This is a genomic window from Pseudomonas sp. IT-232MI5, from assembly GCF_949767845.1.
Lineage (GTDB): Bacteria > Pseudomonadota > Gammaproteobacteria > Pseudomonadales > Pseudomonadaceae > Aquipseudomonas.
This window is the reverse complement of the sequence record NZ_CATKQE010000011.1, coordinates 450,575-562,705: the sequence shown is the minus strand read 5'-3', so window position 1 is coordinate 562,705 and position 112,131 is coordinate 450,575. Positions and strand designations below refer to the sequence as shown.

Genomic DNA, 112,131 nt, shown 5'->3' with positions numbered 1-112,131 from the left:
AGGACGGCGACGGCTTTGTTGGCTGGGTCCGCGCCGGCTGGGTCGAGGGCCTGGTATTTGCCGGCGACGTTGGCGAGGACTTGGCCGAGGGCGTAGTCGCTGCCGCCCAGCAGCGTGATGCGGTCTTTGGTCCAGCCTGGGCTGACTTGTAGGAGCAGGATGTCGCCGAGGTCTTTGGGTTGGTTGAAGGTGGCCATGGTTAGCCCTGCCTTTTCGTGCGAGCTTCGGCGTCGGCGAGCAAGGGGTTGGTGGTTGGATTAGGTGTGTTGTTGGCGCGATGTTGGGTGGCGATTTCGGTGAAGCTGATGGCGCCGGTGAGGTCTTTGAAGAGAGTTTTGAGGCCTTCGGTTAAGGGTTGGCGCTGGTCGCCTTCGCCAAATTGCAACGGTGTTGCTCCGGATTGGGCGGCGTTGAGGGCGGCGATGACGACGGGTGCGTGCAGCGGCTTCATGCCGGCGGCGACGAGTTGTTCGGCGTAGGCAACGCTGGTGCTGTTGATGGCTTGTTGGGCGGCGGCGCGGGCGGCGTGGTCGCGTTGGGCGAGTTCGGTTTTGAGGCGCTGGTTTTCGGCCTGGAGGGTGTCGGTGTCGGGCACCTTGGCTGGGGGCGTTTGGGGGCTGGGTTGTGGCGGCGGCGCTGCGGGGGCGCTTTCGCTGAAGTGGATGACGCCGGCTTCGGCTTCGGCCAGTTCGATGGGGCGCAGGCCTTTGACGGCGGGCGGTTGGGCGCCGAGGAAGCCGACGTGGCGCAGGTAGTAGACGCCAGGCACGGGGTTGTTGGGCGCGGTTGGGTGGTAGAAGGAGGCGGAGATTTTTTTGTAGCGGCCGGCGGCGAGTTGTTCGGCGAAGTTGGGGTCGATTTGTTGGGGGGTGGCGATGAGGCCTTCGGCGGTGGCGCTGAGGGTTTGGACCCAGCCGGCTGCGGGGCTGTTGTGTTGGGGGTGGCCGATGACTAGCGGGGCTTCGTGGAGGGTTGGGTTGTAGGCGGCTACGGTGGCGGTTAGGTCGGATTGCGTGAAGTTTAGGGTGGTGCCGCAGGAGGCGGTGTGGAGGCCGGGTTTGAAGATGTGGAGGGGGTTCATGATTTAGCGCTGCGTTGGGGAGATTCGCAGAGCTTGGGCTTGAAGGTCGGTTTGGGCTTTTAATCGGATTTAAAAGGGTGTACTACGGGGATTGCTGATGATGTGGCGGAAACTACGTACGCGTATGGCGGCCTGCTTGTTTATAAAGCATTTACCGCTGATGCCCCGCGCAACCTTGAGCGGTTGCGGGGAGCGCGGTGTCCTGTGCCTGCTAGGCCTGTTGTGTATGGCCTTCGTTCCCATGTTTCAGGCGCCGGTTTAGGGCTTCGAAACATCCAAAACGAAAACATCGATCAGCCCAGCTAGTTCTGGTGGTAGCGTCTGCTGAATACTCTCTTTCAGTTCTTGGGCAGTATTTATAATCGTATTTTTGAGGCCTGCGACCTTTTCACCAGGGCCGAACCAGATCGCAAGATAAATGCCCTGCTGTTCTGCATCTGGGTGGATGGAGTAGCGATCATAGAGTTGCGCGGATGCGGCCGTGTATAGGTCCTTGTGCCACTGCCCTTTTACTTCTGTCACAAGCAGCCTTCTCTTGCCACCTATCAACTTGGTCGCAGTGAAATCGCTGCGGTTCGCACTTTTCAGTTGATGCTCAGGTGTAATCGAAATGCCCTGCGGCTCAAGTCTAATATTGAGACGCTCTGCAATGATTAAAGTCGCGGGCACCTCACCAAGTCGATCACCTTTCTCGTAAAAACGACTTGCGGAGTCGAATTCTCCACCATCTATGGCTTTCTGAAAGTCTTGGAGCTCTTGGAGGACGAGTTGACGAAGTCCTTCAACGTTTACCACCATATTTCGATCAAGCCGATTGACGATTTCCTCGGGGAGCGGAGGTGCGAAATCTCTCAGGGCATTTTGCCTGACTTTACCAGCACGTATACTCTTAAGGTCGTTGTACATATCCGTAAATCGAGAGTCAGCAAGCAACCGGTCAATGATAAGAACCGCATCTCTGGATTCATCAGAATGTATTGACCCAACTAAATCAGTCAAAAAGCGGTAGGCGTGTTCTTCTATGGGGCTATCTGTCCCCCAGTGATCGGGCAGGTCTACTTTAGGCCATTTATCGATGAAGGCATCTAGAACCGCCTCAACTTTACCAGCCGTGAGTTTTGGCCAATAAGAATGCTCGCCGTAGTTGAACCTTCCAGAGCGATTACTAAGCGGGAACACTGAGTTTTTATCAGATCGGAGCCAGTTCCAGTAGACGGCAGGTGTAGGGTCTAGAAAGTAAAAAGCTCGGACGAACCAAAAAATACGTTTGTGCTCGAGGTTTTCGTCTCCTGTAGGATTGGGCCAGGCGGACATGAAATCATCACAACGGCCTAAAATAATCCTTTGCAATTCATCACGATCACCGACCTCAGCAGCAATCTCAAAAAGCGTATCTAACGGTCCGAGTTGCAGTTCAGGAAAATTTCTAAGCCATTCCGTCGAGAGCGATGCACGTAAATCGCTGAAAGCAGCGTCCCCTCGCAGTAACCAGACGTCTGGATCAGCAAAGTTGGATTGTTTTAATTGCGGCTCAATATATTGCCTGAGAAAGCTCTCGCTTTCTGCTTTATTAATAAATAGTAACCGATCAATCTCTTTTTTTAGTGCGTCTCGATCTTTTTGAGAGACCCCGCTGTAGCCCATGTCAACATTCGTCCTAAGCGCCTTCAGTAGCCGAGTATCAATACTCTTCAAGCTGCCATCTGCGCGCATGATCTCTAAGCAGGCCGCGAACAGGACCATTTCTGCATGTAATGTTTCTCCGGCACACTTTAATTCCGAGAGTTTGGCTAGGTCTGGTATTGATGATTTAATGAAATTAATGCAGTTTTTGAGTGCATTTCGAACAAGTGCCTCGTCGCCAGTACTATGCTCGATTTCGTCTGGATCCATAAGTACCAACTCAGAAAAATGGATGAGGCTATTCCAATGACGTCCACTTTCAATTAATTCTCGGTTATCCTGTAAAAACTGGAGATTGGCTAGGCGGATATTGGTTTGTTGTAGCTGGCGACGCTTGATTCCTCGAGTGCGCCTGTATCGAGGCATTTTATTACGCTGTACTAAATTCGCGTATGCCTTATTAGACTTGGCCCACTCACGCATGAAAGGAGCCTTCTCCAATGCCTGCTCACGCATGCTTCGCCTGAATGGGTTTGCCCCCTTCTCGGTCTTACTTTGATAGCGATGATGCACAGCGATAAAGTTAACCCATAACGTTGGGTTGTTTGATTCGAAAGCTAAATCCACTAAAAACTTGCGGTCATGAAATTGTAATTGCAATCCGGAATGGGAGTGGACCTCAAATTTTTCTATTCTCGTTCTGAATATTTCTTCGCTATCAGTGAGCCTTCCAAAGGCATGAGTTAGAATTCTATGACGCAAATCTTCGTCATTCCTGAGCACCTCTACTGCCTTGCCATAGCTCGCTGGCTGGTCATGAAAGTTTAGGTTCTCGAGCCATTTCCATATGCGCTCAGAATCAAAGGGTGCAGTTGATATCTCAAAATAACGATCTAGAATAAGGCCAATTATTTTACTGATGCTCACTCGGCAATCGCACAAGTAATATTCTTTGCCGCACCTGCAGGAAAGATTGCTGGATAAATCATCCAGCAACCACTGAAGCGAGTCTGGTTCTAAATTCTCAATGAAGCGTTTTAGAAAATATCGACTACCTATTGGCCGCTCAAAAGGTTTGTGTTTGGCGGGATATAGTTTTGAACACGTGCGAAAAAAATCTGCCAAGTACGCTGATGCAAATTTTTCCGGGCCCAGATATTTTATAATTTCTACAGCAATTTTCAGTGAAGTATGACTGGCTTCAGAAATAAGAAATGCTAAATCAGCTTGATGGTCATGACTCTCGAGATCAAGCAGACATCTACTTGCTAACAAGCGAGTGGGTTCGGTCTCATCGGTGTTCAAAACGAGTTGACGCAGCTCTGTTGTCAAATGCGCAATGGCTGGTGAACCCGTTAGAAGTTCAAGAACCAGATCACGCAAATGTCCGTCACTTCCGCTTGCAAGCAGCGGTTTGATTTCATCCATGACATCTTGAGTGAAAAAACCCGCAGCACTGAATCTGCGCCAGGAATCTCCTCGCCGGAAGTAGGGGTCTTTCGCCTCTACGTCTTTCAAACGCTCTATAAGCAGCCGTTTTGAGAGGGGTTCAAGTTGAGAAGGATCGCCGTTCGCTAGCACTGCATACGGATCAAGCTCAATTGCCGCTTCCTGAATAGATTTATTGCCGAGTGCCGCCATCCACCCCAGCAGCCCCCGGAGTTCGTCCCGTACAGTGGCGTTTGGAGCGATTATGGGTAGGCATTTATGGATCGTTAGATGGTCTGTCGGGTCAGCTATTCGCTTGACTAGATAGTCTGCAGCACAATATTCGGCAACGATCTTGTGAACCGGTCGATGCTGATCCGCGCTTTCTCCGGGCTTGAAAAGCCGAGTTGCGAGGATTCCTTCAGCTGCTGTAGTTCTTTCAAATAGTGACGCCAATAGAGGATAGATTCGGTCTGCTGTCGCTTCGCTCATTCCTATGCCCTCTGCACCTGAAAGCAAAAGCTTGGCGAACACCTCAGACGATAGGTCGACCTTTTGTGCGATCGGAAGGGTATGGCTCGTCTTTGCCACGGTGGCATTAGCTTCCTTTGCTAGGCGCTCGACCGCTTGGGAAAAAATGCTTCGTTTATCTGTGAAATGTCTGCCGCTTTCGATGTAAGCGTCTGCGAACATCTTTAAGAACTGGGGGTTGGGCAGTAGTGCTCCTAAATCAAATCGAGCGACTTCTGCCTGGAACGTTGCAAAATTTTCACCTTGAACATGGTGATGGAAAATTTCCCGCTGTTCTTCTTCTTCGAACTCGACCAGTTTGATCACGAGCGGTGAGCATCCGAAATACTCTTCGAATGCGCTGGTGGCTGCCGTTCCCCATTCGCTGGATCGACTCGAGATGATCACATGCGTTGGCTTTGCTTTACTCGCGTTAGCCAGGAGGTCATGAATACCGCTTTGATCGATTTTGGCCAACTCGTCAAACGCATCGATCACGAGCGGAGAGTTCTCAATATCTGTGCCCACACGCTTGAATCTATTCGCGGTAACAGTAGAAGCTCCCAGTTGTCGGGCCAAACTACCCATAAGCTCAGTTTTGCCGCCGCCGGGCTCAGCCAAGACAACGATGTAATTTGAGGCGGCTAAGAGCTCCTTTTCTGTGTAGGTGCTGTCTTTGTTCGAAAGTCTGCGCGGAAGGTAAATTGTTGAACTCATAGGGAAAATTCAAATGCCTTGTCATGTCCGCACCAGATTTTTGGTGCTGTATTATTCAAGCTACGCCGTTCCACTAGCTTTTTCAGGTGAAGATCGTACGCCATTTTAAATGTAGCTTCTCGTACTAATTAGTGGCTGATAAGAAAAGGCTTGACTGTAACGGCTGCGTGAATTAGCTTCAGGGCGTCCTTCTCGAGCTTATCGCGAAGCTGACAAGCTGTTTACCCCTAATGGGTCGTTTAGAAGATGCACTAAGTGCCTTCTTGACCTCTGTATACACTCTCTATGGAGATTGATTATGCCTGCCTACTTTAAGCTCGATACCTTTTCTAATATCCTGCGCTATCTAATTCTTGCTGCTCAAGCTAAGCGAGTAGTGCCTTACAACGAATTAGAAAATGCTTTTGGCCTTAGCCATAATATGGCTGGCCGTTACGCAGGCGCTGTGGGTGATTTTTGTCGCGACAACAAGTTACCCCTATTGAACGCGCTCGTCATCAATACGACCGTCTGCAAGCCTTCAGACGGTTTTGACGACTATTTAGATGATTCAGGAATGACTTGGGGAGACTGCCTCGCTCACTGCTGGAGGTATTTTCATCTAACGACGTCTCGAACACATCAAGTGAAAAACTTCTCGGGCTTAACAGAATTAGTACGGGAATGGGGTAAAGCAGAGCTTTAACTGCATAATTTGAGCGACGTGTATGGGGTGATTAAGGTATGCCCCATACTGTTGGTCATTCACCTGGCAGATATCATTTGTTGACGGTTGAGGTGCGGCTATCGTGCCTGGCGATATCCCTTTCCTTGCCAAAGGAGTTTATTGTCTAGGCTGAAAAATAAAACAACCCGCCGAAGCGGGTTTTTAATCAGACTCGTTTTGTCGCGGAGTCGTATACCTCTTCATCTCGACGAGCACCAACGCACAACACCAAAATGATTTCAGTACCGTTCACGCGGTAAACGATTCGTACATCTCCAGTCCTTATCCGGCGGTATCCGGCCAAGGCCCCCCGAAGGGGTTTGCCGATCTTGTCGGGCTCTCCTGTGGCGATGCGCTCCCGAACGACCTTCAGGACACGTTTCGCTTCGGCGCTTCCGAGCTGTTTGAGATCATTTTCTACAGCTGGGTGAAACCGAACATTCCAGTTCATCTGCGTTTGCCTAACTAAAGCGAGCCTCCATGTCTTCAAGGCTCACTGTGACAGTGTTGTCGAGGCTGGGCAGGCGTTCGATGGCCAGTAGTTCCGAGCGCAGATCTTCAAGTTCGTCCTGCAGTGCCTGGTAGGCGTCGACCCCTACCAGAACGGCTGCTGGTTCGTTGTCCTTGAATATCACCAAATGGGTCACTTCCCCACTGGCGACATCTTTCAATCGCGCTCCAAAACTGCGTGCCATAGCAGTGGCGGACACTGCCTGCTCAGCTCGGTTTAGGAGTGCACTCATGCTGTTGTTCCTTCAATCATCAACTCAGTAGTCGTTCGTAGGTTCGTAGATTCGTAGATTCGTAGGTTCGTAGGTTCGTAGGTTCGTAGGTTCGTAGGTTCGTAGATTCGTAGGTTCGTAGATTCGTAGATTCGTAGATTCGTAGGTTCGTAGGTTCGTAGGTTCGTAGTTAGTCGTCGTAAGATCAGGAAGCGCTGAGCGTCGATGCACGCAAAGTATTGCGCATGATCACGCGCAATACAATGTGCATCATCATCCGCGCCGACCAGTGGTCTACACAGCATCGTCACGACAATCACTCTAGGCCACGCTTTCTATCCCTATGAATCCCCCGACTTTCTCAAGTGATCAAGACACATAATCAAAACAGCCTCTTCTGCCTCTGCTTGCAGATCTCCAGCGTTGCTTACTGGCAAGTATGGTCTCGCTGGTATGTCACCCCATAGCTGCGGGAAATCTACCCGTTCCCCGCCGAATTGCATCATGGCCGCATACGGTTTGTTGCTGCCAACCATGGCCGACCTGTCGGTTGCGCGCGTGGTTATCGATGCCGCCAAACCAGCAGCACTCACCTGCAGGATCTGCCCCGGCCAGTGGCCGTGCTCCGCACGTTTCTCAGTGGTGACATCCGAGAGTTCGGGCCACTCAGGGCGGCCTTCGTGTTCGAAGTTTTCTTCGGTTTGGCTGGCGAGTTCTGCTGCGATGGATTGCATCAGGGGTGTGAGGTCGCCGATGGCGTCTTCGATTTGGTCGAGGGTTTGTTGTAGGTGTTGGTGTTTTAGTTCGATGGTGAGCATGGGGGGCTTTGTTTTTGGGTGATGGGGTTGTGGGTGGGGTTGGTTGGTCAGGATCAAAGATCGCAGGCTTCGCCGGCGCCTACAGGGGTGAGAGTTCGGCTTTGGTGTTGCGGTGGCTGGTTGTGCGCTTTCGCGAGCAGGCTCACTCCTACAGGGGGATACGGTGTGTCAGTTGGGTGGGTAGTCGTTGGTGGTTTGTTTTAGGGCTGTGCCGGGGGCGTGGTTGAAGCCGGGGTCGGTTCGAAAGGTGATGTTGTGGCCTTGGGCGTTGGTGAGGCGTAGGCCGGTGACGGTGGCGGTTCGGATTTCGCCGGTGTGTTTGTTGAGGCCGGTTTCTATGGTTTCGGTGAAGGTGCGGCCTTGGCTGGTTTGGACGGTGAGGCCTCGGCGTTTGACGGCGGCTTCGGTCAGGGCGACGACGCGGCAGCGGCAGTTGAAGCCGTTGGGTGGGTAGATGAATTGCCAGATGGGGTCGTCGTGGCGGAAGACTTGGCCGTGGAGTGCGCGGTGGCTGGGGCGGGTTTTGCCGTCGAGGGTAGCGACGAGCATCCAGTACGGGTGGGTGTCGGTGCTGGCTTCCATGCTGGTTTTGCGACCGGCCATGTAGGCGCTTTGCAGGTTGGTTTGGTAGATGATTTTTAGGCGGCGTGGGCTGCCGAGTTGGACGGGGTCGGCGGTGCCCTCTGTGTTGATGATGATTTGTTTGCCCCACCAGCCTTGGGCTTGCAGGGTGGGTGTTAGGTGGGCGGTGAATTGTTTGAGGGTCTGGCCTTGTTGCAGGGCTGTTTCGAGGGCGGCGCGGATGTCGGTGAGCAGGTCCAGGCGCATGGCTTTGGCGACGGTGAAGGCTTGGTGGTGGGCGTGGTCGAGTTGGTCTTGCCAGTGCCAGGTGATGGCGTAGCCCTTGGCTTTTAGGTAGGCGATGGCGTTGGCGGGTTCCAGATCGAAGATGGCTTGGAGGTCGATGGGGTTGAGGGTGTTGGTGTGGGTGGCCATGTCAGTCTTCTCTGTCGGCGATGGCGCTGAGGCGGCCCCAGGTGTTGGCGATGACGTTGAGTTGGGTGAGGTGTTGTTGGAGGGCTTGGCTGTCCATGTGTGGGTAGGCTTCGGCGAGTAAGCCGAGGGCGTGTGTGGGGTCGTGGCTTTGCTGCAGGGCTTGGATCAAGGGGGCGATGGCTTGCCCGGTGTGTTGTTGCAGGGTTTCGGGCGGCAGGCGGTTGATGGCGTGGTCGAGGGCGGTTTGGTCGCTTGCTGGCCTGTGGGTGGGTTCGGCGAAGGCCGGTGTGTCGGCGGTGGCTGGGGTTTGCTGGAGGTCGCCGTCTTGCAGGTTGTAGGTGCGTTGCCAGTAGGCGTTGCTGAATTTGACGCCGGATTCGGTGAGGGCTTTGTCGCGTTGGGCGAGGCTTTTGTCGATTTCTTCTTGTTGCCACAGTTGGTAGTCAGGGGCGGCGATGTGGGGGCCGAAGTTGAGGTCGACGACGTGGCGGATGCAGGCGTTGAGTGCGGCGGCGGCGATGCTGGCGTCGCCGTCGCGGATGTCTTGGGTGACTTCGACGCCGGCCGTGGCGCTGGCGCGGTTGCTGTCTTTTTCGGTGGTCTGGTTTTGGCCGAGCATGGCGACGTTGATTTCGCTGCGGCAGTACTCGAGCAGTTGGCGGTAGACGTCGGCGCTGCCGGCTTTGCCGGCGGCTTCGATGATTTGGACGCTGGCGTCGTCGGGGATGGCGGCGACGGCGTCTTGGACCATGGCTTCGAGGCTGTCGAGCAGCAGGTTGGTTTCGTCGTCGGTGGCGCCGCGTGGGTGTTTGCCGATGACCCAGGGGCTGCCGTATTTCTCGGTGAATTGAACCCAGTATTTTAGGCCGCCGCGCATGAAGGTGGCGGGCCAGAAGCACATGCTGAGGTCGGGGAAGCCGTAGGGGTTGGCGTAGGTGGCGTCTTGGCGGGCGACGATGATGCGTTGCGGGTCGCAGGGTTGGCCGTCGGGGCCGGCGTCTTTGGCTCGAAAGCGCAGTGCGTTGTGCTGATCGTAGAAGAACCATTCGGCGGGTTTGCCGAGCAGGTCTTGGGGCACGAGGTGCCGACCAAGGGGCTGCCACATGAGTTCGAGTGGCTGGTAGCCGTATAAGGGGGCGTCGAGCAGTTCGCGCAGGATGCGATCGAGGTCGAGGTCGGCGAGCCAGTCGCTGATGAAACGTTCGATTTTGGGGCTTGCGCCACCGCGTTTGAGGCCGCGCTCCAGTGAGAGGACGGCGGCTTTGCGGCGGCGGATGTTGCCGCCGACGAGTGCGCTGCTGCGCAGGTCGCGGTAGACCTTGATGTCTTTGCCTTGGGCTTTGAGGATGGGGTCGGGGTTTGGCAGGTGGGCGCCGAAGGTGGCTGTTTCGGCGCGGCTGCGGGTGGCGATGTGACGCTTGAGTGCGGGGTTGCGTTTGGCTTCGGTGAAGCTGACGAATTCGGTGGGACTGATCCATAGGCCTTGGTTGTTCATGCGTACCCTTGGGTGATGCGTGGGCCCTGGCGTGGGCGCCGTGATTTGACGGTGATGGGGCCACAGGCGACTTCGAGTGTGGCGAAGTGGGCCAAGGCGCCGGCGCCGGCGAAGTCGCCGTGGCGGTAGAGGTCGGGGTCTTTGAGGTCTTGTTGGCGGGCTTTGCTGATCATGGGGATGCCGTCGATGGTTTCGATGGCGCGCAGGTCTTGGTGTAAGGAATCGTCACGCGGCAGCGTGAGGTGCGCGTCTTCGAAGAGTTGGACGAATTTGGGCATCCAGGCGCCGTACCAGGTGCGGCTGATTTTCACCTGGTGGATGCGGTTATGGCCGAAGGTGTCGGCGGTTTCTTCGGCGAGGGTTTCGCCGTTGCCGGTGGCGTCGAGGGCGGCGCCGATGAAGCGTGGCAGCCCGCGCAGGAGGTGGAAGAGGATTTGTTTTTGCTGGCGAGTGGGCACTTTGTGCAGCTCGATGACGAAGGGTATGTCGCGGTGCCGGGTTTGGTCGACGGACATGGGGCAGATGATGGAGAAGTCGCGGTGCCGGGCGTAGTCCATGCCGAGGAAGTGGCGCAGGGTCGGCGCGAGTGCTTGGCGCATGACGGGGCTGAGGTGGCGGCCGATCCAGTCGGTTACGTAGGCTTCGCGGCGGTGGATGGGTTGTTGGGTGAAGGCGTCGTCGAGGGCCAGGCGCAGGACGCTGCGGCCGGGGCGCATGGCTTCGTCGATCCAGACGCCGGGGATGCAGACGCCGTTGCCGTCGCGGGGGATGGCGTCGAGTTCTTCGCGCATTTGCGCTTTGCGCGGGCCGTAGGCGTTGCGGATTTTTTTGTACCAGGTGTGTTTGCCTTCGGCTGTTGGCGCCTCCCCTGCCATGTAGCAGACGCGTTCGTAGAGGCCGTTGGCGACGGCGTCGTCGAAGGTGGCGCGGTAGACCTGGGCGCTGTCGCCGTAGCGTTTGTCGCGGATGTCGCTGACCATTTGGTTGAAGGCGTTGGCTTTGCCGTTGTGGGTACTGATGATGACGATGCGCCCGCCCCAGATGAGTAGCGCGGTTGCGGCGTCGAGGACGGCGCTGACGTTTCGGTGGAAGGCGGCTTCGTCGATGATGACTTTGCCTTGCAGGCCACGGACGCTGGCGGGGTTGCTGGAGAGCGCGACGATTTTGAAGCCTGAGGCGTAGCGGATGCGGTAGGCGTTGATGTGGCGGGTGTGGCCGGTTTGGTCTTGGTCCTGGAATAGAAACTCTTCGATCTGGCTGGCGCCGGCGGCTTGGGCTTGGGCCATGACGCGGCTGAATTTGGCGCAATAGCCGATGAATTCCAGGCCTTTTTCTTTGGTGTCGCCGATGTAGTAGCAGTCCATGCCGGCGGCGGCTTTTTGGGAGGCGGCGGTGATGACGCTGTCGAGGGCTTCGGCGAAGGTGATGCCGGTGCGCCGGCCTTTTTCACAGAGTTTGATTTGGGCGTGGATGGCGAGCCATTGGCTTTGGTGGGCCATGAGCAGGTCTTGGGCTTGTGGGTTGTAGCCTTCGGGGATCTGGCGAACGCTGGGCGGCAGTTCGTCCCATTCGATGACGCGCAGTGTGCTGGCGGCTGGGGTCATGGTTTGACGCCGAGGAAGGTTTGGCGCCAGTACTGTGCTTGGTCTTCGGTCATGCCTTTGGCTTTGACGGCGTTGTCGAGGGCGGCGGCTTGTTCTTGCAGGAGGCGTTGGCGGGTGGCGTGTTCGATGGCTTGGCGTTCTTTGACGCTGAGGGTGCGGGCTTCCATGGTGGCTTTGGCGGCGCGGGCCAGGGCGCTGATTTCGGCGATGGTGATGTCGTCTTTTTCGTGGGCGCCGAGGGCGGCTTGGTAGGTCAGGGTCGAGATGGCTTCGATGAGGAGGACGCCGGTTTTGTCGGTGGCGTCTTCGCCGAAGGCGCCGACGAAGGCTTCGGCCATTTGCCGTTGTTGGCGGGCTTTGTCGGTGAGTTGGTCGAAGCCGATTTTGAAGCGGCTGAGGGCGCTGCGGCTGGGCGGCGTTGCGCTGGGGAAGCGGGCCTGGAGGTCGGCGAGCATGGCGTCGAGGGTGTGGCGGTCTTCGCGCAGGAGTTTGTGCAGGTAGGCTTTGACGTCGGCGGGCAGGCGGTTGATGGTGGATTTGCCGGCCATGGTCAGGCTCCGGGCCGTTGGATGCCGGGCACTCGGGCGCGGCCGGCGGCGATGTCTTGGCCGCGTTCGGTGAGGGTGGCGACGAGGATGGGGCCGATGTCGTTGAGGGTGATGGCGTGTTGTTCGGCGAGCCAGTGGAGTTCGGTTTTGGTCTGGTCGCGGCTGGTGCTGTGGCCGTGGTGGTCGAGGGCGGTGTTGAGGACGGAGCTGTTGGCGCGGTAGCCGGGCATGTCGGCGAGCAGGCGCAGGAGGACGAGGCGGATGTCGTGGCGCAGGTAGTCGATGTAGGTGTTCATGGTTTTTCTCGCAGCAGGTAGTCGTTGATGCGGTCGAGGGCGCGGGCCAGTGGGCTGAGGGCGTCTTTGACGCCGGTGAGTTCGGCGCGGATGGCTTTCATGTCGCCGAGCAGGTCGGCGATGGCGCTTTGGTCTGGGAGGTGGCGGACGTGTTCTTCGAGGGCGACGATGCGGGTGTTGAGGTGGAGCAGTTGGTGGGCGCTGGCGGCTTGGCGTTTGGCGAGCCAGGTGTAGAGGCTGAGGATGGCGAGGATGAGCCATTCGGCGATTTGCAGGCCGGCGGTGAGGTCTTGGTGGGTCATGGGGTGCCCCGCGGGGTGTCGGGGGTGTTGCGGGGGGATTGCGGGCGCATGGGGGTTGCCTCCGGTCAGGGCGCCCCGGGGGTTGCGGGGGCCAGAAATACTCACGCCGCTATGGTGGGCGGCGTGGGGTTGGAGGGCTTTTAATTGGGTTTAGGGAGAACGGTGTTAGCCGAGTAATGCGAGTACGCCGGTTGCCGCTGCGCCTAATACTGAGGCGGTGGTTGGGTTCTCGAGAAAGGTGCGGAGCAGTCCCTTGGCCTTGTCTTTTTCTTCTGGTGTTGTCTGGGCGTTGTTGATGCCGTGAACCAACGTTTCGACCGCGCTACGAATGTTCTGGATGTTGTTGTCGCCGATCTGAACGTTGTTAGCGCCATGGAAGTTGTAGGTTGGGTTTATGACTTGTGGCTGCTTGGGTTGGGTACCACCTTTTGCATAAACCACTTGCCAGTTGCCCGGAATGTCGTCGTCTAAGCCTGATTGGTAGCTCGTGCCTGTAATGAGAAAGGACAATTCTTTGCCGTTGGGCAGAGGTTGAATCAGCGAGTCGCCTTCTTGAGCTTCGAAATTAGGATCAAAGATTCGGATGCTGTTTCTTCTTGTGAAGGCCGTTTTGAAAGGCCCCGATTTGTTTCCGTTTGCATCTATGACAAAGCAATTGTCTTTCATGAGGTCGTCGAACATTTGTCGCTGGCTCCTGTTTCCATGGAAGGCGTATCAGATGCTGCAATGAGCAGGTTTTGCTTTTTCTACCACTTCGTTTGTTTGGGCATCGAGGGTGAAAATGGTGAGGCAATCTTTGTTGCTGTTGCCCTCAACACCCTTGTTACTTGTAGCCATTTCGGCGGAAGGATCGAGAGTTATTAAGCACTCTTCTCGACTGGATTGGAACTGATCTAGATGGCTTTGGATCTCGCCAGGAACGGTCTCTTTACCTGTCCGGCGCACGGTGCTGACTTGGGCCAACCACCAGCCATTGGCGTAGATCCCGGCTGAGGCGCAGTGGCCCAGCGGTTCGAATACGGAACGACCGAACTGCGCCTGACCGGTTTCACGCAGGGCTTTGAAGTATTGGCTGTGGGCCGATAGGTGTTTGAGGTTGTTGGCTTTGAGGATCTGCACACCTCGGCTCATAGCGCTGTCGAGGTCTGCCAAGTATTGGGTGGCGCTGGCTAGGGCTTGGGGGCTGGCGCTGGTGTAGACGGTGGGCGCCTGCTGCTCGGCAGTTTGGGCAATAGCGGGTTCTATTGGAGTGGTGGCGCTCGGGCTGAGCCAATACCAAACGCTGGCGGCGACGATGATCCATGACACCGCTAACGCGACTTTTTGCGCGGTGGTTTTTTCTGTTTTTGCGTTGTTTTTATTCTGGTCCATTGGTGCTTCCTTCTTGGGGCGTTTCGTCCGTGGGTGCTGCGTGGGCGACGGTGGTGACACCGTCTGTGGTTGGGGCATTTAGTGGGATGCGACGAGCATGAAGGCCAGGCCTGCAAATACGCCTGTGGCGATGAGGGCGTAGGTTTTGAGGGCTTCGGGCAGGTGGTCTTTGATTGAGTAGCTGAGGGCGGCGATGCCGATGCAGGCTACGCAGGTTTTGAGTATGAACCGGTGGTTGTTGTGTTGCTGTGTCAGGGCGTTTTTATGGGCAGTGATGTCGTCGTGGGGGTTGTGGTCGCAGTGCAGGCACTGTCGTTCGCTGGGTTGGGGTGGCGGGTGTTTTAGGGTGTGGTGGCCGAGGTTGATTTGGCCGCGGTTGCCTTTGATTTTGATGGTGAGTTGATGGTCTTTTCCATCCATGGGGAGGTTTTGTATTTCCTCTGAAAGCCTGGCTGATAGTTTGCTGACCAGGTCTCCGTCCTCGCTTGGCATAGTTCTCCTTTGCTATTTCAGCGATTTATTACCAATTTCAATATGCGCTCAACGCGGGGCTGGTCGAACTGTTGTTCGTGGCCCAGCGCGTTGTAGATCTCTGCGGCCACTTCGGCCAGTTTTTTTGATGGCCAACGCCGGCCGGCTTGTTTGGCGGCGGCTTCGAGCATTTCGATGATTCGTCCGAGTTTTTCGCCGTCGATGGGCGCCCAGGTGGGGGCTGCTGCGTCGGGGGTGGGGACGAGGACTTTTTGGCCGGTGATGATGAAGTAGAGGTCGGCGCCGGCTTGGGCGATGGCGGCCATGTAGTGGGCGTCGGGGACGCGGTCGCCTGCTTCGTAGAGCATTTGGGTTTTTTTGGTTACGCCGGCCAGGGCTGCGAAGTCGGTTTGGTTGAGGCCTAGCCGTGTCCGCTCGCCGCGTAGTCGCTCACAAAAGGAAACCATTCGGTTACCAAAATCCTTTTACATGGGAACCGTTCGGTTCCATCATTCGTTCACACCGTCCGACCACGAACGGCAACTTTATCGGCACCAAGGCGGGTGCTGTTTCCCCGGAGGGATTTTATGACGCTACGTACTGCGGATGAGGCTAAAGCTGAGCTTAGGGCCAAGGGTGTTTCGATTACTCAGTGGGCGATCGCGAATCGTTTTTCGCCCAACCTGGTGTTTGAGGTGTTGGGTGGGCGCAAGAAGTGTGTGCGCGGTCAGACGCATGAGATTGCGATCAAGTTGGGGCTTAAGGCCGGGGAGATTTGTGTGGACCCGGCGTCGGCTCTTGAGTCTTCGCGTTTTGTGGCGTGAGGCTCTGGATGAAAAATCATATCGGTTATGGGGAATCTACCGCTTTTATTTGTTTGCCGAGACTGCGCACGGATGAAAAAGAGAGTTTTCCTACAAAAAACACACTATTTGCCACTTTTTTTGCGGTGACGCGTGGGCTGCTTAATAGGTGGCGGGTGCGGGCCTTCGGTTTTGAGGGGGGCAATTTACCTGATTTTGTTGTGCGTGCTGTGTCGTGTTTGACCGCTTTTGCTTGGGTGTTGCGATGAGTCGGCCGGTGTCGGCGTCTGCTCGGGTGTTGCGTGTGCTGTTGGCGTTGAAGGGGCACACGGTGACGGGCTTGAGTAATGCGGAGTTGGCGGTTTTGACGCAGGACAGTCCGAGCAATATTACGCGGGCGATGCAGACGTTGATTGAGGAAGGTTTGGCGCTGAAGTTGGATAACGGGCGTTTTGCTCATTCGGTGAAGGTGTTGCAGATGGCGCAGGCGCATGCCGAGCACATGGCGCGTTTGACGGGACGGATGCAGGAAATCAATCAGCGGATTGCCGCGGGTTCGAGGGTTTAAGGAGGCGGTATGGCACGGAGCAAGGGTGTTTGCGCTGAGGCGTTGGTGTTGCCGGCGTTGGATGGCGCGAGGTTGACGGCTGATCAGAATGCGATGGCGTCGTTGCAGGCGCTGCATGGCGATGAGCGGGATGTGGTGAATCAGTTGTTGGGTCAGTCGCTGATGGCGGGTGCGTTGGAGGCGTTTTCCCGCACGGTGCGGATTTCGAAGTTGGCGTTTGTGAAGGAGAAGAAGCTTTACCGAGCGATTGCCGGGGGTAAAAGTCCGCACGGTGCGCAGGTGTTGAGTGGGACGTGGGAGGAGTTTTGCGGGCTGTTGGGCCGTTCGGTTGATCAGGTGGATCGCGATATTGCGAATGTGCGGGCCTTCGGTGAGGAGGCGTTGGATTCGATGTCGCGGATGGGGTTTGGCTACCGCGAGTTGCGCCAGTTTCGCCAGTTGCCGCAGGACCAGCAGGCAGCGCTGGTTGAGGTGGCCAGGGTCGGTGATAAGGAGGCGTTTGTTGAGTTGGCTGAGGAGTTGATCGGCCAGCATGCTCGGGAGACGACGGTGTTAGGCCGACGGCTTGAGGAGGCTGCGGCGGATTATTCGGCGCAGAGCGAGTTGCTGGCGAAGCGATCCGGTGAGTTGGATGGCGCTCGCCGGGCGCTGGAGTGTTCGCGTCAGCAGGTGCAGGCGATGCCGGCAGATGAGGTGGCGAAGGCGTTGCGCGCTGAGGTGACGGCGATTGCGTTTGAGGCAGAGTGTTGTGTGTTGGGGCCGCTACGGGAGGGGTTTGCGAAGTTGGCGGCGCTGGCGTGTGACGGTGAGGATCATCGGGTGTTTAAGGCCGGGTTGATTGGGCAGTTGGAGACGACGCTGGGCGTGGTTCGCAGTGAGTTCAATTTGCTGGGTGCGGCGGATGGTGCGGCGGTTTGGTTGTCGGCTGCGGAGGTTGAGGGATGAATCCTGTTCAAGCTCAGCAGTTGATGGAGATTGCTCGCCGTCTGGATGCGGCGGTGTATGGCGAGCGTTCGGCGATTTATGCGGCGGGTGTTTCGGAGCTGGGGGTGTCGCTTTCTACGCTGCAACGGCTTTTGAAGTCGGTATGTGTGGCGAAGCCGCGTAAGCGCCGGCGTGATGCGGGCAGCAGTGTTTTACCGATTGAGGAGGCTCGGTTGATTTCGGCGATGTTGTTGGAGTCGATTCGGGCGAATAACAAGCAGTTGTCGACGATTGTGCGGGCGGTTGAGCGCTTGCGTAGTAATGGATTGATTACGGCGGGCCGTGTGGATGAGTTGACGGGTGTGTTTCGCCCGATGAGCCGCAGTGCGATTTGCCGGGCGTTGTTTGCTTATAAGTTGCATCCGTCGCAGTTGTTGCAGGACGCCCCGGCGGTGTCGTTGGCCAGTTTGCATCCTAATCATGTGTGGCAGGTGGATGCGTCGATTTCGACGCAGTTCTATTTGGCGGATGACGGTGCGCGGGTGATGCATAAGGCTGAGTTTTATGAGGGGAAGCCGGCGAATTTGAAGCGGATTGAGCGCCAGCGGTTGTGGCGGTATGTGGTGACGGATCATACGAGCGGGACGCTGTATGTGGAGTATGTGTTGGGGGCGGAGTCGGCCGAGAATTTGTGCAGCGTGTTGATTAATGCGATGCAGAAACGCGGTGCGGCGGATCCTTTTCACGGGGTGCCTTGGGTGCTGATGACGGACCCGGGGGCGGCGATGACGAGTGGGATTTTCCGCAATTTGTGCCGGGTGTTGTCGATTGATTTGGTGATTAATCGGGTCGGGAATGCGCGGGCGAAGGGCCAGGTTGAGCAGGCGCACAATTTGGTCGAGCGGGAGTTTGAGAGTGCGCTGAAGTTTCAGCCGGCGAAGACGCTTGAGCAGATTAATGCGTGGGCGACGCAGTGGATGCTTTTTTTCAATTCGACGTCGATTCATACGCGCACGCGCCGCAGTCGGTATGGGGTGTGGCAGTTGATTACGCCTGAGCAGTTGCGCTTGGCGCCAAGTGTTGAGGTGTGCCGGGAGTTGGCGGTGTGTACGCCGGAGTGCCGCAAGGTGAGTAATTTGCTGCGGGTGTCGTTTCGCGGGGCGTCGTTTGATGTGAGTTCGGTGCCGGGTGTGATGGTCGGTGAGAAGTTGCTGGTTACGCGTAATTGCTGGCGGGATAAGGATTCGGCGATTGCGGTGTTGGTGGGTGATGACGGACGTGAGCGGTACCACGTGATCGAGCGGATTGGGGTGGATGCGTTTGGCTTTGCTGAGTCGGCGGCGGTGATTGGCGAGCAGTTTAAACAGCATGCGCAGACGCCGGCGCAGGTGTCGCGCAAGGTGTTGGAGCAGTTGGCGACGGGGACGCTGTCGGAGGCGGATGCGTTGGCTGCGCGCAAGGCGAAGGCGGTGCCATTTGGTGGGCGTGTGGATCCGCTTAAGTATGTGAAGGATACGGTCTTGCCGGCTTATCTCCCGCGACGGGGGGCGACGCTGAATGTGGATGCGCCGACGGTTGAGGTGGCGCCGTTGAGTCTGGTTGAGGCGGCGAAGTGGTTGCGGCCGAGGTTGGGTCAGTTGTGGTCGCCGCAGTCTTACGGCTGGTTGTTGGAGCGTTTTCCGCAGGGTGTTCCTCAGGAGGATCTTGAGGCGATTGAGGCTGAGTTGAAGCGGCCTGTTGAGGTCAGGCGTGGGCCGTTCGGTTCGGTTGGGGGTGTGTGATGTTGAAGTTGAAAGGGATTTTGCAGGAGATGGGCCGGCCTCAGGCGGCGTTGGCGCAGTCGTTGTGTGTGAGCAGTGCGGCGGTGGCGCAGTTGGTGAATCACAATCTTTGGCCGCGCAAGTTGGATGGTGAGGTGTTACGGGGTCGTATTCGCTCTTTTCTGGCGGATTGTGGGACGAATGATGCCGCGATTGCGGGTGCTTTTGATGAGGCGGTTGTGCCGTGTTTGATGGCCGATGTTCCGGCTGCTGTGGTTGTGCTGTCCAAGGAGGACGATTCGATGTTGTTGCCTAAGCAAACGCTTCAGCCCGCTACGCGTAAGGCGTTTGGTCTGTTTCGTGATCCGTTTGATGAGTTGCAGTGTGCCCAGGATATGTGGGTGAGTCCGGATATCCGCTATGTGCGGGAGGCGATGTATCAGACGGCTCGGCACGGTGGCTTTCTGGCCGTTGAGGGGGAATCGGGGGCCGGTAAAAGTACGCTTCGCCGGGATCTGGTAAATCGTCTTGCTGAGAATAATGATCCGGTGCTGATTATTGAGCCTTATGTGTTGGCGTCTGAGGATAACGATTCGAAGGGGAAGTCGCTTAAGAGTACGCATATCGCTGAGTCGATGATGGCGGCTGTGGCGCCGTTGGCTAAGCCGAAGAGTAGTCCTGAGGCGCGCTTTGCTCAGTTGCATCGGGCGTTGAAGGAGTCGCATGCGGCGGGGTATCGCCATTGCCTGGTGATTGAGGAGGCACATAGTTTGCCGGTGCCGACGCTGAAGCATTTGAAGCGGATTTTGGAGTTGGAGGTGGGGTTCACGAAGTTGGTGAGCGTCATCATGATCGGCCAGCCGGAGTTGGGGGTGAAGTTGAGTGAGCGTAATGCGGATGTGCGGGAGGTGGTGCAGCGCTGTGAGCGGGTGGTGCTGGGGCCGGTCGATCATTCGCGGTTGGGGGAGTTTTTGACGTTTCGGTTTGATCGGATCGGTAAGGCTTTGGGGGATGTCATCGAGCCTGGCGCTGTTGAGGCGATTGTGGCGCGGTTGTCTCAGCCAACTCGGCATGGTGGGCGGGATGGGACGGTTTCGCTGCTTTATCCGTTGGCGATCGGGAATCTGGTGATTGCGGCGATGAATTTGGCGGTGCAGTTGGGTGTGCCGAAGGTGTCTGCTGATGTCATCAAGGGGGTGTGATTTGGAGACTTTGAATCTGACCAGCCGGTTGAGAAGCGTGCCGCTGAGTATTTTGGCTGAGGGGTTTCCAATCATGCTTTCGGCTTTTAATGAGCTGGTGCGGGAGTTGCGTGGGGCCGGCATTGGGATCAAGGAGCAGGTGCTATTAGAGAATAAGGTGGTGATTGATGAGGACTGTGCTGATTTGTTTGTGGTGCGGTTCGGGGATTGTTTGAGTGGGATTCGCTATTCGTCTGCGGGGCAGTTCACGTGTAGTTCGGTGACGGTTCGCGGGGTGGATGTGGTTTGGCTGACGTTGGCCAGGGGGCAGATGCAATGATTGTTGGCCCCGAGCGTGCGGCGGTACGGGTATGAGTGGCTTGCGCAGTAAGGGGCCGGAGTTGTTGGTTGATTTGACGGAGCATGTGGCTGCTTCGTTGGTTGAGTTGGTGTCGATGGAGGATGAGGCGGCTCGGCATGTGGCTAAAGAGGTGGCCGATCGGATGGCGGCGCATTGGGGTGGGCAGAATGTCTATTTCCCGATGGGGCTGGCGGGGAAGCTTAGTCGGCGGGATCGGCAGATTTTTGAGGAGTTCAATGGGACGAATCATAGTGATCTGGCGAGGAAGTATGCGGTGTCGCTGCAGTGGATTTATAAGATCGTGAAGGCGGTGCGCAAGGATGAGGTGGCGCGTCGTCAGGTGGATATGTTCGCCCCGTCGGTTGATGACTGACGGGGCGTTTTTCGTTGCGCTGGGTGCAAGGGAATTGCAGGGGGTGTCCCGGTTTGGGTCGGGGTGGACCGGAATGGGTCGGGTTTATCGCGCGTTTTGGGTATGATTTAGGTCACGCGTTAACATACACCGACTTGCAATACCGAGTCGAACTCAGGTTTGAAAAGCACAGAGATCGGCTCCCATATCCCCTCGCTCACTAGGGTAGAGGGGACTGACCGAGTTGATTGTTTGAGGTACACCGACTTGCAATACCGAGTCGAACTCAGGTTTTGAAAAGCATAGAGATCGGCTCCCTTTCCCCCTCGCCCCCTTGGGGGAGAGGGCTGGGGTGAGGGGGGAAAGCTTTTAGCCGTGCGGCAAAGCCAGCGGCGGAGCGAAGTCGAACGGCGCCAATGCGTAACCGCTTTCATCCACCTGCAACGCCCAACCCTGCCGATCCCAATCCCCCAACACAATCCGCTTCGCCGCCTGCTCACCGAGCTGCAGCTTGTGAATCGCCGGGCGATGGGTGTGCCCGTGGATCAGGGTTTTCACGCCAAATTCCTGCATGATCCGCGGAATCTCTTCAGGCGTGACATCGACAATGTCATTGGCCTTCATCCGCGTCTGTGCCTTGCTTTCGCTGCGCAGCTTGCGCGCCAGTTTGTGGCGGCTGCTCAAGGGCAGGTTACGCAGGATGAACAGCGTGATCGGATTACGCAGATAACGCCGCAGCTTCATATAGCCGACGTCGCGGGTGCAGAGGCTGTCGCCGTGCATCAACAGCACCGGCTCGCCGTAAAACTGCACGACACTCGGATCCTTCAGCAAGGTGCAGCCAGCCTGTTTACAGAAGGCCTTGCCAAGCATGAAGTCGCGATTGCCGTGCATCAGAAAAATCGCCGTGCCACTGTCGCTGAGTTCGCGCAGGGCCTGGCAGATGGAACGCTGGAAGGGCGTCATGGCGTCGTCGCCAATCCACGCTTCGAAGAAGTCGCCGAGAATGTACAGCGCACTCGCCGAGCGGGCGCGTCCGGCGAGCAAATCCAGAAACGCCCGGGTAATGTCCGGGCGCTCCTCTTCCAGATGCAAGTCTGAAATCAGCAATATCACGCTTCGATGATCTCGGCTTTCTCGATGATCACGTCGTCTTTTGGCACGTCCTGGTGACCGGCCTTGGAGGTAGTGGCAACGCCTTCGATCTTGTCGACGACATCAGTGCCGGCAACCACTTTACCGAATACGGCGTAGCCCCAGCCCTGAGCGGTCTTGGCGGTGTGGTTGAGGAAGCTGTTGTTGGTGGCGTTGATGAAGAACTGCGCCGAGGCCGAATGCGGGTCCATGGTGCGAGCCATGGCCAGGGTGTACTTCTCGTTCTTCAGGCCGTTGTCGGCTTCGTTCTGGATGCTTGGGCGCTTGTCTTTCTTTTCTTGCATGCCAGGCTCGAAACCGCCGCCCTGGATCATGAAGCCCTTGATCACGCGGTGGAATACCACGTTCTCGTAGTGACCGTTTTTAACGTATTCGAGGAAGTTGGCAGCGGTGATCGGCGCTTTTTCCGCGTCCAGTTCGATGACGATGTCGCCGTAGTTGGTGGTCAGTTTGACTTGAGTCATGATCGCTACTCTTTATAAGGAATTCGTGGGTAATGGGACATTTCGACCCGTTACCGGTTCAGCCCATCGGCCAAGGTGCGCAGTTTAGCGTGACAGGCGCGAATTTCGAGGCAGTTTTTCCAAATCCCTGCGATTAAATGCGCTCCTTTATAGGCCGTGCTCTGTCAGCCCCTTGACAGCATCGGCTATGATAGCGGCTTTGTTTTGTCTGGCCCCCTCTGCGGCCGCGCACATGTAAGTCAAGGATCCTATGAGCAAGCCCACTGTCGACCCTACCTCGAATGCCAAGTCCGGCCCTGCCGTGCCGGTCAATTTCCTGCGGCCGATCATCCAGGCAGACCTGGACTCGGGCAAGCACACCCAGATCGTCACCCGTTTCCCGCCGGAGCCCAACGGCTACCTGCACATCGGCCACGCCAAGTCGATCTGCGTGAACTTCGGCCTGGCCCAGGAGTTCGGCGGCGTCACGCACCTGCGTTTCGACGACACCAACCCGGCCAAGGAAGATCAGGAATACATCGACGCGATCGAAGCCGACGTCAAATGGCTGGGCTTTGAGTGGTCCGGCGAAGTGCGCTACGCCTCGCAGTATTTCGACCAGTTGCACGATTGGGCCGTCGAGCTGATCAAGGCCGGCAAGGCCTACGTCGACGACCTGACCCCGGAGCAGGCCAAGGAGTACCGTGGCAGCCTGACCGAGCCGGGCAAGAACAGCCCGTTCCGCGACCGTTCGGTAGAAGAAAACCTCGACTGGTTTGCGCGCATGCGTGCCGGTGAGTTTCCGGACGGCGCCCGCGTGCTGCGTGCCAAAATCGATATGGCCTCGCCGAACATGAACCTGCGTGATCCGATCATGTATCGCATCCGTCACGCGCATCACCACCAGACCGGTGACAAGTGGTGCATCTACCCGAACTACGACTTCACCCACGGTCAGTCGGACGCCATCGAAGGCATCACCCACTCGATCTGCACCCTGGAATTCGAAAGCCATCGTCCGCTGTACGAGTGGTTCCTCGACGCCTTGCCAGTGCCGGCGCACCCGCGTCAGTACGAGTTCAGCCGTCTGAACCTCAACTACACCATCACCAGCAAGCGCAAGCTCAAGCAACTGGTCGATGAAAAGCACGTCAACGGCTGGGACGATCCGCGCATGTCCACGCTGTCGGGTTTCCGCCGCCGTGGCTACACGCCGAAGTCGATCCGCAACTTCTGCGAAATGGTCGGCACCAACCGTTCCGATGGCGTGGTTGACTTCGGCATGCTCGAATTCAGCATCCGTGACGACCTCGATCACACCGCGCCACGCGCCATGTGCGTGCTGCGTCCGCTGAAAGTCGTCATCACCAACTACCCGGAAGGCCAGGTCGAAAACCTCGAACTGCCGCGCCACCCGAAAGAAGACATGGGCGTACGCGCGCTGCCATTCGCTCGGGAAATCTACATCGACCGTGACGACTTCATGGAAGAGCCACCGAAGGGCTACAAGCGCCTGGAACCGGCCGGTGAAGTGCGTCTGCGCGGCAGCTACGTGATCCGTGCCGACGAAGCGATCAAGGACGCCGATGGCAACATCGTCGAACTGCGTTGCTCGTACGATCCGGAAACCCTCGGCAAGAACCCTGAAGGCCGCAAGGTCAAAGGCGTGATCCACTGGGTGCCGGCCGCGGCCAGCGTCGAGTGCGAAGTGCGTCTGTACGATCGCCTGTTCCGTTCGGCCAACCCTGAGAAGGCTGAAGACAGCGCGAGTTTCCTCGACAACATCAACCCTGATTCGCTGCAGGTACTCACCGGTTGTCGTGCTGAGCCATCGCTTGGCAATGCACAGCCGGAAGACCGGTTCCAGTTCGAGCGCGAAGGCTACTTCGTCGCGGATTTGAAGGACTCGAAACCAGGTCAGCCGGTATTCAACCGTACCGTGACCCTGCGTGATTCGTGGGGCCAGTGATTCAGCGTCAAAGGAAATAACGTGCTAACGATCTACAACACGCTCACCAAGAGCAAAGAAGTCTTCAAGCCGCTGGATGGCAACAAGGTGCGCATGTACGTCTGCGGGATGACCGTGTACGACTACTGCCACCTCGGCCACGGCCGCAGCATGGTCGCGTTCGACCTGGTGACCCGCTGGTTGCGGTTCAGCGGTTACGACCTGACCTACGTGCGCAACATCACCGACATCGACGACAAGATCATCAATCGCGCCAACGAGAACGGTGAATCGTTCGAAGCGTTGACCGAGCGCATGATCGCCGCGATGCACGAAGACGAAGCGCGCCTGAACATCAAGAAGCCGGACATGGAGCCGCGCGCCACGGATCATATTCCGGGCATGCACGCGATGATCCAGACCTTGATCGACAAGGGCTACGCCTACGCTCCGGGCAATGGCGACGTGTACTACCGCGTCGCCAAATTCATGGGCTACGGCAAACTGTCGCGCAAGAAAATCGAAGACCTGCGCATCGGCGCCCGCATCGAAGTCGACGAGTCGAAACAGGACCCGCTTGACTTCGTCCTGTGGAAAGCCGCCAAACCGGGCGAGCCAAGCTGGGAATCGCCGTGGGGCGCCGGGCGTCCGGGCTGGCACATCGAGTGCTCGGTGATGTCCACCTGCTGCCTCGGCGAGACCTTCGACATTCATGGCGGCGGCAGCGATCTTGAGTTCCCGCACCACGAAAACGAAATCGCCCAGAGCGAAGCGGCCACCGGCAAGACCTACGCCAATGCGTGGATGCATTGCGGCATGATTCGCATCAATGGCGAGAAGATGTCCAAGTCCTTGAACAACTTCTTCACCATTCGCGACGTGCTGGAAAAGTACCACCCTGAGGTCGTGCGTTACCTGCTGGTGTCGAGCCACTACCGCAGCGCGATCAACTACTCGGAAGACAACCTCAAGGACGCCAAAGGCGCTCTGGAGCGTTTCTATCACGCGTTGAAAGGCCTGCCGACTGTGGCGCCTGCTGGCGGCGAAGCGTTTGTTGAACGCTTCACTGCGGTGATGAACGACGACTTCGGTACGCCGGAAGCCTGTGCCGTGCTGTTCGAGATGGTGCGTGAGATCAACCGTCTGCGCGAGAGCGATCTTGATGCAGCGGCAGGTCTGGCGGCGCGTCTGAAAGAGCTGGCGAGTGTGCTGGGTGTGTTGCAGTTGGAAGCGGATGACTTCCTGCAGGCGGGCGCTGAAGGGCGTGTCGATGCGGCTGAGGTTGATGCGTTGATTGCGGCGCGTCTGGCGGCACGTGCGGGTAAGGATTGGGCTGAGTCCGATCGGATTCGTGATCAGCTGACGGCGATGGGTGTTGTGTTGGAAGACGGTAAGGGTGGGACTACCTGGCGTTTGGCTGACTGATCGATGTGTTTGGCTTCAAAACAAAACCCGCCTTGTGCGGGTTTTTGTTTGGGCGCAAGAAAAGCCCCTCACCCTAACCCTCTCCCAGGGGGAGAGGGGACCGAATGGGTGATGCTCAGGAAATACGCCGACTTGAACGTGCTGCTTTGAATCCATAATCGACTGGTTTTTTCAGGTCGATGTACAACGCCAGACACCTCGGTCAGCTCCCTCGGGGAGAGGGGACTGAATGGGGGATGCTCAAGAGATACGCCGAATTGAAAGTTTTTCTCCGAATCCATAATCGACTCGGTCTTTCAGGTCGATGTACAACGCCAGATACCGCGGTCGGCTCCCTCTCCCTCCGGGAGAGGGCTGGGGTGAGGGTTGCTTTTGACGTTCGCGTAGGTCTTGATGTCGGCAACGCGTTCAGCAGGATGCTGATCAGCGACGATCATCTAAGGGAAACACCATGGCCAATCACTATCGCGAACTGCTAACGACCCCCGGCGCCACCGGGCTAGTGCTCGCGAGTTCCATCGCCCGATTGCCACAGGCAATGATCGGCATCGGCATCATCACCATGCTCGTGCAGCAAACCGGTGTGTACTGGCTGGCCGGCACAGTCGCCGGTACATTCACCCTGGCCAACGCGCTGCTCGGCCCGCACATCTCGAAACTGGTCGATCGACATGGCCAGAGCCGCGTGCTGCCCATAGTCACGGCGTTCAGCATTGTCATGTTGCTGGCACTGATCATCGCCGTCTACTTGCGCGCGCCAGCCGCACTGCTGTTTGTGCTGGCGGCACTGGCGGGGACGATGCCGAGCATGCCGTCGATGATCCGCGCGCGATGGTCGCAATTGTTCCGGGGCAAGCCGCAACTGCACACGGCGTTTTCGCTGGACACGGTCCTCACCGAAATGGCCTACATCGTCGGTCCGCCGCTGGCGATCGGTTTGAGCGTGAGCTTTTTCGCTGAAGCCGGGCCATTGGTCGCGGTCGGGCTGCTGGCCGTCGGGGTGACGGCGTTTCTCCTGCAACGCGAGACTGAACCCAAGGTTGTTGTGGGCCACGCCAGCCATAGCGGCTCAACCCTGCTGATTCCCGGCGTGCGCACCATTGTCCTCGCGTTGTTGGCGATGGGGGTTATTGGTGGAGCAATCGATGTCGCCGTTGTGGCCTTCGCCAATGCGCAGGGCTGGCCAGCCTCCGCAACCTTCATCCTCGCAGCCTATGCGTTTGGTTCATTGGTGGCGGGCCTGACGTTCGGTGCGATGAGGGTTTCGCTGGCGATCGAAAAACAGTTCCTGATCGGGATATTGGTCACGGCGTTCACCGGTGTACTGCCTGTTTTTGCAACGGATGTTTATGTGCTGACAGCGGCGCTGTTTATCGCGGGCATCTCATTTGCGCCGACGATGGTCGTGGTGATGAAAATGGGGACGATCATTATTCCTCCGTCGCGGATCACGGAGGGGCTGACATGGATGACTACCGGTATCAGCGTTGGTGTTGCGCTCGGCGGCATGCTGGCAGGGTTGGTTATTGATGCCTTCGGCGCGCGCGCGGGATTTGCGGTGGCTATTGGTGCGGGATTGATGATGGTGGGGGTTGTGCTGGTGGGGTTGCGCACATTGGAGGCGGCTTCGGTTGCGCATGTTGAGCCAGAACTTTCGCCCTCACCCTAGCCCTCTCCCCCAGGAGAGGGGACTGATTGGGGGATGTTCAAGAGATACGCCGACCTGAACGTGCTGTGCCGAATCCATAATCGACCGGGTGTTTCAGGTCGATGTACAACGCCAGACACCTCGGTCGGCTCCCTCTACCTCCGGGAGAGGGATGGGCGGGCGGCGTTCCGATGAGGGGAAGGGGTTCACTCAACCTTCAATCTGCCGCAACCGTTTATAGAGCGTATTGCGGCTAACACCCAAACGTCGCGCCAGATGCGAAATATTGCCCCCGGAAGCCTTCAACTCCCGGTTCAACGCTTCCACATCATTCAAATCCAGCCCCAACGGCGCCGCGCTCTCAACCGGCTCCATCTCCAGATCCACAAAAAAATCATCCGGCAAATGCTCCAGCCTCACCGGCTGTTCCTCAGCCATCGCCAACGCCACCTGCATCACACTACTGACCTGACGCAAATTCCCCGGCCACGGATGACGGCTGAACAGCTCCAGCACTTCCTGGCTCAACCCCGCCCACTGCGTCGGTTCACGATGCTGTTCCCACAATCGCTTAAACAACGCCTCCTTGTCACTGCGCTCCCTCAGCGGCGGCAGTTCCAGCGTCAGTCCACCAATGCGGTAATACAAATCCTCACGAAACCGCCCCAATTGCACTTGTTCACGCAGAGAACGGTTAGTCGCCGAAATAATCCGCAAATCCACCGGGAACAATTCGCTACTGCCCACCGGTTGCACGCAGCGCTCCTGCAACACCCGCAACAACCGCGCCTGCGTCGGCAACGGCATATCGCCAATCTCGTCGAGAAACAGCGTGCCTTTGTCCGCCTTGCGAATCAGCCCGATGCTGCCTTTCTGATTCGCGCCGGTGAACGCGCCTTTCTCGTAGCCAAATAACTCGGACTCGACCAGCTCGGCGGGGATCGCCGCACAATTGACGGCAATGAACGCCTGTTTGCTCCGTGAGCTGGCCTGGTGCAGGGCTTTGACGAAGACCTCTTTGCCGACCCCGGTTTCGCCATGGATCAGCAGCGGAATGTCTTTCTCCAGTAACCGCTCAGCCTGCCGCACGGCTTTTTCCACGCGACTGTCGCCGAAGTGCAGGGTGTTGAGGCTGATCGCGGTGGGCGCGGCGGTTTTGGGTTCGGCAGCAAAAACGCGCGGCTGAATTGACGCCTGTTTCGGCCGCTTCAACAAACACTGGAATCGGTTGCGCCCAGAGGTCTGCAAGGCAAACGGCAAGCCGTCCGGCTGGTTGATCAATTCCAGCAGCGACACTTTGAACAGGCTCTCAACGCTGACCCGCGACAACCGCACGCCGAGCAGATTGTCGGCCCGCCGATTGGCCGACAGCACCTGACCGCTCTCATCAAAGATCAACAACCCGGCCCACTGACTGTCGAGGTTGTTCAACCCGGTGTTGAAGGTCAGTTGAAAATGCTGGCCATGGAACAGGTTGAGGATCAGCCGGTTCTCCACGGTCTGGCTCATCATCTTGACCATGCCCAGGGTGTGTGAGGGCGGCAGATAGCTGTCGCTGGACACGTCGAGCACCGCGATCACCTTGCGCTCGGCGTCGAAAATCGGCGCGGCGGACCCGGTCATGAAGCGGTTGGCTTTCAGAAAGTGTTCATCGTGTTCAATGTGCACCGCTTGCTCACACGCCAGTGCCGTGCCGATCGCATTGGTGCCGCTGCAGCGCTCCATCCAGCTCGCCCCGGCCTGAAAGCCCCGGGCCAGATTCGGCTCGATAAAGCGTTGCGTGCCCCACGAGGTCAGCACCTGGCCCTGATTGTCAGCGAGCATGATCAGGCAGTTGGAGTTGCTGAGGATGTTTTCGTAGTAGGGCAGGACTTCCTGGTGCGTGGTCTGCACCAGTGAATGATGGCTGTCGAGCAACTGCGCAATGCCGGCGGCGGGCAGTTGATCGAAGGCCGGCGTGCTTTGGTGGTCGAGACCGAACGCGCGACAACGTTGCCAGGACGTCTGGACGATCGCGTCGTGGGACAGCGGCGGGGCAAGTGCGGCCATGGCAGTCAGCCTCTGATGCAGCATTCTTATTATTGTTATTCGATCCTACAGGGGGATCGGTTCGCAAAAAGCGTTCATAGAGTGTTGTTCACTATTGTTCATTGTCAATCGGTCAACTGTTCAAATGTGTTCAGCAATGAACGCCGTTTCCCCACGCTTTCACCGATTTTCGCGTCAAATCAATCACTTAGTATCTTTGGCACGAAACTCGCTCCCGTGCACAGGTCGATTGACTCCAATAATAAAAAGGCCGAGCCATGTCACTCACCCTGGAGCACGTCAGCCGTACCGTCGAGGGCCAGACCTGGATCGACGATGCGTGCCTGAAATTCGAACCCGGTTCGTTCAACGTTTTGCTCGGCCGCACCCTGTCCGGCAAAACCAGCCTCATGCGTTTAATGGCCGGGCTCGATAAGCCCGACAGCGGTCGCATCCTGATGAACGGCGTCGACGTCACCCAGCGCCCGGTGCGTTTGCGCAACGTGTCGATGGTTTATCAGCAGTTCATCAACTACCCGACCATGACCGTGTTCGAGAACATCGCCTCGCCGCTGCGGCAGGCCGGTGTCTCGAAAGAGATCATCCATAGCAAAGTGCAGGAAACTGCGAAGATGCTGCGCATCGAGAAGTTTCTGCAGCGCTATCCGCTGGAGCTGTCCGGCGGTCAACAGCAGCGCACGGCCATGGCCCGCGCGTTGGTCAAGGACGCCGAGCTGATCCTGTTCGATGAGCCGCTGGTCAACCTCGACTACAAACTGCGCGAAGAACTGCGTCAGGAAATGCGCGAGCTGTTCAAGGCGCGCCACACCATCGCGATCTACGCCACCACCGAACCCAACGAAGCGCTGGCACTCGGCGGCACCACGACGATTCTTCACGAAGGCCGGGTGATTCAGAGCGGCCCGTCGACTTCGGTCTATCACCAGCCGCAAACCGTGCTCGCCGCCGAATTGTTCTCCGAACCGCCGATCAACCTGATGCCCGGGCGCATTGCCGGTAACGAAGTGAGTTTTGCCAACTTCGTACACTTCCCGTTGAACGTCGATCTGCGCCCGGTGGGCGAGGGCGCGTTCCGCTTTGGCGTGCGCCCCAGCCACATCTCGCTGGTGCCGAGCAACGATGACGACCTCGAACTGGCAGTCACCGTCGAAGTCGCCGAGATCAGCGGTTCGGAAACCTTCCTGCATGTGCGCAACGAGCATTTCCTGCTGGTGCTGCACTTGCCCGGCGTTCACGAATACGACGTCGATGCGCCAATCCGAATTTACATCCCGACTCACAAACTGTTCGTTTTCGATGCGCAGGGCCGTCTGGTGCAAGCACCGGGCCGGCGTGTCGCGAGGGTTGCCTGATGGCCGAAATCCGTTTGCAGCACCTCGCCCACAGCTACAGCAAAACCCCCAGCGGCGCCGAGGATTACGCGATCCGCGAGATGGATCACGTCTGGGAACAGGGCGGCGCTTACGCCTTGCTCGGGCCGTCGGGTTGCGGCAAATCAACTTTGCTCAACATCATCTCCGGCCTGCTCAGCCCTTCGCAGGGGCATGTGTTGTTCGACGGTAAAGCGGTCAACGACCTGACGCCGGAGAAGCGCAACATCGCCCAGGTTTTCCAGTTTCCGGTGGTCTACGACACCATGACCGTGTTCGATAACCTGGCTTTCCCCCTGCGCAATCAGGGCATGGCCGAGGCGAAAGTGCACAGCAAGGTGCAGGAAATTGCCGAAGTGCTCGACCTGCAAAACCTCTTGAGCAAAAAGGCGCGCAACCTCACCGCCGACGAAAAACAGAAAGTCTCGATGGGCCGTGGTCTGGTGCGTGACGATGTCTCGGCGATCCTCTTCGATGAACCGCTGACGGTGATCGACCCGCACCTGAAGTGGAAACTGCGGCGCAAGCTCAAGCAGATCCACGAGCAGTTCAACATCACCATGGTCTACGTGACCCACGATCAACTGGAGGCCTCGACCTTCGCCGACAAGATTGCGGTGATGTACGGCGGTCAGATCGTCCAGTTCGGCACGCCACGGGAATTGTTCGAGCGGCCGAGCCACACCTTTGTCGGCTATTTCATCGGCAGCCCCGGGATGAACCTGATCGAGGTGCAGCCGCAGCCCGGCGGCGTCGGTTTCGCCTCGACGCACCTGCCGTTGTCCGACGCCATGCAGCGCCATATCGAACACGGTCAGTGGAAAAATCTGAAGGTCGGCATCCGCCCGGAGTTTATTCATGTCTGGGACGAGCCGTTTGATGACGCGATGCAGGCCAGGGTCGTACACGTCGAAGACCTCGGCACCTACAAGATCATGACCCTCGACCTCGATGGCGCGCCGTTGAAAGTGCGACTGGCCGAAGACAAACCGGTGCCGCAGGGCACGGCGTACATCAGTTTCCCGGCGCAGTGGTTGATGGTTTATGCCGATGAATTTCTGCTCGAAGCCGACGATGAGGTGCAGCCATGAACAAGGTGCAGAACAACAAGGCCTGGTGGCTGGTGTTGCCGGTGTTCCTGCTGGTGGCATTCAGTGCGGTGATCCCGATGATGACCGTGGTCAACTACTCGGTGCAGGACATCTTCGACCAGTCCAGCCGCTACTTCGTCGGCGCCGACTGGTACAAACAAGTGCTGCTCGATCCACGTTTGCACGACTCATTACTGCGCCAGTTCATCTACTCCGCGTGTGTGTTGCTGATCGAAATTCCGCTGGGCATTGCCGTTGCGCTGACCATGCCGACCAAGGGCCGCTGGTCGTCGGTGGTGCTGATCATTCTGGCGATTCCGTTGCTGATCCCGTGGAACGTGGTCGGCACCATCTGGCAGATCTTCGGCCGTGCCGACATCGGTCTGTTGGGTTCGAGCCTCAACGCGATGGGCATCAGCTACAACTATGCGGCCAACACCATGGACGCCTGGGTGACAGTGCTGGTGATGGACGTCTGGCACTGGACTTCGCTGGTGGCGCTGTTGTGTTTCTCCGGGTTGCGGGCGATTCCCGACGTGTATTACCAGGCCGCGCGGATCGACCGGGCCTCGGCCTGGGCGGTGTTCCGCCATATCCAATTGCCCAAACTGAAGAGCGTGCTGCTGATCGCGGTGATGCTGCGGTTTATGGACAGTTTCATGATCTACACCGAGCCGTTCGTGCTCACCGGCGGCGGGCCGGGCAATGCCACGACCTTCCTGAGTCAGACGTTGACCCAGATGGCCGTAGGGCAATTCGACCTCGGTCCGGCAGCGGCGTTTTCGCTGGTGTACTTCCTGATCATCCTGTTGGTGTCCTGGCTGTTTTACACCGCCATGACGCACTCCGACGCCAACCGCTGAGGCCCGGCCATGAGCAAGAGAAAGCTGATTCCATTGCTGGTGTACATCCTGTTCCTGCTGGTGCCGATCTACTGGCTGCTGAACATGTCGTTCAAGAGCAACACCGAAATCCTTGGTGGCCTCACACTTTTCCCACAGGACTTCACGCTGGCGAACTACAAGGTGATCTTCACCGATCCGAGCTGGTACACCGGATATCTGAACTCGCTGTATTACGTCAGCCTGAACACGGTGATCTCGCTGAGCGTGGCGTTGCCGGCGGCGTATGCGTTTTCGCGCTACCGTTTTCTCGGCGACAAGCACCTGTTTTTCTGGCTGCTGACCAACCGCATGGCGCCGCCGGCGGTGTTTCTGCTGCCGTTTTTCCAGTTGTATTCGTCGATTGGGCTGTTCGATACGCACATTGCCGTGGCCTTGGCGCATTGCCTGTTTAACGTGCCATTGGCGGTGTGGATTCTCGAAGGCTTCATGTCTGGCGTTCCAAAAGAAATCGACGAAACCGCCTACATCGACGGCTACAGTTTTCCCAAGTTCTTCGTGAAGATTTTCATCCCGCTGATCGGCTCCGGCATCGGTGTCACGGCGTTTTTCTGCTTCATGTTTTCCTGGGTCGAACTGCTGCTCGCGCGCACGTTGACCTCGGTAAACGCCAAGCCGATTGCGGCGGTGATGACGCGCACGGTGTCGGCGTCGGGTATCGATTGGGGCGTGCTGGCAGCGGCGGGGGTGTTGACCATTCTGCCGGGCATGCTGGTGATCTGGTTTGTTCGCAACCACGTGGCCAAGGGCTTTGCCCTCGGTCGGGTCTGAGGAGCTGATGATGGAATGGATGAGCTGGACCACGCCTACCGCAGCATTCTTCATCGTCATCGGCCTGATTCTGGTCGGCATGACCACTTGGGAATTGCGCTCGCCGAGCATCCTGCGGCGAGGTTTTCTGCCGATTGCCACCACCCGTGGCGATCGCTTGTTTATCGGTCTTCTCGGCAGCGCCTACCTGCATTTGCTGGTGATCGGCGCCACCGACTGGAGCATCTGGGTGGCGTCCGCGTTGTCCCTGGTGTGGCTGTTGGCTGTGATGCGTTGGGGCTAGTCGAGTCGTTCGGCAATGCGGCTCCACAACTTAAACAGGAGGTCTCTATGTTCGACAAAAACAATAAGCTGCGACATAGCATTTCATTGGCAGCCATGCTGGCACTCAGCGGTTTGAGCGCATCGGCCTGGGCCGATGCCTACGAGGACGCGGCGAAAAAATGGATCGGCAGTGAATTCAAACCGTCGACCCTGACGGCCGAGCAGCAACTCGAAGAACTGAAGTGGTTCATCAAGGCCGCCGAGCCGTTTCGCGGCATGGACATCAAGGTCGTTTCCGAGACCCTGACCACCCACGAATACGAGTCGAAAGTGCTGGCCAAGGCCTTCAGCGAAATCACCGGGATCAAACTCACCCACGACCTGCTGCAAGAAGGCGACGTGGTCGAGAAAATGCAGACGGTGATGCAGTCCGACAAGAACATCTATGACGGCTGGGTCAACGACTCGGACCTGATCGGTACGCACTTTCGCTACGGCAAGACCGAATCGATCACCGACCTGATGGCCAACGAAGGCAAGAACTTCACTTCGCCGACGCTCGATATCAAGGACTTCATCGGCATCTCGTTCACCACCGCGCCGGACGGCAAGATCTATCAATTGCCCGACCAGCAATTCGCCAACCTCTACTGGTTCCGCGCCGACTGGTTCGAGCGTGCCGATCTGAAAGCCAAGTTCAAGGAAAAATACGGCTACGAATTGGGCGTGCCGGTGAACTGGTCGGCCTATGAAGACATCGCCAAATTCTTCAGCGAAGACGTCAAGGAAATCGACGGCAAACGTGTGTACGGGCACATGGACTACGGCAAGAAAGACCCGTCGCTGGGCTGGCGTTTCACCGATGCCTGGTTCTCCATGGCCGGCGGCGGCGACAAGGGCATTCCCAACGGCTTGCCGGTGGACGAGTGGGGGATTCGTGTTGAGGATTGCCATCCGGTCGGCTCCAGTGTGACCCGTGGCGGCGATACCAACGGCCCGGCCGCGGTGTTCGCCACCACCAAGTATGTCGACTGGTTGAAGAAGTACGCGCCACCGGAAGCGGCGGGCATGACCTTCTCCGAGTCGGGCCCGGTGCCGTCGCAGGGCAACATTGCTCAGCAGATCTTCTGGTACACCGCGTTCACCGCCGACATGACCAAACCGGGCCTGCCGGTGGTCAACGCCGACGGCACGCCGAAATGGCGCATGGCGCCATCGCCGCGCGGGCCGTATTGGGAGGAGGGCATGAAGCTCGGTTATCAGGACGTGGGTTCGTGGACGTTCATGAAATCCACGCCTGAAAAGCAGAAACTCGCGGCTTGGCTGTACGCGCAGTTTGTGACCTCGAAAACCGTGTCGCTGAAGAAAACCATCGTTGGCCTGACGCCGATTCGCGAGTCGGACATCAACTCGCAGGCGATGACCGATCTGGCGCCGAAACTCGGTGGCCTGGTCGAGTTCTACCGCAGCCCGGCCCGCGTGCAATGGACCCCGACCGGCACCAACGTGCCGGACTACCCGCGTTTGGCGCAACTGTGGTGGAGCCACATCGCCGAAGCGGCCAGCGGCGAGAAGACCCCGCAACAGGCGCTGGATGGCTTGGCCAAGGATCAGGACGCGATCATGACGCGTCTGGAACGCTCCAAAGCCCAGGCGGTTTGTGCACCGAAGATGAATCCGGAGCGCGATGCTCAGTACTGGTTTGATCAACCGGGCGCACCGAAACCGAAACTGGCCAACGAGAAGCCGAAAGGCGAGACCGTGAGCTACAACGAACTGCTGAAATCGTGGGCGGATGCGCGTAAGTGATAGTGGAACTGTGAAAGGCGAACGGCACCGGAAGGTGCCGTTTTTTTTTGCTGCCTGATCTACCGCTTTCGCTTGCAGGCAAGCTCCCACAGGTTTCTGTGATGTTCACAAACTCCGGGCACGCCGCAGATCACTGTGGGAGCTGGCTTGCCAGCGATTCGATCTGACATTCAACATTGATATCGACCGACCCGCCGCCATCGCTGGCAAGCCAGGCTCCCACAGTTTTCTGTGATGTTCACAAACTCCGGGCACGCCGCAAATCACTGTGGGAGCTTGCCTGCAAGCGAAGAGGCCGTTGGCGGCACCGAAGGAAACCCGAGCCGGAACACGGTCATCGCCCCCGGCAAGCTCTTAACCTCCGCTACACCCTGATGCAGGCTCATGATCGAGCGCACGATCGCCAGGCCCAGCCCGGTGCTGCCCTGCGAGCGCGAGCGGCTGCTGTCGACACGGTAGAAGCGGTCGAACAGATGTGGCAGGTGTTGCGCCTCGATCCCGGCACCGGGGTTGCTGACCAACAGGGAGGCCTGGGTCGCACCTTGTTCGATCAGCAACGTCACGGTTTTCCCGTTCGGGCAGTGGCGCAGCGCATTCGACAACAGATTGGAAATTGCCCGCTGAATCATCAGCCGATCGCCCATTACCGTCGCACTGCCAACGACATTCAAGTGAATGTTCTTATCCTGCGCCGACAGCGAAAACATCTCAGCGACCTTCGCCGCCTCGTCCTCCAGCGCCACCGATTCAAACGGCGCCAGCGCCGACGGATGACTGACCTGCGCGAGAAACAACATGTCCGAGACAATCCGCGCCACGCGCTCCAGTTCCTCGGTGCACGACACCAGCACGTCCTTGTATTCCTCGGTCGTGCGCTCGCGGGACAAGGTCACCTGCGCTTTGCCCATCAGGTTGTTGATCGGCGTGCGCAGCTCATGCGCCAGGTCATCGGAGAACTGCGACAACTGCTGCACTCCTGCATCGAGCCGATGCAGCATGAAGTTGATGCCTTGCGCCAATTCGCTCAACTCCTGCGGCATGTTCACCACGGACAGCCGGTGTTCCAGATCCTGGGTCGAGACCATCGCCGCGACCTTGCGAAACTCGCGCAACGGCGCCAAGCCACGCTGCACCGCACCCCAAGCGGTCAGACCGATAAACACCAGCAACAACGGCAAGGCAATCAGCGTTGAGCGCAGATAGGCGCTGAGCAGAGCCTCATCGTGGGCGTTATCCACTGACAGCAGCACCGGCACGCTGCTGCTGTCCTTGAGGCGAATCAGTTTCGAGGCGGTGAGGAATTTCTTGCCTTCCGCGTCGGTGCTGTCGCTGTAAGTCAGTTGATCGGTGGTGGCGCGCACCGCTTTCAATTCGACGCGCGGATCGCTCAATCCCGAGCCGGATTTGAGCAGCGGCGAGCGCTGATTGAGGCGGTCATAAATGGTCAGCGTGAGGTTGTCATGCCCCATCACCTGATCGAGCAGAATATGCGGCTTGCCGGTGATTTCATTGGCATCGACGTACAACGACAGGCTGTGTTCGACCTGCGCCATCTTCTTTTCCAGGCTGTCTCTGGCAAGCGAATTCAGCTCATGGGTCAACGCGAAATAGGCAAGGATCGCGAGGAACACCACCAATAGCGCGCCAAGAATACTCACCGTCAAACCTAGGCGCATCGACAGGCTGGAGGGCTTCATTCCCGTGCCTCCAGCACATAGCCGACACCGCGCAGGGTGTGAATCAGTTTGCTGTCGAACGGGTCGTCAATCTTCGCCCGCAAGCGACGGATCGACACCTCAACGACATTGGTGTCGCAGTCGAAATTCATGTCCCACACCAGCGAGATAATTTGTGTGCGCGTCAGCACTTCGCCGGACTGACGCATCAGCAGATGCAGCAGGGCGAACTCCTTGGTGGTCAGGTCAATACGCTGCGCGCCTCGAAACGCGCGATGGCGGCCCGGATCGAGTTCCAGATCGGCGACTTTCAGCACCTGCGGCACCGGGATGTTTTCACTGCGACGCATCAAGGTGCGCACCCGCGCCAGCAGTTCGGGGAACTCGAACGGCTTGACCAGATAATCGTCAGCGCCCAGATCAAGACCACGAATCTTGTCCGCCAGACGCCCGCGCGCGGTGAGCATCATCACCCGCGTCGAAAGGGTGCGACGCAGTTGTTCCAGCACGCCCCAGCCGTCGAGTTCCGGCAGGTTCACATCGAGAATAATCAGGTCATAGGCCTGTTGTTGCGCCAGATGCAAGCCATCGGCGCCAGTGGCCGCGTGGTCAACGACATAACCACTTTCGGTCAAACCCTGATGCAAGTATTCGGCAGCTTTAAGCTCGTCCTCGACGACAAGGATTCGCATGATCTTTCACCACTTTTATTTAATGGGTATTTAATTAAAAAGGCCCCTCACCCTAGCCCTCTCCCGGGGGGAGAGGGGACTGAATGCGGGATATTTCAGAACTACGCCGACGTGAAAAAACATTACTGAATCCATAATCGACTAGATGTAACAGGTCGATATATAACGCCAGACATCTCGGTCGGCTCCCTCTCCCTCTGGGAGAGGGCTGGGGTGAGGGGAAGTCCGGACGATAAAGGTTGTAGTGGCTACAGGGTCAACCACCAAGCGCTTTAAAACGGTGCTCTGCGACAGTCGGTCGCAGCACAAACCATAAAATTCCCATCAGTTTGATTCCGGCAAGTGTAATTCAGCAGATAACTACCGTGTTTTTGTTTCGATGTATTTCGATAAAACCATTTGCACTTCGCATCCTAGAACAAAACAACTTCGGCAAACCGTGGATAACGGATTTGTAATGTTCCAGTCACCTTGTCGATAAGTTCAAAACCCTACCGTGGCGGCATCCGAGATTCTTCAATAAAGGAAGTCTTCCATTGCCCGGTTTAATAGAACTGACGGCGCGATCACGCCTGAAAAAAACCGCCAGCGGCATCCTGTTGTTGGCCTGTACCAGCCTTGCGAACGCAGCGACCCTGACGCTGGAGCAAGCCCTGCAAAGTGCCTTCGCCGGCAACCCGGAACTGGCCGCTGCGCAATGGGAAATCGGCATCGCCGAAGGTGACCGCCAACAGGCCGGCCTGATCCCCAACCCCGAAGTGTCGTGGGAAGCCGAAGACACTCGCCGCGAGTCGCGCACAACCACGGTGATGCTCAGTCAGCCGATCGAACTGGGTGGCAAGCGCGGCGCACGGATCGACGTTGCCAGCCGCGCGCAAGATGCCGCCGGGATTGAATTGGAGCGCAAACACAATGCCTTGCGTGCCGATGTGATTCAGGCGTTCAACAGTGCGCAAACCGCGCAGCAGCGTTTGCAGCTGTCCCGGCAATCCCTGCAATTGGCCGAGCACGGAGTGCGCGTGGCGCAAGGGCGGATCGAGGCGGGTAAATCGTCGCCGGTCGAGGGCACGCGGGCGCAAGTGCAGCTCTCGGAAGTGCGCCTTGAACTGAGCCGCGCCGAACGTGATCAGGCCACCGCGTACCAACAATTGGCGCAGGTCATGGGCGCGCCTCTACCGACCTCGACCAAGGTGCAGGCGCCCACGCAAAGCATGCCGGCCGTTCCACCACCGACAAGATTGCTCGAGCGTCTGAACGAAACCGCCGAACTGCGTCTGGCCAAGTTGCAGATCGATCAGCGCGAAGCATCGCTGGGCCTGGAAAAGTCCCAGCGCATCCCCGATCTCACCGTGAGCATCGGCAGCCAATACAGCGAAACCGAGCGCGAGCGGGTCAACGTGGTCGGGCTGTCGATGCCGATTCCGCTGTTCAACCGCAATCAGGGCAACGTCCTCGCGGCCGCCCGCCGAACCGATCAGGCACGGGATCTGCGCAACGCCACCGAGTTGCGTTTGCGCACGGAAATCCAGACCAGTCTCGAGCAATGGCAGACCGCCAACGGCGAAGTCACCGCGTTCAACCAGATCATCCTGCCCGCCGCGCAAAGTGCGGTCGACAGCGCCACGCGCGGTTTCGAAATGGGCAAGTTCGGCTTTCTCGATGTGCTCGATGCGCAACGAACATTGATCAGCGCTCGTAGCCAGTACATCCAGGCCGTCAGCGAAGCTACCGACGCCCGCGTACGCATCGAACGAATTTTTGGCGACCTCAGCGTCAGCCGTTGAATTTCATTTTTCAGACAACTGCGCGATGGCTCGGCGCAGAGGAGTTTCCATGGATAAAAAACTGATGGTGGTCGCGGTGGCGACGTTGGCGCTGGGCATTGGTATCGGCTCGCAGTGGTCAGGTAACGCAAGCATCGACGCGCATGCCGACGAGACTTCTGAGCATGCCGATCACGCCGAAGAAGGTGCAGCGGCTGAACATGCCGAAGAAGGGCACATCGAATTGAGCGCCGAGCAGATCACGGCTGCCGGTATTCAACTCGCCGAAGCTCGGGCGCAAAACATCAGCCGCGGCCTGCCATTCCCCGGCGAAGTGCGCTTCGACGAAGACCGCACCGCCCACGTCGTGCCGCGCGTTCCGGGCGTGGTCGAGTCGGTGGCGGTCAACCTCGGGCAAACCGTGAAGAAGGGCCAGTTGCTGGCGGTGATCGCCAGTCAGCAGATCTCCGATCAACGCAGCGAACAGGCCGCCGCGCAACGTCGCCTGGCCCTGGCGCGCACCACCTATGAGCGCGAGAAAAAGCTGTGGCAGGACAAGATCTCCGCCGAGCAGGATTTCCTCCAGGCGCGCCAGGCGTTGCAGGAAGCGGAAATCGCCGTGAGCAATGCGCGGCAAAAGATCAGCGTGCTCAGCGGCAGCGTGGTCGCCACTGGCGGCAACCGCTACGAATTGCGCGCACCGTTCGACGGCGTGGTTGTGGAAAAACATCTGACGCCGGGGGAAGTCGTTGATGAAAGTACAGCGGCGTTTACCCTCTCGGATCTGTCGCGAGTGTGGGTGACGTTCGGCGTGTCACCGAAGGATTTGAACAAGGTTCAAGTAGGCAAAGCGGTCACCGTCAGCGCCCCGGAGTTGAACGCAGAAGTGGTCGGCAGCGTGGCTTACGTCGGCAGCTTGCTCGGCGAACAAACCCGCACCGCGACCGTCCGCGTCACCCTGGAAAATCCACAAGGCTCGTGGCGCCCCGGTCTGTTCGTCACCGCGCTGGTGGCGACCGACAGCCGCGAAGCGAAAGTCGCCGTGCCGGAAACCGCGATCCAGACCGTCGAGGACAAATCCACGGTGTTCGTGCGTACCGACGACGGTTTCGAAGCGCGCGCGGTTGAGCTGGGCAGCCGTGCCGCCGGCTATGTGGAAATTACTCAAGGGCTGGAACCGGGCGCGCAAGTCGCCAGCGCCGGCAGCTTCGTCCTCAAATCGGAACTGGGCAAAGCCTCAGCCGAGCACAGTCATTAATTCTGGAAGGTCCTCATGTTCGAACGCCTGATCCAGTTTGCCATCGAGCAGCGCATCATCGTCCTGCTCGCCGTTCTGCTCATGGCCGGCCTCGGCATCGCCAGTTATCAAAAACTGCCGATCGACGCCGTGCCCGACATCACCAACGTCCAGGTGCAAATCAACACCGGCGCCGCCGGGTTCTCGCCGCTGGAAACCGAGCAGCGCATCACCTTCCCGATTGAAACCGCGATGGCCGGTTTGCCGGCACTCGAACAGACCCGTTCACTGTCGCGCTCGGGCCTGTCGCAAGTCACGGTGATCTTCAAGGACGGCACCGACCTGTTCTTCGCCCGGCAATTGGTCAACGAGCGTCTGCAGATCGCCAAGGAGCAATTGCCCGAGGGCGCAGAGGCGGTCATGGGGCCGATCTCCACCGGCCTCGGCGAGATCTTTCTGTGGACGGTCGAGGCGAAGGAGGGCGCGCTCAAGGACGACGGCAGCGCGTACACACCGACCGATCTGCGGGTGATTCAGGACTGGATCATCAAGCCGCAGTTGCGCAACGTACCCGGGGTCGCCGAGATCAACACCATCGGCGGTTTCGCCAAGGAATTCCAGATCGCGCCGGACCCGAAACGCTTGGCCGCGTACAAGCTGACGCTGACCGATCTGGTCACCGCGCTGGAGCGCAACAACGCCAACGTCGGCGCCGGTTACATCGAGCGCAGCGGCGAGCAATTGCTGATTCGCGCGCCGGGCCAAGTGGCGAGCACCGAGGACATCGCCAACATCGTCATGGCCAATGTCGACGGCACACCGATCCGGGTGAAGAACGTCGCCAGCGTGGAAATCGGCCGCGAATTGCGCAGCGGTGCGGCCACGGAAAACGGTCGTGAAGTGGTGCTTGGCACGGTGTTCATGTTGATCGGCGAGAACAGCCGCACGGTCTCGCAAGCGGTCGCCAGCAAGCTCGAACAGATCAATAAGTCCCTGCCGCAAGGCGTGATCGCCGTGCCGGTTTACGACCGCACGCACCTGGTCGACAAAGCCATCGCCACGGTGAAAAAGAACCTCATCGAAGGCGCGATTCTGGTGATCGCGATTCTGTTTCTGTTCCTCGGCAACATTCGCGCGGCGCTGATTACTGCGATGGTGATTCCGCTGTCGATGCTGTTCACCTTCACCGGCATGTTCAGCAACAAGGTCAGCGCTAACCTGATGAGCCTAGGCGCGCTGGACTTCGGGATTATTGTCGACGGCGCGGTGGTTATCGTCGAAAACACCCTGCGTCGACTGGCCCATGCGCAGCAGCATCACGGTCGCTTGCTGACCCGCGCCGAGCGTTTCAAGGAAGTCTTTGCCGCAGCGAAAGAAGCGCGGCGACCGCTGATTTTCGGCCAGTTGATCATCATGGTCGTGTACCTGCCGATCTTCGCGTTGAGCGGCGTCGAAGGGAAAATGTTCCACCCGATGGCGTTTACCGTGGTCATCGCTTTGCTTGGCGCGATGTTGCTTTCCGTGACCTTTGTGCCGGCGGCGATTGCGTTGTTCGTGACCGGTAAGGTCAAGGAAGAAGAGGGCGCGGTGATGCGTGGCGCACGTCGTGTTTATGCGCCGGCGCTGGCCTGGGTCATGTCCCATCGCGCAATCGCAGTGGGCGCGGCGCTGGGCGTGATTGTCCTTAGTGGTGTGCTCACAAGTCGCATGGGCAGCGAGTTTGTTCCTAGCCTGAGCGAAGGGGATTTTGCCCTGCAAGCGTTGCGCGTGCCGGGCACCAGCCTGACGCAATCGGTGGACATGCAGCAGCGCTTGGAGACGTTGATACTGGCGAAGGTGCCAGAAGTCGAACGTGTTTTTGCCCGCACCGGCACCGCCGAAATCGCCTCCGACCCGATGCCGCCGAACATCTCTGACAGCTACGTGATGCTCAAGCCGAAAGAGCAGTGGCCGGATCCGGGCAAGTCCCGCGAAACCCTGATGGCCGAACTGCAAGCTGCGGCCGCGATGTTGCCGGGCAGCAACTATGAGCTGTCGCAGCCGATTCAGTTGCGTTTCAACGAATTGATCTCCGGTGTGCGCAGTGACGTTGCAGTGAAGGTGTTCGGTGATGATATGGACGTGCTCAATGCCACGGCGGCGAAGATTGCTGCGGCGATGCAGAAGGTCAACGGTGCCTCTGAAGTGAAGGTCGAACAAACCACCGGGCTGCCGGTGCTGACCATCAACATTGATCGCGACAAGGCTGCGCGATATGGGCTGAATGTCGGTGATGTGCAGGACACCATTGCGGTCGCGGTGGGCGGGCGGCAGGCCGGGACCTTGTATGAGGGCGATCGGCGTTTCGACATGGTTGTGCGTTTGTCCGATGCCATGCGCAAGGACATCGACGGCTTGTCGGCATTGCTGATCCCGGTGCCAGCACTGAGCGGCGCTGCGAATCAGATCGGCTTCATCGCGCTGCAAGATGTCGCCAGCCTCGACCTGGTGCTCGGGCCGAATCAGGTCAGCCGCGAAAACGGCAAGCGTCTGGTGATCGTCAGCGCCAACGTGCGCGGGCGTGATATCGGCTCGTTCGTCAGCGAGGCCGGCGAGGTGATCGAGCGTGATGTGCAGGTCCCGGCGGGTTACTGGACCAGTTGGGGCGGGCAGTTCGAGCAACTGCAATCAGCGGCCAAACGCTTGCAGATTGTCGTGCCGGTGGCGCTGCTGTTGGTGTTCGGGTTGTTGTTCATGATGTTCAACAACTTGAAGGACGGTTTGCTGGTGTTTACCGGGATTCCGTTTGCGCTGACCGGTGGGGTCATGGCGCTGTGGTTGCGGGATATTCCGTTGTCGATTTCGGCGGGTGTCGGGTTTATCGCGTTGTCCGGTGTGGCGGTGTTGAACGGCTTGGTGATGATTGCGTTTATTCGTAATTTGCGGGAAGAGGGGCATTCGCTGTCGGATGCGATTCATGAAGGCGCGCTGACGCGTTTGCGGCCGGTGTTGATGACAGCGCTGGTGGCGTCGCTGGGCTTTATTCCCATGGCGCTTGCGACCGGCACCGGCGCCGAAGTGCAGCGGCCGCTCGCCACCGTAGTGATCGGCGGAATCCTGTCTTCCACGATCCTCACGCTGCTGATCTTGCCGGCGCTCTATCAACTCGCCCATCGCCGGGATGAGGACACCGTTCCATCTAACTAGGCAATCCCCCCTGTAGGAGTGAGCCCGCTCGCGATAGCGGTCTATCAGTCAGATCTACATTGACTGACCCACCGCTATCGCGAGCAGGCTCACTCCTACAGGTTTTGTGTTCGACTTCAGAAGAGTGCCGGGCACATAACGGATATGTAATTTCCCCGCCACCGTCACGAAAGGTTCGGATTGTTACCTTGATCCCGTCAGTTACTTAAACGAGGAATCAACGATGAAACTTGCCCAACTCACTGCCTTCGCAGCCGCTCTGGCGATCTCTTCCGTGGCCCTGGCCGAAGGCGGCGGTGACCGCACATTCGAGCGGATGATGACCAGCAACGAGCGCTCCATGGAGCTCTTCGTCGCCAAGGAAAAAGCCGCCGGCAACCCGGTGGTCGTCACCGACAAGAAGGACGACAAAACCCGCGATCTGTAAGTCTGCTGCACCTGAACAAGCCCGATATCGCGCATCGATGCCGGGCTTTTTTTACGCCCGGACGGGAAGCAAATGGATATGAAAGTACTCAACTTGATCGCATTCGCGGCTGTCATGGCGACGTCGGTAAATGTGCTGGCCGAAGGCGGTGGTGACCGCACTTTCGAACGCGCGCTCAGCGCCAACAGCAAAGCCATGGAACAGTACGCCGCCAACCAGGGCAAAGCGCCGCCGGTGGTAAAGGATTACGAATACGGAATGAAGCTGGACGTGGTCAAAGTGGTGAGTGTTGTGAAGCCGCAGCCTGCGTGCAAAGTGGTGCCCACCGCGATGACCTACGAGGACTCCAAAGGTCTGCTCAATACCATCAAGTACAACGTGATGGGCGTGTGTCGAAACGGCGGTAGCTGAATCTGTAACGTCTGAACGCGGTCTCCTGTAGGAGCTGCCGAAGGCTGCGATCTTTTGATCTTGATCTTAAAAATCAAAGTCAAAAGATCGTCCGAACGCGGCCCGAGCCTTCGGCAGCTCCTACAGGGCCGAATTTCAATATCACGATGCGTATTTCAATTCGTGATGTTTAAAGGCTGTGTTGGAAATACGGAACCTTCCCACAATGTTTTCAGGTTGTCCGTCGGACTTCAGCTCTCTAGCCTGTGCGGGTCGCTGCCAATTCAGCGATCGGGTTTGGAACCCCGGGACCCAAGAAGCGCAAAAGTGGCTTTCATGACGTATGCTTGCGCACCTTCATGGTGTGCTCTCTGTTATGGCGGCTGTGCGCGGGAGACTTCGAGTCTGCCGGGTTTTCTCTGGTCCCCGGGTTCCAACCTGCGTACAGCTGCCACCCCTCGCGTGGAACCGAAAGGGCCAGCTCCACCGCAAGACTGGAGATACACCATGAAAAAGCCAACCCCAAATCCCCCAGAAACAGACGCAATCCCCGACGCCAACTCAACATCCCCTTACGCCTCCGTCGACACCCGAAAACTCCACGAAGCCGCCGACCGCGCCCTCGATTTCTACCTCAAACCCTCAGCCGCCATCATGTCCGCACCGTACATCCCCAACCAGATGTTTCTGGTCAATCCCAAAGCCGACACCGAATCACTACTGGCCAACGCCAGCGAATCCCTGGCCTCGGCCACGGTAATGCTCGGTGACTTCGCCGCGCTGCTAGGCGGCACCCATCGCAAGACCCTGCTCGGCATCGCGCAGGTCGTCATGCTTGGCGAACTTGCGGTGAACAAGGCATTGGATAACGTAGATCCTGCGTCGTAGCTATCAATGGCCGGGTTTTATCCGTTGTTTTTGCGTTGACCTCAAAATCCTGCCCCCTCACCCCAGCCCTCTCCCCCGAGGGGGCGAGGGAGAAGGGAGCAGATCTTCAAGCCATTCAAAATCAGAGTACGCCTCGGTTTTTCAGGTCGATGTATCTTCAACAACCAGCTCGGTCAGTCCCCTCTCACCCATGGGGCGATGGGGAAAGGGAGCAGGCTTTCAAGCCATTCAAAACCAGAGTACGCCCCGGTTTTTCAGGTCGATGTATTTCCACTAAGCAGCGCGGTCAGTCCCCTCTACCTCTGGGAGAGGGCTAGGGTGAGGGCCGGGCCTAAACCTGGAAAACATAACCACGGCAAAACGCAATGCAAAAAAAGGCGCCCCGAAGGACGCCAAAAGATTCACCTCTTACCAAAGGAGCAAGGAGCTTCTAAAGGTGAATTTGCATCAACCGCGTAATCAGAGAATCGCCAACGGATACTCGACAATCACCCGCACTTCATCCAGATCCGACTCGAACGCCGTGGCGCGGGTCGTGGCCTGGCGCAAGCGTAGCGACAGGTCTTTCATCGAGCCGCTCTGCACCACGTATTTGACTTCGATATCGCGCTCCCAACGTTTTTGATCGGTCAGTGGATTACCCTCGGCATCGCGGCGCATGTACACCGCGTTGGCGTTGGAATAATCAGCGTCGGTGCCGCGCGCGTAGCGAGTCATGAACGACAGACCCGGTACGCCATAGGTGCTCATGTCGAGGTCATAGCGCACCATCCACGAACGCTCTTTCGGCGAGTTGAAGTCGCTGTACTGGATCGAGTTGTCGAGGAAGATCGAATCGGACTGGCGCAGGTAATCGAAGTCATCATTGCCGTTGTTGCGCTGGTGGGAGAGGGCGACCGAGTGGGCGCCAAGTTTCATACCGACGCGGCCGCTCCAGATGTTGTTGTCGAACTCGCCGAGCAGTTGTTTGCCTTCATCGACCGCCTTGTAATAGTTCAGGCCACCGAACAGTGAGAGGTCATCGGACAGCGGATACGTCCAGGCGGTGCCAGCGTAATACTGATTCCACGCATCCTTGAGACGGCTGGAGTACAGGCTGAAACTGAGATTCTTGTTCAGCACATAATCGCCGCCGCCATAAGCGATCCACGGCGAGTTGACCGGTCCGGCGTAGAACGTGGCGAAGTTCTCGCGCATGTCGCTGGACACCGGTTGGCTCATCGCATGCAACCGACCGCCCTGCACCGACAGACCTTCGATACTGGTGTTGCTCGCCGTCACTCCGCGAAAGCTTTCCGGCAGCAAGCGCGAGTCACCCGCCGCAACCACAGGGTTGGCCGGGAACACATCACCGACCTTGACCACCGTATCGAACGCCCGAATTTTCGCAGCACCGCCTACCTTGGTGTATTCGTCCCCCGCCTCGCCGTCGCTGTTGACCGGCAATACATCAAACGAACTGCGCCCGCCATTACGGCCGTCACCTGTGTCGAGTTTCAGCCCGATCATCGCAAACGCATCAACCCCGACCCCGACGGTGCCTTGGGTGAAACCGGATTCGAACTTGCTGATCACCGCATGCGACCAGGCTTCGGAATAACCGTTGCCGGTGGGGCTGGACTGACCATTGCGATGATCACGATTGAAGTAGAAATTGCGGTTGAGCAGCGTAAGGCTGCTGCCTTCGACAAAGCCCTCGGGTTTGTCTTCTGCAAACACCATGGACGGCCCGGCGCCGACCACCACCGCTAAAGCGGCCATCGATATTTTTGTAGGGTTAACCATCAAACACTCCTTGGGTTCGGCAGAACGGGAACGTGCGTCGGCGTGGGTTTTATTGTTCGGCGGGGCAGGGCCCGCCGGCATGGTCGCCGGGTGACATCGTTGCAAGCTGCGGATAACGCCAAGGTGATGAGGGAATTACAATTTCGTCATGTGGCTGGAATTAAAACCCTGTGTCAGGTCAGGGCTGCGAGTTGTTCGATTGTCTGTGGAAAACGCTCGACCAGACGGATCAGGGTTGTGGCCTGAGCATTGGGCGTTGCTCGTCCTTGCTCCCAGTTTTCGAGCGTTCGCGTGTTGGTGCGTAGATACATCGCGAATACTGACCGGGAAAGATTAAGTTGCTGACGGATGGCTATCACTTCTTCAGCAGTGATCGGCATCAGTTTTGGCAGTTGAACTTTGTGGGTACGTAAGGTGATTTTGCCTTGGCGTTCATCGGCCAGTGCTTCCAGTCCATCCATCAGTTCGGAAAAAATGTCACGTTTCATAGTGGGTTCTCGCGTTGAGTTCTCTATCCAGCGTTTTTCTGAAAAGTTTTTTCTGGGCAGGCGTCAAATCGTCCTGCTCGTTTTTGTTGTAGACGGTAAAGAGCCAGAACTGATCGAAGCCTGACCACCAGTAATAAATCACTCGTAATCCGCTGCGCTTACCTTTCCCTCTTCGTTGGTCGCCAAAGCGAATTTTACGAAGCCCGCCTGTGTCCTCGATGAGATCGCCCGCTTCCGGATTTTTCAGCAGCTCCAGTTGAAAGCTGCGAAACAGATCGTCATCCAGATAGTCGTCTCGGTGCTTCTGAAATACAGGCAATTCGATAAATAGAGCATCCATGTTCTGTACGCTACCTACGTATAGTGTTGTCTCGATAATCGAATCGGTCAAGGCCTCCTAGCCTTGCTTTTCGTCCCTTTTTCAACGGTAGACGCCGCTCGTAAAAACACCTGTAGGACGAATCGCCGCGTGTGGTGAGAACGTTCGATTGATCTATGAAGAGGCTTCGCAGCTGCCGTGTCGGAACAATCCCGCAAGCAGTGCCCAACGCCGAATGGTGATAGCGGCGGGGTGTCAGGCGAAGAAGAGGTTGAATGTGCCGACGCCTTCGCGAGCAGGCTCGCTTGTATGTTTAGACTTGAAGGGGTGGGCGGGACTACAGACTTTGTGAACACCATCGAAACCTGTGGGAGCCGGGCTTACCCGCAAAAACAAAAACGGCACCCGAAGGTGCCGTTTCTATTTGTAGCTAAAAGCGACGGAGCAATCAGCCCGCCAGACCCGCCTGCTGAACCAGCGTCAGCAATGGCTGCGGGTATACACCCAGGAAGAACGCGACCAGGGCGATGGCCAGCAGCATCACGCCGCCTGCCTTCTGTTCCCAGTGCAGCTGGGCGTCGTGGCGACGCAGGTTTGGCTCGATCAGGTACAGGGTGACCATCACGCGCAGGTAGTAGAAGACGCCGATGGCGCTGCCCAGTACCAAGGACCCGACCAGCCACCATTGGTGCGATTCAACACCGGTAGCGATGATGTAGAACTTGCCGATGAAGCCCGCGGTCAGCGGGATACCCGCCAGCGACAGCATCATCACGGTCAGCACGGCGGTCAGGTACGGACGGCGCCAGAACAGGCCGCGGTATTCGTACAGCGCATCCGCGTCACGGCCGTTGTACGGCGAGGACATCAGAGTGATCACGCCGAAGGCGCCGAGGCTGGTGATCACATAAGTCACCAGGTACACGCCGATGGCTTCCACCGCCAGACCCTTGCTCGCCACCAGCGCGATCAGCAGGTAGCCGAAGTGCGCGATGGACGAGTAACCGAGCAGACGCTTGAGGTTGCTCTGGGTCAGGGCCAGCAGGTTACCGAACAGAATCGAGGCGATGGCGATCACGGTCAGCACGTCGCTCAGTACGCCGCTGCTGGCAGCAGGGGAGATCTGGAACAGACGCACCATCACCGCAAACACCGCAACCTTCGAAGCGGTCGCGAGGAACGCAGCCACCGGTGCCGGAGCACCTTCGTAAACGTCCGGCGTCCACAGGTGGAACGGTACCAGCGACAGCTTGAACGCCAGACCGATCAGCATCATGCCCAGGCCCAGTTGTGCCAGCGAGCTAGGCAGGCCAGTCGCAGCCAATGCCTGACCGATGCCAACGAAGCTCAGCGAACCCGAGTCTGCGTACAGCAGCGCCATACCGAACAACAGGAATGCAGAACCGGCGGCCGACAGCACCATGTATTTGATGCCGGCTTCCAGCGAACGCTTGTTGAAGAAGGCGTAAGCCACCAGACCGTAAACCGGTACCGAGAGCAGTTCCAGACCGATGAACAAACCGGCCAGGTGCTGCGCGCTGACCAGAACCAGGCCACCGGCGGCGGCCATCAGGATCAGCAGGTAGAGTTCTTCACGGTTGCCCGGGTAACCCGAACCGCCATCACCCAGATAAGCGTGGGCGAGGGTGACGCAGGCGAGGGTGGCGACCAGGATCAGCGCCATGTACAGGCAAGCGAAGGTGTCGATTTGCAGCAGTGGAGTCACGGCCAGAGGCGCGACTTTCAGGGCTGGCAGGATCGACAGCAAGGCCAGGTTCAGACCGGCGACCGAGATCAGGAAGGTCTGCGAGTGGTTGCGGCGCCAGGCGATTGCCAGCATCACCACGATAATGGTGAGGCTGGTGATCAACAGTGGCGCAAGCGCAATAAAGTGTTGAATCGTGAATTCCATAGCGCTCTTACCGGGCCGAAGCGAGTTGAGTGAAGGCGGTGCCGAGCCACTGCTGCACGCCATGCATCGTGGCGGCAGACGTGTCGAGGAACGGTTGCGGGTAGACGCCGATGTAGATCAGCAACACCGCAAGGCCTAGCACCATGATCAGTTCGCGAGCGTCCATACCGTGCAGGATCGAATCCGATTTCGCCGGACCGAAGTAGGCACGGTGGATCATGATCAGCGAGTAGACCGAACCGAACACCAGACCGGAGGTGGCAATCGCAGTGATCCACGGCCAGCTTGCGAAGGAGCCGATCAGGATCAGGAACTCACCGACAAAGTTACCGGTACCCGGCAGACCCAAAGACGCGGCTGCAAAGAACAGGCTGATTGCCGGCAGGTAAGCGATACGCGACCACACACCGCCCATCTCACGCATGTCACGAGTGTGCAGACGCTCGTACAACTGACCGCTGAGGATAAACAGTGCCGCCGCCGACACACCGTGCGCGAGCATCTGGATCACTGCACCTTGCAGGGCCAGTTGGCTGCCGGAGTAGATGCCGATCAACACGAAGCCCATGTGGGAAACGGACGAGAAGGCAATCAGACGCTTGATGTCGGTTTGTGCGAAAGCGAGGAACGCACCGTAGAAGATCCCGATCAGACCGAGGGTCATGGCAATCGGCGCAAACTCGGCCGAAGCATTCGGGAACAGCGGCAGGGCGAAACGCAGCAGACCGTAGGCAGCGGTTTTCAGCAAGATACCGGCGAGGTCGACGGAACCGGCAGTCGGCGCCTGGGCGTGGGCATCAGGCAACCACGAGTGGAACGGAACCACCGGCAGCTTGACCGCGAAGGCGATGAAGAAGCCGAGCATCAGAATGTACTCGGTGGTCATCGACATCTTGGTTTTCAACAGGTCGGCGTAGTTGAAGGTGATCACGCCAGTGTTGTTGAAGTTGACCAGCACCAGACCGAGGATCGCCACCAGCATGATCAGGCCGGAAGCCTGAGTGAAGATGAAGAACTTGGTCGCCGCGTAGATCCGGGTTTTCTTGCCGTCCGAAGAACTGTGACCCCAGAGCGCGATGAGGAAGTACATCGGCACCAGCATCATTTCCCAGAAGAAGAAGAACATGAACAGGTCGAGGGCGAGGAACACGCCGACAACGCCGCCCAGGATCCACATCAGGTTCAGGTGGAAGAAGCCAACGTGACGTTGAATCTCTTTCCACGAGCAGAGTACCGAGAGGATACCCAGCAGGCCGGTCAGCAGGATCATCAGCAGCGACAGGCCGTCGAGGGCCAGGTGCACGTTGATGCCGAAGCGCTGGATCCAGACATGCTTGAACTCAAGCGCCCAGGTCGGATCGGCGCCAGGCGCCGGCGCAAATGAATAGTCACCGTGGGCCCACAGCCAGAGGCCGAGGGCGAGTTCCAGGGTCATGGTCAACAGCGCAATCCAGCGCGGGAGGGTAGCGCCGAAGCGCTCACCCATCCAGCACAGCAGGCCGCCGATGAAGGGGATCAGGATTAGCCAAGGCAGAATCATGACGGGCTCGTTTCCTTTCGCAAATTCGCAAGGTTCATATCAGACCGCTACCAGCACGATGGCGCCAATGACCAGCACGGCACCAGCAGCCATCGAAGCAGCGTACCAACGCAGTTGACCGGTCTCGGTGCGGCTCAGGGCAGTGTGACCACCCTTGGCCATACGCGGGATCAGACCGATGGTCTGGTCGAGCGGGTCTTTGCGCAGTACGTGGCTGATCGCCAGGTAAGGCTTGACGAACAGTTTGTCGTAGATCCAGTCGAAGCCCCAGGCAGCGAACCACCAGGCCGAAAGGAAACGGCCGATGCCGCTGTTGGCGATCGCCGTGACGAAGCGACGCTTGCCGAGGAACAGCAGCGCTGCCAGCAGGATGCCGGCCAGGGCGATGGCGCCCGAAGCGATTTCCAGACTGTGCTTGGCTTCGCCACCGGCATGGCCAACGCTTTCTGGCAGAACGCCGTGCAGCGGTGGCACGATCATCGCGCCGACGAACGTCGACAGCACGATCAGCACCGACAGTGGCAGCCAGTGCGAGATGCCGTGACCGGCGTGGGCTTCGGTCTTGGCTTCACCGTGGAACGTGATGAAGATCAGGCGGAAGGTGTACAGCGAAGTCATGAACGCGCCGACCAGACCTGCGTAAAGCAGACCGTGGTTGCCGCTGGCGAACGCTTCCCAAAGGATTTCGTCCTTGGAGTAGAAGCCGGCGGTAACCAGTGGCAGAGCGGCCAGAGCGGCACCGCCGACGATGAAGCTGGCGTAGGCCAGTGGCAGTTTTTTCCACAGACCGCCCATCTTGAAGATGTTCTGCTCGTGGTGGCAGGCAACGATCACCGCACCGGAGGCAAGGAACAGCAGGGCCTTGAAGAAAGCGTGGGTCATCAGGTGGAAAATCGCGCCATCCCAGGCGCCAACGCCCAGCGCCAGGAACATGTAGCCGATCTGGCTCATGGTCGAGTAGGCGAGGATACGTTTGATGTCGGTTTGTACCAGCGCGGCAAAACCTGCCAGAACCAGCGTCACACCACCAACGATGCCGACCAGATGGAGGATTTCCGGCGCCAGGGTGAACAGACCGTGGGTACGGGCGATCAGGTAGACACCAGCGGTAACCATGGTTGCGGCGTGGATCAGTGCCGAAACCGGGGTCGGGCCAGCCATCGCGTCCGCGAGCCAGGTTTGCAGCGGCAGTTGTGCCGATTTACCCACCGCACCACCCAGCAGCATCAGGGTCGCCAGGGTGATCCAGAAGTCGCCGACCTGGAATTTCTGCGGTGCCAGCACCAGCAGTTCCTGGATGTTCAGCGTGCCCACTTGCTGGAACAGGATGAACAGGCCGATGGCCATGAACACGTCGCCGATCCGGGTCACGATGAAAGCCTTGAGTGCGGCGTTACCGTTGTTGCGGTTGCTGTAGTAGAAACCGATCAACAGGTACGAGCACAGGCCCACGCCTTCCCAGCCGAAGTACAGGAACAACAGGTTATCGCCGAGTACCAGGAACAGCATGCTGGCGATAAACAGGTTGGTGTACGAGAAGAAGCGCGAGTAGCCCGCTTCACCGCGCATGTACCAGGACGCGAACAGGTGGATCAGGAAACCGACGCCAACGACCACGCCGAGCATGGTGATCGACAGGCCATCGACGTAGAGGGCGAAGTCAGGCTTGAAGCCTTCGACCGCCATCCACTTCCACAGTACCAGCGTGTAGTGACCGCCTTCGGGTGGCGCGACGTTGAATTGCCAGATGACGTAGGCGGCGACAATCGCCGACAAGCCAATGGAACCCACGCCGATCAGCGCCGAGAGGTTTTCCGACCAGCGTCCACGGGAGAACGACAGCAGCAGGAAACCGATCAGAGGGAATACGAAAGTCAGAAAGATAAGATTCATCCGCGCATCTCACTGGCAGCGTCGATATCGAGCGTGTGGAAGCGGCGATACAGTTGCAGCAGGATCGCCAGACCAATACTGGCCTCGGCGGCTGCAAGGCTGATCACCAGGATGAACATGATCTGTCCATCCGGCTGGCCCCAACGGGCGCCTGCAACAATGAACGCCAGTGCAGAGGCGTTCATCATTACTTCCAGACTCATCAACACGAACAAAATGTTGCGGCGGACCATCAGGCCGACCAGACCAAGGCAGAACAGGATGCCGGCAACGGCCAATCCATGTTCGAGAGGGATAGCAGGCATGACTTACTCCTTCGCCTCGTTACGGCCCAAATGGAACGCCGTGACGGCTGCAGCAAGCAGCAGCATCGAGGCGAGTTCGACCACCAGCAGGTACGGACCGAACAGGCTGATGCCCACGGCTTTCGCATCTACGGTGGTGTGGCCGATGGCCTGGCCGCTCTGGTGAGCGAACAGCACATACAGCAGTTCGGCCAGCAGCAGCGCGGCGAGAATCACCGGACCGGCCCAGATGCCGGGCTTGAGCCAGACGCGTTCTTGCTGAACCGAGGCGGGACCCAGGTTCAGCATCATCACCACGAACACGAACAGCACCATGATGGCGCCGGCGTAAGCGATCACTTCCAGCACGCCGGCGAACGGTGCGCCGAGTGCGAAGAAAGTCATGGCCACAGCGATCAACGAGATGATCAGGTAGAGCAGGGCGTGCACAGGGTTGGTGTTGGTGACTACGCGAAGCGTGGACACAACAGCGATACCCGATGCGAAATAGAAAGCGAATTCCATCGTTCTTCCTTAAGGCAGCAAGCTCTTCACGTTGATCGGTTCGGCTTCGTTCTGCGCGGAGCCTTTCGGCTTGCCAGCGATTGCCATACCTGCAACACGATAGAAGTTGTAATCAGGGTTTTTGCCGGGGCCGGAGATCAACAGATCTTCTTTCTCGTACACCAGGTCCTGACGTTTGAACTCGGCCATCTCGAAATCCGGGGTCAGCTGGATCGCGGTGGTCGGACAGGCTTCCTCGCAGAGACCGCAGAAAATGCAGCGCGAGAAGTTGATACGGAAGAAGTCCGGGTACCAGCGACCGTCTTCGGTTTCAGCTTTCTGCAGCGAGATGCAACCCACCGGGCAAGCCACGGCGCACAGGTTGCAGGCAACGCAACGCTCTTCGCCATCGGGGTCACGGGTCAGGACGATGCGACCACGGTAGCGTGGTGGCAGGTAGACCGCTTCTTCCGGGTATTGCAGGGTGTCGCGCTTGCGAAAGCCATGGCCGAAGACCATGACCAGGCTGCGCAACTGGGTACCAGTACCCTTAACGATGTCGCCAATATATTTGAACATGGGTCAAATCCTCACTGAACCGCGACTGCAGGCGTGTTCCACAACACGACCGCAGCGGTCACCAGCAAATTGATCAGGGTCAGTGGCAGGCAGAATTTCCAGCTGAAATCCATCACCTGGTCATAACGCGGACGCGGGATAGAAGCGCGCAGCAGGATGAACAGCATGATGAAGAACGCGGTCTTCAGTGCGAACCAGACGAAGGCCAGTTGCGGCAGGATGCCGAACGGACCGTGCCAGCCACCGAAAAACAGGGTGACCAGCAGCGCCGAGATCAGGATGATGCCGATGTATTCACCGACGAAGAACATGCCCCATTTCATACCGGCGTATTCAATGTGGTAACCGTCGGCCAGTTCCTGTTCCGCTTCCGGCTGGTCGAACGGGTGACGGTGAGTCACGGCGACGCCAGCGATGAAGAAAGTACAGAAGCCGAAGAACTGCGGAATGATGAACCACAGGTTCTGCGCTTGGTACTCGACGATGTCGCGCATGTTGAACGAGCCGACCTGCACCACGATGCCCATCAGGGCCAGGCCCATGAACACTTCGTAGGACACGGTCTGCGCCGACGCACGCAAGCTGCCGAGCAGGGCGAACTTGTTGTTGCTCGACCAGCCGGCGAACAGCACCGCGTAGACCGACAGACCGGCCATGGCGAAGAAGAACAGCAGGCCGATGTTCAGATCCGCGACGCCCCAGGTCGGGGTGATCGGGATGATCGCAAACGCGATCAGCAAGGCCGACATCGCCACCACCGGTGCCAAAGTGAAGATCACTTTGTCGGCAAACGGCGGGGTCCAGTCTTCCTTGAAGAACATCTTCAGCATGTCGGCGGCGATCTGGAACATACCAAACGGGCCAACGCGGTTCGGACCGTAACGGTCCTGCCACCAGCCCAGCAGGCGACGTTCGACAAAGCTGAGCAACGCGCCCGCGACCACCACGGCCAGCAGAATCACGATGGCTTTGACGACCGAGAGGATCACATCGATCACTTCAGGGGTGAACCAGGTCATTGCGCTGCCTCCTGCAGACCGTCGACGGATACGCCGGCGAATGCCGGTGGAATGCCGGCGATGCCCGCAGGCAATGCCACCAGACCGGCGCCCAGTTCTTCATTGATACGCAGCGGCAGACGCAGGGTCTGACCGGCGACGTTCAGGCTCAGCAGTGCACCGTCGTTGACGCCCAGACGATCCGCTTCCGACTTGGCCAGTGCCACGTAAGGAGCCGGAATACGCTCTTGAACCGGCGCGGCTTTCGAAGAGTTTTCTTCGCTGCCGAACAGGTGGAAGAACGGCACGGCTTGCCAGGTGCCCGGCGCCGGGTTGAATGCGCGCGGTGCTGCAGCGAACCACTTCAGCGAATCACCGGTGCTTTCGATCAGGCGGGTGCCCGGGTCGCCAGCGCGGATGTGACCACCGACTTCGTCCTGGAACTTGTTCCACGCTTGTGGCGAGTTCCAGCCCGGCGACCATGCAAATGGCACTTGCTGACGCGGTTCGGCAGAGCCCGAGTAACCTTCCATGGAGAAGGCGAACGCGGTGTCTTTGTCTTGCGGGGTGCGCGGTTCGTGAACGCTGATGTCGGCGCGCATCGCGGTGCGACCGGAGTAACGCAGCGGCTCACGCGCCAGTTTCAGACCCTTGATGCGGAACGCGGCGGACGGTGCAGCGTCGACGATGCGCGCCAGTTGCTCGGTGCTCGAAGCAACGGCAGCGGTGACGTGGTCGAGTTGCGTCCAGTCGATCGGCTGGTTCAGCAGGGTCGCGCGCAGGGCGTGCAGCCAGCGCCAGCCTTCGTGAACCAGGATGCTCGCATCCATGTATTGCGGGTCGAAAACCTGGAAGAAGCGCTGCGCGCGACCTTCCTGGCTGACCAGCGTACCGTCGCCTTCAGCGAAGCTTGCGGCTGGCAGAACCAAGTGCGCGCGGTCGCTGGTAGCCGTCTTCTGATGGTCAGCAACGATCACCACTTGCGCAGCGTTCAGTGCGGCATCGACTTTCTCTTTGGCGGTGCGGGTGTACAGATCGTTTTCCAGCACGACAATGGCGTCGGCCTTGCCGTCGATCACTGCTTGCAGAGCCGCGTCGACCGATTCGCCACCGAGCATGGCCAGGCCAAGGCTGTTGGCTTCCGGCACGATCAGGCTGATCGAACCGTTCTTCTCGCGCAGCTTCAGGGCTTTGGCGATGTTCGCGGCGGCTTCGATCAGGGCTTTGGAGCCCAGCGAAGTACCGGCGATGATCAGCGGACGTTTTGCAGCGAGCAGGGCGTCAGCGATGCGCTGAGCCAGTTCCAGTGCTTCAGCGTCCAGACCTTCAACGGCCGGGGCGCTGGCGTCCAGTGCGTGAGCAACGGCGAAACCGATGCGCGCCAGGTCATCCGGAGCAGCGTGTACGCATTCTTCAGCGATGTCGTCGAGCTTGGTTTCCGCCAGGCTGGCGATGAACAGCGGGTTCAGCGCGTGCTGACCGATGTTCTTCACCGCAGCGTCGAGCCAAGGCTGAACGCGCATGGCTTCGGCCATGTCTTCAGCTTTGCCTTTGACCGATTGACGCAGCGACAGCGCCACACGGGCGGCGGTCTGGGTCAGGTCTTCACCGAGCACGAAAATCGCGTCGTGGTCTTCAATGTCGCGCATGTTCGGCACTGGCAGCGGGCTGTCTTTCAGCACTTGCAGGACCAGACGGATGCGCTCCAGTTCGGAGGCTTCGATACCCGAGTAGAAGTGCTCGGCGCCGACCAGTTCGCGCAACGCGTAGTTGCTTTCGAGGCTGGCGCGCGGCGAACCGATACCGACGATGTTGCGCCCGCGCAGCAGATCAGCAGCTTTATCCAGCGCAGCATCCAGACCGAGCTTGGTGCCGTCGGCCAGCAGTGGCTGACGAGGACGGTCGGTGCGGTTGACGTAGCCATAACCGAAACGGCCACGGTCGCACAGGAAGTACTGGTTCACCGAACCGTTGAAACGGTTTTCGATGCGACGCAGTTCGCCGTAACGCTCGCCCGGAGAGATGTTGCAACCGCTCGAGCAGCCATGGCAGATGCTCGGCGCGAACTGCATGTCCCATTTACGGTTGTAACGCTCGGAGTGAGTCTTGTCGGTGAACACACCGGTCGGGCAGACCTCGGTGAGGTTGCCGGAGAACTCGCTTTCGAGGGTGCCGTCTTCAACGCGACCGAAGTACACGTTGTCGTGGGCGCCGAACACACCGAGGTCGGTGCCGCCAGCGTAATCCTTGTAGAAACGCACGCAGCGGTAGCAAGCGATGCAGCGGTTCATTTCGTGGGAAATGAACGGGCCCAGTTGCTGGTTCTGGTGGGTGCGTTTGGTGAAGCGATAACGGCGCTCGTTGTGGCCGGTCATCACAGTCATGTCTTGCAGGTGGCAATGACCGCCTTCTTCGCACACAGGGCAGTCGTGCGGGTGGTTGGTCATCAGCCATTCGACAACACTGGCGCGGAACGCCTTGGATTCTTCATCGTCGATGGAGATCCAGGTATTGTCGGTGGCCGGGGTCATGCAGGACATGACGATGCGACCACGGGTGTCGTTCTCGTCGGTGTACTGCTTGACCGCGCACTGGCGGCAAGCCCCGACGCTACCAAGCGCGGGGTGCCAGCAGAAATAAGGGATGTCGAGGCCCAGCGACAGACATGCCTGTAACAGGTTGTCTGCCCCGTCGACTTCGAGCGCTTTGCCGTCTACGTGGATAGTGGCCATGGTTCAAAGGTCTTCGTTGGCCCGGTGTCAGCGGGCGTGGCTAATGGAATCTTGTTATCCGTCCGAATCCAGTCAGCCCCGAAAGGCGTCATCGGACGAAAGGCGAAGGGCACGGACCCTTCGCCTTTTTAAGCGTTTACGCGCCGATTACGATCGGCCTTGCCAGAGGCGGGACGGCGGCGCTGACTGGCGCGATACCGGCTTCGAACTCTGGACGGAAGTATTTGATGGCACTGCCCAACGGCTCCACGGCACCCGGTGCGTGAGCACAGAAGGTCTTGCCCGGGCCGAGGAAGTTGACCAGACCCAGCAGGGTCTCGATGTCGCCTGGCTGACCACGGCCTTGTTCGATGGCCATCAAGAGCTTGACGCTCCATGGCAAACCATCACGGCACGGGGTGCAGAAACCGCACGACTCGCGAGCGAAGAACTGCTCCATGTTGCGCAGCAAGGAGACCATGTTGACGCTGTCGTCCACCGCCATGGCCAGGCCGGTACCCATACGGGTGCCCACTTTGGCGATGCCGCCGGCGTACATTTGCGCGTCGAGGTGTTCTGGCAGGAGGAAACCGGTACCGGCGCCACCTGGTTGCCAGGCCTTGAGCTTGAAGCCGTCGCGCATACCGCCGGCGTAGTCTTCGAACAACTCGCGACCGGTAACGCCGAATGGCAGTTCCCACAGGCCCGGGTTCTTGACCTTGCCGGAGAAGCCCATGAGTTTGGTGCCCATGTCTTCGCTGCCTTCGCGGGCCAACGATTTGTACCAGTCAACGCCGTCGGCAATGATCGCCGGCACGTTGCACAGGGTTTCCACGTTGTTCACGCAAGTCGGCTTGCCCCACACGCCAACGGCGGCAGGGAAGGGCGGCTTGGAGCGCGGGTTGGCGCGGCGGCCTTCGAGGGAGTTGATCAGTGCGGTTTCTTCACCGCAGATATAACGCCCGGCGCCGGTGTGGACGAACAGCTCGAAATCAAAGCCGCTGCCGAGAATGTTCTTGCCCAGCAGGCCAGCAGCCTTGGCTTCTTCCACGGCACGGTTGAGGTGTTTGGCGGCGGTGGTGTACTCGCCACGCAGGAAGATGTAGCCACGGTAGGTTTTCAGCGCGCGAGCACTGATCAGCATGCCTTCGATCAGCAGATGGGGCAGTTGCTCCATCAGCATGCGGTCTTTCCAGGTGTTCGGCTCCATTTCATCCGCGTTGCACAGCAGGTAGCGGATGTTGATGGATTCGTCTTTGGGCATCAGGCCCCACTTCACGCCCGTGGGGAAGCCTGCACCGCCTCGACCTTTCAAGCCTGCGTCTTTCACGGTCTGGACGATGGCGTCCTGATCCATGTCGGCGAAGGCTTTGCGCGCAGCGGCGTAACCGTTCTTGGCCTGGTACTCGTCGAGCCACACGGCTTCGCCGTCATCGCGCAGACGCCAGGTCAGCGGGTGAGTCTCGGCCGAACGCTGAATGCGGTTGGCAGGACCGAAAGATGTCAGGGTCATACGTAGCCCTCGAGCAGTTTGGCGACGCCAGCAGGCTGCACATCACCAAAGGTGTCGTCGTCGATCATCAGCGCCGGCGCCTTGTCGCAGTTGCCGAGGCAGCAGACAGGCAGCAGGGTGAAACGACCGTCGGTGGTGGTCTGACCCAGGCCGATGCCCAGATTGTTCTGGATTTCGCTGACCACCGACTCGTGGCCGCCGATGTAGCAGACCATGCTGTCGCAGACGCGAATGATGTGACGGCCAACTGGCTGACGGAAAATCTGGCTGTAGAAGGTCGCCACACCTTCAACGTCGCTGGCCGGGATGCCGAGGATCTCGCCGATCGCGTACAGGGCGCCATCCGGCACCCAGCCGCGTTCCTTCTGAACGATCTTCAGGGCTTCGATCGACGCCGCGCGCGGGTCTTCGTAGTGATGCAGCTCGTGCTCGATGGCCGAGCGCTCGGTTTCACTGAGGGTGAAACGGTCTGTCTGGATAAGCGTGCTGTTCATGCTTAGCGGTCCACGTCGGCCATAACGAAATCGATACTACCCAGGTACGCAATCATGTCCGCGACCATGCTGCCTTTGATCACCGAAGGGATCTGTTGCAGATGCGGGAAGCTTGGAGTGCGGATCCGGGTACGGTAGCTCATGGTGCCGCCGTCGCTCGTCAGGTAATAACTGTTGATGCCCTTGGTCGCTTCGATCATCTGGAAGGATTCGTTGGCCGGCATCACCGGGCCCCACGAAACTTGCAGGAAGTGCGTGATCAAGGTTTCGATGTGCTGCAGCGTGCGCTCTTTCGGCGGCGGCGTGGTCAGCGGGTGATCCGCCTTGTACGGGCCTTCCGGCATGTTGCGCATGCACTGATCGATGATCTTGATGCTCTGGCGCATTTCTTCGACGCGAACCATGCAGCGGTCGTAGGCATCGCCGTTGGCAGCCAGCGGTACTTCGAACTCGAAGTTCTCGTAGCCGGAGTACGGACGCGCCTTACGCAGGTCGAAATCGCAACCGGTCGAACGCAGGCCAGCACCGGTGACACCCCATTCCAGGGCTTCTTTGGTGTTGTACTGGGCGACGCCGATGGTACGACCCTTGAGGATGCTGTTCTGCAGGGCAGCCTTGGTGTATTCGTCGAGGCGTTTTGGCAGCCATTCAACGAAGTCTTTCACCAGTTTTTCCCAGCCGCGCGGCAGGTCGTGGGCAACACCACCGATGCGGTACCAGGCCGGGTGCAGACGGAAACCGGTGATGGCTTCGATCACCGTGTACGCCTTCTGGCGGTCGGTGAAGGTGAAGAACACCGGAGTCATCGCACCAACGTCCTGGATGTAAGTCCCGAGGAACAGCAGGTGGCTGGTGATCCGGAAGAACTCGGCCATCATGATGCGGATGACGTCGACCTTCTCAGGCACCTTGATGCCGGCCAGCTTCTCGACCGAGAGCACGTACGGCAGGTTGTTCATCACGCCGCCGAGGTAGTCGATACGGTCGGTGTACGGAATGAAGCTGTGCCACGACTGACGCTCGGCCATCTTCTCGGCACCACGGTGGTGGTAACCGATGTCCGGCACGCAGTCGACGATCTCTTCACCGTCCAGTTGCAGAATAATGCGGAACGCACCGTGCGCCGAAGGGTGGTTCGGGCCGAGGTTGAGGAACATGTAGTCCTCGTTCGGGCCGGAGCGCTTCATGCCCCAGTCTTCAGGACGGAAGCGCGCGGCTTCTTCCTCAAGCTGTTGCTTGGCGAGGTTGAGGCTGTACGGATCGAATTCGGTGGCACGCGCCGGGAAGTCCTTGCGCAGCGGGTGACCTTCCCAGGTCGGCGGCATCATGATGCGCGACAGGTGCGGGTGACCTTTGAAGTCGATACCGAACATGTCCCAGACTTCACGCTCGTACCAGTTGGCGTTCGGCCAGATGCTGGTGACGGTCGGCAAGCTGAGGTCGCTCTCGGACAAGGCGACCTTGATCATCACGTCACTATTACGCTCCAGCGACATGAGGTGATAGAACACGGTGAACTCAGCGTCACTCGGCAGCCCTTGACGCTTGGTGCGCAGACGCTCGTCCACGCCGTGCAGGTCATAGAGCATGACGTACGGCTTGGGCAGGTTGCGCAGGAAAGTCAGGACTTCAACGAGCCTGGCGCGCGCGACCCACAGTACCGGCATGCCGGTACGGGTCGACTGAGCGGTGAACGCTTCGGCGCCAAAACGGTTGTTCAATTCAACGACCACATCCTGGTCGTCTGCCTTATAAGGCGGGATGTACAGAGCACTGCCTGTAGTCATGGTTATTTTTTCGCTTTCGGTCAACGTAAAGAATGAAGCCAGCTTCTCGTTTCTTTTGTAAGAACAGATCTGGATCAGACTTCGTCAGGGCTGCGCAGGTTGGTGACTGCGATTCGCTGTTCGCGGCGCTCTTCTTTTTGCGAAGGCATGTCGGCGCGATAAACGCCTTGATCGCCAACGACCCAGGAAAGCGGACGACGCTCCTTGCCGATCGATTCCTGCAGCAGCATCAAGCCTTGCAGAAATGCTTCCGGACGAGGAGGGCAGCCAGGTACGTAGACGTCCACGGGCAGGAACTTGTCCACCCCTTGAACCACAGAGTAGATGTCGTACATGCCACCGGAGTTAGCGCACGAACCCATGGAGATAACCCATTTCGGCTCGAGCATCTGCTCGTAGAGACGCTGGATGATCGGCGCCATCTTGATGAAGCAGGTACCGGCGATAACCATGAAGTCGGCCTGACGCGGCGATGCCCGGATCACTTCGGCGCCAAAGCGCGCGATGTCGTGGGGCGCCGTGAAGGCGGTGGTCATTTCCACGTAGCAGCACGACAAGCCGAAGTTGTACGGCCACAGGGAGTTCTTACGTCCCCAGTTGACCGCGCCACTCAGCACGTCTTCCAGCTTGCCCATGAAAATGTTTTTGTGGACTTGATCTTCTAACGGATCGGAAACGGTTTCCCGTTCGCCAATCGGATATTGCTCGTTAGGAGCATCGGGGTCGATCCTGGTGAGATTGTATTGCATTGCCAAAGCCTCATTGTTTCAGCTTCGCCTGCCGCTTGCGACGAGCTTCCGGAGCCCAGTCAAGGGCGCCCACTCGGAACAGGTAGACAAGACCTGCCAACAGAATTGCTATGAAAACGAGAGCTTCGACGAATCCGGTCCAGCCGCTTTCGCGGACGGACACAGACCATGCAAAGAGAAAGAGGGCTTCGATATCGAAGATCACGAAGAGCATCGCGACCAGATAGAATTTGGCTGAGAGCCGCAAGCGGGCGCCACCGGTAGGTAGCATGCCGGACTCGAACGGTTCGTTTTTGCTGCGACCCCAGGCTTTTGACCCAAGGAGGCTGGAGACGCCAAGCATGAAGGCACACAGGCCGACGACACCCAGAAGGAAAATGGCAAAGCCCCAGTTGTGGGCCATGAGTCCTGTCGCTTCGGGCATGCTGGTAATCCTTAACAGAGAGCAAAGGTCTCTGAGCTTGATAAAGAAATAGGCAGTGACGATATGTCGCAGCAATCAATCGCGCTGATTTTATGGCTAAACACCCTGCAAGTAAAATTCCTATAGCGAAATTATTTATTGGAATAAGGACATAGCGCATCTCCAATGCCCTGCAGCCCATGCTTTGCGGGCATTAGGCGGGTTTATGCAAATAATGTTTTGTAGGGAATGTAACGAACATAGTTGTGGCTAAATGATAATTGATATCGTTTGCAGGGGTTTTGTAACTGTTTAACGGGATGTCAGTTGGGAAGTTGTCTTACTTGCACGTTACTGCAAGTAGCGACGGCGCCCGTTTTAGCGGATTTTTCTGACGGATGTACCGCTCTGGATCAATGTTTTCTCCGAACGACGCCGATCCCTACAGGGGAGGGTGTGTTTTCCGGGGGCAAAAAAAACGCCCCGAACCAGTCGGGGCGTCAGTTTTGCGGCTCTGCGGTTAGCTTTCTATACGATCCGCAAAGGCCGTTTGCTCAGCGAAGCCGAATCAGTGGAACTGTTCTTCTTCAGTCGAACCGGTCAGTGCGGTAACCGAGGACGAGCCACCCTGGATCACAGTGGTCATGTCGTCGAAGTAGCCGGTGCCCACTTCCTGCTGGTGAGCCACGAAGGTGTAACCCTTGGCGGCGTCAGCGAACTCCTGCTCTTGCAGTTTCACGTAGGCAGTCATGTCGTTGCGGGCGTAGTCGTGCGCCAGGTTGAACATGCTGTGCCACATGTTGTGAATGCCGGCCAGGGTGATGAACTGGTGCTTGTAACCCATGGCGGACAATTCGCGCTGGAACTTGGCGATGGTCGCGTCGTCCAGGTTTTTCTTCCAGTTGAAGGAAGGCGAGCAGTTGTACGACAGCAATTGGTCCGGGTATTCCTTTTTGATCGCTTCGGCGAAGCGACGAGCCTCGTCCAGATCCGGCTTGGCGGTTTCGCACCAGATCAGGTCGGCGTATGGAGCGTAAGCCAGGCCACGAGCGATGGCTTGATCGAGGCCGGCACGGACCTTGTAGAAACCTTCCTGAGTGCGCTCGCCAGTCACGAACGGCTGGTCGTACGGGTCGCAATCGGAGGTCAGCAGGTCAGCAGCGTTGGCGTCGGTACGGGCCAGGATGATGGTCGGGGTGCCGGCAACGTCAGCAGCCAGACGCGCAGCGGTCAGCTTCTGTACGGCTTCCTGAGTCGGAACCAGTACTTTGCCGCCCATGTGACCACACTTCTTCACGGAAGCCAGTTGGTCTTCGAAGTGAACGCCGGCGGCGCCTGCTTCGATCATGCTCTTCATCAGCTCGTAGGCGTTCAGCACGCCGCCGAAACCGGCTTCAGCGTCAGCCACGATCGGTGCGAAGTAGTCGATGTAGCCATCGTCGCCCGGGTTCTTGCCGGCTTTCCACTGGATCTGGTCAGCACGACGGAACGAGTTGTTGATGCGCTTGACCACGGTTGGAACCGAATCCACCGGGTACAGCGACTGGTCCGGGTACATGGATTCTGCGGAGTTATTGTCCGCAGCCACTTGCCAGCCCGACAGGTAGATTGCCTGGATACCGGCTTTAACCTGTTGAACAGCCTGGCCGCCGGTCAGGGCGCCCATGCAGTTGACGAAATCTTTCTCAGGACGGAAGGACGGCTTGGCACCCTGGGTGACCAGGTTCCACAGCTTGTCGGCGCCCATTTTTGCAAAGGTGTGCTCAGGTTGAACCGAGCCACGCAGACGGACGACGTCAGCAGCGGAGTAAGTGCGTGTCACGCCTTTCCAGCGCGGGTTTTCAGCCCAGTCTTTTTCGAGGGCTGCAATTTGCTGTTCGCGTGTCAGTGCCATGGAGATAAACCTCGTCGCGTCTTTATGAAAAGTTGTTCTGCGGTGGAAAATTCCTGCGCTCGCTGACCAGAAGCTTAGGTGGTCAAGTCGGATTCGGCGGGGTAGGCGACGGGATGAACGATGGGCTCGAGGGGAAGTGAGCAGGTAGTGGCGGACTGCGGGCGCATTCGGGCGTCGTGGGCCTTTATACGGTCTACAGTGTGAAGCCGGGTTACCTAAATACGCTTCCGTCCCTCGGGACAACTTCGTTCCAGTCGGCAACCTCGTCAAACACACCTTGTGGGCGGTACAGACACGAAACGGTTCGCGGGGTAGGTGCGAACGTCGCTTCGAAGGCCCTTGCCAGGGCCTCTGATTAGCGGGAGCGAGGCCATCATGCCTTCGCTTTTTTACCCCGTCAAACGTTTTGTAGTGCTTTTTTTAAAGCACTACATCTTTCGTCTAATACGACTAATCAGTCAGTTTTCGGTGCTTTAGTCCAAGGCGTCGACTTTCACCCGCAAGGTCATGTCATCCCGGCCTTGAGTCGAGTAGCTGCGGGTCAGGCCCTGTTTGTCGGCCTGGGTCTGGCGATTGACGCCGGCAAGGGTGATCCATTCGCCGAGACGTCCGCTGACAGTTGTGTCGGTGCTTTGCACGTTCACTACATCGGGACGTTCCTGGCTCATACGGTCACGGTTGGTACTGATCGCCAGGTGAACGATGTCGCCGGTGACGCTGGCGGTGACATAGAAACCCTGGGTGACGTTGCGGTATTGGGTTTGGCTGTTGTAACCGCCGTAGGAATCGCTCTGAACATTGGTGATCGGCACGCTCTGGCCAACCTGAATCAGCGCCGGCATGCCATCGGTGGCCTGCACCTGCTGGACGCCGCCTTCGCGGCTGGTGGTGCTGCGGCTGATGATACGGGTCTGATTCGGCTGGGCGCCGTTGACCGCATAGCCTTCATCGCCACGGCCATTGTTTTCATTAGTGTCGACGGTGATCAGCAAGCGCTTGGGCGCAGTGTCCAGTTGGCTGATCAGCGCCTTGAGTTCCTGAATCTTGTCCGGCTCGGCCTTGATGATCAGTTGGTTGCCGTAGGCGCTGACCTGACCGTCCTTGCCGAGGAAGTCTTGCGCCATCGGCAGCATGTCGGCGCTGGTGCGGTAATTGAGAGGCACGATTTCTGTGGCTGCCATCACCGAAAAACTGCAACCGAGCAGCAGGGTGGTGAGCAGGGTGCGTAGGGACATGTCCGTTATCTCCGCTTTCGAAAGGCTTGATATTGCCAGTTTGTCGGCCTGGGGTGGGGCAAGTTGAATCGTAGACAGCAAAACGCCCCGGCATCGGCGGATGTCGGGGCGTTTTGTGGTGTTCTTGCGGGCGCCATCGCGAGCAGGCTCACTCCTACAGGGAATCGCATTTCAATTGTAGGAGTGAGCCTGCTCGCGATCGCCGCGCCGCGGTCTTAAGCCGAATGGCGAACCATATCGACATGTGGAATCCCGGCTTCGAGGAACTCCTCGCTGACCAGGTTGAAACCCAAGCGCTCATAGAACGCCGTGGCTTGAACCTGAGCACTGAGCATCTGCTGCTTCAACCCACGTTCTTCAGCTTCAGCAATGACCGCTTGCATCAGCGCATCACCGACCTTCATCCCGCGCCAGTCTTTCAGCACCGAAACGCGGCCAATGTGCCCGTCGGGCAACAAGCGCGCAGTGCCAATCGGAAAGTCGCCTTCAAACGCCAGAAAATGCACGGCGGTCGCGTCATCCGCGTCCCATTCCAGCTCAGGTGGCACCGATTGCTCGGCGATGAACACCGTTTCACGAATGCGCCGGATCTCGGCGATGTCCTTCTGCCAGTCTGCGACACGTACGCGAATCTTATTCATCGGCGAACCCCAGGCTCCCTTGCTTGACCAGTTGGCACAGCAGGCCGCAGGCGTCTTCGTCGTTCAGCCACTCACCGAGGTTGTCGGTGTGCAGGGCGTCAGCGGCGCAGATCAGCTTCAGCAGTTCGCGCAGCTTGCCCGGCAGGTAACGGCTCTGACCGCTGGCGAACAGCAGCAGGTCGTCATCGACCTCCGACCAGGCCAGGCGCGCACTCGGGTTGCGGATCAGGATGGCGCCATCCTGCAGGGCGGCGAGGAAGTCTTCTTCTTCGATTTCTTCCGGGCCAGCCACCAGCTCCGGATAACGCGGCTCGGTCATGTACTGGCCGAACCAGGTCAGCAGCAGGCGCTCGTCGCTCATGTGCTCGGCGAGCAGCGCTTTCAGGCGATCCAGTGCGTCGTGTTGAATCTGGTGCGGATCGGCTGCTGGCTGTGCGTCGGCATCGGTGTAGCGCTCTTCGTCAGTCAGGAACTGGCTGAGGAAGTCGGTGAAGTGAGTCAGCACTTCGGAAGCGCTTGGCGCACGGAAACCGACCGAGTAGGTCATGCAGTTGTCGACCGCGACACCGCAGTGAGCCAGACGCGGCGGCAGGTAGAGCATGTCGCCCGGTTCCAGTACCCACTCTTCGGTCTCGTGGAATTCGGCGAGGATGCGCAGGTCCGCGTGTTGCAACAGCGGGCTCTCGGAGTCGCACATCTGGCCGATTTTCCAGTTGCGCTTGCCGTGGCCTTGCAGCAGGAACACGTCGTAGTTGTCGAAGTGCGGACCAACGCTGCCACCCGGGGCGGCGAAGCTGATCATCACGTCATCGACGCGCCAGCTCGGCAGGAAGCGGAAGTTTTCCAGCAACTCGCTGACTTCCGGGACGAATTGGTCGACCGCTTGCACCAGCAAGGTCCACTCTTTTTCCGGCAATTTGCTGAACTCGTCTTCAGCGAACGGGCCGCGACGCAGTTCCCATGGACGCTCGCCGTGCTCGATCACCAGGCGCGATTCGACTTCTTCTTCCAGGGCCAGGCCGGCCAGTTCGTCGGCGTCGATCGGGCTTTCGAAGTCAGGAATCGCCTGACGGATCAGCAGCGGCTTTTTCTGCCAGTAGTCGCGCAGGAATTCGCGTGCAGTGAGGCCGCCCAGAAGTTGAAGAGGAATATCGGAATTCATATGTAACCTATTGAAAAAAAGCACTTTTCAGACGGGAATAAAAACGCCCGGCGCGGCCGGGCGTCTCAAACGGATCAAGCGGTCGATCAGATGCGTTTGGCTTGCGCTACAGCGTTGCCGATGTAGTTGGCCGGGGTCAGTTGCTTGAGCTCGGCTTTCGCTTCGGCAGGCATGTCCAGACCATCGATGAAAGTCTGCAACGCTTCTGGGCTGATGCCCTTGCCGCGGGTCAGTTCTTTCAGCTTCTCGTACGGGTTTTCGATGTTGTAGCGGCGCATCACGGTCTGGATCGGCTCAGCCAACACTTCCCAGCAAGCGTCGAGGTCAGCGGCAATCTTCTGCTCGTTGAGCTCCAGTTTGCTGATGCCTTTGAGGCTGGCTTCGTAGGCGATCACGCTGTGGGCGAAGCCAACACCGAGGTTGCGCAGTACGGTGGAGTCGGTCAGGTCGCGCTGCCAGCGGGAGATCGGCAGTTTGCTCGCCAGGTGCTGGAACAGCGCGTTGGCGATGCCCAGGTTGCCTTCGGAGTTTTCGAAGTCGATCGGGTTGACCTTGTGCGGCATGGTCGACGAACCGATTTCGCCAGCGATGGTGCGCTGCTTGAAATAACCCAGGGAGATATAGCCCCAGATGTCACGGTCGAAGTCGATCAGGATGGTGTTGAAGCGCGCGATCGCGTCGAACAGCTCGGCGATGTAGTCGTGCGGTTCGATCTGCGTGGTGTACGGGTTGAAGCCCAGGCCCAGCTCGTCTTCGATGAAGGCGCGGGCGTTGGCTTCCCAGTCGATCTGCGGATAGGCCGACAGGTGTGCGTTGTAGTTGCCGACGGCGCCGTTGATTTTGCCCAGCAGCGGCACGGCAGCGACTTGAGCGATCTGACGCTCGAGACGGTAAACCACGTTCGCCAGCTCTTTACCCAGAGTGGTCGGGGAGGCTGGTTGGCCGTGGGTGCGCGACAGCATTGGCACGTCAGCGAAACGGATGGCCAGTTCGCGGATGGCGTTGGCGGTCTGGCGCATCAGCGGCAGCATCACGTCGTCACGGCCTTCGCGCAGCATCAGGGCGTGGGACAGGTTGTTGATGTCTTCGCTGGTGCAGGCAAAGTGGATGAACTCGCTGACCTTGGCCAGCTCCGGCAACTTGGCCGCCTGCTCTTTGAGCAGGTATTCGATCGCTTTGACGTCGTGGTTGGTGGTGCGCTCGATCTCTTTGACGCGCTCGGCGTGCTCCAGCGAGAAGTTTTCAGCCAGTTCATTGAGAACGGCGTTGGCCTCGGCGGAGAAGGCTGGCACTTCAGGGATACCCGCGTGGGCGGCCAGGCGCTGGAGCCAGCGCACTTCAACCAGAACACGGGCACGGATCAAACCGTACTCGCTGAAAATCGGGCGCAGGGCCTGGGTTTTGCCGGCGTAGCGGCCGTCAACAGGGGAAACCGCAGTGAGCGAAGAAAGCTGCATGGGGTGTTCTCGGACAGTCGGGCAACGAAATGGGGCGCGTATCATACATGAAAAAATCCGCCGGTCCGTTGCCAACTGACCGGCGTATTACGCGTTACAGACTACAAAGCTTTTATTGCGCGGCGTTTTACTCGCTGCGCATCAACGGATACAGCTCTTTGAGCAGCTTGCGTCGGCTGATCACCAACTGCCAGCGATGGCCGCCGAGCTGCCGCCACAGACGTGCCGAACGGATACCGGCAAGGAGCAGGGCGCGGATTTTCGAGGCATTGCTCGGCTGCTGCAGGTTGCGCATGTCGCCGTGCACCTGAATACGTTGGCGCAGGGTGCTCAGGGTGTCCTGATACAGCGCGCCGCAAGCCGCGACCACGTTTTCGTGGGCCGGGCCAAAATGCTCGACCTGCGACTGGATCTGCGGCAAGCGCTTGCCGATGGTGTCGAGCATGTCGTCGCGCTTGGCCAGTTGACGTTCCAGGCCGAGCATCGACAGGGCGTAGCGCAATGGCTCGCGTTGCAGCGTGCTTGGGTCGCGTTCCAGTGCACCGATCAGCGCTCGATAGCCTTCGCGCAGATTGAGGTCATCGCCGCCGTAGACGTCCAGCGTGTCTTTCGGGTCGCGCACCAACAGGCTGCCGAGCATGCAGGTCAGGCCGGCCTCGCTGGTCTGCCCGGTCTTGGCGATCCGGTCGACCAGTACGGCGGCGAGAAACACACCGCCCAGCGCCGTCAGTTGCTCCTGAGTCGGGCTCATGCCTGGCCGCTCCACGGTTCGGCCACTTCGATCACGCCGCCACCGAGGCAGATTTCACCGTCATAGAACACCACGGATTGGCCCGGCGTCACCGCGCGTTGCGGCTCGTCGAACACAGCGCGGTAGCCGCTGGCGGTTTTTTCCAGAGTGCAGGCCTGGTCGCTCTGGCGATAACGCACTTTCGCGGTCAGGCGCAGCGGCTGGCTCAGGTCGATCGGGTTGACCCAATAGATTTCCGAAGCGAGCAGGGCGCTGGAGAACAGCCATGGATGGTTGTTGCCCTGGCCGACGATCAGCTCGTTGCTGTCGAGATCCTTGCGCAGCACGTACCACGGCTCATCGCCGGCGTCTTTCAAACCGCCGATGCCGAGGCCCTGGCGCTGACCGATGGTGTGGTACATCAAGCCGTGGTGACGGCCAATGACTTCACCTTCGGTGGTTTTGATTTCGCCCGGTTGCGCCGGCAGGTATTGCTTGAGGAAGTCGCTGAAGCGACGCTCGCCGATAAAGCAGATCCCGGTGGAATCCTTCTTCTTGGCGGTCGCCAGCTCGTATTTCTCGGCAATTGCGCGCACTTCCGGCTTTTCCAGTTCGCCGACCGGGAACAGGGTCTTGGCAATCTGTTCGCCGCCAACGGCGTGCAGGAAATAGCTCTGATCCTTGTTCGGATCGAGGCCTTTGAGCAGTTCGGTGCGGCCATCAATGTCGCGGCGGCGCACGTAGTGGCCGGTGGCAATCAAGTCGGCGCCGAGCATCATGGCGTAGTCGAGGAACGCCTTGAACTTGATCTCGCGATTACACAGGATGTCCGGGTTCGGCGTACGGCCGGCCTTGTATTCGGCCAGGAAGTGCTCGAACACGTTGTCCCAGTATTCAGCAGCGAAGTTGGCGGTGTGCAGCTTGATGCCGATCTTGTCGCAGACAGCCTGAGCATCCGCCAGGTCGTCCATGGCGGTGCAGTATTCCGTTCCGTCGTCTTCTTCCCAGTTCTTCATGAACAGGCCTTCCACCTCGTAACCCTGCTCGATCAGCAGGAGAGCGGAAACGGAAGAGTCCACGCCGCCGGACATGCCGACAATGACGCGCTTCTTGGATGTGTCAGAAGGGGCTGGATCACGCATAGGGATTCAATGAGTGTCTTGAAAAAGGACGCGATTCTAGCAGGCTCGCGGCCTCAAGGCTAAAGAGAAGGGCGGATCAGTTCGAGGCTGAAGTGATGGCCGGCCAGATAATCGTCGATGCAACGGATGATCAGCTCGCTGCGCCAGTTGTCGCGCTGAGCAATTAATTCGTCGCGGGTCAGCCACTTGGCGCCGACGATACCGTCGTCGAGTTGGTAATCAGCGTGATGTTGCACGGCTTTGGCGCTGAAGCACACGCGCTGATAGGTCACGCCGTTGCTTGGTGCGGTGTACAGGTAAATGCCGATGACGCCGGTAGGTTCGACGTCCCAGCCGGTTTCTTCGAGGGTCTCGCGCACGGCGGCATCAATCAGGGTTTCGTCTGGGTCGAGATGGCCGGCGGGCTGGTTGAGCACATTACGCCCGGCCTTGTGTTCCTCGACCATCAGGAAGCGGCCGTTGTCCTCGACGATGGTGGCGACGGTGATGTGGGGGAGCCATTCCATAATACCTTCCTCAATTCTGGGATTGAAATGCAATCCAATGTAGGAGTGAGCCTGCTCGCGATAGCGCATTGTCAGTCACCATAATTGTTGAATGGTATACCGCTATCGCGAGCAGGCTCACTCCTACAAGGGAATTGTGTGAACTCTGGAAACACAAACCCCGGCACGAGGCCGGGGTTTGTGATGTTCCCTTTACAACCTTAAACCAGCGCAGCAATCGCCGCGTTGAGGGTTGCGCTTGGGCGCATGGCCTTGCTGATCAGCTCGGCATTGGCGTGGTAGTAACCGCCGATGTCGACTGGCTTGCCCTGAACGGCGTTGAGCTCGGCAACGATGGTTGCTTCGTTCTCGGTCAGGGTTTTTGCCAGGGTCGCGAACTGCGCTTGCAGTGCAGCGTCTTCAGTCTGGGCAGCCAGGGCCTGAGCCCAGTACATCGCCAGGTAGAAGTGGCTGCCGCGGTTGTCGATGTTGCCGACTTTACGCGATGGCGACTTGTTGTTGTCGAGGAACTGGCCAGTGGCCTGGTCCAGGGTTTTCGACAGCACCAGTGCTTTCGGGTTGTTGTAGTTCACGCCCAGATGCTCAAGGGACGCTGCCAGTGCGAGGAACTCGCCCAGCGAATCCCAGCGCAGGAAGTTTTCTTCAACCAGTTGCTGCACGTGCTTCGGAGCCGAACCGCCGGCGCCGGTTTCGAACAGGCCGCCGCCGTTCATCAGCGGCACGATCGACAGCATCTTGGCGCTGGTGCCCAGTTCCATGATCGGGAACAGGTCGGTCAGGTAGTCACGCAGTACGTTGCCGGTCACCGAAATGGTGTCCTTGCCTTCGCGGGTGCGCTGCAGGGTGTACTTCATCGCGTCGACCGGCGCCATGATCTGGATGTCCAGACCGGCAGTGTCGTGATCCTTCAGGTAAGCCTGAACCTTCTCGATCACTACGCCGTCGTGAGCGCGCATCGGGTCCAGCCAGAAGATCGCTGGAGTTGCGCTTGCGCGAGCACGGTTGACGGCCAGTTTGACCCAGTCCTGGATCGGCGCGTCTTTGGTCTGGCACATGCGGAAGATGTCGCCGGCTTCAACAGCCTGTTCCATCAGCAGGTTGCCCTTGCTGTCGGTGACGCGAACCACGCCGTCAGCCTTGATCTGGAAAGTCTTGTCGTGCGAGCCGTACTCTTCGGCTTTCTTCGCCATCAGGCCAACGTTTGGCACGCTGCCCATGGTGGTCGGATCGAAAGCGCCATTGGCTTTGCAATCTTCGATCACGGCCTGGTAGATGGTCGCGTAGCAGCGATCCGGGATCACCGCCTTGGTGTCGTGCAACTGACCGTCGGTGCCCCACATTTTGCCGGAGTCACGGATCATTGCCGGCATCGAGGCGTCGACGATGACGTCGCTCGGCACGTGCAGGTTGGTGATGCCTTTGTCGGAGTTGACCATCGCCAGCGATGGACGAGCGGCGTAGACCGCGGCCATGTCGGCTTCGATCTGCGCTTGCTGCTCGGCCGGCAGGGCCTTGATGCGCGCGTACAGATCGCCGATGCCGTTGTTCAGGTTGAAGCCGATCTCGGCCAGCACGTCAGCGTGCTTGGTCAGGGCGTCTTTGTAGAACTCGGCAACGATCTGGCCGAACATGATCGGGTCGGAGACCTTCATCATGGTCGCTTTCAGGTGAACCGAGAGCAGCACGCCCTGGGCCTTGGCGCTTTCGATTTCAGCAGCGATGAACGCGCGCAGGGCGTTTTTGCTCATCACGGCGCAGTCGAGGATCTCGCCAGCCTGAACGGTGGTTTTTTCTTTCAGGACGGTCGCGGTACCGTCCTTGGCGATCAGTTCGATCTTCACGGCGTCAGCGGCGTCGATCAGGGCAGCTTTTTCGCTGCCGTAGAAATCGCCGGTGCTCATGTGAGCGACGTGGGACTTGGAGTCTTTGGCCCAGGCGCCCATTTTGTGCGGGTGCTTGCGAGCGTAGTTTTTAACCGACAGCGGTGCGCGACGGTCGGAGTTGCCTTCACGCAGAACCGGGTTCACGGCGCTGCCCTTGACCTTGTCGTAACGCGCCTTGGCGTCTTTGTCGGCGTCGCTGGTCACGGTTTCCGGGTAATCCGGCAGGTTGTAACCCTGAGCTTGCAGCTCTTTGATCGCGGCTTGCAGCTGTGGCACCGAAGCGCTGATGTTCGGCAGCTTGATGATGTTGGCTTCAGGCGTAACGGCCAGGTCGCCCAGTTCGGCGAGGTGGTCGGCTACGGCTTTGTCGCCCAGTTGCTCGGGGAAGCTGGCCAGAATGCGCGCTGCAAGAGAGATATCGCGGGTTTCCACGGCGATATCGGCCGAAGCGGTGTACGCCTCGATGATCGGCAGCAGGGAATAGGTGGCGAGGGCTGGAGCTTCGTCGGTGAAGGTATAGATGATCTTCGAGCGGGTGGGCATATTCGGATTAACTCTCTCTTCTTTGCTAAAGCGTGCGCAGAAACTCGAGGGGCGCCGGGTAAGCGCGTTCGTTCAAAGTCATCCATGAACCGAATGTCGAGATTCTTCGCGGTGATGTTGGGTGCATCAGTAGAGCGTCAAGCAGTCGGACTGCGGTAACAACCCGACCAATCAGGCGGAAAGTCTCGTGCTAGAGAGGCCAGCCGTCGTGACCCTGTGGTCAGCGGGCGGCATTATACATAGGTAGCTGGCAATCTGCCGATGGTTCATATGCAACGATTCTCGTCCATTGGTCTAAAGGTCGCAGGGCGGGGTGGGGCGTAGAGTCGTCGCGAATGCTTGAGTTTGGCGCTTTTCCCTTTGCTTTCAGGCTTGTACGAAACGAGATGTAGCCGCGCCACGAACAGAGGGTTTGCGTGTTGATTTAACTGGGTTACGCTCGAACCAAGCCAGATGTTCAATCCAAACAATGGAGTTCAGCATGGGTTACAAGAAGATTCAGGTTCCAGCCGTCGGCGACAAAATCACCGTCAATGCAGACCATTCTCTCAATGTTCCTGATAACCCGATCATCCCCTTCATCGAAGGTGACGGCATTGGTGTCGACATCAGCCCGGTGATGATCAAGGTTGTCGATGCTGCAGTTCAAAAGGCATACGGCGGTAAACGCAAGATTTCCTGGATGGAAGTCTACGCCGGGGAAAAAGCCACTCAGGTTTACGATCAGGACACCTGGCTGCCTCAGGAAACTCTCGATGCAGTCAAGGATTATGTGGTTTCCATCAAAGGCCCGCTGACCACGCCGGTCGGTGGCGGCATCCGCTCGCTGAACGTGGCCCTGCGTCAGCAACTCGACCTGTACGTCTGCCTGCGCCCGGTGCGCTGGTTCGAAGGCGTGCCAAGCCCGGTGAAAAAGCCTGGCGACGTCGACATGACCATCTTCCGCGAGAACTCCGAAGACATCTATGCCGGCATTGAGTGGAAGGCCGGTTCGCCGGAAGCCACCAAAGTCATCAAATTCCTTAAAGAAGAAATGGGCGTCACCAAAATCCGTTTCGACGAAAACTGCGGCATCGGCGTCAAGCCGGTTTCGCTGGAAGGCACCAAGCGTCTGGCGCGCAAGGCTCTGCAATATGTGGTCGATAACGACCGCGATTCGCTGACCATCGTGCACAAAGGCAACATCATGAAGTTCACCGAAGGTGCCTTCAAAGAGTGGGCCTATGAAGTAGCCGCGGAAGAATTCGGCGCGACCCTGCTCGACGGTGGCCCGTGGATGCAGTTCAAAAACCCGAAAACCGGCAAGAATGTTGTGGTCAAGGATGCCATCGCCGACGCCATGCTCCAGCAGATCCTGCTGCGCCCGGCCGAATACGATGTGATCGCGACCCTCAACCTCAACGGCGACTACCTCTCCGACGCTTTGGCGGCGGAAGTGGGCGGTATCGGTATCGCGCCGGGCGCCAACCTGTCCGACACCGTGGCGATGTTCGAAGCGACCCACGGTACGGCGCCGAAGTACGCCGGCAAGGATCAGGTCAACCCGGGTTCGCTGATTCTCTCGGCAGAAATGATGCTGCGGCACATGGGCTGGACTGAGGCGGCGGATCTGATCATCAAGGGCACAAACGGCGCCATTAGTGCCAAGACTGTGACCTATGACTTTGAGCGTCTGATGGACGGGGCCAAGCTGGTTTCGTCTTCGGGCTTTGGCGATGCGCTGATTTCGCATATGTAAAACGCGGGCACATAAAACCGCCTGATTCTTCATTGAGTCAGGTGGTTTTTTATTGCTTGGGATATTCAGGTGAAGATCAGTCAGCTCACGCTTTGGCAGTTGCGGCAGCGGCAGCAGCGCTGACAGCTGCACTATCAATGGCACTGGATGGTTCGACTGACTGGATGTTTACGGCATGCAGCCCCTTGGGGCCTTGGATAATGCTGAAAACCACCGCCTGCCCGGCCTTAAGGGTTTTGTATCCGTCCATCTTAATCTGAGAAAAATGAGCAAAAAAGTCGATCTCTTTGCCATCCTCATCGCGGCCTTCACGGGCGTCGGTATTGATAAAGCCGAATCCCTTGGCATTGTTGAACCATTTCACCTTGCCGACAGCCATGCTCAAATCCCTCTGCAACAGACTCCATCGCTGGAGTATCATCCAATTCATCCGCAATCTAATCCGTTAAAAGGATTGACTCCGCGGATCTTTTTTACCCACTGTGGGCTCTATTGGTTGTAACACCGTTTTCCCGATAGTCAAGGTGACCGGGCAGTCGGAGTTGAAAACGCGTACAACCGCCCCCACCACTGTATTTGCACAACTGACGAACCTTTCTTTCCATGCATGCAATCAGCCAGATTCGACTAACATTCAATCAGGATCGCCCGCTTCTCCAAAAGGATCTTCCACAGGAGCACGACGACGATTCGGCAGGCGTTGCTGTTCAGGAAGCAAAGCCTGCGTTACAGGCGCCGCCGATGTACAAGGTGGTTTTGTTCAACGATGACTACACACCGATGGATTTCGTCGTCGAAGTGCTCGAGGTGTTTTTTAACCTGAATCGCGAGCTGGCGACCAAGGTCATGCTGGCCGTCCACACAGAAGGACGGGCAGTATGTGGAGTGTTTACCCGCGACATCGCCGAGACAAAGGCCATGCAGGTCAACCAGTACGCCAGGGAAAGCCAGCATCCGCTACTCTGTGAAATCGAGAAGGACGGTTAATCGCCGACCACTTGGGTATGAGGTGAAGCTATGTTAAACCGCGAGCTCGAAGTCACCCTCAATCTAGCCTTCAAGGAGGCTCGTTCGAAACGTCATGAATTCATGACCGTCGAACACCTTTTGCTGGCCCTATTGGACAATGAGGCTGCCGCCACCGTTTTGCGTGCCTGCGGCGCAAACCTCGACAAACTCAAGCATGACCTGCAGGAGTTCATCGACTCCACCACGCCATTGATCCCCGTTCATGACGAAGATCGCGAAACCCAGCCAACCCTGGGCTTCCAGCGTGTACTGCAACGTGCTGTTTTCCACGTACAGAGCTCGGGCAAACGCGAAGTAACCGGCGCCAACGTGCTGGTTGCCATCTTCAGTGAGCAAGAGAGTCAGGCAGTGTTTCTGCTGAAACAGCAGAGCGTTGCGCGCATCGATGTCGTCAATTACATCGCACACGGCATTTCCAAAGTGCCGGGGCATGGCGATCACTCTGAAGGTGAACAAGATATGCAGGACGACGAGGGCGGTGAGTCTTCTTCTTCAGGCAATCCTCTGGATGCTTATGCCAGCAACCTCAACGAACTCGCGCGCCAGGGTCGTATCGATCCGCTGGTCGGTCGTGAATCGGAAGTCGAACGTGTCGCGCAGATTCTCGCGCGTCGGCGCAAGAACAATCCGCTGCTGGTTGGTGAAGCAGGCGTGGGTAAAACCGCGATTGCCGAAGGCCTGGCCAAGCGCATTGTCGACAACCAGGTGCCGGATCTGCTGGCCGGTAGTGTTGTTTATTCGCTGGATCTCGGTGCTCTGCTCGCGGGCACCAAGTATCGCGGTGATTTCGAGAAGCGCTTCAAGGCGTTGCTCAATGAATTGAAAAAACGTCCGCAAGCCATTCTGTTTATCGACGAGATCCACACCATTATTGGTGCGGGCGCTGCGTCGGGCGGGGTCATGGACGCTTCGAATCTGCTTAAGCCGCTACTGTCGTCTGGCGACATTCGCTGCATTGGTTCGACCACGTTCCAGGAGTTTCGCGGCATCTTCGAGAAGGATCGTGCCTTGGCGCGTCGCTTCCAGAAGGTCGATGTCGTCGAGCCATCGGTGGAAGACACCATTGGTATCCTGCGCGGCCTGAAAGGGCGTTTCGAACAGCACCACAACATCGAATACAGCGACGAAGCGCTGCGTGCCGCTGCTGAACTGGCGTCGCGCTATATCAATGACCGACACATGCCGGACAAAGCCATTGATGTTATTGACGAGGCGGGCGCCTATCAGCGTCTGCAACCGGTCGAGAAGCGCGCCAAGCGTATCGAGGTGCCGCACGTCGAAGACATCGTCGCGAAAATCGCGCGGATTCCGCCTAAGCACGTCACCAGCTCCGACAAGGAGTTGCTGCGTAACCTTGAGCGTGACCTGAAGCTGACGGTGTTTGGTCAGGACGCGGCGATCGATTCGCTGTCAACCGCGATCAAGCTGTCTCGTGCCGGCCTCAAGTCGCCTGACAAGCCAGTCGGTTCGTTCCTGTTCGCAGGCCCGACCGGTGTCGGTAAAACCGAGGCCGCACGACAACTGGCCAAGGCGTTGGGGATCGAGTTGGTGCGTTTCGACATGTCCGAGTACATGGAGCGTCACACCGTATCGCGTCTGATCGGTGCGCCTCCAGGTTATGTCGGTTTCGATCAGGGCGGTCTGTTGACCGAAGCGATCACCAAGCAGCCGCACTGCGTATTGCTGCTCGATGAAATCGAGAAAGCGCATCCGGAAGTCTTCAACCTGCTGCTGCAGGTGATGGACCACGGTACGCTGACTGACAACAACGGGCGCAAGGCGGACTTCCGCAACGTGATCGTGATCATGACCACCAACGCCGGTGCTGAAACGGCTGCGCGGGCTTCGATCGGTTTCACCCATCAGGACCACTCGTCTGATGCGATGGAAGTGATCAAGAAGAGCTTCACGCCGGAGTTCCGTAACCGTCTGGACACCATTATCCAGTTTGGTCGCCTCAGCCATGAGGTCATCAAAAGTGTGGTGGACAAGTTCCTTACCGAGCTTCAGGCGCAGCTGGAAGACAAGCGTGTGCTGCTTGAGGTCACTGATGCCGCGCGGAGTTGGCTGGCGGCGGGTGGTTATGACTCGGCAATGGGCGCACGTCCGATGGCGCGTCTGATTCAGGACAAGATCAAGCGTCCGCTGGCGGAGGAGATTCTGTTTGGCGAGCTGGCCGAGCATGGCGGTGTGGTGCACATCGACATCAAGGATGGTGAGTTGACGTTTGACTTCGAGACTACCGCAGAAATGGCCTGATGGCCTTGGATCAAGAGGGCGCCTTCGGGCGCCTTTTTGTTATTTGTCGTTTGGGTTTTTTGGGTGAATATCCGTTGCTGCGGTGATGGCTTATTACGGTTTCGCCCTTACGGCGACTCACTTTTTTTCAAACGCCAAAAAAAGTAAGCAAAAAACGCTTGCTCCTACGTGCGGCCCGCTCGCTGGGGCTCGGGGTCCCTTCGCTGCGGGATCGATCCGGGCGCAGCGCCTACGGTTTGCTTCGCTGCACCTCCTCTCGCTGTGTTTGGCTGCGCCAAACGGTCGCTGCGCTCCCACGCCCGGATCAATCCCTCCACTCAGCCTTCCGACGTCGCCCGTGGATCAAGATCAAAAGCAGGCGAGCTGACACTCGGCCTTGAGTGGTGAAGAGCGGGTGTTCGGCTTTTGATTTGTGGTGTGTTTGCCCCTCACCCCAGCCCTCTCCCGAGGGAGAGGGGGCCGATTTTTGGGCGTTTCAAAACCTGAGTTCGCCGCGGTATCGCATGTCGGCGTACCTCGCCCAAACACCACGGTCAGTTCCCTCTCCCTCCGGGAGAGGGCTAGGGTGAGGGGCTCTTGATCTTGATCTGGCTCTGGCTCTGGCTCTTGATCTGGCTCTGGCTCTGGCTCTGGCTCTGGCTCTGGCTCTGGCTCTGGCTCTGGCTCTGGCTCTTGATCTTGCTTTGGCTTTTGATCTTTTGCCCCTTCGGCAGGCCGAGCGTAGGTGTCCATCCGGGGGTTAGGCGCGCAGCGCCGTGCGGCGAAGCCGCATACATCGAGAGGAGGTGCAGCGAAGCAAACCGTAGGCGATGCCCCCGGATGGACACCGTAGCGAGGGAACACTGAGCCTCAGCGAAGTGCCGTACGCCGGGGCAAAGCCTTTTGGGTTACCTTTTCGGCGTTTGGAAAAGGTGACTCGCTGTAAGAGCGAAACCGCCAGCGGTCGCACCCGAAAAAACGGATATGCCCTCAAACCCAAACCCAAACCCAAAACCCAAATCCCAGACAAACAAAAACGCCCGGCATAAACCGGGCGTTTTGTATTGACTTGATTAACGAGCGCGGTAAGTGATGCGCCCTTTGCTCAAGTCATAGGGCGTCAGCTCGACGCGCACTTTGTCACCGGTAAGAATACGAATGTAGTTCTTGCGCATCTTGCCGGAAATATGCGCGGTTACGACGTGCCCATTTTCCAACTCCACACGAAACATGGTGTTGGGCAGGGTGTCGACGACAGTGCCTTCCATTTCGAAGCTGTCTTCTTTCGACATGCAGTAAAGCCCTCGGTATCCAATGAATGGCCCGGTGCAACTGCGCCAGGCAAAAGCGGCGTGCATTGTGCCCGAAAAATGGGGTTTACGCCAAGGGGTTTACGGCTTGGGTTTAGTTGAGGATGACCCAGCGCTGATTAATCAGCAATTCGATGGGGCGATATTGCGTCTTGTAGTTCATCTTTTTGCAGTTCTTGATCCAGTAACCGAGGTACACCGCCTCAAGTCCGAGGCGCTGTGCCTCGGCGATTTGCCAGAGGATGGCAAATCGGCCAAGGCTACGGCGTTCCTCGGCCGGTTCGTAGAAGGTGTACACCGCCGACAAACCGTTCGGCAGTAAGTCGGTCACAGCCACGGCTAGCAACCGTCCGTCGAGTCGGAACTCATAGAAGCGCGAGAAGGGCAGATCGCGTACCAGAAAAGTCGAGAATTGATCGCGGCTCGGCGGGTACATATCGCCGTCGGCGTGGCGTTGTTCGATATAGCGCTGGTACAGATCGAAATATTCTTCGCTGAACTGCGGTTTGGCCGGGCGCACCTGCAAATCCGTGTTGCGTTTGAAAATCCGCTTCTGCTGACGATTGGGTGTGAACTGCGCCACCGGAATGCGCGCAGGCACGCACGCATTGCAGTTCTGGCAATGCGGGCGGTACAGATGATCGCCGCTGCGACGAAAGCCCATTTCCGACAGGTCTGCGTAGACATGCACATCCATGGGCTGGCTCGGATCGAGAAACAGGGTCGTGGCCTGCTCCTCGGGCAGATAACTGCAAGAGTGAGGCTGAGTGGCATAGAACTTCAAACGCGCCAACTCGGTCATGATCAACCCTCGGGATAAGCTGGTGAATTAAGTGTAAGCCACGCGCGCAAAAGTCGCTCAGCAAACCCAGGTGGCGCGATTGGGCTGATCCAGGTGATTTGCCAGATAGTCGGCGAATTGCTGACGAGGAATTGCCCGCGCGCCGAGGCTGTGCAGATGATCGGTCGGCATCTGGCAATCGATCAGCACGAATCCCGCGTCTTTCAGGTGGCGCACCAAGGTGGCAAAACCGAATTTGGACGCGTTGTCGGCGCGGCTGAACATCGATTCGCCGAAAAACAGTTGGCCCATCGCCAGGCCGTACAGGCCGCCGACCAGTTCGTCTTGATCCCAGACCTCGACCGAATGCGCGAAGCCGCGGCGATGCAGTTCAACGTAGGCGTCCTGCATGGCTTGGGTGATCCAGGTGCCGTCGGCGTAATCCCGTGGTGCAGCGCAGGCGCGGATCACTGCGTCGAAGTCCTGATCAAAGGTCACTTGATAGCGTTGTTGGCGCAGCAATTTGCCGAGGCTGCGCGAGACATGCAGTTCGTCGGGAAACAACACCGTGCGCGGATCCGGCGACCACCAGAGAATCGGCTGGCCTTCGGAAAACCATGGAAAGCAGCCATGGCGATAAGCCTGAATCAGTCGATCGGCCGACAGATCGCCACCGGCGGCGAGCAATCCGTTGGGGTCGCGCATGGCCTTTTCCAGTGGTGGAAAAGTCAGGGAATTACGTTGTAACCAAGTCAGCATGGCATCCAGGCTTGCAGAAGGGGAGGGCGGTGCGGGCTGTTCGCCCGCGATAAAGTGTGCCGTTAAATGACCGGAATGTCGTCCAGATACTTCTCGGCATCGAGTGCGGCCATGCAGCCAGCACCTGCCGACGTTACCGCCTGGCGGTAAACGTGGTCGGCCACGTCGCCGGCGGCAAACACCCCGGGAATCTCGGTGGACGTAGCATCACCGTCGCTGCCGCCCTTGACCAGTAAGTAACCGTCGCGCATCGGCAGTTGCCCTTGAAACAGATCGGTGTTGGGTTTGTGGCCGATAGCGATGAACACGCCGGCCAGCGGCAGTTCAGCGGTTTCACCCGTGTGGCTGTCACGCAGTCGCGCGCCGGTGACACCGCTAGCATCGCCCAGCACTTCGTCGAGATTCTGATTCCAGTGCAGACGCACATTGCCTGTGGCGGCTTTCTCGAACAGTTTGTCCTGAAGGATTTTCTCCGAACGCAGTTTGTCGCGGCGATGGATCAGGTGTACCTCTTTGGCGATGTTCGACAGGTACAGTGCTTCCTCGACGGCGGTATTGCCGCCGCCCACGACCGCGACCACCTGATTGCGATAGAAAAAGCCGTCACAGGTCGCGCAAGCAGAAACACCTCGGCCGGCAAAGGCTTCTTCCGAGGGCAGGCCCAGGTATTGCGCCGAGGCGCCTGTGGCAATGATCAGCGCGTCGCAGGTGTAAGTGCCGCTGTCGCCAGTGAGCTCGAACGGTCGCTGCTGCAACTTGGCGGTGTGGATGTGGTCGTAAACGATCTCTGTGGCAAAGCGTTCGGCGTGTTTCTGCATGCGCTCCATCAGTACCGGGCCGGTGAGGCCTTCGATGTCGCCGGGCCAGTTGTCGACTTCGACGGTAGTGGTGAGCTGGCCACCAGCCTGCAGGCCGGTAATGACCACGGGTTTGAGGTTGGCGCGGGCGGCATACACGGCAGCGCTGTAACCGGCCGGACCGGAGCCGAGGATGATCAGGCGTGAATGCTTCGCTACGTTCATCAAATACACCTCATAAGCCTTTGTCACAAAAGGTAATGCATGCTCAAATTGAGTCGCGGCTTCTGTGTGCTTGACTATGCTCAATCCTGGGGCTTGAAGCATGGCATCAGACGCACAAACCCGTACAATGCCGGGCTGTTACAGAATATTCGCGCTGCGCTGTGTTTATAAAATGCGCGACGCAGTGTTAAAAGTAGTCTCAGTTGCGCTCGTTCACTTTTTTACCTGCCTGGATTGGGCAGTTTTTTATCGTCATTCAATAGATGGACGCGCCTTGGGCGCAGGAAAAGAAGCGTTTTGAAGAAATCCACCGAAGCACCAAAAACAGTCGTTCCGCTCTGGCGCCAACAGTTGCACTACCGGCTCAAGGAAGGTGCATTGATCGCCATCGGTGCCTTGTGCCTGTTCCTGATGATGGCTTTGCTGACCTACGGCAAGGACGATCCAGGCTGGAGCCACAACAGCAAGATCGACGACGTACAGAATTTCGGCGGCCCGGCGGGCTCCTACAGCGCCGATATATTGTTTATGGTGCTGGGTTACTTCGCCTACATATTCCCGCTGCTGTTGGCGATCAAGGCCTACCAGATCTTCCGTCAGCGCCACGAACCGTGGCAGTGGAGCGGCTGGCTGTTCTCCTGGCGTCTGATCGGTCTGGTGTTTCTGGTGCTGTCCGGCGCGGCGCTGGCGCATCTGCATTTCCACGCAGCGTCGGGTCTGCCGGCAGGTGCGGGCGGCGCGCTGGGCGAAAGTCTCGGCAATCTGGCGAAGAATGCGCTGAACATTCAGGGCAGCACGCTGTTGTTCATTGCGTTGTTCCTGTTTGGCCTGACGGTGTTCACTGACCTGTCGTGGTTCAAAGTGATGGACATCACCGGCAAGATCACCCTTGATCTGTTCGAACTGTTTCAAGGCGCGCTCAATCGCTGGTGGTCGGCACGTACCGAACGCAAACAACTGGTTGCGCAACTGCGTGAAGTCGACGATCGCGTCCACGACGTGGTCGCGCCGACGGTGACCGACAAACGTGAGCAGGCCAAAGTCAAAGAACGCCTGATCGAACGTGAGCAAGCCCTGAGCAAGCACATGTCCGATCGCGAGAAACAAGTGCCGCCGGTTATCGCCCCGGCTCCGGCCAAGGCGCCCGAGCCAAGCAAGCGCGTACAGAAGGAAAAACAGGTGCCGTTGTTCGTCGACAGCGCCGTGGAAGGCACCTTGCCGCCGATCTCGATTCTTGATCCGGCGGAAAAGAAACAACTCAATTACTCACCGGAATCCCTAGCGGCGGTTGGCCACTTGCTGGAGATCAAGCTGAAGGAGTTCGGGGTCGAGGTCACGGTGGATTCGATCCACCCAGGCCCGGTGATTACCCGTTACGAAATCCAGCCGGCTGCCGGCGTCAAAGTCAGCCGCATCGCCAACCTCGCCAAAGACCTTGCGCGTTCCCTGGCCGTGACCAGTGTGCGGGTGGTCGAGGTGATTCCGGGCAAGACCACCGTCGGTATCGAGATCCCCAACGAAGACCGGCAGATCGTACGTTTCTCCGAGGTGCTGTCGACGCCCGAGTACGACAACTTCAAATCGCCGGTCACCCTGGCACTCGGTCATGACATTGGTGGCAAGCCGGTCATCACCGACCTGGCGAAGATGCCGCACTTGCTGGTGGCCGGTACGACCGGTTCCGGTAAGTCGGTGGGTGTGAACGCGATGATTCTGTCGATCCTGTTCAAGTCCGGCCCGGAAGACGCCAAGCTGATCATGATCGACCCGAAAATGCTGGAACTATCGATCTACGAAGGCATTCCGCACCTGCTGTGCCCGGTCGTCACCGACATGAAGGATGCCGCCAATGCCCTGCGCTGGAGCGTCGCCGAGATGGAGCGCCGCTACAAGCTGATGGCGAAGATGGGTGTCCGAAACCTGTCCGGCTTCAACGCCAAGGTCAAGGAGGCCCAGGACGCCGGCGAGCCGTTGAGCGATCCGCTGTACAAGCGCGAAAGCATCCACGACGAAGCGCCGTTGCTACAGAAGCTGCCGACCATCGTTGTGGTGGTCGACGAATTCGCCGACATGATGATGATCGTCGGCAAGAAGGTTGAAGAACTGATCGCCCGTATTGCCCAGAAGGCGCGGGCGGCCGGTATTCACTTGATCCTCGCGACCCAGCGACCGTCGGTGGACGTGATCACCGGTCTGATCAAGGCCAACATTCCGACCCGTATGGCGTTCCAGGTGTCGAGCAAGATCGACTCCCGGACCATCATCGACCAGGGCGGCGCCGAACAACTGCTCGGCCACGGTGACATGCTCTACATGCCACCGGGCACCAGCCTGCCGATCCGGGTTCACGGTGCATTCGTTTCCGATGACGAAGTCCATCGTGTGGTCGAGGCGTGGAAACTGCGCGGCGCGCCGGAATATAACGACGACATCCTCAACGGTGTCGAAGAAGCCGGCAGCGGTTTTGAAGGCAGCAGCGGTGGCGGTGATGGCGATGATCCGGAAGCCGACGCGCTGTATGACGAAGCCGTGCAGTTCGTACTCGAAAGCCGTCGCGCCTCGATTTCCGCGGTACAGCGCAAGCTGAAGATCGGCTACAACCGCGCCGCACGGATGATCGAAGCCATGGAAATGGCCGGGGTCGTCACCTCGATGAACACCAACGGTTCCCGTGAAGTCCTGGCCCCGGGCCCGGTACGCGACTGATTGCAAACGCAAGAGGCGGGACAATGATGTGCCGCCGCTCTCCCAACGAGTATTCAAGAGGACTCCCATGCGTCTTATCCGCATGCTGTTGCCAGTACTGGCGCTGACCACGCTCACGGCCCACGCCGATGACAAGGACGTGGCGCGTCTGACCCAATTGCTGGAAACATCCAAGACCCTGAGCGCGAACTTCTCGCAGCTGACCCTCGACGGCAGCGGCACGCAGTTGCAGGAAACCACCGGCGACATGACCCTGCAGCGTCCGGGGCTGTTCTACTGGCACACCAATGCGCCGGCCGAGCAGACCATGGTCTCCGACGGCAAGAAAGTCACCCTGTGGGACCCGGATCTGGAACAGGCGACCATCAAGAAGCTCGACGAGCGTCTGACCCAGACCCCGGCGCTGCTGTTGTCCGGTGATGTGTCGAAGATCAGCCAGAGCTTTGATATCACCGCGAAAGAGGCGGGCGGCGTGATCGACTTCACTCTGAAGCCGAAAACCAAGGACACCTTGTTCGATAATCTGCGCCTGTCCTTCCGCAATAATCTGCTTAACGATATGCAACTGATCGACAGCGTCGGCCAGCGCACCAATATCCTGTTTACCGGGGTGAAGGCCAATGAGCCGGTTCCAGCGTCGAAGTTCAAGTTCGACATCCCCAAGGGTGCCGACGTAATCCAGGAATAAACCCAAAACCCTTTGTAGGAGTGAGCCTGCTCGCGATTGGATTTGTCAGTCACATCTTCATCGTCTGACCCACCGCTATCGCGAGCAGGCTCACTCCTACAGGGTCAATGATCGGCAAAATAGAGGTTTCAACGCTACGTGATGGATCTGTTTCGCAGTGCACCGATTGCCCAGCCACTGGCCGCGCGTTTGCGTGCGACCAATCTGGATGAGTACGTCGGTCAGGAGCACGTGCTCGCTCGCGGCAAACCTCTGCGTGAGGCGCTGGAGCAGGGTGCCCTGCATTCGATGATCTTCTGGGGCCCGCCGGGCGTGGGTAAAACCACCTTGGCGCGGTTGCTTGCGGAAGTCTCTGATGCGCACTTCGAAACGGTCTCGGCGGTGCTCGCCGGGGTCAAGGAGATCCGTCAGGCCGTTGAAATCGCCAAGCAGCAGGCCGGCCAGTACGGCAAGCGCACGATTCTGTTCGTCGATGAAGTGCACCGTTTCAACAAATCCCAGCAGGACGCATTCCTGCCGTACGTTGAAGACGGCACGCTGATCTTCATCGGCGCCACCACCGAAAACCCTTCGTTCGAGCTCAACAACGCTCTGTTGTCGCGCGCCCGCGTCTACGTGCTGAAAAGCCTCGACGAAGCGGCGCTGCGCAAACTGGTGCACCGCGCGCTCACCGAAGAGCGCGGGCTGGGCAAACGTAACTTGACCCTCAGTGATGAGGGTTTTCAGATGCTGCTATCGGCCGCCGATGGCGATGGCCGGCGTCTGCTCAATCTGCTGGAGAATGCCTCCGATCTGGCCGATGACAACAGCGAGATGGGCATCGATCTGCTGCAAAGCCTGCTCGGCGACACGCGCCGGCGTTTCGACAAGGGCGGCGAAGCGTTCTACGACCAGATCTCGGCGCTGCACAAATCCGTGCGCGGCTCCAACCCCGATGGCGCGCTGTACTGGTTTGCGCGGATGATCGACGGCGGTTGCGATCCGCTGTACCTGGCCCGACGCGTGGTGCGCATGGCCAGCGAAGACATCGGCAACGCCGACCCGCGCGCATTGAGCCTGTGCCTCGCCGCGTGGGAAGTGCAGGAACGCCTCGGCAGCCCCGAAGGTGAGTTGGCGGTGGCTCAAGCAATTACTTATCTGGCCTGTGCGCCAAAAAGCAACGCGGTATACATGGGCTTCAAAACCGCGCTGCGTGCCGCCGCCGAAAACGGCTCGCTGGAAGTGCCGCTGCACCTGCGCAACGCGCCGACCAAACTGATGAAACAATTGGGCTACGGCGACGAATACCGCTACGCCCATGACGAACCAGACGCCTACGCCGCCGGCGAAGACTATTTCCCGGAAGAACTCGAGCCGATACCGTTTTACCAACCGGTGCCGCGCGGCCTGGAGTTGAAGATCGGCGAGAAGCTCAACCACCTCGCCCAACTTGACCGTTTAAGCCCTCGGCAGCGGAGAAAATAGTGCTTCCATTGATCATTGCGGTATCCGCCGGCGGGGTTGCCGGCACCTTGTTGCGCTTCGCTACCGGCAATTGGGTCAACGCCAATTGGCCGCGGCACTTCTATACCGCGACGCTGGCCGTTAATATCGTGGGCTGTCTGCTGATTGGCGTGTTGTACGGCCTGTTTTTGATACGCCCGGAAGTGCCGATCGAGGTGCGTGCCGGGTTGATGGTCGGCTTCCTCGGGGGGCTGACGACTTTTTCATCCTTTTCACTGGATACGGTGCGCCTGCTGGAAAGCGGGCAAGTGCCGCTGGCCCTGGGCTATGCGGCGCTCAGCGTATTCGGCGGGCTGCTCGCGACGTGGGCTGGCCTGTCTTTGACCAAACTTTGATAACGAGAAACCGACATGCTCGATTCCAAACTGTTACGTAGCAACCTTCAGGACGTAGCGGACCGCCTGGCTTCCCGTGGCTTTGCCCTGGATACCGCGCGCATCGAAGCGCTGGAAGAACAGCGCAAGACCGTCCAGACCCGCACCGAAGCACTGCAGGCTGAGCGTAACGCGCGTTCCAAATCCATCGGTCAGGCCAAGCAGCGCGGCGAAGACATCGCGCCGTTGATGGCGGACGTCGAGCGCATGGCGGGCGAACTGAGTGCCGGTAAAGTCGAGCTGGACGCGATCCAGACCGAACTGGACTCGATCCTGCTCGGTATCCCGAACCTGCCACACGAATCCGTTCCGGTCGGCAAAGACGAAGACGACAACGTTGAAGTGCGCCGCTGGGGCACGCCGACTGCATTCGATTTCGAAGTGAAAGACCACGTGGCGCTGGGCGAGAAGTTCGGCTGGCTGGATTTCGAAACCGCCGCCAAGCTGTCCGGCGCCCGTTTCGCCTTGCTGCGTGGCCCGATCGCCCGTCTGCACCGCGCACTGGCGCAGTTCATGATCAACCTGCACGTCAACGAGCACGGCTACGAAGAGGCGTACACGCCTTATCTGGTTCAGGCGCCGGCACTGCAAGGCACCGGTCAACTGCCGAAGTTCGAAGAAGACCTGTTCAAGATCGCTCGCGAAGGCGAAGCCGATCTGTATTTGATCCCGACAGCCGAAGTATCGCTGACCAACATCGTGGCCGGTGAAATCGTCGATTCGAAACTGCTGCCGATCAAGTTCGTTGCCCATACTCCGTGCTTCCGCAGCGAAGCCGGCGCGTCGGGTCGCGACACGCGCGGCATGATCCGTCAGCACCAGTTCGACAAAGTTGAAATGGTCCAGATCGTTGAGCCATCGACTTCGATGGAAGCGCTGGAAGGTCTGACTGCCAACGCTGAAAAGGTGCTGCAATTGCTCGGTCTGCCTTATCGCACCCTGGCACTGTGCACCGGCGACATGGGCTTCAGCGCGGTCAAGACTTACGATCTGGAAGTGTGGATCCCGAGCCAGGACAAGTACCGCGAAATCTCCTCGTGCTCGAACTGCGGCGATTTCCAGGCCCGTCGCATGCAGGCGCGCTTCCGTAACCCGGAAACCGGCAAGCCTGAGCTGGTGCACACCTTGAACGGTTCCGGTCTGGCTGTTGGCCGTACGCTGGTGGCCGTGCTGGAAAACTACCAGCAGGCCGATGGTTCGATCCGTGTGCCGGACGTGCTGAAGCCGTACATGGGTGGCCTTGAGGTCATCGGCTAAATGAAATATCTGCCGCTGTTTCACAACCTGCGCGGCAGTCGTGTGTTGGTCGTCGGTGGGGGGGAAATTGCCTTGCGCAAATCCCGCCTGCTGGCCGATGCCGGTGCGCTGCTGCGGGTGGTCGCACCTGAAATCGAAACGCAACTGCGTGAGCTGGTCGCTGCTTCTGGCGGTGAATGCCTGTTGCGTGGTTACGTCGAGGCAGATCTGGACGGTTGCGGGCTGATTATTGCCGCTACCGACGATGAGACACTGAACGCACAAGTTTCCACCGATGCTCATAAGCGCTGCGTGCCGGTCAACGTGGTCGACGCGCCGGCCTTGTGCAGCGTGATCTTCCCGGCGATCGTCGATCGCTCGCCGCTGATCATTGCCGTGTCCAGCGGCGGCGATGCACCGGTGCTGGCGCGTTTGATCCGCGCCAAGATCGAAACCTGGATTCCGTCGACATACGGCCAATTGGCCGGGCTCGCCGCGCGTTTCCGTAATCAGGTGAAAGGCCTGTTTCCGGATGTGCAGCAGCGTCGTGGTTTCTGGGAAGATGTATTTCAGGGACCGATTGCCGATCGGCAACTGGCCGGGCAGGGCGCCGAGGCCGAACGTCTGCTGCAAGCCAAGATCGATGGCGAAGCCATGGTCACCACCGGCGAGGTGTATCTGGTCGGCGCGGGCCCGGGCGATCCGGACCTGCTGACCTTCAAGGCCTTGCGCCTGATGCAGCAAGCCGACGTGGTGCTGTACGACCGTTTGGTTGCACCTGCGATTCTTGAGCTATGCCGTCGCGATGCCGAGCGGGTTTATGTCGGCAAACGTCGTGCTGATCACGCCGTGCCGCAGGATCAGATCAACCAGCAACTGGTCGATCTGGCCAAGGCCGGCAAACGTGTGGTGCGGTTGAAGGGCGGCGATCCGTTTATCTTCGGCCGTGGCGGCGAAGAGATCGAAGAACTGGCCGCTCACGGCATTCCGTTCCAGGTCGTGCCGGGTATCACCGCAGCCAGCGGTTGCGCGGCGTATGCCGGGATTCCGCTGACCCATCGTGATCACGCGCAGTCGGTGCGCTTTGTCACCGGCCATTTGAAGGACGGTTCCACCGATCTGCCATGGGCCGACCTCGTCGCCCCGGCGCAGACGCTGGTGTTCTACATGGGCCTGGTCGGCTTGCCGGTCATTTGTGAACAACTGATCAAGCATGGTCGTTCAGCAGATACCCCGGCGGCGTTGATTCAGCAGGGCACCACGGTCAATCAGCGGGTCTTTACCGGCACGCTGGCCGATCTGCCGCGACTGGTGGCTGAGCATGAAGTGCATGCGCCGACACTGGTGATCGTTGGTGAAGTGGTGCAACTGCGCGAGAAACTGGCGTGGTTCGAAGGGGCTCAGGCGCAGGTCTGAGTCAGATCAAAAGATCGCAGCCTTCGGCAGCTCCTACATGAGAATGCGTTCCCTGTAGGAGCTGCCGAAGGCTGCGATCTTTTGCTTTTTGCTATTAACCCTTCAACCAAACCCCTTTCCCAGCCAACCGCGCCCGATCATGCGCCACGGTGAAATCCTGCTCCGGCCCCTTCGGCACAACCCCCGTCGGGTTGATCGTCTTGTGACTGCCGTAGTAGTGATTCTTGATGTGCTGGAAATCCACCGTCTCGGCAATCCCCGGCAACTGATACATCTCCCGCAGCCAGTTCGACAGGTTCGGATAATCGGCAATGCGCCGCAGATTGCACTTGAAGTGCCCGTGATACACCGCATCAAACCGGATGATCGTAGTGAACAGGCGTACGTCAGCTTCAGTGAGGTATTCGCCGCTCAGATAGCGGTTTGCGCTTAAAACGCCTTCAAGGTGATCGAGTTCGGCAAACACCTCATCGAACGCTTCTTCATAAGCCTGTTGCGACGTTGCAAAACCTGCGCGGTACACGCCGTTGTTCACCGCCGGATAAATCCGCTCGTTCAGCGCATCGATTTCACCGCGCAACGGCGCCGGGTAGAAATCCAGATCATTGCCGGTCAGATCATCAAACGCGCTGTTGAACATGCGGATGATCTCCGCTGATTCGTTGCTGACGATGCGTTTGAGCTTCTTGTCCCACAGCACCGGCACAGTAACGCGGCCGGTGTAATCGGCCGTGTCGGCGGTATAGCGCTGGTGCATGAAGTCGAAGCCATCGAGCTTGTCGCCGGTTGAGCCGAGTGCCGTGTCGAAGGTCCAGCCGTTTTCCAGCATCAGCCAACTGACCACCGAGACGTCGATCAGACTTTCCAGGCCTTTGAGCTTGCGCAGGATTAGCGTGCGATGCGCCCATGGACAGGCGAGGGAAACGTATAGGTGATAGCGCCCGGCTTCAGCGGCAAAACCGCCTTCACCGCTGGGGCCGGGTTCACCGTTGGCGGTCACCCAGTTGCGGCGCTTGGCCTGTTCGCGCTGGAACGCGCCGTCCTTGCTGCTTTCGTACCACTTGTCCTGCCAGTGGCCATCGACGAGTAAACCCATGATCAAGACTCCGTAAACCAATAATCGTTGGAGTCGAGTCTATTCCGATGAGTTCGAACAAAAAGCGCAAAGATCGGGCGTGAATGATCGGTTAAATCGATTTGTTCCGCGCGGCCCAGTACTGCTCGGCGGTTGCGAAGGCTTGCTCACGGTTTTGACCGAGGCCGCGCAAGGCCAGGGCCATGGTCGCAATCAGGGCCATTTGTGGATAGCTGTCGACCACGTCGCCACGCCACACCGCTTTCAGATGTTCAACGTCCAAAGTTGCCGGTTTGACGTGGCGCTGCGCCGACAATTGCGGCCATTCCTCGTCCCAGCTCTCGCCGCCAGTGGTGCCGTACAAGTGACTGTTGGCATCCGGGTTGATCTCGATTTCGCCACCGTCACCCTTGACCACAATCGCCGTGTCGCCGAGCAAGCCGCTGGCATCGCGATGCACGGCCTGATAGCCAGGATGGAAAATACTCTGCAGCCCACAACGCGCGCCCAGCGGATTGAGAATCCTCGCCAGCGAATGAATCGGCGAGCGCAGGCCAAGGGTGTTGCGCAGGTCGATCATCTTCTGCAGTTGTGGCGCCCAGTCCACCAGCGGCATGAACGCCAGTCCGCCGTTGTCCAGCGCCGTGCCGGTCTGCTGCCAGGTCCGGCACAACGGGATGTTCAATTCGCCGAGCAATTGCTCGCTGTACAGCCGCCCGGCCGTGTGCGCGCCGCCGCCGTGCATAAAGATGCGCACTCCGTTCTGTGCCAGACACTTGGCTGCCAGCAGGTACCACGGCAGATGGCGCTTTTTGCCGGCATAGGTCGGCCAGTCCAGATCGACGTTCAGCTTGGGGGCCTGCAAGCGCTCGCGCAGGGCTTCGGTGAAACCGGCCATCTCCTCGGCGCTTTCTTCTTTGTGCCGCAGCAACATCAGGAACGCGCCGAGCTGGGTGTCTTCGACCTTGTCGTCGAGCACCAGGCCCATCGCTTCGCGGGCTTCTTCACGGGTCAGGTCGCGGGCGCCGCGTTTGCCCTTGCCGAGGATTCGCACGAATTGAGCGAACGGATGTTCGGCTGGCGTTTCGAGGGTCAGCGCTGGAAAGTCGGTCATAAGCAATTCGTCGGTTTGGGCAGGCCCGCCAGTTTCGCGGCGAGTTTGGCGGGGGTGCCTTTGAACAGTCGGTTCAGGTGCAGGCTGTTGCCTTTGTCCGGGCCGAGTTTCAACGCGGTGTACTTGATCAACGGCCGGGTGGCCGGTGACAGCTGGAATTCGGCATAGAAGCTGCGCAGCAGCTCGAGGACTTCCCAGTGCTCCGGAGTCAACTCTATCTCTTCGGCAGCTGCGAGGGCGCTGGCGACCTCAGCCGACCAGTCGCTGAGGTCGACGAGAAAGCCATCCTTGTCCAGTTCGATGGCGCGGGCGCCGACGGTCATGGAATTCATAGCCAGCTGTTGACCTTGTCGTGGTGTATCGACAGTTCGACGAAGGCCGGGTAATCGATCGCTTCGGCCCAGTCCGGGACTTCGATGGCGCGAGCCTGTGCATCTTCGGCCAGAACCCACAGTTTGATCTGGCGGCTTTGCAGATCGGTGAATGGCGCTGTGCCCGGTTGCAATGCATAGACGGCATCGCCGGACAGCAGCAGGGCATCAGCGCTGCCGATCAGGCGCAGGCAACTGCTCAGGCGATCGTCGCCGAACGGGGAATGAGACAACACATGCAAAGTCGACATCAGAGGGTGATCACCTGGTCGTAACGGTCAATAAGGGCGGTGATTTGTTCGGCGGCCAGCGGCTGCGCTTCGGCCAGCGACAGATTGCCGAGACCGCGTGTGCTGGCGCTGTCGGCGCAGTAAAACAGTTCTTCTACGCCGAACATCGACAGCGCCTGCAGGTTGGCGCTGAGGTCTTTCTGTTGCAGGGTCTTGGCGTTTTGCCCGGCGGCGAGTTGCAGCACGCCATCATCCAGAAACAGCAAGCCAACGGGCAGATCGAAGGCGCCACCGGCCAGCACGATGTCCAGCGCTTCACGAGCGCCGGGGCCAGACCACGGCGACTGGCGGCTGATGATCAACAGGGACTTGGCCATCTCACGCACCTCCAAAGCAGATCAAACGGTCGGCGTCTTGCACCGCGTCATGCAACTGACCGAGGCCGGACAATTCCCACGGCGCGCTGACTGAGACGGCGTCACGTTGATAGCGTTTGGCTTCTTCAGCGTTGAGCGCACCGCGACGCAGGGCGGCGGCGATACACACCACGCCATCCAGATTCTGCTCGGTTATGAAGCTGCGCCATTGTTTGGGCAAATCCAGTTCGTCCTGCGGGGTGACGAGCGCATCCGAGGCGTTATAAACGCCGTCCTGATAGAAAAACAGCCGGACGATCTCATGCCCGCCGGCCAGCGCAGCCTGCGCAAACAGCAGGGCGCGGCGCGAGGAGGGCGCATGGGCGGCGGAAAACAGCGCGATGGCAAACTTCATGACGGACTCGATCAGCAAAACTGCGGCCATGATAAAGCATTGCAGGCCGCAAAGGATCGCAGCGCTTACAGGGAAACACGATCTCTGTAGGAGCTGCGGCACGCTGCGATCTGTTGATTTTGATTTTGAAAAACAAGATCAAAAGATCGCAGCCTCGTTTCACTCGACAGCTCCTACAGGGAGCACGGGGCGGGCGTTGATTAGCGAGGCATGTAGCCCAGTTGCCAGCGCCGCGGAATTTTCAGGGAGAGCAGCCCGATCATCGCGGCCAGCAACCCGCTGACGAACATCGCCTTGAGTCCAAGATGATGCTCCAGCACTGCGCCCAGAATCGCGCCGATAAACATTCCGCTCCAGGGCACCAGCTGCACCCGCCAGCCGCTGCGCCGTTCGCCAAGCATCCAGCGGCCCAATCCACGGCCGAACCGCGACAACGCGCCAGTCACGTAAGTCAGCCCGACCGGCAAGCCATTCACTTCTTCGACCGCCGCGTTGAGCATGCCCATCGCTATGATCGCCGCCAGCAGCGCTGGCAGTTGCGTGTCGAATGGCCAGGCCGCCGCCGCGCACAGCAGGGTGGCGATACACAGCAGCAGAGGAAGCGCCCGGCGTCCGCCAAAACGTGCAACTACAACACCCAAAGCATTACCGACAACGAACGTTGCGACGAGAATCACCAGGCGCACGGTCAACCCGACATCGCCATCGCTGATCGCCACGGCGAGTCGGGTGGTGTTGCCGCTCATGAACGAGACGAAGTCGCCGCTGGCCATAAAGCCAATGGCGTCGGTCATTCCGGCCAGTACCGAGAGGCTGGCCACCAGCGCCAGACCAATCCGCCCGCGCCACTTCTGTGTGTGCAGGTGGCCGGGGCTGGCGCGGTGAGTCGAGGCGGATGGCAACATGAGTGGCGGTGTCCTTAGGCGGAGGTTACGGCTCTATGCCATACAGATCGCAATATTCCAGCCAATCCATTCCGGCCATTTCCGCGACTTCGCGATGCACTTCCAGACGCTGCGCCTGATATTCCTCAGACGAATCAGCGGTCAGTTGCAAGGTGAGCTCCCAGGCAAACAGCCCGAGACTTTCCGCTTCAGCCTCAAACGCTTCATGCAGTCGCTCTTCGCGATACTGCGCTTGAGTTTCGCCTTTGGCCTGGGCCAGCAACGGGTTGAGGTGATCGAGGGTTTCGCGCAGTTCGGGACGCGCGTCGAGAAACACTTTCAGGGCATGTTCATGTCGCTGGTCGGTAGGCGCCATGTGTTTTCCTTGTGAGGCTGATGAGCTTAGGTTGCCGCAGCGACCTGCGCGTGTCGCGCTATAAATGCAGTAAAGCAGAACGATTCCTGCTGCTGCGATGATACAGTCCGCTTTTTTCTGAATGAGCGAATGCAATGCGAATTCTGATGGTAGCGCTGGCCGCGACATTGCTGGCCGGTTGCGCAGGCTCGGTGATGGACGATGCTCGCACGAAAACCCCGTACAAGGTGTTGACGTCGGACAAGGCTGAAAAAGTCGTGGCGCAGTGTGTGCAGTTTGGTTGGCAGGACGAAGCGGTGTTCGGTGTGGATGCGGCGGCGTATCTGGAACCGCGCAAGTCCGGCGGGACGACGGTGTACACCCGTTCGGCAGAGTCGTTTGTCGACGTGATTACCCAGGCATCGGGCACGACGTTGAATTACTACGCGCAGAAGGATGACTTTGTCGCCAAGCGCCGGTTGGCGGCTTTAGCGACTTGCCTGTAGGGGCAATTGTCGCAGTGATGCTCAACCCGCCTTCGTCGGAAGGCCGCCCGGAGCAGGCTCGCTCCGGGTGGCCTTCCGACGAAGGGGCCGCAACATTCAACCGATCAATCGCTTCTGGAAGAAATGCCGCTTATGCCCCAGTGGATAATCCAGAATCTCTCCGCATTCGCTAAATCCAAGCTTCTTGTAAAACTCCGGTGCCTGGAAGGAGAAGGTGTCGAGCCAGATGCCAACGCAGTCTTTTTCCCGTGCCAGATCTTCCGCCCTCTGCATCAACTGCGAGCCGATACCCTTGCCGCGACCTTGCTCCGGCACGGCCAGTAACTCAATGAACAGCCAACGATAGAACGTGTGGGCATACAAACCTCCGAGGATCGCGTCGTGTTCATCACGCACTAACAGAGCGATCGGCTCGAAGGTCGACGGTCCGGCGTTGGCAACGTTGTGCGCACGCAGCGGCGCGAGGATGGCTGTGCGTTCTTCTTCGGTCGGGTTTTGTGACAGCTCGATGCGCAAGTTCATGCATGACTTCCTTGTTGTTTGAATTCGCAGCCTATCCTGCCCCGCGGCCATCTTCCAAGCCCTTCTTCAACCCGGTGGAACTGCCGCTCTCGCCTCGGGGTCTAGGCTTTACAGCGTCATTCCAGCACGCGGTTGATGAGGAACCCCCATGAATATTTTCGAAGCCCTTCGCGAAAGCCATGACCGCCAGCGTACTTACGCCAAGACCTTGATCGAAACCAGCGGCGATACGCCGGAGCGGGTCGAAGCCTACAAACAGCTCAAGGCAGAACTCCAGGCCCATGAAACCGCCGAAGAGCGCCATTTCTACATTCCGTTGATGGAGCTTGATGACGGTGTCGATTTGAGCCGCCATGCCATCGCGGAACATCATGAAATGGACGAGATGATGGAAGAACTCGATGAGACCGAGATGTCCAGCCCGGCCTGGCTGGCCACCGCCAAAAAGCTCTCTGACAAAGTTCACCATCACCTGAAGGAAGAGGAACAGAAGTTCTTCCAGATGGCTGGCAAATTGCTCAGCGAAAAACAGAAAGAACAACTCGCCGGGCAATACGAAAAGGAGTTTCAGGAACAATTGCCGTAATCACTGAATGGCAGTCTTTGTAGCATTGGCGTGTAATCTTTTGTCGTCATCTCTGGTGGGCGTTGTCGCAAAAGACTGTATATGCATCCAGTGTTTGCGGTGTTTTTACGGTTCAAGGCTGCTGACTGCGACAAAACCGCCGATGGACAAAAAATCCGTCTCCGTTAGCTTGAAGGCCTCTCCTCGGAAAGGAGAGTTCTTAAATCAACGGAGTGAAAAACATGAATCAACCACAAACCCAACTGCGACACGGTCGTGTCATTTCCCCTGCAAGCCGCGGTGCGGTAGCGATTGAGCAAGGATTGCTCGGCGCCTGGCAGGTCAACGAAATGGAAGGCGGCAAGAACTTCCCGGCGCTGGCGGCGGGGCCATTTCCGGCGCCTTACCAGAGCGACTCGGACAGCGTCACGCCACCGGCCGATGGCTACATCCTCAGCGGCGGCAAGACCGATGCCCGCGACTGTGTGAACTTCACCAATGACGAAATGAGCAAGAAACTCGCTCGTCCGTTCACTTGGCCGCTGCTCAATGTCACCCCGGGACAAACCCTCGAAATCAAGTGGGAATACACCGCACCGCACACCACCCGCGGCTACCGCTGGCTGATCACCAAGGATGGCTGGGACCCGAAACAGCGTATTACCCGTGCGCAACTGGAAGCCCAACCGTTCTTCGAGGACTTCTACACTCAGGTGCCTTATTACAGCTACCCGAATGAGTTGAAGGCCAAGGTCAATCACGCGGTGAAACTGCCGGCCAACAAAAGAGGCCATCACGTGATCGTGCTGATGTGGATCGTCGCCAACACCGGCAACGCCTTCTATCAGGCTTTCGACGTCGACTTCAAATAACGGCGCAGCGTCGCCAAATCCACACGTTCTGAAGGATTAGAACATGTCAAAAATCGATTTCTCTTTAGTGCAAAACGCGGCGAGCGATGCCGCCTCGCTGATGCCGAGCATTGCCGGCAAAAAGGTCCTTATGGGCTTCTGGCACAACTGGCCCGCAGGCCCGAGCGATGGTTACCGCCAGGGCCGCTTTGCCAGCCTCTCGCTGGAGGACGTGCCCAAGGAGTACAACGTGGTTGCGGTCGCTTTTATGAAGGGCAGCGGGATTCCGACCTTCAAACCGTTCAACGTTTCCGATGCCGAGTTCCGCCGCCAGGTCGGCGTACTCAACAGCCAGGGACGGGCCGTGTTGATTTCCCTCGGCGGCGCCGATGCGCACATCGAATTGCGCAGCGGTCAGGAACAACCGCTGGCCAACGAAATCATTCGTCTGGTGGAAACCTACGGCTTCGACGGTCTGGACATCGATCTTGAACAGAGCGCGATTGATTTCGCTGCCAACAAGACAGTTCTGCCGGCCGCACTGAAACTGGTCAAGGATCACTACGCAGGCCAGGGCAAGCACTTCATCATCAGCATGGCTCCGGAGTTTCCGTACCTGACCAGCACCGGGAAATACATCAGCTATTTGCAGGCACTGGAAGGCTACTACGACTTCATCGCCCCACAGTTCTACAACCAGGGCGGTGACGGCGTTTGGGTGCCGGAGGCGAACAACGGCGCGGGTGCGTGGATTGCGCAGAACAACGATGCGCTGAAGGAGGATTTCCTTTACTACCTGACCGAAAGTCTGGTGACCGGCACACGTGGCTTCACGCGGATCCCGGCGGACAAGTTCGTCATCGGTCTGCCGGCCAATAACGATGCGGCAGCCACCGGTTATGTGATCGACAAAACCGTGGTCGGGAATGTCCTCAAGCGTCTGGCGATCAAGGGGATACCGATCAAAGGCCTGATGACCTGGTCGGTGAATTGGGATAACGGTACCAGCAAGGATGGCGTGCCATACAACTGGGAGTTCAGCCGGCGTTATGGGCCGTTGATTCACGGGGTACCCGCCGCAGGGCAAGCTTTCGATGATAAGCAATCGTTTATCGCTCGTTAGTTGCAAATGAAGAAGCCCGGTAGCGCTGCCGGGCTTTTTTTGTTTGCGCAATTATTCGACCATGGCGACTTACTCAGGAACAGGATCAGGCGTCATGTCCAACACAGCCGAGCGGGTCAACATTGTCGACACTCAAGTGTTGTCCCATGACTGGTATCTACTGAAGAAAATCACCTTCGACTATCACCGCAACAATGGCGAGTGGCAGCGTCAGACCCGTGAGGTCTACGACCGTGGTAACGGTGCAGCGATTCTGTTGTTCAACCGCGAGCAACGCACGGTGGTGCTGACCCGGCAGTTTCGTTTGCCGGTATTCGTCAATGGCCACGATGGTTTGTTGATCGAGGTGGCGGCCGGGTTGCTCGAAGGTGCAGCGCCGGAGCAACGGATTCGCGATGAAGCCGAAGAGGAAACCGGGTATCGCGTGCACGATGTGACGAAGGTGTTCGAGGCTTACATGAGCCCTGGCTCGGTGACCGAGAAACTGCATTTTTTCATTGCCGAATACGACGCCGCATCGAAGGTTAGCGACGGTGGTGGTCTGGAAGAGGAGACCGAAGAACTGGAAGTGCTGGAGTGGCGATTCGACGACGCGTTGGCGGCGTTTCAGCGCGGCGAGATCTGCGACGCCAAGACCATCATGCTGTTGCAATATGCGGCGATGAATAACCTTTTTGCCCAATAAATCAAAAGATCGCAGCCTTCGGCAGCTCCTACAGGAAAACGCATTCCAGGTAGGAGCTGCCGAAGGCTGCGATCTCTTGATCTGTATTGACTGACTAAAACAAATCCCCGGTTTTGCCAATCTGCGACCAGTCGCCACCTTCAAGTGTCAGCAGGCGCTCTTTCGCCTCTAGCCCACCGGCAAACCCGGTGAGCTTCCCCGACGCGCCGATCACTCGATGACACGGCGCGACAATGGAGATCGGGTTGCGTCCGTTCGCTGCGCCCACTGCCCGCACGGCGCTGGGATTGCCTATCTGTTCGGCAATCTGGCTGTAGGTCCGCGTCTCGCCGAATGGAATGGTCAGCAGCGCCGCCCAGACCTTTTTCTGAAAGTCGGTGCCAGCGAAATTCAGTTCCAGATCAAAACAGTCACGCGTCCCGGAAAAATATTCTTCAAGTTGTCGAGCCGTTCGAATCAGGATCGGATTGTTGGGTGCCTCACTCATCGGGCCGAGGCGCACACGGTTCGGTTTGTCATTTTCCCAGAGGATGGCTGCCAGTCGTGAACCGTTCGCGACCAGCTTCAGCTCGCCGACGGGCGAGGGCAGGGTGATGAACGTGTAAGGCATGACGGCAGACTCCGGATCAGGGCGGCAACAGCGCCCAGCATACTGCCTGATCGGGGAGGCGCAATACGCAAAGCCGACCATACTGCTTGGTGCTCTTGCAGCGTTCCCCCTCTGTTTTGCACAGACCCTGAAAACAACAAAAAAGAGATCGACTCATGAAGTACGAACCTTTGGCCAAGTCGCTGATAGCGACCTCACTGGCACTCAGCTGTCTCATGGCTCACGCGGCGTCAGTCGCTCCGGTTGCCGCCGAAAACGGCATGGTGGTCACCGCGCAACATCTGGCCACCCATGTCGGCGTCGACGTACTGAAAAGTGGCGGCAATGCCGTCGACGCGGCGGTCGCCGTGGGTTACGCGCTGGCGGTGGTTTACCCCGCAGCGGGCAACCTCGGTGGAGGCGGCTTCATGACCATTCAACTGGCGGACGGGCGTAAGACCTTCCTCGATTTCCGCGAAAAAGCGCCACTGGCGGCCACCGCCAACATGTACCTCGACAAGGAAGGCAACGTAATTCCCGATCTCAGCACCCGTGGACATTTGGCGGTGGGCGTACCGGGCACGGTGTCCGGCATGGAACTGGCGCTGAGCAAATACGGGACCAAGCCACGCAAGGAAATGATTGCACCGGCGATCAAACTGGCGGAAGACGGTTTTGAACTGGAGCAGGGTGACGTCGAACTGCTGGAGTACGCCACCGACGTGTTCAAGAAGGACATGCGCGATTCTGGCTCGATCTTCCTCAGCAAAGGCGAGCCGATGCAGGTCGGGCAGAAACTGGTGCAAAAGGACCTCGGCAAGACCCTGCGGACCATTTCCGAGAAAGGCGCCGACGGCTTCTATAAAGGCTGGGTAGCCGATGCCATTGTCACTTCCAGTCAGGCCAACAAAGGCATCATTACCCAGGCCGACCTCGACAAATACAAGACCCGCGAACTGGCACCGGTGGAGTGTGATTACCGTGGTTACCACGTGGTTTCGGCGCCGCCGCCAAGCTCTGGCGGGGTAGTGATCTGCCAGATCATGAACATCCTCGAAGGCTATCCGATGAAGGACCTGGGCTTCCATTCCGCTCAGGGCATGCACTACCAGATCGAAGCGATGCGTCACGCGTATGTCGATCGCAACAGCTATCTCGGCGATCCGGATTTCGTCAAAAATCCGATCGAGCACCTGCTGGACAAGAACTACGCGACCAAACTGCGCGATGCCATCCAGCCGCAAAAGGCCGGCGTGTCGGCTGAGCTCAAGCCTGGTGTAGCGCCCCATGAAGGCAGCAACACCACCCACTATTCGATCGTCGACAAGTGGGGCAATGCAGTGTCGGTCACCTACACCCTCAACGATTGGTTCGGCGCCGGCGTGATGGCAAGCAAGACCGGGGTGATCCTCAACGATGAAATGGACGACTTCACCTCCAAGGTCGGCGTGCCGAACATGTACGGTCTGGTGCAGGGTGAAGCCAATGCGATTGCCCCGGGCAAGGCACCGCTGTCATCGATGAGCCCGACCATTGTCACCAAGGACGGCAAAGTGGTGATGGTGGTCGGCACGCCGGGCGGGAGCCGCATCATCACCGCGACGTTGCTGACCATGCTCAATGTCATCGACTACGGCATGGGCTTGCAGGAGGCGGTCGACGCGCCACGCTTCCACCAGCAGTGGATGCCGGAAGAAACCAACCTCGAAGACTTCGCCGCCAGCCCCGACACGAAGAAGCTCCTCGAAAGCTGGGGCCACAAATTCGCCGGGCCGCAGGACGCCAATCACATCGCCGCGATTCTGGTCGGCGCACCGTCGCTGGGGGGTAAACCCGTCGGGAAAAACCGTTTCTACGGCGCCAACGATCCACGCCGCAACACTGGCTTGTCACTGGGTTACTAAGAAGCGTAAAAAAGGGGGCGGGCTCACATCCGCCCCCGTCTCAAGGACTGATCAAGGAAGGCTCATCATGACCACCGCATTGCTGATCATCGACGTCCAGCGCGCCCTCTGCTCGGGCGAATACCAGTGCCATGACATTCACCGTGTAATCGACACCATCAACGGCCTCAGCGCCCGCGCGCGCAAGGCAGGTGTGCCAGTGGTGCTGATCCAGCATGAAGAAAAGGACAGCCCGTTGGCCCATGGTGCCGAAGGCTGGCAGCTGGCCGAAGGGCTTGATACATCGCCGAAAGACTTGCGCGTACGCAAGACCACCCCGGATTCGTTCTACCAGACTGACTTGCGCAAACTGTTGCCGAGCGAAGATTTCGAAAAACTGCTCATCTGCGGTCTGCAAACCGATTACTGCGTCAATGCCACCGTGCGCCAGGCCCATCAACTGGGTTATGACGTGGTGCTCGCCGCCGACGCGCATTCCACCGTCGACAACGGCAACATGAGCGCCGAAGACATCATCACCGAGCACAACAAGGATCTGGCGCACCTGACCGGCTCCGTGGCGCGCATCGACGTCAAACCCGCCGCCGACATCAGGTTCTGACTACCCACTCCTACAGTGATTGCGAAACCCTGATTGCTATGTACATCAGGGATTTCCGCTGGCAGCACTGGCATACTGCGCGCCGTCCGAAGAATGGAATCTCTCGATGTTCGCGATCTCCCTGCGTTATGCCTTGCTGCTGACGTCCCTTGCGTTTGCCTCTGTTACCCACGCCAGCAGTTTCGATTGCTCCACGGCCAACAACAAAACCGAAAAAGCCGTTTGTGGCGACCCGCAGATTTCGCTGCTCGACGAGAAGCTGGGCAAGCTCTGGCATTCGACATTGGCCAGTGTCCCCGATGCCAAAGCCCTCAAGGCTGACCAGCGGCAGTGGCTGAAAAGTCGCAACGCCTGCGGCGATCAGACGGCCTGTTTGCGCCGCGAGTATTTGATGCGGCTGAGCGAGCTCGAACACGCTACCCAGCCGTTCAGTTGGGACGCAACCTGGCAACTCATACCGCCGGGGACTTCAACCTCGGCAACGGTGATAACCCAGCGCCGCGATGCCACGCACATCAGCATCGACATCACGGCGGCTGAGGGTGCCAACTCCGGTGATCTGGATGGCGTTGCCACACTCAACGACGGTAAAGCCGATTACTCGGAAGATGAGTGCACCCTGTTGTTCACTCCCATCAACGGTGTGCTGGATATTTCGCTTGCAGGGGAAGGCGGGTATTGCAGTGCCGGATTGGGCGTCTACTACACCGGCCGTTTTGTCGCCTCGGAGCACCCGCTGACACTGGATTACGACATGCTCAGCCTGGGCCTGGCACAAACACCGGAAGAGAACCAGGCACTGCACACCTTGCTCAAAGGTGATTATCAGACACTGGTGGAAAAGTCCGGCTCCCTGATGACGGGTGAGCCAGGCACCGATGTGCCGGGCAGTCAGGTCTGGGAGATGTGGATGCGCGGTCTGGGTGGCACCGGCATCGTGATGCGCTCATCCGATGGCCATTTCTGGGTGTTGTTGGTGACCTACGACAGTTCCGGCCATTCGCGTCTGCGCTACTACACCAACGTGGCGAAATGGAAAAAAGTTCTACCCGATGCCTTGCACGACTGGAATGAGCGCATGAAAGCTCATCTGGAGCTGCCCGTAGACTTCATGCCCTGATCTGCGCGGTAGCCCATCCGCTCACGTCGCAAACAAAACCCCACGAATCCCGCCCACCCGCGGCGTCACCACGACACCCTCCAGCACCATTCGCGTAATCGTCTGCGCCGCCGTTTGATAATCCTCATCCTGCGGCACTTCGCGCCCCATGATCCGCCCCATCTGCCAGCCAATGTTGGTGTACGTGCGCGTCGCCGACCAAATGAACAGCATCAGATGCTCAGGATCCACCGGCGCCAGCAAGCCGCGCTCAATCCAGCTGCGCAGGCATTCAACGTTACGCCGCGCTTCGGCATACAACAGATCGCGGCACTCAGCCGGCAACTGTCGACCGCCCAGCAGCAACTCGCCACTGAATACCTTGGCAATCGCCGGATGCTCGCGAGCAATACGAATCCGCGCGGCAACGTAAGCACGCAGCCCCGTCAGCGGGTCATCACTTTCACGCAGCGCCGCTGAAGCTTCCAACAGCGGCTCGACAAACCCCAGCAGTACTTTGCAGTAGAGGTTTTCCTTGGTCTGAAAGTAATAATACAGATTGGCCTTGGGCACCCCGGCACGCGCCGCAATATCGCGAGTCTGGGTGGCGTCGAAGCCGTTGGCGGCGAACTCTTCGCGGGCAGCGGCGAGGATCAACTGCTCGTTGCGGACGCGGATGGCACTCATGGCAATACAGGTTGGCTGGACGGCATGGATAGATTCTGGCGATTTCGGTCTCGCAATATACAAAACTATATAGCGATGAGGCCAGCACACTCGAGGGACGGCGCTATGCTGTTTCGATCAACGAGTGGAAACGGAGCCGGCACATGACCCTTCAGGCAGTGCGAGCAGACGCGACACATCTGGATGCGGTGGCGCCGTTGTTCGACGCTTACCGTGGTTTTTACCAACAGCCGTCGAATCTCGAGCAATCGCGAACCTTCATCGCCGAACGCATGGCTGGCAACGAATCGGCGATATTTCTCGCGCAGGATGAACACGGCGAGGCGCTGGGATTCGTGCAGTTGTACCCGACGTTCTCGTCCATCGATGCCCACCGCACCTGGCTGCTCAGCGACCTGTTCACCACGCCCGCCGCACGTGGACGCGGGGTGGGTCGATTGCTGATGAACACGGCGCGTGACTTTGCCTTGGCGAGCGGTGCCAAGGGGCTGGTGCTGGAAACCGCCACCGACAACCTTATGGCGCAAGGTTTGTACGAATCCCTCGGCTACGTGCGCGACAGCGGTTATTACACCTACATCCTCGACTTGCGGCAGGGTTGAGCAAATTTTTTTGCGATTTCCCGAATTCAGGCTTTCGCCCGACCGCCGCTCTCTCTAGAATCCGCCCGGCCTTCAAAATGAAGGCGCAATGCCATCATCTGGATGTGTATACATAGGGACGGATCATCATGCAATTCGGGAAAATTCTGGCGCTGGGGCTGGTACTTGCGCTGGGCGGTTGTGCCAGTTTCACCAAAGACGAAGTGGCGCCGGTGACCATGCCGTCGATGGCCAGCTACACCAATAAGCCAAACGTATACGTCGATTTCGATTTCTATCAGGGCGAGCCGAAAAGTGGTTCCGCCGTGGAAGTGCCGCAAGCACGTGATCAACTGAAACCACAGCTGCAAAAAATCCTCACTGACTCGGGTCTGTTCGGCCGTGTCACCCTGGACGAGTTCCAGAAGCAGCCGGGGGACTACAGCCTGCGTCTGAAAATGTACAACCATCCGCCGAATGCCGGTTCCATGGTACTGGGCTTTATTAGTGGTTTCAGCCTGGGGGTGATCCCGGCGTACGGCACCGATCAGTACTCCATGAGCCTGGAAGGCATGGATGGCCAGGGTCAGGCCCTGACCACCGCGAGCAATCATGATGCGATCGGGACCTGGATCGGTATCTGGTTCATCCCGCTGATGGCCAACACACCGAAAGACGCGGTGAATGACACTTTCACCCGTCAGGTCAACGCGCTGCTCAAGCAACTGGTCGATAGCAAAAACCTGAAGTACTCGGCACTCGAAACCGCTATTCCAATGGCCTGAAGAAAAAAAGAGCCGCAATCGCGGCTCTTTTTTTGCCCTTACTTCAGGGCCTGAATGAACTGTGGATCGCTGTACAGTTCCTTCAGCAGGTCACGCACCATCGGGTTGTAAGCGTTGACCGCGTTCGGAATCGCAATGAAGCCGAAAAAGCTGCTGCTCCACTGGCTGCTGACATTCTTGGTGGCGTCGTACACCACATCGTTGCCGTTGAGCAGGGTGAAGCGAGCGGCGAGTTTGCCGTCGCCCGTGCCCATGCCTGCGGACAGTTCGTTCTTCACCACCAACACTTTCAACTGACGCTGCGCCTGCGGATCGAGCAGGCCGGCCTTGCGCAGTTCTTCAGTGATCGCATCCTGAATGTGCGCCGGGATGCTGCCGGACGGCGAGCGAACCGGGTTGGCGCGAACCACCAGCGAACCTTCACCGGATTCGGCCGTGACCTGAGGATTGCTGATCGCGTGGAGCGGCGGGGTTTGCTTGAGCTTCTGCACGTTCTCGAAGCTTGGCTCGTAACGAGTCATGGTCATGCCACAGCCTTGCAGTAGCAGGGCCAGCATCGGGATCAACAACAGCGACTTCTTCACGGCAGTTCCTTGCGTGGGAATAGAGGAGGGCGCGAATTATGGGCAGAGTGCCATCATTGGGCAACCTCGTTCGTCTGCGTGTTGAGCAATCGCTCGATCTGCGCCAATTCCCAGGTACTGAGTAAACTTACCGGATCGGTGCCATAACGCTGCCAACTGTCCAGCGCACCTTCCTGCCCATCACCATTGCGGGCGAATTCACAGTGATGTAACCGGCTACCTTCAAAGTCCAGCAGCAGGTGCCAGCCCTCGATATCGACCGCGACCCGCCCCGCCTCGTCAGGCATCTCGCAGACTTTGAAAGTGAGGACACCCAGCGCCGCTTCACGCAAACGCTGGCACACCTCGCGGGCGCTCAGAAAGGCAGACATGTTCAACTCAATGGATACAGGAACGCGCCAGCATAAAGCCCGAGCCGACAAGTGTCAGCGTTCACTGGCCCGATCCCGGACAATTCCGTAACATCCGCAACCCTCTTTTCTCCGAACACCTGCAGTCGCGCTCGACGGCTGCTCAATCAGGTAAGCCATGAAACCGATTCGTCTGCGCGCCGATGTCCTGGCCGGACTCACCACCTCGTTTGCCCTGTTGCCCGAATGCATTGCGTTCGCGCTGGTGGCGCACCTCAATCCGCTGATGGGTCTGTATGGCGCCTTCATCATTTGTACACTGACGGCGTTGTTCGGCGGCCGGCCAGGCATGGTCTCCGGTGCGGCGGGTTCGATGGCCGTGGTCATCGTCGCGCTGGTGGTGCAACACGGCGTGCAGTATTTGCTGGCGACGGTGTTGCTCGGCGGTCTGATCATGATGGCGTTCGGGCTGCTGCGCCTGGGCAAACTGGTGCGCATGGTGCCGCACCCGGTGATGCTCGGCTTCGTCAACGGCTTGGCGATCATCATTGCATTGGCGCAACTGGAGCATTTCAAGAGCGGTGAGGACTGGCTCAGCGGTACGCCGCTGTACCTGATGACCGGGCTGGTTGCGCTGACCATGGCCATCGTCTACATCCTGCCGCGTCTGACGAAAGCGGTGCCGCCGGCACTGGTGGCGATTCTCGGCGTCGGTCTGCTGGTCTACCTGTTCGGCCTGCCGACCCGCACCCTTGGCGACATGGCACACATCGCCGGCGGCTTGCCGACGTTCGCCTTGCCGGACATCCCGTGGAGTCTGGAAACCCTGCGCATCATCGCGCCTTACGCAATCCTGATGGCGCTGGTCGGTCTGCTGGAAACCTTGCTGACCCTCAACCTCACCGACGAAATCACCGAAACCCGTGGCTACCCGGATCGCGAGTGCGTGGCGCTCGGCGCGGCCAACATGGTCAGCGGCGCGTTCGGTGGCATGGGCGGGTGCGCGATGATCGGCCAGACCGTGATCAACCTCAGTTCCGGCGGGCGCGGGCGCTTGTCCGGCGTGGTTGCTGGCGTGCTGATTCTGTTGTTCATTCTGTTCCTGTCGCCGCTGATCGAGCGTATTCCGCTGGCGGCGCTGGTCGGCGTGATGTTCGTGGTGTCGCAGCAGACCTTCGCCTGGGCGTCGTTGCGGGTGGTGAATAAAGTGCCGCTCAATGATGTGCTGGTGATCATCGCCGTGACCACCATCACCGTGTTTACCGATCTGGCCACTGCGGTGCTGTGCGGCATCATTATTGCGGCGCTCAACTTTGCCTGGCAGCAGGCCCGTGAGCTGTATGCCGATGAGCATCTGGAGGCTGACGGCAGCAAGCTCTATCGTCTGCACGGCACGCTGTTTTTCGCCTCGACCACGCCGTTCCTCAATCAGTTCGATCCGGCCAATGATCCGGCTCGGGTGACGCTGGATTGTCGGCATTTGAGTTTTGTCGATTACTCGGCGATTGCGGCGTTGAAGACTTTGCGCGAGCGATATGCCAAGGCGGGTAAGCATTTGCAGGTGTTTCATTTGTCTGAGCGCTGCAAAAAATTACTCAAGCGTGCCGGTGTCGACCACGACTGAAGGCGCTGGCGCTGACGCCTTCAACCAGATCTTGCTGAGAATCCGCGAGACCTGATCGGCTGAGTAGGGCTTGGCGAGAAACTCGAAACCCTCGTGACCGTAGCGCGCCAGTTCTTCGCTGTAGCCGGAGGTCAGTATCACGGGCAGATCCGGGCGGCGACGGCGCAATTCCCTGGCGAGCGCGACTCCCGTGATACCGGGCATGACGACATCGGAAAACACTGCGTCGAAAGCCCTTGCGTCTTCGCCTGCCAACTTCAAGGCTTCTTCGGCGTTGGTGGCCCACGTCGTGTCATAGCCCAGATCCTGCAGGATCTGATTGGCGAAGCGGCCAACGTCCAGATTGTCCTCGACCACCAGCACCCGGCGCTTTTCATGCGGCGCCTGCAGTTCGCCTTCGTCCGACGTCTCGCTGGCCTGCGGCGCAACCGCCGGTACCTGGGGCAGGTACAGCGTAAACTGCGTTCCGTGACCGACCAGGCTGGACACATCGACATTACCGCCCGATTGCTTGGCAAAGCCGAACACTTGCGATAACCCGAGCCCTGTGCCTTTGCCGACATCTTTAGTGGTGAAGAACGGTTCGAAAATATGCTCAAGAGTATGCGCATCGATACCGCCGCCGGTGTCCGACAGTGCGATGGACACAAACGGGCCGCTGGCGCCGGCATGGCCGCGTATCGCTGGCAGTGGTTTGTCGCACTCAAGGCGCAATTTCAGCAGGCCTTGGCCATTCATCGCGTCACGGGCGTTGAGCGCGATATTGATCACTGCGGTTTCGAACTGACTCAGATCGACGCGGATGTAGCAGGGTTGGTCCGGCCGTTCGACGCTGACATGAATTTGCGCGCCCGTGACAGACTCGAGCATTTCACCGATGTTCGCCAACCGTTCGCCCGCATCGACCACTTGCGGGTTGAGCGGCTGACGCCGGGCAAAAGCAAGTAATTGGCTGGTCAGCTTGGAGGCGCGCTCGACGGTGTCGGAAACCGCGCGCATATAGCGCTGACGACGCTCCTGCGGCAGGTTGGGCTGGCGCAGGAAATCCACTGACGAGCGAATGATAGTCAGCAGATTGTTGAAATCATGGGCCACACCGCCGGTCAACTGGCCGATGGCTTCAAGCTTTTGTGACTGGCGCAGCGCCGACTCCGTTTCGGCCAGACGCAAGCTGCGTTCCTCGACCCGTTGTTCCAGCGTGGCATTCAGTTCCGCCAGCGCCAGCAGGCCTTCACGCACGTTGGCATCGGCGCGGACCCGTTCGATGTGCGCCCAGCAACGCTCGGTGACTTCGCTCAGCAGTGACTGTTCGAAGCGCGACCAGGCTCGCGGCACATTGTCGTGCACCGCCATCAGTGCGGTCAGTCGTCCTTGCTTGATCAACGGCACGCAAATGGTTGCAGTGATGCCGATGGCCTGGAAGGTTGCCGATTCTTCAGGGGCGAGTTCGCTGCGGTTGTCATGGATGATCAGCGGTTCGCCGGCACGTAGCAAGGTCACGGCTTTCTCACCGAAGTCGCGCAGTCGATAGTGGCCGACGATGCTTGGCGAGCCGGGCGCCGCCCAATCGCCGCGAATGGTGAAACCGTCCTCATCGGCGTCCATGTCGGCGTAGGCACAGTTTGACAGCTGCAGATGTTCGACCATCAGACGCGTGGTGATGGCGAGAATGGCTTGGGCATCGGTCGCGTTGGCAACGGCGTTGCCGAGCGCCTCAAGCACGGCCAGACGCTGGTTGAGAAAAACCGTCTGGGTGGTTTCCGTAACGGTATCGAGCATGCCGACCACGTTGCCGAGCGAATCGCGGATCGGGCTGTAGCAGAAGGTAAAAAACGCCTGCTCCGGTCCGCTGCCTCGCTCGATGGTCAGCGCAAAGTTTTCGATGTAAGTGGCTTGCCCGGCGTACGCCGCATCGGCAATCGGGCTGATCTCGCTCCAGGCTTCTTCCCAGATCTTGCTGAAAGGTCTTCCCAGAGCGTTCGGTTTAGCGCCGAGAATCGGCAGGAAGGCGTCGTTGAACAAGGTGATCAGTTCTGGCCCCCAAACGATGGCTTGAGGAAAGTGCGAGGCAAGACTGAGCGAGACCGTGGTCTTGAGCACATCGGGCCAGTTTTGCAACGGACCCAGCGGGGTGCTTGCCCAATCATGGCGTCGAATCTGCTCGGCCATCTCACCGTTGTCTTGCAACCAGTCTGTCATGGGAATCGTGTCTTTCCGGGCATCTGCGTGTGAAGAAAGACCTTTGCGCGCGGTGTTTGGTTTCAGCACGCCCGCTCGCAGTGAAACTGTTTTTTCAGGTCTGCGCACATCATTGCACGATGCGTGAGACAAAACGATTTGTGACAAGGGCGCCGGCTCCCGCCGGAGACGAGACGCCCCACAAAATATTGAGGGGCTGCTGCGCATTCCGGCGGGAGCAAGCGCCCTCGCCACAGTGTTTGTCAGGTTTTGATCAGGCATCGATGGCCGGGAAATCGATATCCGTCAGCGCCGCATTGTTCAGGTAGTTGGTCAGGCTCTGCACGGCCACCAGTGCAATCACTTCAATGATC

109 protein-coding genes and 1 pseudogene (2 of these 110 only partly in view) are annotated in these 112,131 nt (G+C 58.6%); 44 read left to right on the top strand and 66 right to left on the bottom strand.

Features of this window, described 5'->3' with window-relative positions; translation table 11 throughout:
• The 3 genes from ACM6JQ_RS11440 to ACM6JQ_RS11430 all read right to left on the bottom strand — a co-directional run.
• Window positions 1-197, bottom strand: partial view of a head decoration protein gene (locus ACM6JQ_RS11440; protein WP_414893812.1) — the 5' portion only. Its footprint begins 172 nt before the window's first position; the window shows 197 of its 369 coding nt (coding positions 1-197); it begins with the start codon at window positions 195-197; the stop codon falls past the left edge of the window.
• Between the two features lie 2 nt (window positions 198-199).
• Window positions 200-1,081, bottom strand: coding sequence for a phage protease (locus tag ACM6JQ_RS11435; RefSeq protein ID WP_414893811.1), 882 nt, complete (start codon window positions 1,079-1,081; stop codon window positions 200-202).
• Between the two features lie 258 nt (window positions 1,082-1,339).
• Entirely contained in the window at window positions 1,340-5,359 is a 4,020-nt protein-coding gene (locus ACM6JQ_RS11430) for a hypothetical protein (RefSeq protein WP_414893810.1), read from the bottom strand.
• 298 nt (window positions 5,360-5,657) lie between these two features.
• Between ACM6JQ_RS11430 and ACM6JQ_RS11425 the strand changes: the two genes are divergently transcribed.
• Complete coding sequence (locus tag ACM6JQ_RS11425; RefSeq protein ID WP_414893809.1) at window positions 5,658-6,044, top strand: hypothetical protein; 387 nt, start codon at window positions 5,658-5,660, stop codon at window positions 6,042-6,044.
• A gap of 187 nt (window positions 6,045-6,231) precedes the next feature.
• On the opposite strand, the gene ACM6JQ_RS11420 is transcribed toward ACM6JQ_RS11425, so the two are convergent.
• From ACM6JQ_RS11420 to ACM6JQ_RS11360, 13 genes are all read right to left on the bottom strand, one after another.
• Window positions 6,232-6,516, bottom strand: a complete 285-nt coding sequence (locus ACM6JQ_RS11420; RefSeq protein ID WP_210701423.1) for a type II toxin-antitoxin system RelE family toxin — start codon at window positions 6,514-6,516, stop codon at window positions 6,232-6,234.
• Between the two features lie 10 nt (window positions 6,517-6,526).
• Window positions 6,527-6,760, bottom strand: a complete 234-nt coding sequence (locus ACM6JQ_RS11415; protein WP_338049953.1) for a type II toxin-antitoxin system Phd/YefM family antitoxin — start codon at window positions 6,758-6,760, stop codon at window positions 6,527-6,529.
• 368 nt (window positions 6,761-7,128) lie between these two features.
• Window positions 7,129-7,605 carry a phage virion morphogenesis protein gene (locus ACM6JQ_RS11410; RefSeq protein ID WP_414893808.1) on the bottom strand — a complete coding sequence of 159 codons (477 nt, stop codon included), beginning with the start codon at window positions 7,603-7,605 and terminating at the stop codon, window positions 7,129-7,131.
• A 168-nt stretch (window positions 7,606-7,773) separates the two neighbouring features.
• Complete coding sequence (locus ACM6JQ_RS11405) at window positions 7,774-8,601, bottom strand: phage minor head protein (RefSeq protein WP_414893807.1); 828 nt, start codon at window positions 8,599-8,601, stop codon at window positions 7,774-7,776.
• 1 nt (window position 8,602) lies between these two features.
• Complete coding sequence (locus tag ACM6JQ_RS11400) at window positions 8,603-10,096, bottom strand: DUF935 domain-containing protein (protein WP_414893806.1); 1,494 nt, start codon at window positions 10,094-10,096, stop codon at window positions 8,603-8,605.
• The gene (locus tag ACM6JQ_RS11395; RefSeq protein ID WP_414893805.1) at window positions 10,093-11,700 is read right to left on the bottom strand and encodes a hypothetical protein; all 1,608 of its coding nucleotides are present in this window, start codon (window positions 11,698-11,700) and stop codon (window positions 10,093-10,095) included. The genes ACM6JQ_RS11400 and ACM6JQ_RS11395 overlap by 4 nt, the downstream gene beginning before the upstream one ends.
• Window positions 11,697-12,248 carry a phage protein Gp27 family protein gene (locus ACM6JQ_RS11390; RefSeq protein WP_038369256.1) on the bottom strand — a complete coding sequence of 184 codons (552 nt, stop codon included), beginning with the start codon at window positions 12,246-12,248 and terminating at the stop codon, window positions 11,697-11,699. The genes ACM6JQ_RS11395 and ACM6JQ_RS11390 overlap by 4 nt, the downstream gene beginning before the upstream one ends.
• Window positions 12,249-12,250: 2 nt before the next feature.
• Window positions 12,251-12,544 (bottom strand): ArsR family transcriptional regulator, encoded by a 294-nt coding sequence (locus ACM6JQ_RS11385; RefSeq protein ID WP_414893804.1) that lies wholly within the window; start codon window positions 12,542-12,544, stop codon window positions 12,251-12,253.
• Window positions 12,541-12,846, bottom strand: a complete 306-nt coding sequence (locus tag ACM6JQ_RS11380; protein ID WP_405123530.1) for a DUF2730 family protein — start codon at window positions 12,844-12,846, stop codon at window positions 12,541-12,543. The genes ACM6JQ_RS11385 and ACM6JQ_RS11380 overlap by 4 nt, the downstream gene beginning before the upstream one ends.
• Window positions 12,847-13,011: 165 nt before the next feature.
• Window positions 13,012-13,527 (bottom strand): hypothetical protein, encoded by a 516-nt coding sequence (locus tag ACM6JQ_RS11375; protein ID WP_414893802.1) that lies wholly within the window; start codon window positions 13,525-13,527, stop codon window positions 13,012-13,014.
• Window positions 13,528-13,560: 33 nt separating this feature from the next.
• A complete protein-coding gene (locus ACM6JQ_RS11370; protein WP_414893801.1) occupies window positions 13,561-14,217 on the bottom strand; it encodes a hypothetical protein in 657 nt (218 codons plus the stop codon).
• A gap of 78 nt (window positions 14,218-14,295) precedes the next feature.
• Window positions 14,296-14,709 (bottom strand): hypothetical protein, encoded by a 414-nt coding sequence (locus tag ACM6JQ_RS11365; protein ID WP_414893800.1) that lies wholly within the window; start codon window positions 14,707-14,709, stop codon window positions 14,296-14,298.
• 17 nt (window positions 14,710-14,726) lie between these two features.
• Entirely contained in the window at window positions 14,727-15,056 is a 330-nt protein-coding gene (locus ACM6JQ_RS11360; RefSeq protein ID WP_414893799.1) for a hypothetical protein, read from the bottom strand.
• A gap of 219 nt (window positions 15,057-15,275) precedes the next feature.
• Here ACM6JQ_RS11360 and ACM6JQ_RS11355 point away from each other — a divergent pair, with 219 nt between their 5' ends.
• The 8 genes from ACM6JQ_RS11355 to ACM6JQ_RS11320 are packed head-to-tail and all read left to right on the top strand — an operon-like array spanning window position 15,276 to window position 20,658.
• Window positions 15,276-15,512: a DNA-binding protein gene (locus tag ACM6JQ_RS11355; RefSeq protein WP_038361110.1), complete on the top strand. Its 237-nt coding sequence runs from the start codon at window positions 15,276-15,278 to the stop codon at window positions 15,510-15,512.
• A gap of 8 nt (window positions 15,513-15,520) precedes the next feature.
• Complete coding sequence (locus tag ACM6JQ_RS11350) at window positions 15,521-15,760, top strand: hypothetical protein (protein WP_414893798.1); 240 nt, start codon at window positions 15,521-15,523, stop codon at window positions 15,758-15,760.
• A complete protein-coding gene (locus ACM6JQ_RS11345; protein WP_038361108.1) occupies window positions 15,757-16,059 on the top strand; it encodes a helix-turn-helix domain-containing protein in 303 nt (100 codons plus the stop codon). The genes ACM6JQ_RS11350 and ACM6JQ_RS11345 overlap by 4 nt, the downstream gene beginning before the upstream one ends.
• Window positions 16,060-16,068: 9 nt before the next feature.
• Window positions 16,069-17,004 carry a hypothetical protein gene (locus ACM6JQ_RS11340; protein ID WP_414893797.1) on the top strand — a complete coding sequence of 312 codons (936 nt, stop codon included), beginning with the start codon at window positions 16,069-16,071 and terminating at the stop codon, window positions 17,002-17,004.
• On the top strand, window positions 17,001-18,764 hold the full coding sequence (locus tag ACM6JQ_RS11335) for an integrase (RefSeq protein ID WP_414893796.1): 1,764 nt from the start codon (window positions 17,001-17,003) through the stop codon (window positions 18,762-18,764). The genes ACM6JQ_RS11340 and ACM6JQ_RS11335 overlap by 4 nt, the downstream gene beginning before the upstream one ends.
• On the top strand, window positions 18,764-19,945 hold the full coding sequence (locus tag ACM6JQ_RS11330) for an ExeA family protein (protein WP_414893795.1): 1,182 nt from the start codon (window positions 18,764-18,766) through the stop codon (window positions 19,943-19,945). Before ACM6JQ_RS11335 ends, ACM6JQ_RS11330 begins: the two co-directional genes overlap by 1 nt.
• A gap of 1 nt (window position 19,946) precedes the next feature.
• Window positions 19,947-20,264 (top strand): hypothetical protein, encoded by a 318-nt coding sequence (locus tag ACM6JQ_RS11325; protein ID WP_414893794.1) that lies wholly within the window; start codon window positions 19,947-19,949, stop codon window positions 20,262-20,264.
• A gap of 31 nt (window positions 20,265-20,295) precedes the next feature.
• On the top strand, window positions 20,296-20,658 hold the full coding sequence (locus ACM6JQ_RS11320; RefSeq protein ID WP_016987191.1) for a Mor transcription activator family protein: 363 nt from the start codon (window positions 20,296-20,298) through the stop codon (window positions 20,656-20,658).
• 348 nt (window positions 20,659-21,006) lie between these two features.
• On the opposite strand, the gene lpxH is transcribed toward ACM6JQ_RS11320, so the two are convergent.
• Window positions 21,007-21,753: a UDP-2,3-diacylglucosamine diphosphatase gene (lpxH, locus tag ACM6JQ_RS11315; protein WP_007912467.1), complete on the bottom strand. Its 747-nt coding sequence runs from the start codon at window positions 21,751-21,753 to the stop codon at window positions 21,007-21,009.
• On the bottom strand, window positions 21,750-22,256 hold the full coding sequence (locus ACM6JQ_RS11310; RefSeq protein WP_007912469.1) for a peptidylprolyl isomerase: 507 nt from the start codon (window positions 22,254-22,256) through the stop codon (window positions 21,750-21,752). Before ACM6JQ_RS11310 ends, lpxH begins: the two co-directional genes overlap by 4 nt.
• A gap of 250 nt (window positions 22,257-22,506) precedes the next feature.
• On the opposite strand from ACM6JQ_RS11310, the gene ACM6JQ_RS11305 reads away from it, so the two are divergent.
• The 3 genes from ACM6JQ_RS11305 (at window position 22,507) to ACM6JQ_RS11295 (ending at window position 27,277) form a co-directional block, all read left to right on the top strand.
• Entirely contained in the window at window positions 22,507-24,204 is a 1,698-nt protein-coding gene (locus tag ACM6JQ_RS11305) for a glutamine--tRNA ligase/YqeY domain fusion protein (protein ID WP_123376214.1), read from the top strand.
• Window positions 24,205-24,225: 21 nt separating this feature from the next.
• On the top strand, window positions 24,226-25,608 hold the full coding sequence (gene cysS, locus ACM6JQ_RS11300; protein WP_007912474.1) for a cysteine--tRNA ligase: 1,383 nt from the start codon (window positions 24,226-24,228) through the stop codon (window positions 25,606-25,608).
• A 451-nt stretch (window positions 25,609-26,059) separates the two neighbouring features.
• Window positions 26,060-27,277 carry an MFS transporter gene (locus tag ACM6JQ_RS11295; protein ID WP_414893793.1) on the top strand — a complete coding sequence of 406 codons (1,218 nt, stop codon included), beginning with the start codon at window positions 26,060-26,062 and terminating at the stop codon, window positions 27,275-27,277.
• Window positions 27,278-27,466: 189 nt separating this feature from the next.
• On the opposite strand, the gene ACM6JQ_RS11290 is transcribed toward ACM6JQ_RS11295, so the two are convergent.
• Window positions 27,467-29,305, bottom strand: coding sequence for a sigma-54-dependent Fis family transcriptional regulator (locus ACM6JQ_RS11290; RefSeq protein ID WP_414893792.1), 1,839 nt, complete (start codon window positions 29,303-29,305; stop codon window positions 27,467-27,469).
• 257 nt (window positions 29,306-29,562) lie between these two features.
• Between ACM6JQ_RS11290 and ACM6JQ_RS11285 the strand changes: the two genes are divergently transcribed.
• The 6 genes from ACM6JQ_RS11285 to ACM6JQ_RS11260 are packed head-to-tail and all read left to right on the top strand — an operon-like array spanning window position 29,563 to window position 35,512.
• Window positions 29,563-30,657 carry an ABC transporter ATP-binding protein gene (locus tag ACM6JQ_RS11285; protein ID WP_095113697.1) on the top strand — a complete coding sequence of 365 codons (1,095 nt, stop codon included), beginning with the start codon at window positions 29,563-29,565 and terminating at the stop codon, window positions 30,655-30,657.
• On the top strand, window positions 30,657-31,766 hold the full coding sequence (locus ACM6JQ_RS11280) for an ABC transporter ATP-binding protein (protein ID WP_007912482.1): 1,110 nt from the start codon (window positions 30,657-30,659) through the stop codon (window positions 31,764-31,766). Before ACM6JQ_RS11285 ends, ACM6JQ_RS11280 begins: the two co-directional genes overlap by 1 nt.
• On the top strand, window positions 31,763-32,629 hold the full coding sequence (locus ACM6JQ_RS11275) for a carbohydrate ABC transporter permease (RefSeq protein ID WP_007912484.1): 867 nt from the start codon (window positions 31,763-31,765) through the stop codon (window positions 32,627-32,629). The genes ACM6JQ_RS11280 and ACM6JQ_RS11275 overlap by 4 nt, the downstream gene beginning before the upstream one ends.
• 9 nt (window positions 32,630-32,638) lie before the next feature.
• Complete coding sequence (locus ACM6JQ_RS11270) at window positions 32,639-33,439, top strand: carbohydrate ABC transporter permease (RefSeq protein ID WP_003192012.1); 801 nt, start codon at window positions 32,639-32,641, stop codon at window positions 33,437-33,439.
• A gap of 10 nt (window positions 33,440-33,449) precedes the next feature.
• A complete protein-coding gene (locus ACM6JQ_RS11265; protein WP_007912485.1) occupies window positions 33,450-33,722 on the top strand; it encodes a DUF2160 domain-containing protein in 273 nt (90 codons plus the stop codon).
• A gap of 47 nt (window positions 33,723-33,769) precedes the next feature.
• Window positions 33,770-35,512: an ABC transporter substrate-binding protein gene (locus ACM6JQ_RS11260; RefSeq protein ID WP_064389298.1), complete on the top strand. Its 1,743-nt coding sequence runs from the start codon at window positions 33,770-33,772 to the stop codon at window positions 35,510-35,512.
• 263 nt (window positions 35,513-35,775) lie between these two features.
• On the opposite strand, the gene ACM6JQ_RS11255 is transcribed toward ACM6JQ_RS11260, so the two are convergent.
• Together ACM6JQ_RS11255 and ACM6JQ_RS11250 are read right to left on the bottom strand one after the other, a co-directional pair.
• Entirely contained in the window at window positions 35,776-37,209 is a 1,434-nt protein-coding gene (locus ACM6JQ_RS11255) for a heavy metal sensor histidine kinase (RefSeq protein ID WP_007920163.1), read from the bottom strand.
• The gene (locus ACM6JQ_RS11250) at window positions 37,206-37,880 is read right to left on the bottom strand and encodes a heavy metal response regulator transcription factor (RefSeq protein ID WP_414893791.1); all 675 of its coding nucleotides are present in this window, start codon (window positions 37,878-37,880) and stop codon (window positions 37,206-37,208) included. Before ACM6JQ_RS11250 ends, ACM6JQ_RS11255 begins: the two co-directional genes overlap by 4 nt.
• 536 nt (window positions 37,881-38,416) lie before the next feature.
• Between ACM6JQ_RS11250 and ACM6JQ_RS11245 the strand changes: the two genes are divergently transcribed.
• The 6 genes from ACM6JQ_RS11245 (at window position 38,417) to ACM6JQ_RS11220 (ending at window position 45,771) form a co-directional block, all read left to right on the top strand.
• Entirely contained in the window at window positions 38,417-39,664 is a 1,248-nt protein-coding gene (locus tag ACM6JQ_RS11245) for a TolC family protein (protein WP_414893790.1), read from the top strand.
• 49 nt (window positions 39,665-39,713) lie between these two features.
• Window positions 39,714-40,901 (top strand): efflux RND transporter periplasmic adaptor subunit, encoded by a 1,188-nt coding sequence (locus tag ACM6JQ_RS11240; protein ID WP_414893789.1) that lies wholly within the window; start codon window positions 39,714-39,716, stop codon window positions 40,899-40,901.
• A gap of 15 nt (window positions 40,902-40,916) precedes the next feature.
• On the top strand, window positions 40,917-44,066 hold the full coding sequence (locus tag ACM6JQ_RS11235) for a CusA/CzcA family heavy metal efflux RND transporter (RefSeq protein ID WP_414893788.1): 3,150 nt from the start codon (window positions 40,917-40,919) through the stop codon (window positions 44,064-44,066).
• A 223-nt stretch (window positions 44,067-44,289) separates the two neighbouring features.
• A complete protein-coding gene (locus ACM6JQ_RS11230; RefSeq protein WP_095113691.1) occupies window positions 44,290-44,493 on the top strand; it encodes a co-regulatory protein PtrA N-terminal domain-containing protein in 204 nt (67 codons plus the stop codon).
• Window positions 44,494-44,571: 78 nt separating this feature from the next.
• Window positions 44,572-44,904 carry a DUF2790 domain-containing protein gene (locus ACM6JQ_RS11225; protein ID WP_414893787.1) on the top strand — a complete coding sequence of 111 codons (333 nt, stop codon included), beginning with the start codon at window positions 44,572-44,574 and terminating at the stop codon, window positions 44,902-44,904.
• 486 nt (window positions 44,905-45,390) lie between these two features.
• Window positions 45,391-45,771 carry a DUF6124 family protein gene (locus ACM6JQ_RS11220; protein ID WP_007920171.1) on the top strand — a complete coding sequence of 127 codons (381 nt, stop codon included), beginning with the start codon at window positions 45,391-45,393 and terminating at the stop codon, window positions 45,769-45,771.
• 459 nt (window positions 45,772-46,230) lie between these two features.
• Here ACM6JQ_RS11220 and ACM6JQ_RS11215 read toward each other — a convergent pair whose 3' ends face one another.
• The 25 genes from ACM6JQ_RS11215 to ACM6JQ_RS11095 all read right to left on the bottom strand — a co-directional run bounded on the left by ACM6JQ_RS11215 (window position 46,231) and on the right by ACM6JQ_RS11095 (window position 74,923).
• Window positions 46,231-47,556, bottom strand: a complete 1,326-nt coding sequence (locus ACM6JQ_RS11215) for an OprD family porin (RefSeq protein WP_414893786.1) — start codon at window positions 47,554-47,556, stop codon at window positions 46,231-46,233.
• A gap of 173 nt (window positions 47,557-47,729) precedes the next feature.
• Window positions 47,730-48,044, bottom strand: a complete 315-nt coding sequence (locus ACM6JQ_RS11210; protein ID WP_027614657.1) for a helix-turn-helix domain-containing protein — start codon at window positions 48,042-48,044, stop codon at window positions 47,730-47,732.
• On the bottom strand, window positions 48,034-48,384 hold the full coding sequence (locus tag ACM6JQ_RS11205; RefSeq protein WP_093434372.1) for a toxin: 351 nt from the start codon (window positions 48,382-48,384) through the stop codon (window positions 48,034-48,036). The genes ACM6JQ_RS11210 and ACM6JQ_RS11205 overlap by 11 nt, the downstream gene beginning before the upstream one ends.
• Window positions 48,385-48,811: 427 nt before the next feature.
• Window positions 48,812-50,275 (bottom strand): NADH-quinone oxidoreductase subunit NuoN, encoded by a 1,464-nt coding sequence (nuoN, locus tag ACM6JQ_RS11200; protein WP_007920173.1) that lies wholly within the window; start codon window positions 50,273-50,275, stop codon window positions 48,812-48,814.
• Window positions 50,276-50,282: 7 nt separating this feature from the next.
• Entirely contained in the window at window positions 50,283-51,815 is a 1,533-nt protein-coding gene (gene nuoM / locus ACM6JQ_RS11195) for an NADH-quinone oxidoreductase subunit M (RefSeq protein ID WP_007920174.1), read from the bottom strand.
• Window positions 51,816-51,854: 39 nt separating this feature from the next.
• On the bottom strand, window positions 51,855-53,708 hold the full coding sequence (nuoL, locus tag ACM6JQ_RS11190; RefSeq protein WP_007920175.1) for an NADH-quinone oxidoreductase subunit L: 1,854 nt from the start codon (window positions 53,706-53,708) through the stop codon (window positions 51,855-51,857).
• Window positions 53,705-54,013, bottom strand: a complete 309-nt coding sequence (nuoK, locus tag ACM6JQ_RS11185; protein ID WP_003223790.1) for an NADH-quinone oxidoreductase subunit NuoK — start codon at window positions 54,011-54,013, stop codon at window positions 53,705-53,707. The genes nuoL and nuoK overlap by 4 nt, the downstream gene beginning before the upstream one ends.
• Before the next feature lie 3 nt (window positions 54,014-54,016).
• Window positions 54,017-54,517 carry an NADH-quinone oxidoreductase subunit J gene (gene nuoJ, locus ACM6JQ_RS11180; RefSeq protein WP_007920176.1) on the bottom strand — a complete coding sequence of 167 codons (501 nt, stop codon included), beginning with the start codon at window positions 54,515-54,517 and terminating at the stop codon, window positions 54,017-54,019.
• 9 nt (window positions 54,518-54,526) lie between these two features.
• Window positions 54,527-55,075, bottom strand: coding sequence for an NADH-quinone oxidoreductase subunit NuoI (gene nuoI / locus ACM6JQ_RS11175; protein WP_007920177.1), 549 nt, complete (start codon window positions 55,073-55,075; stop codon window positions 54,527-54,529).
• An 11-nt stretch (window positions 55,076-55,086) separates the two neighbouring features.
• The gene (gene nuoH, locus ACM6JQ_RS11170) at window positions 55,087-56,094 is read right to left on the bottom strand and encodes an NADH-quinone oxidoreductase subunit NuoH (RefSeq protein ID WP_007920179.1); all 1,008 of its coding nucleotides are present in this window, start codon (window positions 56,092-56,094) and stop codon (window positions 55,087-55,089) included.
• A complete protein-coding gene (nuoG, locus tag ACM6JQ_RS11165) occupies window positions 56,091-58,805 on the bottom strand; it encodes an NADH-quinone oxidoreductase subunit NuoG (protein ID WP_414893785.1) in 2,715 nt (904 codons plus the stop codon). The genes nuoH and nuoG overlap by 4 nt, the downstream gene beginning before the upstream one ends.
• 136 nt (window positions 58,806-58,941) lie before the next feature.
• On the bottom strand, window positions 58,942-60,297 hold the full coding sequence (gene nuoF, locus ACM6JQ_RS11160; protein ID WP_007920184.1) for an NADH-quinone oxidoreductase subunit NuoF: 1,356 nt from the start codon (window positions 60,295-60,297) through the stop codon (window positions 58,942-58,944).
• Entirely contained in the window at window positions 60,294-60,791 is a 498-nt protein-coding gene (gene nuoE, locus ACM6JQ_RS11155) for an NADH-quinone oxidoreductase subunit NuoE (RefSeq protein ID WP_007920186.1), read from the bottom strand. Before nuoE ends, nuoF begins: the two co-directional genes overlap by 4 nt.
• Before the next feature lie 2 nt (window positions 60,792-60,793).
• Complete coding sequence (gene nuoC, locus ACM6JQ_RS11150) at window positions 60,794-62,578, bottom strand: NADH-quinone oxidoreductase subunit C/D (protein WP_007920189.1); 1,785 nt, start codon at window positions 62,576-62,578, stop codon at window positions 60,794-60,796.
• A 74-nt stretch (window positions 62,579-62,652) separates the two neighbouring features.
• Complete coding sequence (locus ACM6JQ_RS11145) at window positions 62,653-63,327, bottom strand: NuoB/complex I 20 kDa subunit family protein (RefSeq protein ID WP_007920192.1); 675 nt, start codon at window positions 63,325-63,327, stop codon at window positions 62,653-62,655.
• Between the two features lie 10 nt (window positions 63,328-63,337).
• Entirely contained in the window at window positions 63,338-63,751 is a 414-nt protein-coding gene (locus ACM6JQ_RS11140) for an NADH-quinone oxidoreductase subunit A (protein ID WP_003223812.1), read from the bottom strand.
• A 547-nt stretch (window positions 63,752-64,298) separates the two neighbouring features.
• Window positions 64,299-65,624, bottom strand: coding sequence for an isocitrate lyase (gene aceA / locus ACM6JQ_RS11135; RefSeq protein ID WP_007920195.1), 1,326 nt, complete (start codon window positions 65,622-65,624; stop codon window positions 64,299-64,301).
• 473 nt (window positions 65,625-66,097) lie between these two features.
• Window positions 66,098-66,859 (bottom strand): secretin N-terminal domain-containing protein, encoded by a 762-nt coding sequence (locus ACM6JQ_RS11130; protein ID WP_007920196.1) that lies wholly within the window; start codon window positions 66,857-66,859, stop codon window positions 66,098-66,100.
• A 215-nt stretch (window positions 66,860-67,074) separates the two neighbouring features.
• Window positions 67,075-67,500, bottom strand: coding sequence for a GNAT family N-acetyltransferase (locus tag ACM6JQ_RS11125; RefSeq protein WP_007920197.1), 426 nt, complete (start codon window positions 67,498-67,500; stop codon window positions 67,075-67,077).
• Window positions 67,493-68,662: a cupin domain-containing protein gene (locus tag ACM6JQ_RS11120; protein ID WP_007920198.1), complete on the bottom strand. Its 1,170-nt coding sequence runs from the start codon at window positions 68,660-68,662 to the stop codon at window positions 67,493-67,495. Before ACM6JQ_RS11120 ends, ACM6JQ_RS11125 begins: the two co-directional genes overlap by 8 nt.
• 86 nt (window positions 68,663-68,748) lie before the next feature.
• Window positions 68,749-70,119, bottom strand: a complete 1,371-nt coding sequence (purB, locus tag ACM6JQ_RS11115) for an adenylosuccinate lyase (RefSeq protein ID WP_003223822.1) — start codon at window positions 70,117-70,119, stop codon at window positions 68,749-68,751.
• Between the two features lie 127 nt (window positions 70,120-70,246).
• The gene (gene hflD, locus ACM6JQ_RS11110; protein ID WP_007920199.1) at window positions 70,247-70,870 is read right to left on the bottom strand and encodes a high frequency lysogenization protein HflD; all 624 of its coding nucleotides are present in this window, start codon (window positions 70,868-70,870) and stop codon (window positions 70,247-70,249) included.
• Window positions 70,867-71,991, bottom strand: a complete 1,125-nt coding sequence (mnmA, locus tag ACM6JQ_RS11105) for a tRNA 2-thiouridine(34) synthase MnmA (protein WP_007920201.1) — start codon at window positions 71,989-71,991, stop codon at window positions 70,867-70,869. Before mnmA ends, hflD begins: the two co-directional genes overlap by 4 nt.
• Window positions 71,992-72,050: 59 nt before the next feature.
• A complete protein-coding gene (locus ACM6JQ_RS11100; protein ID WP_007920203.1) occupies window positions 72,051-72,497 on the bottom strand; it encodes an NUDIX hydrolase in 447 nt (148 codons plus the stop codon).
• 200 nt (window positions 72,498-72,697) lie between these two features.
• Window positions 72,698-74,923, bottom strand: coding sequence for an NADP-dependent isocitrate dehydrogenase (locus tag ACM6JQ_RS11095; RefSeq protein ID WP_007920205.1), 2,226 nt, complete (start codon window positions 74,921-74,923; stop codon window positions 72,698-72,700).
• A gap of 481 nt (window positions 74,924-75,404) precedes the next feature.
• Here ACM6JQ_RS11095 and icd point away from each other — a divergent pair, with 481 nt between their 5' ends.
• On the top strand, window positions 75,405-76,661 hold the full coding sequence (gene icd / locus ACM6JQ_RS11090) for an NADP-dependent isocitrate dehydrogenase (protein WP_007920207.1): 1,257 nt from the start codon (window positions 75,405-75,407) through the stop codon (window positions 76,659-76,661).
• An 85-nt stretch (window positions 76,662-76,746) separates the two neighbouring features.
• On the opposite strand, the gene ACM6JQ_RS11085 is transcribed toward icd, so the two are convergent.
• Window positions 76,747-77,040, bottom strand: a complete 294-nt coding sequence (locus ACM6JQ_RS11085; protein WP_414893783.1) for a cold shock domain-containing protein — start codon at window positions 77,038-77,040, stop codon at window positions 76,747-76,749.
• A gap of 224 nt (window positions 77,041-77,264) precedes the next feature.
• Between ACM6JQ_RS11085 and clpS the strand changes: the two genes are divergently transcribed.
• Both clpS and clpA read left to right on the top strand, forming a co-directional pair.
• The gene (gene clpS, locus ACM6JQ_RS11080; RefSeq protein WP_011334948.1) at window positions 77,265-77,648 is read left to right on the top strand and encodes an ATP-dependent Clp protease adapter ClpS; all 384 of its coding nucleotides are present in this window, start codon (window positions 77,265-77,267) and stop codon (window positions 77,646-77,648) included.
• Window positions 77,649-77,678: 30 nt separating this feature from the next.
• A complete protein-coding gene (gene clpA / locus ACM6JQ_RS11075) occupies window positions 77,679-79,949 on the top strand; it encodes an ATP-dependent Clp protease ATP-binding subunit ClpA (protein ID WP_007920210.1) in 2,271 nt (756 codons plus the stop codon).
• 1,052 nt (window positions 79,950-81,001) lie between these two features.
• On the opposite strand, the gene infA is transcribed toward clpA, so the two are convergent.
• From infA to trxB, 4 genes are all read right to left on the bottom strand, one after another.
• Window positions 81,002-81,220, bottom strand: a complete 219-nt coding sequence (gene infA / locus ACM6JQ_RS11070) for a translation initiation factor IF-1 (RefSeq protein WP_002553999.1) — start codon at window positions 81,218-81,220, stop codon at window positions 81,002-81,004.
• Between the two features lie 112 nt (window positions 81,221-81,332).
• Window positions 81,333-82,040 carry an arginyltransferase gene (locus ACM6JQ_RS11065; protein WP_007908064.1) on the bottom strand — a complete coding sequence of 236 codons (708 nt, stop codon included), beginning with the start codon at window positions 82,038-82,040 and terminating at the stop codon, window positions 81,333-81,335.
• A gap of 57 nt (window positions 82,041-82,097) precedes the next feature.
• Window positions 82,098-82,778 (bottom strand): leucyl/phenylalanyl-tRNA--protein transferase, encoded by a 681-nt coding sequence (gene aat, locus ACM6JQ_RS11060; protein ID WP_414893782.1) that lies wholly within the window; start codon window positions 82,776-82,778, stop codon window positions 82,098-82,100.
• A gap of 62 nt (window positions 82,779-82,840) precedes the next feature.
• A complete protein-coding gene (gene trxB, locus ACM6JQ_RS11055) occupies window positions 82,841-83,800 on the bottom strand; it encodes a thioredoxin-disulfide reductase (RefSeq protein WP_095113681.1) in 960 nt (319 codons plus the stop codon).
• A gap of 297 nt (window positions 83,801-84,097) precedes the next feature.
• On the opposite strand from trxB, the gene ACM6JQ_RS11050 reads away from it, so the two are divergent.
• The 6 genes from ACM6JQ_RS11050 (at window position 84,098) to cysG (ending at window position 91,723) form a co-directional block, all read left to right on the top strand.
• A complete protein-coding gene (locus tag ACM6JQ_RS11050) occupies window positions 84,098-86,506 on the top strand; it encodes a DNA translocase FtsK (RefSeq protein WP_034155142.1) in 2,409 nt (802 codons plus the stop codon).
• 67 nt (window positions 86,507-86,573) lie between these two features.
• Entirely contained in the window at window positions 86,574-87,194 is a 621-nt protein-coding gene (gene lolA / locus ACM6JQ_RS11045) for an outer membrane lipoprotein chaperone LolA (RefSeq protein ID WP_007908077.1), read from the top strand.
• 141 nt (window positions 87,195-87,335) lie between these two features.
• Window positions 87,336-88,658, top strand: coding sequence for a replication-associated recombination protein A (locus ACM6JQ_RS11040; RefSeq protein ID WP_007908078.1), 1,323 nt, complete (start codon window positions 87,336-87,338; stop codon window positions 88,656-88,658).
• Window positions 88,658-89,032 (top strand): fluoride efflux transporter CrcB, encoded by a 375-nt coding sequence (gene crcB, locus ACM6JQ_RS11035; RefSeq protein ID WP_007908079.1) that lies wholly within the window; start codon window positions 88,658-88,660, stop codon window positions 89,030-89,032. The genes ACM6JQ_RS11040 and crcB overlap by 1 nt, the downstream gene beginning before the upstream one ends.
• Window positions 89,033-89,047: 15 nt before the next feature.
• The gene (gene serS, locus ACM6JQ_RS11030) at window positions 89,048-90,328 is read left to right on the top strand and encodes a serine--tRNA ligase (RefSeq protein ID WP_007908080.1); all 1,281 of its coding nucleotides are present in this window, start codon (window positions 89,048-89,050) and stop codon (window positions 90,326-90,328) included.
• Window positions 90,329-91,723, top strand: coding sequence for a siroheme synthase CysG (gene cysG, locus ACM6JQ_RS11025; protein ID WP_414893781.1), 1,395 nt, complete (start codon window positions 90,329-90,331; stop codon window positions 91,721-91,723).
• A gap of 94 nt (window positions 91,724-91,817) precedes the next feature.
• Here cysG and ACM6JQ_RS11020 read toward each other — a convergent pair whose 3' ends face one another.
• The 8 genes from ACM6JQ_RS11020 to ACM6JQ_RS10985 form a co-directional block, all read right to left on the bottom strand.
• The gene (locus ACM6JQ_RS11020) at window positions 91,818-92,819 is read right to left on the bottom strand and encodes a glutathione S-transferase family protein (protein WP_007908082.1); all 1,002 of its coding nucleotides are present in this window, start codon (window positions 92,817-92,819) and stop codon (window positions 91,818-91,820) included.
• Between the two features lie 91 nt (window positions 92,820-92,910).
• Complete coding sequence (locus ACM6JQ_RS11015; protein WP_414893780.1) at window positions 92,911-93,912, bottom strand: glycosyl transferase family protein; 1,002 nt, start codon at window positions 93,910-93,912, stop codon at window positions 92,911-92,913.
• Entirely contained in the window at window positions 93,909-94,244 is a 336-nt protein-coding gene (locus ACM6JQ_RS11010; protein WP_007908084.1) for a TusE/DsrC/DsvC family sulfur relay protein, read from the bottom strand. Before ACM6JQ_RS11010 ends, ACM6JQ_RS11015 begins: the two co-directional genes overlap by 4 nt.
• Complete coding sequence (gene tusB / locus ACM6JQ_RS11005) at window positions 94,241-94,534, bottom strand: sulfurtransferase complex subunit TusB (protein ID WP_007908088.1); 294 nt, start codon at window positions 94,532-94,534, stop codon at window positions 94,241-94,243. Before tusB ends, ACM6JQ_RS11010 begins: the two co-directional genes overlap by 4 nt.
• Entirely contained in the window at window positions 94,534-94,890 is a 357-nt protein-coding gene (tusC, locus tag ACM6JQ_RS11000) for a sulfurtransferase complex subunit TusC (RefSeq protein WP_414893779.1), read from the bottom strand. Before tusC ends, tusB begins: the two co-directional genes overlap by 1 nt.
• Window position 94,891: 1 nt before the next feature.
• Window positions 94,892-95,284 carry a sulfurtransferase complex subunit TusD gene (gene tusD / locus ACM6JQ_RS10995; RefSeq protein WP_007908093.1) on the bottom strand — a complete coding sequence of 131 codons (393 nt, stop codon included), beginning with the start codon at window positions 95,282-95,284 and terminating at the stop codon, window positions 94,892-94,894.
• A 200-nt stretch (window positions 95,285-95,484) separates the two neighbouring features.
• Window positions 95,485-96,189, bottom strand: coding sequence for a YoaK family protein (locus tag ACM6JQ_RS10990; protein WP_414893778.1), 705 nt, complete (start codon window positions 96,187-96,189; stop codon window positions 95,485-95,487).
• A 25-nt stretch (window positions 96,190-96,214) separates the two neighbouring features.
• Window positions 96,215-96,544, bottom strand: coding sequence for a DUF6388 family protein (locus ACM6JQ_RS10985; RefSeq protein ID WP_007908101.1), 330 nt, complete (start codon window positions 96,542-96,544; stop codon window positions 96,215-96,217).
• Window positions 96,545-96,678: 134 nt separating this feature from the next.
• On the opposite strand from ACM6JQ_RS10985, the gene ACM6JQ_RS10980 reads away from it, so the two are divergent.
• Complete coding sequence (locus tag ACM6JQ_RS10980) at window positions 96,679-97,029, top strand: hypothetical protein (RefSeq protein ID WP_095113675.1); 351 nt, start codon at window positions 96,679-96,681, stop codon at window positions 97,027-97,029.
• 96 nt (window positions 97,030-97,125) lie between these two features.
• On the opposite strand, the gene ACM6JQ_RS10975 is transcribed toward ACM6JQ_RS10980, so the two are convergent.
• Window positions 97,126-97,551, bottom strand: a complete 426-nt coding sequence (locus tag ACM6JQ_RS10975; RefSeq protein ID WP_007908103.1) for a GNAT family N-acetyltransferase — start codon at window positions 97,549-97,551, stop codon at window positions 97,126-97,128.
• Window positions 97,552-97,699: 148 nt separating this feature from the next.
• Here ACM6JQ_RS10975 and ACM6JQ_RS10970 point away from each other — a divergent pair, with 148 nt between their 5' ends.
• The 4 genes and pseudogenes from ACM6JQ_RS10970 (at window position 97,700) to ACM6JQ_RS10955 (ending at window position 100,775) form a co-directional block, all read left to right on the top strand.
• Window positions 97,700-98,137, top strand: a complete 438-nt coding sequence (locus ACM6JQ_RS10970) for a hemerythrin domain-containing protein (RefSeq protein ID WP_007908104.1) — start codon at window positions 97,700-97,702, stop codon at window positions 98,135-98,137.
• Between the two features lie 221 nt (window positions 98,138-98,358).
• Complete coding sequence (locus ACM6JQ_RS10965) at window positions 98,359-98,988, top strand: lytic polysaccharide monooxygenase auxiliary activity family 9 protein (RefSeq protein ID WP_095113674.1); 630 nt, start codon at window positions 98,359-98,361, stop codon at window positions 98,986-98,988.
• A gap of 43 nt (window positions 98,989-99,031) precedes the next feature.
• Window positions 99,032-100,033 (top strand): annotated as a pseudogene (locus ACM6JQ_RS10960) (chitinase); the annotation flags it as partial.
• Between the two features lie 151 nt (window positions 100,034-100,184).
• Window positions 100,185-100,775: an NUDIX domain-containing protein gene (locus ACM6JQ_RS10955; RefSeq protein ID WP_095113673.1), complete on the top strand. Its 591-nt coding sequence runs from the start codon at window positions 100,185-100,187 to the stop codon at window positions 100,773-100,775.
• 94 nt (window positions 100,776-100,869) lie between these two features.
• On the opposite strand, the gene ACM6JQ_RS10950 is transcribed toward ACM6JQ_RS10955, so the two are convergent.
• Window positions 100,870-101,385, bottom strand: coding sequence for a methylated-DNA--[protein]-cysteine S-methyltransferase (locus tag ACM6JQ_RS10950; protein ID WP_414893777.1), 516 nt, complete (start codon window positions 101,383-101,385; stop codon window positions 100,870-100,872).
• 155 nt (window positions 101,386-101,540) lie between these two features.
• On the opposite strand from ACM6JQ_RS10950, the gene ggt reads away from it, so the two are divergent.
• The 3 genes from ggt (at window position 101,541) to ACM6JQ_RS10935 (ending at window position 104,989) form a co-directional block, all read left to right on the top strand.
• Complete coding sequence (gene ggt / locus ACM6JQ_RS10945; protein WP_007908112.1) at window positions 101,541-103,268, top strand: gamma-glutamyltransferase; 1,728 nt, start codon at window positions 101,541-101,543, stop codon at window positions 103,266-103,268.
• A gap of 67 nt (window positions 103,269-103,335) precedes the next feature.
• Window positions 103,336-103,869 (top strand): cysteine hydrolase family protein, encoded by a 534-nt coding sequence (locus tag ACM6JQ_RS10940; protein WP_007908113.1) that lies wholly within the window; start codon window positions 103,336-103,338, stop codon window positions 103,867-103,869.
• 106 nt (window positions 103,870-103,975) lie between these two features.
• The gene (locus ACM6JQ_RS10935) at window positions 103,976-104,989 is read left to right on the top strand and encodes a lysozyme inhibitor LprI family protein (RefSeq protein WP_414893776.1); all 1,014 of its coding nucleotides are present in this window, start codon (window positions 103,976-103,978) and stop codon (window positions 104,987-104,989) included.
• Between the two features lie 21 nt (window positions 104,990-105,010).
• Here the strand turns inward: ACM6JQ_RS10935 and ACM6JQ_RS10930 are convergent, their stop codons facing one another.
• Window positions 105,011-105,655, bottom strand: a complete 645-nt coding sequence (locus ACM6JQ_RS10930) for a TetR/AcrR family transcriptional regulator (protein ID WP_007908117.1) — start codon at window positions 105,653-105,655, stop codon at window positions 105,011-105,013.
• A gap of 143 nt (window positions 105,656-105,798) precedes the next feature.
• Here ACM6JQ_RS10930 and ACM6JQ_RS10925 point away from each other — a divergent pair, with 143 nt between their 5' ends.
• Together ACM6JQ_RS10925 and ACM6JQ_RS10920 are read left to right on the top strand one after the other, a co-directional pair.
• Window positions 105,799-106,257, top strand: coding sequence for a GNAT family N-acetyltransferase (locus tag ACM6JQ_RS10925; RefSeq protein ID WP_414893775.1), 459 nt, complete (start codon window positions 105,799-105,801; stop codon window positions 106,255-106,257).
• A 128-nt stretch (window positions 106,258-106,385) separates the two neighbouring features.
• Entirely contained in the window at window positions 106,386-107,021 is a 636-nt protein-coding gene (locus tag ACM6JQ_RS10920) for a hypothetical protein (RefSeq protein ID WP_095113669.1), read from the top strand.
• A 38-nt stretch (window positions 107,022-107,059) separates the two neighbouring features.
• Here ACM6JQ_RS10920 and ACM6JQ_RS10915 read toward each other — a convergent pair whose 3' ends face one another.
• Window positions 107,060-107,605, bottom strand: a complete 546-nt coding sequence (locus ACM6JQ_RS10915; protein WP_007908120.1) for a hypothetical protein — start codon at window positions 107,603-107,605, stop codon at window positions 107,060-107,062.
• A gap of 53 nt (window positions 107,606-107,658) precedes the next feature.
• Window positions 107,659-107,976 carry a hypothetical protein gene (locus ACM6JQ_RS10910; protein ID WP_095113668.1) on the bottom strand — a complete coding sequence of 106 codons (318 nt, stop codon included), beginning with the start codon at window positions 107,974-107,976 and terminating at the stop codon, window positions 107,659-107,661.
• Window positions 107,977-108,133: 157 nt separating this feature from the next.
• Here ACM6JQ_RS10910 and ACM6JQ_RS10905 point away from each other — a divergent pair, with 157 nt between their 5' ends.
• Window positions 108,134-109,579 carry a SulP family inorganic anion transporter gene (locus ACM6JQ_RS10905; protein WP_007908122.1) on the top strand — a complete coding sequence of 482 codons (1,446 nt, stop codon included), beginning with the start codon at window positions 108,134-108,136 and terminating at the stop codon, window positions 109,577-109,579.
• Here the strand turns inward: ACM6JQ_RS10905 and ACM6JQ_RS10900 are convergent.
• Together ACM6JQ_RS10900 and ACM6JQ_RS10895 are read right to left on the bottom strand one after the other, a co-directional pair.
• Window positions 109,547-111,778 carry a GAF domain-containing protein gene (locus ACM6JQ_RS10900; protein WP_095113667.1) on the bottom strand — a complete coding sequence of 744 codons (2,232 nt, stop codon included), beginning with the start codon at window positions 111,776-111,778 and terminating at the stop codon, window positions 109,547-109,549. The two genes, ACM6JQ_RS10905 and ACM6JQ_RS10900, sit on opposite strands and share 33 nt — an antisense overlap.
• A 253-nt stretch (window positions 111,779-112,031) precedes the next feature.
• A protein-coding gene (locus tag ACM6JQ_RS10895) for a carboxymuconolactone decarboxylase family protein (protein ID WP_414893774.1) crosses the window boundary here: on the bottom strand, window positions 112,032-112,131 show its final stretch. It continues 419 nt past the right edge of the window; 100 of the gene's 519 nt are visible here — the last part of the coding sequence; its start codon lies off the right edge, out of view; its stop codon occupies window positions 112,032-112,034.

Bases quoted from the DNA above. Each gene is read 5' to 3' on its own strand.
- nuoL (WP_007920175.1), bottom strand. From the start codon at position 53,708: ATGAATCTTATCTTTCTGACTTTCGTATTCCCTCTGATCGGTTTCCTG.
- ACM6JQ_RS10985 (WP_007908101.1), bottom strand. From the start codon at position 96,544: ATGGCGCCTACCGACCAGCGACATGAACATGCCCTGAAAGTGTTTCTC.
- nuoH (WP_007920179.1), bottom strand. From the start codon at position 56,094: ATGACCTGGTTCACCCCTGAAGTGATCGATGTGATCCTCTCGGTCGTC.
- ACM6JQ_RS10930 (WP_007908117.1), bottom strand. From the start codon at position 105,655: ATGAGTGCCATCCGCGTCCGCAACGAGCAGTTGATCCTCGCCGCTGCC.
- ACM6JQ_RS11230 (WP_095113691.1), top strand. From the start codon at position 44,290: ATGAAACTTGCCCAACTCACTGCCTTCGCAGCCGCTCTGGCGATCTCT.
- nuoM (WP_007920174.1), bottom strand. From the start codon at position 51,815: ATGATTCTGCCTTGGCTAATCCTGATCCCCTTCATCGGCGGCCTGCTG.
- nuoK (WP_003223790.1), bottom strand. From the start codon at position 54,013: ATGCCTGCTATCCCTCTCGAACATGGATTGGCCGTTGCCGGCATCCTG.
- trxB (WP_095113681.1), bottom strand. From the start codon at position 83,800: ATGAACGTAGCGAAGCATTCACGCCTGATCATCCTCGGCTCCGGTCCG.
- ACM6JQ_RS10955 (WP_095113673.1), top strand. From the start codon at position 100,185: ATGTCCAACACAGCCGAGCGGGTCAACATTGTCGACACTCAAGTGTTG.
- clpS (WP_011334948.1), top strand. From the start codon at position 77,265: ATGCATGCAATCAGCCAGATTCGACTAACATTCAATCAGGATCGCCCG.
- ACM6JQ_RS11240 (WP_414893789.1), top strand. From the start codon at position 39,714: ATGGATAAAAAACTGATGGTGGTCGCGGTGGCGACGTTGGCGCTGGGC.
- ACM6JQ_RS10905 (WP_007908122.1), top strand. From the start codon at position 108,134: ATGAAACCGATTCGTCTGCGCGCCGATGTCCTGGCCGGACTCACCACC.
- ACM6JQ_RS11430 (WP_414893810.1), bottom strand. From the start codon at position 5,359: ATGAGTTCAACAATTTACCTTCCGCGCAGACTTTCGAACAAAGACAGC.
- ACM6JQ_RS11255 (WP_007920163.1), bottom strand. From the start codon at position 37,209: ATGAAGCCCTCCAGCCTGTCGATGCGCCTAGGTTTGACGGTGAGTATT.
- mnmA (WP_007920201.1), bottom strand. From the start codon at position 71,991: ATGCGTGATCCAGCCCCTTCTGACACATCCAAGAAGCGCGTCATTGTC.
- ACM6JQ_RS10975 (WP_007908103.1), bottom strand. From the start codon at position 97,551: ATGAACTTGCGCATCGAGCTGTCACAAAACCCGACCGAAGAAGAACGC.
- ACM6JQ_RS11340 (WP_414893797.1), top strand. From the start codon at position 16,069: ATGGCACGGAGCAAGGGTGTTTGCGCTGAGGCGTTGGTGTTGCCGGCG.
- ACM6JQ_RS11360 (WP_414893799.1), bottom strand. From the start codon at position 15,056: ATGCTCTACGAAGCAGGCGACCGCGTCCCCGACGCCCACTACATGGCC.
- ACM6JQ_RS11130 (WP_007920196.1), bottom strand. From the start codon at position 66,859: ATGTCCCTACGCACCCTGCTCACCACCCTGCTGCTCGGTTGCAGTTTT.
- ACM6JQ_RS10980 (WP_095113675.1), top strand. From the start codon at position 96,679: ATGCGAATTCTGATGGTAGCGCTGGCCGCGACATTGCTGGCCGGTTGC.
- ACM6JQ_RS11125 (WP_007920197.1), bottom strand. From the start codon at position 67,500: ATGAATAAGATTCGCGTACGTGTCGCAGACTGGCAGAAGGACATCGCC.
- ACM6JQ_RS11345 (WP_038361108.1), top strand. From the start codon at position 15,757: ATGAGTCGGCCGGTGTCGGCGTCTGCTCGGGTGTTGCGTGTGCTGTTG.
- ACM6JQ_RS11235 (WP_414893788.1), top strand. From the start codon at position 40,917: ATGTTCGAACGCCTGATCCAGTTTGCCATCGAGCAGCGCATCATCGTC.
- purB (WP_003223822.1), bottom strand. From the start codon at position 70,119: ATGCAGCTTTCTTCGCTCACTGCGGTTTCCCCTGTTGACGGCCGCTAC.
- nuoF (WP_007920184.1), bottom strand. From the start codon at position 60,297: ATGACCCTGACATCTTTCGGTCCTGCCAACCGCATTCAGCGTTCGGCC.
- ACM6JQ_RS11365 (WP_414893800.1), bottom strand. From the start codon at position 14,709: ATGCCAAGCGAGGACGGAGACCTGGTCAGCAAACTATCAGCCAGGCTT.
- ACM6JQ_RS11380 (WP_405123530.1), bottom strand. From the start codon at position 12,846: ATGACCCACCAAGACCTCACCGCCGGCCTGCAAATCGCCGAATGGCTC.
- ACM6JQ_RS11385 (WP_414893804.1), bottom strand. From the start codon at position 12,544: ATGAACACCTACATCGACTACCTGCGCCACGACATCCGCCTCGTCCTC.
- ACM6JQ_RS11420 (WP_210701423.1), bottom strand. From the start codon at position 6,516: ATGAACTGGAATGTTCGGTTTCACCCAGCTGTAGAAAATGATCTCAAA.
- ACM6JQ_RS11350 (WP_414893798.1), top strand. From the start codon at position 15,521: ATGAAAAATCATATCGGTTATGGGGAATCTACCGCTTTTATTTGTTTG.
- ACM6JQ_RS11320 (WP_016987191.1), top strand. From the start codon at position 20,296: ATGAGTGGCTTGCGCAGTAAGGGGCCGGAGTTGTTGGTTGATTTGACG.
- ACM6JQ_RS10920 (WP_095113669.1), top strand. From the start codon at position 106,386: ATGCAATTCGGGAAAATTCTGGCGCTGGGGCTGGTACTTGCGCTGGGC.
- aat (WP_414893782.1), bottom strand. From the start codon at position 82,778: ATGCTGACTTGGTTACAACGTAATTCCCTGACTTTTCCACCACTGGAA.
- nuoE (WP_007920186.1), bottom strand. From the start codon at position 60,791: ATGAACAGCACGCTTATCCAGACAGACCGTTTCACCCTCAGTGAAACC.
- ACM6JQ_RS11205 (WP_093434372.1), bottom strand. From the start codon at position 48,384: ATGGATGCTCTATTTATCGAATTGCCTGTATTTCAGAAGCACCGAGAC.
- ACM6JQ_RS11390 (WP_038369256.1), bottom strand. From the start codon at position 12,248: ATGGCCGGCAAATCCACCATCAACCGCCTGCCCGCCGACGTCAAAGCC.
- ACM6JQ_RS11215 (WP_414893786.1), bottom strand. From the start codon at position 47,556: ATGGTTAACCCTACAAAAATATCGATGGCCGCTTTAGCGGTGGTGGTC.
- ACM6JQ_RS10950 (WP_414893777.1), bottom strand. From the start codon at position 101,385: ATGCCTTACACGTTCATCACCCTGCCCTCGCCCGTCGGCGAGCTGAAG.
- ACM6JQ_RS11040 (WP_007908078.1), top strand. From the start codon at position 87,336: ATGGATCTGTTTCGCAGTGCACCGATTGCCCAGCCACTGGCCGCGCGT.
- ACM6JQ_RS11095 (WP_007920205.1), bottom strand. From the start codon at position 74,923: ATGCCCACCCGCTCGAAGATCATCTATACCTTCACCGACGAAGCTCCA.
- ACM6JQ_RS11225 (WP_414893787.1), top strand. From the start codon at position 44,572: ATGAAAGTACTCAACTTGATCGCATTCGCGGCTGTCATGGCGACGTCG.
- ACM6JQ_RS11265 (WP_007912485.1), top strand. From the start codon at position 33,450: ATGGAATGGATGAGCTGGACCACGCCTACCGCAGCATTCTTCATCGTC.
- ACM6JQ_RS11305 (WP_123376214.1), top strand. From the start codon at position 22,507: ATGAGCAAGCCCACTGTCGACCCTACCTCGAATGCCAAGTCCGGCCCT.
- infA (WP_002553999.1), bottom strand. From the start codon at position 81,220: ATGTCGAAAGAAGACAGCTTCGAAATGGAAGGCACTGTCGTCGACACC.
- ACM6JQ_RS11020 (WP_007908082.1), bottom strand. From the start codon at position 92,819: ATGGGTTTACTCGTCGATGGCCACTGGCAGGACAAGTGGTACGAAAGC.
- ACM6JQ_RS11220 (WP_007920171.1), top strand. From the start codon at position 45,391: ATGAAAAAGCCAACCCCAAATCCCCCAGAAACAGACGCAATCCCCGAC.
- ACM6JQ_RS11370 (WP_414893801.1), bottom strand. From the start codon at position 14,217: ATGGACCAGAATAAAAACAACGCAAAAACAGAAAAAACCACCGCGCAA.
- ACM6JQ_RS10990 (WP_414893778.1), bottom strand. From the start codon at position 96,189: ATGTTGCCATCCGCCTCGACTCACCGCGCCAGCCCCGGCCACCTGCAC.
- icd (WP_007920207.1), top strand. From the start codon at position 75,405: ATGGGTTACAAGAAGATTCAGGTTCCAGCCGTCGGCGACAAAATCACC.
- ACM6JQ_RS11415 (WP_338049953.1), bottom strand. From the start codon at position 6,760: ATGGCACGCAGTTTTGGAGCGCGATTGAAAGATGTCGCCAGTGGGGAA.
- nuoJ (WP_007920176.1), bottom strand. From the start codon at position 54,517: ATGGAATTCGCTTTCTATTTCGCATCGGGTATCGCTGTTGTGTCCACG.
- ACM6JQ_RS11210 (WP_027614657.1), bottom strand. From the start codon at position 48,044: ATGAAACGTGACATTTTTTCCGAACTGATGGATGGACTGGAAGCACTG.
- lolA (WP_007908077.1), top strand. From the start codon at position 86,574: ATGCGTCTTATCCGCATGCTGTTGCCAGTACTGGCGCTGACCACGCTC.
- ACM6JQ_RS11145 (WP_007920192.1), bottom strand. From the start codon at position 63,327: ATGCAATACAATCTCACCAGGATCGACCCCGATGCTCCTAACGAGCAA.
- ACM6JQ_RS11355 (WP_038361110.1), top strand. From the start codon at position 15,276: ATGACGCTACGTACTGCGGATGAGGCTAAAGCTGAGCTTAGGGCCAAG.
- ACM6JQ_RS11275 (WP_007912484.1), top strand. From the start codon at position 31,763: ATGAACAAGGTGCAGAACAACAAGGCCTGGTGGCTGGTGTTGCCGGTG.
- aceA (WP_007920195.1), bottom strand. From the start codon at position 65,624: ATGGCACTGACACGCGAACAGCAAATTGCAGCCCTCGAAAAAGACTGG.
- ACM6JQ_RS11120 (WP_007920198.1), bottom strand. From the start codon at position 68,662: ATGAATTCCGATATTCCTCTTCAACTTCTGGGCGGCCTCACTGCACGC.
- tusB (WP_007908088.1), bottom strand. From the start codon at position 94,534: ATGTCGACTTTGCATGTGTTGTCTCATTCCCCGTTCGGCGACGATCGC.
- ACM6JQ_RS11435 (WP_414893811.1), bottom strand. From the start codon at position 1,081: ATGAACCCCCTCCACATCTTCAAACCCGGCCTCCACACCGCCTCCTGC.
- ACM6JQ_RS11085 (WP_414893783.1), bottom strand. From the start codon at position 77,040: ATGGCTGTCGGCAAGGTGAAATGGTTCAACAATGCCAAGGGATTCGGC.
- ACM6JQ_RS11290 (WP_414893792.1), bottom strand. From the start codon at position 29,305: ATGGCCGCACTTGCCCCGCCGCTGTCCCACGACGCGATCGTCCAGACG.
- clpA (WP_007920210.1), top strand. From the start codon at position 77,679: ATGTTAAACCGCGAGCTCGAAGTCACCCTCAATCTAGCCTTCAAGGAG.
- ACM6JQ_RS11425 (WP_414893809.1), top strand. From the start codon at position 5,658: ATGCCTGCCTACTTTAAGCTCGATACCTTTTCTAATATCCTGCGCTAT.
- nuoN (WP_007920173.1), bottom strand. From the start codon at position 50,275: ATGGAATTCACGATTCAACACTTTATTGCGCTTGCGCCACTGTTGATC.
- ACM6JQ_RS11280 (WP_007912482.1), top strand. From the start codon at position 30,657: ATGGCCGAAATCCGTTTGCAGCACCTCGCCCACAGCTACAGCAAAACC.
- ACM6JQ_RS11375 (WP_414893802.1), bottom strand. From the start codon at position 13,527: ATGTTCGACGACCTCATGAAAGACAATTGCTTTGTCATAGATGCAAAC.
- nuoG (WP_414893785.1), bottom strand. From the start codon at position 58,805: ATGGCCACTATCCACGTAGACGGCAAAGCGCTCGAAGTCGACGGGGCA.
- ACM6JQ_RS11015 (WP_414893780.1), bottom strand. From the start codon at position 93,912: ATGACCGACTTTCCAGCGCTGACCCTCGAAACGCCAGCCGAACATCCG.
- ACM6JQ_RS11065 (WP_007908064.1), bottom strand. From the start codon at position 82,040: ATGACCGAGTTGGCGCGTTTGAAGTTCTATGCCACTCAGCCTCACTCT.
- ACM6JQ_RS11285 (WP_095113697.1), top strand. From the start codon at position 29,563: ATGTCACTCACCCTGGAGCACGTCAGCCGTACCGTCGAGGGCCAGACC.
- ACM6JQ_RS11410 (WP_414893808.1), bottom strand. From the start codon at position 7,605: ATGCTCACCATCGAACTAAAACACCAACACCTACAACAAACCCTCGAC.
- ACM6JQ_RS11310 (WP_007912469.1), bottom strand. From the start codon at position 22,256: ATGACTCAAGTCAAACTGACCACCAACTACGGCGACATCGTCATCGAA.
- ACM6JQ_RS11140 (WP_003223812.1), bottom strand. From the start codon at position 63,751: ATGCCCGAAGCGACAGGACTCATGGCCCACAACTGGGGCTTTGCCATT.
- ACM6JQ_RS11295 (WP_414893793.1), top strand. From the start codon at position 26,060: ATGGCCAATCACTATCGCGAACTGCTAACGACCCCCGGCGCCACCGGG.
- ACM6JQ_RS10970 (WP_007908104.1), top strand. From the start codon at position 97,700: ATGAATATTTTCGAAGCCCTTCGCGAAAGCCATGACCGCCAGCGTACT.
- ACM6JQ_RS10935 (WP_414893776.1), top strand. From the start codon at position 103,976: ATGTTCGCGATCTCCCTGCGTTATGCCTTGCTGCTGACGTCCCTTGCG.
- ACM6JQ_RS11100 (WP_007920203.1), bottom strand. From the start codon at position 72,497: ATGGAATGGCTCCCCCACATCACCGTCGCCACCATCGTCGAGGACAAC.
- ACM6JQ_RS11400 (WP_414893806.1), bottom strand. From the start codon at position 10,096: ATGAACAACCAAGGCCTATGGATCAGTCCCACCGAATTCGTCAGCTTC.
- ACM6JQ_RS11330 (WP_414893795.1), top strand. From the start codon at position 18,764: ATGTTGAAGTTGAAAGGGATTTTGCAGGAGATGGGCCGGCCTCAGGCG.
- ACM6JQ_RS10910 (WP_095113668.1), bottom strand. From the start codon at position 107,976: ATGTCTGCCTTTCTGAGCGCCCGCGAGGTGTGCCAGCGTTTGCGTGAA.
- ACM6JQ_RS11270 (WP_003192012.1), top strand. From the start codon at position 32,639: ATGAGCAAGAGAAAGCTGATTCCATTGCTGGTGTACATCCTGTTCCTG.
- ACM6JQ_RS11010 (WP_007908084.1), bottom strand. From the start codon at position 94,244: ATGAATTCCATGACCGTCGGCGCCCGCGCCATCGAACTGGACAAGGAT.
- ACM6JQ_RS10965 (WP_095113674.1), top strand. From the start codon at position 98,359: ATGAATCAACCACAAACCCAACTGCGACACGGTCGTGTCATTTCCCCT.
- ACM6JQ_RS10900 (WP_095113667.1), bottom strand. From the start codon at position 111,778: ATGACAGACTGGTTGCAAGACAACGGTGAGATGGCCGAGCAGATTCGA.
- serS (WP_007908080.1), top strand. From the start codon at position 89,048: ATGCTCGATTCCAAACTGTTACGTAGCAACCTTCAGGACGTAGCGGAC.
- hflD (WP_007920199.1), bottom strand. From the start codon at position 70,870: ATGAGCCCGACTCAGGAGCAACTGACGGCGCTGGGCGGTGTGTTTCTC.
- ACM6JQ_RS11260 (WP_064389298.1), top strand. From the start codon at position 33,770: ATGTTCGACAAAAACAATAAGCTGCGACATAGCATTTCATTGGCAGCC.
- ggt (WP_007908112.1), top strand. From the start codon at position 101,541: ATGAAGTACGAACCTTTGGCCAAGTCGCTGATAGCGACCTCACTGGCA.
- tusC (WP_414893779.1), bottom strand. From the start codon at position 94,890: ATGGCCAAGTCCCTGTTGATCATCAGCCGCCAGTCGCCGTGGTCTGGC.
- ACM6JQ_RS11335 (WP_414893796.1), top strand. From the start codon at position 17,001: ATGAATCCTGTTCAAGCTCAGCAGTTGATGGAGATTGCTCGCCGTCTG.
- tusD (WP_007908093.1), bottom strand. From the start codon at position 95,284: ATGAAGTTTGCCATCGCGCTGTTTTCCGCCGCCCATGCGCCCTCCTCG.
- ACM6JQ_RS11395 (WP_414893805.1), bottom strand. From the start codon at position 11,700: ATGACCCCAGCCGCCAGCACACTGCGCGTCATCGAATGGGACGAACTG.
- ACM6JQ_RS10925 (WP_414893775.1), top strand. From the start codon at position 105,799: ATGACCCTTCAGGCAGTGCGAGCAGACGCGACACATCTGGATGCGGTG.
- ACM6JQ_RS11250 (WP_414893791.1), bottom strand. From the start codon at position 37,880: ATGCGAATCCTTGTCGTCGAGGACGAGCTTAAAGCTGCCGAATACTTG.
- ACM6JQ_RS10940 (WP_007908113.1), top strand. From the start codon at position 103,336: ATGACCACCGCATTGCTGATCATCGACGTCCAGCGCGCCCTCTGCTCG.
- nuoC (WP_007920189.1), bottom strand. From the start codon at position 62,578: ATGACTACAGGCAGTGCTCTGTACATCCCGCCTTATAAGGCAGACGAC.
- nuoI (WP_007920177.1), bottom strand. From the start codon at position 55,075: ATGTTCAAATATATTGGCGACATCGTTAAGGGTACTGGTACCCAGTTG.
- cysG (WP_414893781.1), top strand. From the start codon at position 90,329: ATGAAATATCTGCCGCTGTTTCACAACCTGCGCGGCAGTCGTGTGTTG.
- ACM6JQ_RS11405 (WP_414893807.1), bottom strand. From the start codon at position 8,601: ATGGCCACCCACACCAACACCCTCAACCCCATCGACCTCCAAGCCATC.